This window comes from Actinomadura rifamycini DSM 43936, assembly GCF_000425065.1.
In the GTDB taxonomy this organism is placed as follows: domain Bacteria; phylum Actinomycetota; class Actinomycetes; order Streptosporangiales; family Streptosporangiaceae; genus Spirillospora; species Spirillospora rifamycini.
Window position 1 is genome coordinate 1 of the sequence record NZ_AULB01000033.1, and the last position, 91,280, is coordinate 91,280.

The window sequence follows — 91,280 nt, forward strand, 5'->3', positions numbered from 1 at the left end:
GATCCGCCCCGTCCGCCAAGACGAGCCCGCACCGCAGGCCGCGGTCTTCCCGGCCTGGCTGCGCCAGCGCATCGAGGCGGTGATCTGGACCCTGAAGAACCAGCTCGGACTGGAACGCCACGCCGCACGCACCACCGAAGGACTCTGGACACGCCTGTGCCAGCGCATCTGCGCCCTCAACGCCGCCATCTGGCACAACTGGCTGATCGGCGCCCCGGTCAAGCGGTCACTGATCGCATACGACCACTGACCGGGGACACTCAACAACCCCCATCAACGATCTGAGCCCCGCGATGCTGCACGGCGTCGCGATCGGCGTCGCCGCCGCGCTCGTCGCGATCCACCGCGCCGGGCTCGTCCACCGCGACCTCAAGCCCGGCAACGTCCTGCTGTCGATCACCGGGCCGCGCGTCATCGACTTCGGCATCGCCCGCGCCCTCGACGAGACCGACCACCACACCGGCACGGGGCAGCTCATCGGGACGCCCGGGTGGATCGCCCCCGAGCAGATCACCGGACGGGAGGTCACTCCCGCGGCGGACGTGTTCGCGTGGGGCTGCCTCGTCGCGTACGCGGCCACCGGCGGCAACCCGTTCGGGCGCGGATCGTTCGAGCTGCTGTCCGCGCGCGTGCTGCACGCCGAGCCGACGGTCGGGAACCTGCCGGACCCGCTCGGCGGGCTCGTCCGCGCCGCGCTGAGCAAGGAGCCCGCGCACCGGCCCGCCGCCCGCGACCTGCTGCTGGCGCTCGCCGGGGGCGACACCGACGCGGACGCCGCCACCGCGCTCGACGCGCGCCCGGCGCTCCGGGACGCCCGTCCGGACGTGCCCGCGGACGCGGAGGCGGCGCCGGAGCCGCCGAACACCGCGCTACCGAACACTGCGCTACCGAACACCGGGCTGCCGAACACCGGGCTGCCGAACACCGTGCCGCCGACCACCCCGCCGACCCTGCCGTCCGCCGGGTCCGCGGCGACCGGGACGACCGGGACGACCGGGGGGCACCGGCTGCCCGAGCTGCCGCCGCTCGTCCCGCCCGCGTTCGTCCCGCCGCCTGCGGCGCCGCCCGCACCGCCCGAGCCGCCGCGGCGGCTCGGGCGGACGCTCGCGGTGGCGGCGGCGGTCGCGCTCGTCGCGGCGGTGTCGGCGGTCGGGGTGCTGGAGTGGCGGTCGTCGCTGCCGCCGGACGATCCGCTGCTCGTCGCGGTCGGACTGGACGAGGGCTGCGCCGACGCGATCGGCCTGCACGTCCCCGGGGCGGACGGCCCGAAGCGGCTCGTGTCCGAGGTGTGGTGCGTCCAGAACCCGCAGTGGTCGCCCGACCGCGCCCGCATCGCCTTCACCCGGTCGGACTCCGCGGGGCACTCGGCGTGGACGATGAACCGCGACGGCACCGGCCTCCGGAAGGTCGTCGACATGGCGGGTCCCGCCACGTCGTGGACCCCGGACGGCGCCGGGCTGACCTACGTCGGCGAGCGGGACGGCCGCGAGGGCGTCTTCACCGCCGCCGCGGCGACCGGGAAGATCGAGCAGGTCGCGACGGTGCGGAAGGGCGACGCGCGGTTCCACGACCCGGCGTGGTCGTCCACGGGGCTGCTGGCGTTCTCCTACCGCGAGGACGACGGCCCCCCGCGCCTCCACATCGTCGACCCGGCCGCGCCGGAGGAGTGGCGCGCGGTGACGCCCGACGGGGTGGACGCACGCGCGCCGTCCTGGTCGCCGGACGGCTCGACGATCGCCTACACCGCCCTGGAGCCCGGGATGCGGGACGGCGGCCCGGAGAACCGCGACATCTGGCTCATCAGCGCGAAGGGGTCGCCGAACCGCCGCGAGCTGGACGTGCCGGGAAGCGCCGTCCACCCCACGTGGTCGCCCGACGGCCGGTGGATCTGCTACGTCCACGACGGGGAGGACGTCCGGGCGGCGCGGACGAACGGCGACGACGACCGCTCGCTGGCCCCCGAGGGCGACTCCGGGACGATCACCATGCCCGACTGGTCGTGACGCCCGTCAGGCGGTGAGGGCGTCGAGGCGCTCCAGGATGACGCCCTCGCGGAGCGCCCACGGGCACACCTCGAGCTCGGTGAGGCCGAACAGGTCCATGGCGGCGTCGGCGACGACGGCGCCCGCGGCGAGCTGCGGGGCGCGCCGCTCGGACACGCCGGGCAGTTCGGCGCGCTCGGCCGCGGGCATCTTCGCGAGCCGCTCGGCCCACTCGGTGACGTCGGCGCCGCCGAGCACCCGCCGCTGGAACGGTCCCTCGGACGTCGGCGCGGCGCCGCCGATGCGGGCGAGCTGCTTGAACGTCTTGGACGTCGCGACGGCGTGGTCGGGCGGCCCGTAGCGGGCGACGTCGCCGACGTGCCGGGCGATCTCCGCGCGGACGTGCCGGCGCAGCTTGCGCACCTCGTCGGGGGGCGGCGGGTCGCCGGTGAACCAGTCGCGGGTGAGGCGGCCCGCGCCGAGCGGCAGCGAGAACGCGGCGTCGGGCTCCTCGTCGATCCCGACGGCGATCTCCAGGGAGCCGCCGCCGATGTCGACGACCAGCAGCCGCCCCGAGGACCAGCCGAACCACCGGCGGACGGCGAGGAACGTCAGCCGCGCCTCGTCCTCGCCGGACAGCGACTCGATGCCGACCGCCTTCTCCTCCCGGATGCGGGCCAGCACCTCCTCGCCGTTCGCGGCGTCGCGGACGGCCGAGGTGGCGAACGCGACGAGGTCCTCGACGCCCTTGTCCTCGGCGATCTGCAGCGCCTCGTCGACGAACTCGCGCAGCAGCTTCTCGCCCTCTTTGGAGAGCCGGTCGCCCTCCTCCAGATGTGCGGCGAGCCGCAGTTCCGCCTTGTGGGAGTATGCGGGAAGCGGGCGCGCCCCCCGGTGGGCGTCCACCACCAGCAGGTGGACGGTGTTCGAGCCCACGTCCAGCACGCCGAGTCTCATGCCCCCGAAAATATCGGACACCGTCCGGCACGAACCGGCGGAGGGCGGACAAAGCGCGTACGAAAAGGGATGGAAGTCCCTAGCCGATAGGCTGGCGACCATGGCGGAACGGGAATGGCGGGTGCCCGTGGCGCAGGCGGCGGCGAAGTGGGCCGCGGCCGTCGCCGTCGCCGCCCTGGCCGCCGTGTCGGCCGACGACCGCCAGTTCCTGCTGCTCGCCGCCGCGGCGGCGGTCGGGCTGGCCGCCCTCGCGCTGCGCGACGTCCTCGCCCCCGTGCGGGTCGCGGCCGACACCGCGGGCGTCACCGTGGTGGCGGGCTACGCGGGGCGGCGGCGGATCCCGTGGGGCGAGGTCGCGGCCGTCCGGGTGGACGAGCGGCGGCGGCTGCTGCTCGGCACCCGCTTGCTGGAGATCGAGACGGCCGACGACCTGCACCTGTTCAGCCGGTTCGACCTGGGCGCCGAGGTCGACGACGTCGCCGCCGCCCTCGGCGCGCTGCGTCAGGGCAGCTCGTCCGGGGTCGGGTAGGACGGCTGCGCGCCCGGCCGCCGGACCGCTGCGGCGCCCGCCCGCGCGGCGTACGCGGCGGCCTCCCGCAGGCCGTCGCCGCGCGCCAGCCGGAGGCACAGCGCGGCGGTGAACGCGTCGCCCGCGCCGGTGGTGTCCACGGCCTCGACCCGCGGGGACGGGACGGCCGCCGTGCCGGACGCGTCGGCGACCAGCACGCCGTCGGCGCCGAGGGTGACGACGACCGAGCGGGGCCCGCGCTCCAGCAGGGCCCGCGCCATCGCGGCGGGCTCCCCGGGCTCCCCGCCGCCGAGCAGGTACGCCGCCTCGTGCTCGTTGACGACGAGCGGGTCGCACAGGGCGAGCAGGTCGGTCGGGACGGGCGCGGGCGGCGACAGGTTCAGCACGACCCGGCCGCCCGCCTCCGCGGCGGTGCGGGCGGCGGCCTGCACCGCCGGGAGCGGCACCTCGAGCTGGAACGACACGACGGCCGCGCCCGCGATCATGTCGCGGGCGGCGGCGACGTCGGCCGGGGAGACCCGGGCGTTGGCCCCGGGCGACACGATGATGCTGTTGTCGCCGTCCGGGCCGATGGTGATCAGCGCGACGCCGTTCGGGCCGGGCGTCGTGGTGAGGTGGGCGAGGTCGACGCCGTCGGCGGCGAGCGCGTCCCGCAGCAGGCGGCCGTGGCCGTCGTCGCCGACCCGGCCGACGATCCCGGTGCGGGCGCCGAGCCGCGCGGCGGCGACCGCCTGGTTGGCGCCCTTGCCGCCCGGATGGACGGCCAGGTCGGAGCCCAGCACGGTCTCCCCCGGCGCGGGCCGCCGGTCCACGGTGACCACGAGGTCGGCGTTGACCGAGCCGACGACGACGACTTCCCACATCACGGTGCTCCTCCGGCCTCAGTCGGTGACGAACTGCTGCGCGTTCTCACGGGTGGCGATCTTGACGGGCACCGGCGCGTCGGCCGGGACGTCCTCGCCGCCCGCCGCCTTCAGCGCGCTCTCCACGGCCATCTTCCCGAGCAGCCGCGGCTGCTGCGCGACGGTCGCGTTCATGCTGCCGTTCCGCACCGCCTCGATGCCCTCCGGGGTGCCGTCGAACGCGACGACCTTGACGTCGCCGCCCGCCCGGTCGCCGAGCGCCTTGATCGCGCCGAGCGCCATCTCGTCGTTCTCGGCGAACACGCCCGTGATGTCCGGGTGGGACTGGAGCAGGTTCGTCATGACGTTCAGGCCCTTGGTGCGGTCGAAGTCCGCGGGCTGCTTGGCGACGACCTCGATGCCGGGGTGCTCCGCGATGCCCTCGGCGAAGCCCTGCCCGCGCTCGCGGGACGCCGACGTGCCCGGCTGCCCCTGCAGGATCACGATGCGGCCCTCGCCGCCGAGCTGCCGCGCCGTCTCCTCGGCCGCGAGCCTGCCGCCCGCGACGTTGTCGGACGCGACGAGCTGCGCGACGTCGGCGCCGTTGACCGTCCGGTCCGCGGCGATCACCGGGATGCCGGCCCGGTTCGCGGCCTGCGCCGCGGGCGCGGCGGCGTCGGAGTCGACCGGGTTGACGATGATCGCCTCCATGCCCTGGCTCGCGTAGTTCTGCACCTGGTTGACCTGCTGCGACGCGTCGTTCTGCGCGTCCGAGACGGTCAGGTCGACACCGAGCCGCTTCGCCTCGGCCTGCGCGCCGTCGCGGAACTGCACGAAGAACGGGTTGTTGAGGGTGGAGACCGAAAGCCCGATCTTGGTGCCGCCGCCGGCGGCTCCGCCGCCGTTGCCGCCGGTCAGGGCGAGGCCGGCGGAGAGCGCGACGATCACCGCGACGGCCGCGCCGCCGCCCGCCCAGAACGTCCGGGGGCCGAACTTCACGCCCCGGCGCCGGACGGTGTCCAGCAGCACGGCGAGCGCGATGACGACGCCGATGACGACCTGCTGCCAGAACGCCGACACCGACAGGAGGTTCAGGCCGTTGCGCAGCACCGCCAGGATGAGCGCGCCGACCAGGGTGCCGAACGCGCGGCCCTTGCCGCCCGACAGGCTCGCGCCGCCGATGACGACCGCCGCGATCGCGTCCAGCTCGTAGCCTTCGGCGGCCTGCGGCTGCGCGGACGCCAGCCGCGACGCGAGGACGATGCCCGCGACGGCCGCGAACGCGCCCGACAGGGCGTAGGTGACGAGCTTCTGCCGGTCGACGCGGATGCCGGACAGCCGCGCGGCCTCCTCGTTGCCGCCGATCGCGTACATCGCGCGGCCGCTGTAGGTGCGGGCGAGGATCAGCGCGGTCAGCAGCCCCATCACGATCATGACGAGGACGGGGACGGGCAGGTACTCGCCGATCGTGTCGCCGAGGCGGGTGACCGCGCCGGGGAACGCGATCGGGCTGCCGTCGGAGATGACCAGGGCGAGGCCCCGGGCGATGCCGAGCATCGCGAGCGTCGCGATGAACGGCGGCAGCTTGCCGTAGGTGATCAGCACCCCGTTGACGAGCCCGGCCGCGAGCCCCGCCGCGACCGCGAGCACGAGCGCGACCGGCCACGGCATGCCCTGCCCGGTGGCCGTCCAGGCCAGGACCACCGCCGACAGCGCGGCGACCGAGCCGACCGACAGGTCGATCCCGGCGGTGACGATCACGAACGTGGCGCCGAACGCCAGGATCGCGACGACCGCGGCCTGGACGCCCACGTTCAGCAGGTTCGTCACCGTGAGGAAGTCGTCGGAGGCGACGGCGAGGGCCAGCACCAGGATCACCAGGCCGGCCAGCGCGCCGTTCTCGCCCAGCAGCCGCGCGGCGGTGCGCAGCGCGCCGCCGTCCCGCTCTCCCTCCGGCCGCTTGCGCAAGGTTTCAGTGGACATCGCTACTCCCAGACAAGTTCATTCCGCCACGTCGCCCTGGCCCGATACGGCCAGTGCCATGACCGCGTCCTGCGTCGCCTCGCCCGCCGGCAGCTCGCCGGCGATCCCGCCCCGCGCCATCACGAGGATCCGGTCGCTCATCCCCAGCACCTCGGGGAGGTCGCTGGAAATCATCAGCACCGCGTGCCCGGAGGCGGTGAGGTCGTTGACCAGCCGGTAGATCTCGACCTTCGCGCCGACGTCGATGCCGCGCGTCGGCTCGTCCAGGATCAGGACCTTCGCGTCGGCCAGCAGCCACTTGCCGATCACGACCTTCTGCTGGTTGCCGCCCGACAGGGTGCGGACCTCCTGGGCGAGCCCGCTCATCCGCACGTTGAGCCGCCCCGCGATCTCGCCCGCGCCGCGCCGCTGCCCGGCGCGGTCGACGACGCCGCCGCGGCTGGCGCGGCCCAGCGTGACCAGGCCGAGGTTCTCCTGCACGTCGGCGCCGAGGACGAGCCCCTGCCCCTTGCGGTCCTCGGGGACGAGCCCGAGCCCCGCCCTCATCGCGGCCTGCACGTCGCCGGGCGGCAGCGCGCGGCCGTCCACCCGGACCTCGCCGGCGTCCGGGCGGTCCGCGCCGAAGACCGCGCGGGCGACCTCGGTGCGGCCCGCGCCGACCAGCCCGGCGAGCCCGACGACCTCGCCCGCGCGGACCTCGAACGAGACGTCCCGGAAGACGCCAGCGCGGGTCAGGCCGCGGACCTCGAGCAGGGCCGGGCCCGGCTCGGTGCGCTCGCGCGGGTACTGCGCGTCGATCGGGCGGCCGACCATCAGCCGGACGAGCTCGTCCTCGGGGGTGTCGGCGGGCACCTCGGCGACCGAGCGGCCGTCCCGCAGGACGGTCACGCGGTCGCCGATCCGGGGGATCTCCTCCAGGTGGTGCGTGATGAAGATGACCGCCACGCCCTCGTCGCGGAGCCGGGCGACGATCTCGAACAGCCGGTCGACCTCGCCGGTGGTGAGGACGGCCGTCGGCTCGTCCATGATCAGCACCCGGGCGTCCTGGCCCAGCGCCTTCGCGATCTCCACCATCTGGCTGCGGGCGATGCCGAGCCCCGCCATCCGGTCGGTCGGCTCCGCGGCGACGCCCACGCGCGCCAGCAGGTCGCGGGCGGCGGCGTTCATCGCGCGCCGGTCGACGAGCCCGAAGCGGCGCGGCGGCCGGCCGAGGAAGAGGTTCTCGGCGACCGACAGCTCGGGGACGAGGTTGAACTCCTGGTAGATGGTCGCGATGCCGAGGTCCTCGGCGTCCTGCGCGGAGCGGATCCGCACCGGCCGGCCGTCCACCTCGATCGCGCCCTCGTCGGGCCGGTGCGCGCCGGACAGCGTCTTGATCAGCGTGCTCTTCCCGGCGCCGTTCTCGCCGAGCAGCACGTGGACCTCGCCGGGGCGCAGCGCGAAGTCCACGCCGTCCAGCGCCACCACGCCGGGGAACGTCTTGCGCAGGCCCCGGACGCGCAGGATCTCACCGTCGTCTGCACTGCTCATCGCGGGCGCCTCCCTTCGGTCTCGTCGGATCCCTGTTCGTGCTCTGCGGCCGGTGCGCCGGGCCCGGCGGGCCCGGCGGGCTCTCCGCAGGAGCGGCGCACCACCAGCCGCGCGTCCAGCACCACCGGCTCCACCGGGCGGCCGTCGATGCGGTCCAGCAGCGCCCGGACCGCGCGGCGGCCGAGGTCCTGCACCGGCTGGCCGATCGCGGTGAGCGGCGGGTCGAGATGGGTGAACCAGGGGACGTCGTCGTAGGACGCCAGCGCGACGTCCCCCGGGATCGCGAGGCCCCGCGCGCGGATCTCGTCCAGCGCGCCGAGGGCCATGAGGTTGTCCCCCGCGAAGATCGCCTCGGGGGGTTCGGGCAGGTCGAGCAGCCGCGCGGCGCCGGCCCGCCCGCTGGCCGCCTGGAAGTCGCCGGCCTGCACGTAGTCGGGGCGGACGGGGAGCCCGCACGCGCGCAGCGCGGCGGTGAACGCCTCCGTGCGCTCCCGGCCGGTCGACAGCAGCGCCGGCCCGGACACGAACGCGATCCGGCGGTGGCCGAGCGCCGCCAGGTGCGCGACCAGCTCGCCGATGGCGGCCGTCCCGTCCGCCCGCACGGTGGGGACGTCCAGGCCGGGGAGCGTCCGGTCGAGGAACACCAGCGGGCCGCCGTCGCGGACGACGTCGCGCACCAGCGGGGTGACCTCGGCCGTCGGGCACAGCAGCAGGCCGTCCACCCGCTGCTCGAGGAGGGTGCGGACGTAGTGGTCCTGGCGTTCGGCCCGCTCGTCGGCGTTGCCGATGACCACCGAGTACCCGGCGGCGCGCGCCTCGTCCTCGACCGCGCGGGCCAGTTCGGTGAAGAACGGGTTGAGGATGTCGCCGATGACCAGGCCGATCGTCCGGGTCGTGTCGGTGCGCAGCGAGCGGGCGACGGCGTTGGGCCGGTAGCCCAGCTCCTCGACGGCCGCCAGCACCCGCGCGCGCGTCTCCGCCGTCACCCGGGCGCTGTCGTTGAGCACCCGGGAGACCGTCGCGACCGACACGCCCGCACGGCGTGCGACCTCCTTGACGCCGGCCATCCCGCCTCCTCGCGCGTTCGACGTGTAATCGTTTTCACGATGGTTCTTGTAAACGTTTACACGACCGGCCGCGTTTCCCGCAAACCGCACGGCCCTCCGGCGGGTCACCGGAGGTGCAGCTCCGCGAGATCGACGACGGCCGCGAGTTCCTCGACCGTCCGGTAATAGCCCCGCCCCACGAGCGCCCCGCCCTTGGTCACCAGCAGGGCGCCGTCCCCCCGGACGCCCATGAACTCCGCCCACACCCGGTGCGCCCCCGCGAGCCGCACCGCCGCCACCTGCAACCCGCCCGGCCCGATCCAGCTCGCCCGCTCATCCCCCATGCACAGAACGTTACGATCAAGCACTCTGCGGAGTTGCGGCAGGGTGGGGCGGAGGTCAGCCGGTATAGAGGCCGGGTTCGCACGCCTCGGACGGGAGCGTGTCGATCGCGCGGACGTCGTCCGGGTCGAACGCCGGCGTCCACCGCCGCGAGCCGTCGTCGGCGACGACCGTCCCGGGGCCGGCGAAGCGGGCCGACCCGAGACCGGCGGAGCCGGACGCCGCGCCGCCCGTATCCGGGTCGCCCGTGTCCGGGTCGCCCGTGTCCACAGCCAGTACAGGCCGTCCGCCCCGACCCAGCGGAACGGGTTGGCGAGGCCCGCGCACGCGGCCGCCGAGAGCAGCGCTCCGACGCCGACGCCCGTACGCCTCATGCGCACCTCCGGTCGCCGGTTCCGATGCCGGCGGCGGGCGGAGGGTTCGGCCGCCGCGCGGCCGAGTGCGGACGGAACCCCGCGGGTAAGGGGTGCGTCGGAGGGACGTCCGGTCCGTCGCCCGGGGAGGGGTCGTCGTGCGGGGAGGAATCCTGCGGGGAGGGGGCATGGCCGTGCGGTCGCTGGTCGCGGTCGCGGTGCTCGGCGCCGCGCCGGCCGTCGTGGGGTGCGGCGAACCGGAGGCGCGGACGGTCGGCGATCCGGCGCCGGGCGAGCCGAGGCTCGGCGACCGGACGGTGCGGGCCGGGGAGGAGTTCACCCTCGCGCCCGGAAAGGCGGCGCGGACGGCCGACGGGTTCGCCGTCCGCTTCACCGGCGTCCCCCGGGACGGCCGGTGCCCGCAGGAGGTGCAGTGCGTCTGGGAGGGCGACGCGACGGTGGCCGTCGAACTCACCGCCGCGCGCACGGCGCCCGTCACGCGGGAGCTGCACACCAGCCGGCGGTTCGCCGCCGAGGCGACCGCCGGCGGGCGGACGGTGCGCCTGCTGGGCCTGGCCCCCGCGGCGCGGCGGGACGGGGTGCCCGCCGCGGAGTACCGGGCCCGGATGGTGATCCGCTGATCAGGCCCCGGCGTCGAAGGCGGCCGGGTCGGGACCGACGCGGGAACCCTTCTCCAGCTCGCCGATCCGCTTCATCTCGTCCGCGGTCAGCTCGAAGCCGAAGACGTCGATGTTCTCGGCGATGCGGGACGGCGTCACCGACTTCGGGATGACGACGTTGCCGAGCTGCAGGCTCCACCGCAGCGCGACCTGCGCGGGCGTGCGGCCGTGCGCGCGGCCGATGTCGGCGAGCGCCGGGTCGTCCAGCAGGCCCTGCCCCTGCCCGAGCGGCGCCCACGCCTCGGTGCGGATGCCGTGCTCGGCGTGGAAGGCGCGCAGGCCCGGCTGCTGCAGGTAGGGGTGCAGCTCGATCTGGTTGACCGCCGGGACGACGTCGGTCTCGTCCACGATGTGCCGCAGCGTCTCGACGGTGAAGTTCGAGACGCCGATCGAGCGGGCGCGCCCGTCCCGCCGCAGCTCCTCGAACGCGCGCCACGTCTCCAGGTACGTCCCGCGCCGCGGCATCGGCCAGTGGATCAGGTACAGGTCGACGTAGTCGAGGCCGAGGCGCTCCAGGCTCGCGTCGAAGGCGCGCAGCGCGCTGTCGCGCCCCTGGTCGCTGTTCCACAGCTTGGTGGTGACGAACAGCTCCTCGCGCGGGACGCCCGACGCGCGCAGCGCCCGTCCCGTCCCGCGCTCGTTCCGGTAGACGGCGGCCGTGTCGATGCTGCGGTAGCCGTTCTCCAGCGCCGTCGTCACGGCCTGCTCGGCCTCGTCGTCGGGCACCTGGAAGACGCCGAAGCCGAGCTGCGGCATGGCGCGGCCGTCGATGAGGTCCACGTTCGGTACGGTCACGGTTCCGTCCCCCTCTGGCGTGCACGTGCGCCGGCATCGTGCCCGGTGGACGGCGTCCGAATCGGGTGCGATGCCCGCGATGGCGGAAACCTTGATCTTATCCGCGCCCGGACGGCCCCCGCCGGTCCCGGGCCCGTCAGCCGACCGTCAGCAGCGTCTTGCCGACGACCGCGCGCGCCTCGATCGCGGCGTGCGCCTCGGCGGCGCGCTCGAGCGGGAACGTGCAGCCGACGACCGGCGCGAGCCGCCCGGCGGCGGCCTCGGCCAGGGCGCGCTCCGCCCGCTCCCGGCCGCCCGTCCGCAGTTCCATGAGCTGCTCCAGGCCGATGACGGTGACGCCGCGGCGGGCCGCCTCGTCCGGCGGGATCCGGGTGGGCGCTCCCCCGGCCGCCCCGTGCACGGAGAACCGGCCGCCCGCCGCGGTCGCGTCGAACGCCGCCCGGCCGATCGCGCCGCCCACGCCGTCGAACACCACGTCGGCCCCGCCGCCGGTCAGCTCGACGACGCGCTCCGTCCAGCCGTCGCGGGTGTAGTCGACCGCGGCCGCGCCCCGCTCCCGGACCGCCGCGGCCTTGCGCTCCCCGCCCACCGCCCCGACGACGCGTGCCCCGGCGGCGAGCGCGAGCCCGACCAGCAGGCTCCCCACCCCGCCCGCCGCCGCCTCGACCAGGACCCGGTCGCCGGCGCGGACCCCGGCGCGCTCGAACAGCCCGAGGGCGGTCGCGCCGTCGGGCTGCAGGGCCGCGGCCCGCCGCAGGTCCAGGCCGTCCGGGACCGGGAGGAGCGCGGCGGCGTCCGCGACCGCGAGCTCGGCGTTGCCGCCGTCGCCGGCGGCGGTCGGGGCCGCGACCCGGCGGCCGAGCCACCCGGGGTCGACGCCGGGTCCGGCGGCGGCGACGCGGCCCGCGACGCCGCCGCCGGGGACGTACGGGGGCACCGGCAGCGGCGGCCCCGGGCTGACGCCCCGGCGCAGCTGCGTCTCGACGAAATTGATCTCGGCGACGGCGACCGCCACCACGACCTGCCCGGGGCCCGGCACCGGGGCCGGCGCCTCTCCCGGCACCAGGACCTCCGGCCCGCCGAACCGTTCCACACGCACGACCCTCATCGGGACTCCCTCATCGATCTTCGTGACGCGGACCATCCTGGGACCTCGAGCGGACTTGAGGTCAAACTCGGGTGGACGTGGATCGGCCGGTGTGCGAGGCGGGCACATGAGGAACCGCCCCCGGGCACGGGCCCGGGGGGCGGTTCGAGCGCGGTTCCGGCCGCCGGTCAGGCCGTGCCGTGGAACGTGTGCTCGCCGGAGCCGACGGTCACCGGCGCGTCGCGGCCGGGGACCCGCACCTCTGCGGTGCTGCCCGCCGGCACGGTCACCTTCAGGGTGACGCGGCCGTTCTTCAGCCGCCACGACGAGCGGGCCTCGCCGAAGGGCGTCCGCCGGGTGGCGGAAGCGCTGGTCAGGTCACCGACGACGGACGGCGCGATCAGCAGCTTCCGGTAGCCCGCCGAACCGTCGGCCTGCCGGATCCCGGCCAGGTGGCCGCTGAACCAGGCGTCGATCGCGCCGAGCATGAAGTGGTTCTGCGACTGGCCGCTGCCGCCGTCCCAGGTCTCGCCGAGCGCGGTGTTGCCGTGCTCGACCTGGTACCCGTAGCTCGGGCTGTCGGTCTGGGTGGCGACCTTGTAGAGGACGTCGTCGGGCAGCACCCGCAGCGCGGAGGGCAGCGAGATCTCGCCGAGGACGAGGTTCCAGCCCTTCTCCTCGATGGACCCGATCAGGTGGTCGAGCAGCCGCTGCCGCTGGTCGTCCGGGACGGCGCCCATGTCGAGCGCGATCGCCTCCGCGCCGTGCCCGCCGCCGCCGAACGTCCCGGTCTCCGGGTCGTACAGCTCGTCCGCCAGGGCCTTGGCGCTGAGGTCGGCCTTGGCCCGGAACGCGGCGGCCTCGGCGGGCTCGCCGAGCGTGTCGGCGATCTTGGCGAGGGTGTTGTTGAGGCTCCACCAGCCGAACGTGCCCGAGACGAGCTTCGGGAACGTGCGGTCGGGGCTGAACCAGTCGCCGAGCGTGTAGTCGGTCAGCCCGTTCTCGACCCGGCCCTCGATGTGCGCGGCGTACCGCTTCATCTGCGGGTAGTACGTCCGCATCGTCTCGACGTCGCCGTACTCCTGGTACAGCTGCCACGGGACGTGGACGAACGCGCCGCCCCAGTTCGAGTCGTCCCGGTACGAGCCCGCCAGGATCGTGTAGTCCGGGACGGTCGAGGGGATGAGGCCCGTCTCGGTCTGCGCGTCCGCCATGTCCTGGACGACCTTGCGCAGATGCGCGTGCACGTCGTAGTTGGCGGCGAGGGTGGGGCCGACGAGGTGGTCCTGCTCCAGCCAGCCGAGCTTCTCGCGGCTCGGGCAGTCGGTGAAGACGCTCATCATGTTGCCCTCGACGGCGCGGCGGACCAGCCCGTGGATGCTGTTGATCAGGCCGTTCGACGAGTCGAACGAACCGGCCGAGTCGTTGTCGGCGTGCAGCACCTGGCCGTTGACGCGGATCGACGCGCCCTTCGGCAGCCCCTGGACCTCCAGGTAGCGGAAGCCGTGGTAGGAGAACCGCGGGTGCCAGGTCTCGGGACGCGACGACCGGGTGGTGTACTCGTCCCAGATCGGGGCGCCCACGTTGCTGATCGACTGGTTGACGCGCCCGTCCTTGAGGCTCTCGGCCGGCAGGATCCGGACGGACGTCCCGGCGGGCGCGTCGATCGTGATCTCCGGGCGGCCCGCGATGTTGCGGCCGACGTCGAACACCTTGTAGCCGTCGCCGGAGCCGACCTCGCGGCCCCGCAGCTCGTCGATGACGCGGACCGGCTCGGACATCCGGCCGGCCAGCGGGCCGGGCGCCGCCACCGGGACGGCGTCCTCCCAGCCCTTGCGGGACGCGCCGGGGCGGTCCCAGCCGGGGCGCTCGCGGCGGGCGTCGTGGTCCTCGCCGCCGTACCAGTTGGAGAAGGTGACGGGCCCGAGGACGGTCTTCCAGCTCCCGTCGCTGACGATGCGCCGCACCGACCCGTCCCGCAGCGTCACCTCGAGCTGCGCCATCACCTTCGGGTCGCTGAAGGTGTCGGCGAACTTGCGGTACCGGTCGGGCGTGGAGACCACGTTGGCGATGCCGTTGCCCAGCTCGACGCCCAGGGTGTTGCCGCCGGAGCGCAGCATCTTCGTCACGTCGTAGGTCGCGTACTGGACGCGGTCGGCGAAGTCGGTGTTGGCCGGTTCGAGTTCGGCGTCGCCGATGCGGCGGCCGTTCAGCCGCGCCTCGTAGACGCCGAGGCCGGCGATGTAGAGGCGGGCGCCGCGGACGCCGGCCGGCAGCCGGAAGTCCTTCGCGAAGATCGGCATGGCCTCCGGGACGAGCGCCGCCGGCGGCTCCCGGTCCGCGACCTCCTTGCGGGTGGTGAACGGGCCGTCGGCGGCGTCGGCCGTGCCGACCGCGAAGTCGGCGGGCGTGTGCGGCGCCCGGCCGCCCTCGCCGGGCAGGTCGGTGCGCGGCCACAGGACGACCTGGTCGAACGAGCGCGCCTCGCGGAGGTCGACGGTGAGCGTCAGCGGCTCGTCGGACAGGTCCGCGTCGCCGTGCGCGGAGCTGCGCCAGCCCGCCCGCTCCTGGTTCGTGGTGCGGGTGCCGTCGGTCAGGTGCCGCGTCATCCACTTGCGGTTGACGTCCCCGCCGGTGTCGGACGCGGTGACGGTGCGGCCCTGCGCGAGGTTCGTGTCCGGGTCGCCGGAGTCGCGCACCTCGAGTTCGGCGAGCGCCAGCCGGTAGGCGTCGCCGTCGAGGGTCTCCTCGAGCGGCAGGCCCAGCCCGGTCACGTTCAGCCGGACGAACCGGGCGGTGGTGTCCGGCAGGTCCACCACGATCGGGGCGGGCTCCTTGTCCTTGATCTGCCAGTCCTCCTGGGTGATCCAGCGGCCCTGCCAGTCGCTCTGCGCGGTCAGGCCGGTCTCGAACCAGGACGGCGACGACCACCCGGAGGGCCGCCCGTCCGTCCAGACGCGGACCCGCCAGTACACGCGGGTGCGGCTGCCGACCTTCTTCCCGGCGTAGTCGGCCTGCGGGAACGCCGACTCGACGCGGCCGGAGTCCCACAGGTCGGGGCGCCCGCGGTGCAGCGACCGCTCGCTGGTGGCGGCCTGGATCTGGTACGCGGTCTGGAGGACGTTCCGTCCGCCGCGCAGCTGCCAGGTGAGCGGCGGGGTGGTGTCGTCGATCCCCATGGCCTCGTTCAGGTGGAACGCCTCCAGCCCGACGGGCCGGACGCCGCCCGCGGCGTGCGCGGGCGCGGACACGAGCGTCAGCGGAAGCGCGACGGTGATCGCCGCGGCGGCGAGCCCGCGCAGTTTCTTCTTGGGCAGGTTTTCGGGCACGGATGCTCCTACTGCTCGTCGGCCAGGGCCGAGATCTGGGACGCCGTGAGGGCGTGGTCGTAGAGGCGGAAGCCGGACACCGCGCCGTGCAGGTGGGGGCGGCGGGTGTCCTGCTGGTCGCCGAGGTAGTTGGCGGTGGTCGCGCCGAGCGCGAGGGGGCTCATGACGAGGCCGTCGTTGCGGCCGGCCTCGGCGCCGTCGAGGTAGAGGACGGCCGAGCCCTTCCCGGCCGTGACGGCGACGTGCGTCCAGGCGCCGGTGGGCAGGGCGGACGGGGCGTCGGCGACGTCCTCGCCCTCCATGCCGGTGACGCGCATCCCGAACCGCGCCCGGCCGGCACCGGTGCGGGCGGTCACCGCGAAGTACGTCTCCCGGTTGAAGCCGAGGTCGAAGACCCGCACGTTGTTCTCGAGCGAGTCGAGCCGGACCCGCAGCACGACCGTCAGCTCGTCCAGGCCGCCGAGCAGCCCGGGCGGGAGCAGGACGTGCCCGCCCCGCCCGTCGAGGACGACGGAGTCGCCGTGCCCCGCCCAGGACGCTCCCGCGGCGAGCTTCGCGTCCGGCCACCGGCCCGCGGCGTCGGCGAGGCTGCGGCCGCGCAGCGGGAAGTGCGCCAGCAGCCCCGGCCGGTGCCGGTGCGCCGGCGTCAGCCAGTAGACGCTGTAGCGCTCGTGCTGGACGTCCGCGAACGGCTTCAGCTCGACCTCGGCGCCGTCGGCCCGCACCGTGTAGTGCAGCGGGCGGCGGCGGTCGGGGCGCAGCGACCGCGGGTCGACCGCCGGGAAGGTGGCGAGCGCCCGGTCCCCGTACCGTCCGGCCAGGACGACCGGGCCGACGGTGACGGCCTGCACGTTCGGGTTGTCGGGGGCCTTGCGCCACACCGGCGCCATCGGCGTCGACAGCTCCACGACGTCGCCGCGCCGCCAGTGCCGCTCGATCTCGGCGTAGCGGCCCGGGCGGACGCGCACCGGCACCGCCCGCCCGTTCACCCGGACGCGCGGCTGCCGGCCCCGGGCGCCCAGCCACCCCGGGATGCGGAGCTTGAGGGTGAAGCGGGACGAGCCACGCGTCACGGTGAGGCGCGTCCGGTCGGCGTACGGGTAACCGGTCTCCTGCCTGATCCCGACGCCGCGCTCCCGCCACGTCAGCTCGGACGGGATGAACAGGTTGACGTACAGCTCGTCCTTCGTGCGGAAGTAGATGCTGTCGGCGAACTTCGTGTGCGTCTCCATGGCGGTGCCGTGGTCGCAGGAGAAGTTGTCGTAGTCGCCGCTGTAGCTGCCGGGCGCCGCGCCGAGGCCGCCCTTCGGCTCGCGCCGCGACCCCGGCCACAGGCCCGTGTAGTACGTGACGAACCCGTGCTCGGACTCGGGGTCCTGCTGGCCCAGCATCTGGTTCAGCAGGGTCCACTCGTAGTGGTCCATGTACGCGGACTCGTCCGGGTCGTGCAGGAACAGCAGCCGCGACAGCTTCAGCATGTTGTAGCTGTTGCAGTTCTCGCAGGTGTCCGACCCGAGCCGGGAGGCGATCTGGTCCGGCGGGCAGAACATCTCGTTGTTGCTGTTGCCGCCGATCACGTACGTGTGGTGGTGGACGACCGTGTCCCAGAAGAACGCCGCGATGTCGCGGTAGCGGGCGTCGCCGGTCGCCTCGTACTCCCGCATCGCGCCGACGATCTTCGGGATCTGGGTGTTGGCGTGGTACCCGTCGAGGGCGTCGCGGCGCTCGGCGAGCGGGCCGTAGATCTCCTCGTGGTCGAACCGGCGGGCCGTCCGCAGGTGCGCGGGGTCGCCGGTCACCTGGTGGAGGGCGGCCAGCACCTCGTTCATGCCGCCGAACTCGACCCGCAGGATCTCCTGCATCCGCTCGTGGCCCAGCTTGCCGTTGCGGGCCTCGGCCCACGCCGCCATGCCGGTCACGACGTCGAGCGCCTGCCGGTTCCCGCTCATCGTGTACTGGTCGAGCAGCCCCGCCATGATCTTGTGGATCGTGTAGTAGGGCGCCCACGGCTTCCCGCCGGACTCCAGGTCCGCGAAGACCGACTCGGGGAACGCCGACAGGTAGCCGGCCGTGAACCCGGCCGACGCGGCCGCCGCCTGGCATTTCGCCAGCTCGGCGACGATGTACCGGCCCTTGGCGGCGAACGCGTCGTCGCCGGTGTTCGCGTGGGCCTGCGCGAGGCCGGACAGCAGGTGGCCCGTCGAGTGCCCGCGCAGCAGGACGTCCGGCGCCTCCCACCCGCCGCACGGCTCGGCCGACGACGGCAGCCCGGCGTTCGTCCGGAACGTGTGCAGCAGCCGGTCGGCGTCGACGAACTTCAGGTAGGCGCAGGTCCGCGCCATGTTGGCGCGGAACGGGCCGTCGAGGAGCGCGACGTCGGAGAGCGGGAAGGGCGCGAGGGCCCCGCCCGCCGGACGTCCGGGCCGGGTGCCGGCGAGCGCCGGGGGCGCCGCCGGGAGCGCGAGCGCGGTGGCGGTGGCACCCGCCGTGCCGATGAAGGCACGGCGGGTGAACGGAGCGGCCGTCATGCGCGCTTGCTCCGGATGCGGTGGTCACCGCGCAGGCCCTCGACGTACACGTAGGCGCCGTCGGACGAGACGCCGCGGGCGTGCGCCCGGCGGCCGTCCCACACCAGGCGGCCGTCCACCCGGACCTCGACGCGCTCGCCGAACGTCGGCACGCCGACCCGTCCGGTCGCCTGCCGCGGGGCGTCCAGGCGGGCGCTGAACGCGCCGTGCTTCGAGACGTTCCAGGACGCCTCGACCTCGCCGGCCGTCGTGGTGATGCTGCCCCGGGCGAACGACAGGTCCGCGGTGTGCGGGACGAAGTCGAACGAGCGCCCGCCGGCGCCGGTCGGCTTCAGGCCGAGGACGTTGAAGGTCAGCGCGGGGGTCGGGCCGGTCGCCCAGGCGTGGGCGAGCGACACGTACGAGCTGCAGAACGCGCAGCCGTCCTCGGCGTTGCGGAACGACTCCCAGAAGGTGCTCTCGGTGCCCTCCGGGTGGTTCAGCATGTAGCCCCACTGGCGCCGGATGATGTCGACGCCGGCCTGGTCGGCCTCGCGGGTCCCGGCGTTGAAGTGGGCGTTGACCTCCATCGACCCGGAGAAGACGCCCGGGTTGCCCTTGTTCTCGGGCGCGGTGGTGCCGATCTCGGTCCAGTTGCCCTTCAGGTACTCGCTGATGCGGCGGGCCTTGGCGTCGCCGGCCAGGCCGTACCAGACGGCGACCGAGTTGCCCGCCTGCGGGTGGATGTCGGAGTCGGGGTAGAACCGGTAGGCGCCGGCCTCCTCGTCCCACAGGTGCGTGTCGATCGCCTCGCGGATCGCTTCCGCGCGCTGCGCGTAGGAGCGGGCGAGGCCGCGGTCGCCCCGCGCCTCGGCCATCTTCGCGCCGGTGTCCAGGACGCGCCACGTCAGGGCGTTCGCGATGAGGTTCTCGCCCTCGGCGAGGATCCGGACGGAGTCGCTCGTCCCGGTGATGTGGACGAGGCCCTTGTCCCGGATCTTGCCGGTGATGAACTCGACGCCCTCGGTGTAGTCGTCCCAGATCGTCGACAGCCAGCGCCGGTCGCCGGTGTGCAGGTAGTGGTCCCAGGTCGCGACGAGGGTCCACAGGTGGTAGGTGTCCGAGCCGTACTTGTCCAGCTCGGGGCCCGCGTACGGCAGCTCGCCGGTGTCGAGCTGCTGCCGGTAGACGGTCGTGAGGGCGTTCTCGGCCGACTCGGTGTCGTCGAACGCCGCGTACGCGGCGGGGACCTCGATGCCGAGGTCGCCCGGCCAGACCGTCCGGTCGCGCTTGGCGCCGTCCACGAGGATGGTGTCGCCGACGCCGACCGTGCCGGTGTTGTCCCACAGCTCGGCGGGCGGCTCCCAGACCCGGCCCCGCTTCGGGGAGATCGTGTTGAGCTGGACGGTGTACGCCCCGGCGTACCAGATCCGGTTGAGCAGGTCGTCGGACGAGTAGAAGTAGTTCGCGTAGTCCGACGGGTCCTTCATCGCCGGCGCGGCGGTGAAGTGCACGGAGACCTTGTCGAGCTCGACGGTGCCCGGGCCCTGCAGGAAGATCGTCAGGTAGCGGAAGCCGCCGCGCAGGTGCGGGTCGGGCGTGGTGTAGGCCGTCCGCCCGTCGACGTCGACCGTGAGGGCGCCGTCGCGCGAGCGGGGGCCGCCCGTGGACGCGTCGCTCGTCGTGCCGACGTACGTGGACGACTCCGCGAACGCGAGGCCGACCTTGCGCGGCCCGTCGGAGTCGGCGAAGTGCAGACCGGTGAGGCCGCCGACCTCCTTGCCGAAGTCGAGCGTGATCGACGCGCCCTCGCCGCTGAGGGTCGTCCGGCGGCCCTTCAGGACGGCCGCCGCGTTCTTCACGTCCCCGGTCGTGCGGAAGACCGACACGGGGCGGAGCGTCCGGGACTTCGACGGCGACAGGACGTACTTCTCCCAGGGGCGGGCGCCGTGCCCGTTGCCGTTGCCGTTCCCCTTGCCGTTGCCGTTGCCGCGGCCGGGGTCGGCCAGGGCGGTTCCCTGGGCCGCCACCAAGGCGGACAGCCCGAGGGCCAGGGCGGCCGCCCCACGGCGGCGCCTGGATACGCTGGAGTGCATGGATTCCTCACATTTCCGGTCTTGAACAGGACGGGGTTGAGGGATTCGCGTGCGGGAGGGCGGGGCCAACGCCCTCCCGCACACGCGTTCCCGGGCCGGTCCGCGGGCGGGCCGCGGACCGGTGGGCCGGGACGGTCGCGGGGTCAGCGGGTGCGGACCTCCTCCTCGGCGTAGGGGACGAGGCGGACGGGGCCGATCAGGCCGTAGTCCTGCCGCTTCGCGTTCCCGTAGACGTCGGGGTCGGCGACGCGCAGCCGGTTGTTCAGCGTCGTCGCGACCTCGACCTCGATCGTGTTGCGGCCGCGCCGCAGGTACGGGCCGACGTCGACCTTCGGGACGAGCACGCTGACGGCGGGCAGCCGGCGGCCGTTGACCGTGACGCGGCAGGTGTCGAACACCGAGCCGAGGTCGAGGACCGCGCCGGCGGCGCCGTCCCGGCCGTCCCACTCGACGGTGGTCGAGTAGGTGCCGATGCCGGAGACGTCCGCCAGCTCGGGGATCTGCGGCCACGGCTTGAGCGCGTCGAGCCGCAGGTCGTGCCGCCGCACCCCGTCGGGCGTCATGTCCTCGACGCGCAGCCGCCAGGACGTCAGCTCGCGCGCCGCGGGGACGCGGCGGATCTCGGTCCGGACGGTCCGGCCGTTCGGCAGGGTGGTGGCGTAGGTCCCGGCGGCGGTCGCGCGGGCGACCAGCCGGTTCCGCTCGACGCGCAGCTCGGCGTCCGACGCCGTGGCGTGCGGCGCGTTCCCGCCGTGCGCCAGCTTGATCACGACGGCCTCGCCGGGCTCCAGCGCGATCCGGAGCGTGACCGTGTCGCCGTCCTCCTCGTAGACCGCGACGCGCCGCTCCTCGCCCGTCCACAGGTCCAGCCGGTACGGGACGGCCCGGCGGTCGGAGCGCGTGAACGTGACCTCGTGGTCGATCGGCGCGACCGGCGGCTTCACCTGGTCGGCGTGCTTGCCGTTGACCAGGTAGTAGTAGTCGGCGCGGCGGTCCTCGCGGTGCGCGACGAGGAGCGTGGAGCTCTGCGCGTAGGACACCGCGGGCGTCAGGCCGAGGTCGGCCAGGGCGCCCGGGACGTCCGCCTCCTCGGCGACGACGCGGACGCGGGGCTGCGCGAACAGGTCCTTCAGGACGGCCCGCAGCTTCGCGTTCTCGCCGTCGCGCTCCAGGCCGGGGACGGTCGCCGCGGACCAGTCGCCGAGGAAGACGAGCGGCAGCCCGGCCTTCGTCAGCTTCAGCATGGTGCGGGCGGTGTCCAGCGGGAGCGTGGCCTCCTTGCCGGCGAACCGGTCGCCCTCGACGAACAGCACCTTGTAGGCGGGGCCGTCCGGGGCGAGGCGGCCGCGCCGGACGGTCGCCGAGCGCAGGTCGAGCAGCGGCGCGCTGATGAACTGGTGCGTCCAGCCGAGCGGGATGCCCTCCTTGGTGAACCATCCGGCGCCGATGCCGGTCTTGGTGTAGCCCTTCTGCCGGAAGACGGCCACGTCGATGCGGCTCGTGCCGGTGCGCATCGTGTGGTGGATCCGCGACATGTAGGCGGCGATGTCCGGGACGTGGCGCCAGGTCGGCTGCCGCGGCCCCCACGACTCCGAGTAGCCGATGTTGCCGCTGTACGGCGTGAACCCGGCGAAGCCGGGCCACTTCGCGCCGGGGGCCGTGGCGTAGGAGAAGCCGTGCAGGACCGTCTGGTTCAGCCCGGCCGCGTAGGCGCCGCCCATGGTGAGCAGCAGCTTCTCCCAGGTGGTGTTGTAGGCGCCGCCCTGGTACGCGCCCGCCTCGCACGACAGGACCTCGCGGCCCGCCATGTCGCGGCCGCCCGCGAGCGCCCGGTAGTCGTCGAGGTTCTTGAACCCGAGCGACTCGCCCTCGGGGACGTCCAGGATCGTCGCCGCCTGCATGGAGTCGGTCTCCAGCCCGTACGGCTGCGCCCGGTACTCCAGCCCGATCGAGTGCGCCCACTTCGCGATCGCCGCGAAGTGGTTCTCGGCGAACAGGTCGGAGACCGTCAGCCAGAAGTCGTGCCGGACGTGCGAGGTGGTCGCGGCGTCGTAGGTGTACACCGGGTCCTCGTCGTGCCGGACGATGACCGGCAGGTACGGCATCAGGTCGTAGCCGCGCCGCTTGCGGAACTCCTCGGGCAGGGCGGGCGTCCAGTTGAGGGCGTCGGTCTCCAGCTCGATCGAGTCCTCGAACAGCGTCCACCCGGCCTGCCGGATCAGCTTCCGGATGCGCGGGGTGAGGAGCTTCGCCTCCCAGAACGCGGTGACCGCGCGGGTCCCGGCCTTGCTGAAGTGGTCGACGACCGTGCTGGGCGGGTCGCTGTGCGGGCCGGACTCGGGCCGCTGCCCGCTGCCGCGCCGCCAGTACGACAGCAGCACCCAGTCGCCGTCGGACGGCGCGGTCCAGGCGATGCGGCCGTTCGCGGCCTTCGCGGTCAGGTCCTGGAAGGAGCCGGCCGCGAGGCCGGTCTCCTTGCGGGTGTCGTTCGCCGGGTCGAGCCGGACGGCGTGCACCGCGACCAGGTGCCGCTTGGTGACGCCGTCCGCGGGCGCCGCGACCGGCTCGGGGACGGGCCCGTCGTGCGTCGCCCCCGCCTCCACCGTGGCCGCGCCGTACGCGAGCTCCTGGACGGCGGCCTCGTCGTCCGGGGTGATCGACGGGACGGCCGCGGGCCACGCCGGGCCCATCGTCAGGTCGACCGTGACGCCGCGGCGCCGCGCCTGGTCGAGCGCCGCCTCGACGGCCTCGTTCCACGCGGGGGTGCCCCAGCCGTGCTTCTTCGGGTCGAGGAGCGACTTGTCGTCGATGCTGTGGTGCAGCGCGACGATCTCCGCGCCGCCGAAGCCGGCGTCGGCGATCTGGTCGATCTCCCGGCGGATTTCGCGCGGGTCGACGTGGGCGTCCGGCCACCACCAGCGGAACCGGGGCCGGACGGCCGCGGCCGGGCGGGCGAACTTGCCGTGCCCGCCCGGGCCGTTCCCGGGCTTGGCGGCGGCGACGGCGGTCTCTCCCCCGAGCGCGGGCACGGCGGCCGCGGCGACGGCGGCGGCGCCGCCGATCTGCAGGACGCGCCTGCGCGAGACCTCGTTGCGGTCGTTCAACTCTTTCCTCCTGTGCGGATCACTGAAATGCGGCCGGAGCCGACCGGGCCGATGGTGAGGAGCCGCCCGGTGACGTCCCGGCCCGTGGCGCGGGGGGCGTGTGCGTGGGGTCCGATGACGCGGTAGCGGCGCGGGTCGTCGTCGCCGAGCTCGACGACGACGCGGGCCGAGGTGTTGGGCGGGACGTCCGCGTCGAGGCGGTATCCGCGGTCGCGGTCCAGGTCGACGGAGACGGGCCCGCGGACGGTCGGGACGCGGCCCGCGGCGCGGGTGAGGCCGCCGGGGCGGGGCCGGATCTCGATCTCGGCGGCGCCCGGCGCCGTGACCCGCACGCCCAGCACGTGGCGGGGGACGGCGTTCGCGGGCGCCGAGCCCCACGCGTGCGAGAACGTCATGTTGGGTTTGAGGGCCGGGTCCCACGCCTCCGCGACGATCGTGGCGCCGAGGTCGTCCATCATGTGCAGCCACGAGTGCGTGCCGGTCGCGGTCATGAGCCCGATGGCGTCCTCGGCGCGGCCGGCGGCGAACAGCGCGTCGAGGAGGAACTGCGCCCCGTAGACGCTGACCTTCATGCCGCCGGCGGCGAGCGTCCGGCCGAGCGCGGCCAGGACGTCGTCGGGGACGGCGCCGGGCCCGGCCACGCCGAGCGCGACCGGGTAGGCGGTGGCGTGCTGGGCGCCGTGCGCGGTGCCGAGGCCGTCGACGAACCGCCCGCCGGGGGCGTCGAGGAGCTTCGCGCGCATCGCGTCGGCGAGCTTCTCCGCCCGGGCGCGCCAGTCCTTCGCGTCGGCCGTCCGGCCGAGGGCGTCCGCGATCTTCGCCATCGCGTCGAACGCGGCGTACTGGCAGGCGTTGACGACCGTGTTGACCTCGGTGAACACGTACCCGTCCCGGTTGGAGGCGGGCCAGTCGACGAGGTCGCCGAGGTCCTGGCTGGACCGCCCCGGGTCCTTGCGGACGAGGCCGTCGTCGCCGATGAACCGGGTCAGGTGCTTGCCCGCGAGGAGGTCGTAGTCGGCGGCGAGCTGCTCGGGGTCGCCGGTGTGCAGGTAGTCCTGCCACGCCGACATGACGTTCATCAGCCGGTACTCGGTCGGCCAGGTGTGGTTGCGGGCGAGGAACGCGTCGGACGCGCGGGCCAGCGCGAACGAGCGCTGCGTCCCGTACTCGGACGCCTGGTTGATCAGCACGTCGCCCTCGTACGGGCCGCGCTCGCGGGTCGGGGTGTCGACGTACAGGTCGCCGCGCGTCGCCTCGATCGAGTAGCGGCACATCGCGTACACGCGGTCGAGGTCGGGGCTGGAGCTGGTGAACGACGCGGCGCCGTCGTCCCAGTCGGCGCGCCAGAACCGCCCGGTGACGGCGCCGGACAGGTCCAGGTCGCCGTCGGTGACGAGCTGCGCGTAGCGGAAGCCGCGGTAGCCCCAGTGCTCGATCGTCTGGGGGCCGTCCCGCAGCGTCCAGATCTCCCGGTAGGTGACCTGGGCGCGCAGGGCGTGCCGGACGGTGCCGTCGCCGTTCAGCTCCTCGCCGAGCCGCACCTCGACGGTCTGCCCCGCCTTCCCGCGCACGGACAGGCGCAGCCCGCCGACGATCTCGCGGCCGAGGTCGACCAGCCACGTGCCGGGCGCGGTCCGGCGGACGGACGCGGGGCGGACGTCGTGCAGCCGGACGGGCTCGACGAGCGCGGGCTCCAGGCCGTCGATCGGGTCCCGGACGGCGGCCGGCTCCCACGCCGCGTCGTCGAACCCCGGCCGCGTCCAGCCCGCGGGCTCGTGCCGCATGTCCCAGTACTCCTGGCGGCAGTGGTAGTACCCGGTGCCGATCGTGCCCGCGTCGCGCAGCATCCCGGCCTGGCGCCGCGCCCGCCAGGCGCGCCCGGTGTCGACGGTCGCGGTCGTCCCGTCGGCGTAGGTGACGGCGAGGCGGGCGACGAACCGCTTGTCCGCGGTGGTGAACGCGAGCGCGGCGAGGGCGTTGCGGCCGGGCCGCAGCAGGCGCGCCACGTCGAACGAGTGGTACTTCGGCGCCCCGGCCCCCGACCGCATCGACGCGAACCCGGCGACCTCGCCGTTCGCCCACACCTTCGCGGGGTACTGCCGGGTCGGCTCCGGCGACTGCGCGGCGACGTGCAGCACCGCCGCCGCGATCTCCTTGCGGGCGAGGACGAACTCCGTGCGCAGCAGCGCCCAGTCGTCGTCGGGCGCCCCCGCCGAGGACAGCGCCGACTGCCCGCCGCCGAGCGTCAGCACGCCGTTCTCGACCGTCCCGGCGGAGAACGTGCCGCGCCCGGCGGTGAAGTCCTCGTCGAGGACGGCGGTGCCGTCGGCGGCGGTGAACGCGACGCGGTCCCAGGCGTTGGACTCCGTCGACCCATTGCGCATCCCGACCGTGCCCGTGCGGTGCGTGCCGTCGGCGGTCGTGTCGACGACCGTCCCGTCGATCGAGGTCGTGAACGTGTCGCCCGACATCTCGATCGCGACGTCGTACCAGCGTCCCGTCTCGACGGGGACGGCGAGGGCCTTCTCCTCCAGCACCCGGTAGGAGCCGTCCACGCACACGTGCTTCTTCAGCACCCCGGGCGTCCCGGCGCGGAGCTGCCACAGGTAGTTGGCGCCGGCGCCGGACGCCCGGAACCACAGGCTCGCGGCGACGGCCGCGATGCGCACGCGGGCGGTGAGGACGCCGTCGCCGGGCGCCTCGGCCGCCGGGGCCCAGACCGGGTCGGCGGTCCACGCGTCCACGCCGGTGGCGAGCAGCGCGGGCTCCGACCAGCGGGACGCGCGGTTCCCGTCGTACGTCCGGACCCGCCACCAGTACGCCGTCTCGGGGGCGAGGTCGGGGCCGCCGTACGGGACGGCCGCGGAGTCGGCCGACGCGACGCGGCCGCTGTCCCACGTGCGCGGGCCGCGCTCGAGCCCGCGCGGGGTCGTCGCGAACTGGAGCCGGTAGTGGGTCTGCTTCGTGTCGTGCCCCAGGTCGGCGACCTGCCAGCTCAACCGGGGCCGCGCGGCCCGCACGCCGAGGCCGGCCGGGAGGAGCGAGGTCAGCAGCCCGGACGGCGCCCGCCGCGCGGCCCCCGGCGCGGGGGCCGCGGCGGCGGTGCCGGCCAGCGGGCCGGCGAGGGGGCCCGCGGAGCCGAGGACGACGGCGCCGGCCGTCCCGGCGGTCGAGGCCGCCAGGAAGCGGCGGCGGCTCATGCCCGTTTCGTTGGTCATGGAGCGTTCCCTACAGGTGGTTCGAACGAAAGTGGACGCGACCGGAGCCGACCTCGAAGACCGCGTAGCGGCGGTGACGGAGAGAGCAGGGCGCGGCGGGGGCGGTGGGCGTGCATGGTTCTCCTGTTCGCGCTGGGGGTGGCGGGGAGGGCGGGCGGGGTGGGCGCCCTCCCCGCGCGGCGGGTCGGGAGGGTCGGGTCAGCCGGTGCCGGGGGCCGGCCCGGGTGCGGGGGCGGTGAAGCGGTACGAGCCGGAGCCGACGGCGAACACGGCGGCGCCGTCCCGCATCCGCAGGAACCTCGCCCCCTCCTGCCGCACCTGCGCGGCGGACCGGGCCGGGACCCACACCTCGGCGGTGGTGTTGACCGGGACGGACACCGACAGCTCGAAGCGGCCGCCGGCGACCGACCACGCCGTCTCGATCGGGCCGTACATCGAGTCGTGGCGGCCGCGGGCGCGCCCGACCTCGCCGCCCGGGCGCGGCCGGATCACGGTCCTGCGGTAGCCGGGCTCGGCCGGGGCGATGCCGGTGATGTTGGCGTACATCCACTCCCCCACCGCGCCGTAGGCGTAGTGGTTGAAGGAGTTCATCGCCGGGTCCTCGAAGCCGCCGTCGGGCCTGATCGAGTCCCAGTGCTCCCACATCGTGGTGGCGCCCTTGCCGATCTGGTAGCCCCACGACGGGTACGTCTTCTGGTGCAGCAGCCGGTACGCGACGTCGGTGTGCCCGGTCTCGGTCAGCACCGGCAGCAGTTCCGGCGTGCCGAGGAAGCCGGTGGACAGGTGCCAGCCGCGCGCCTCGATCAGCTCGACGAGCCGGTCCGCGGCGGGCCCGCGCGCGTCCTCGGGCAGCACGCCGAACGCCAGGGCGAGCGCGTAGGCGGTCTGGGTGTCGCCCTTGACGCGGGCTCCGCCCTCGGTGACGTACGCGTCGTCGAACGCGGCGCGCACCCGTCCGGCGAGGTCCTCGTACCGCTCGGCGTCCGCGTCCTCGCCCAGGACGCGGGCGGTCTCGGCGACGAGCGCCGCGCTGTGCGCGAAGTAGGCGGTGCCGATGACGTCCTTGGGCGTCTCGTCCTCGACGTTCAGCCAGTCGCCGTACCCGGACGCGGGGCGCAGCAGCCCGTCGCTGTTCCGCTCCAGGTACGCGATCCACTTCCGCATCGCCGGGTAGTTGTCCTCCAGGACGCGGCGGTCGCCGTACGCCTGGTACAGGTTCCACGGGACGGTGACGCCCGCGTCACCCCAGCCGGCCGAGCCTCCGCCGAGGAAGCCGACCTTCGGCGCGACGTCCGGGAACGCGCCGTCCTCCGACTGCGCGTCGCGCATGTCCCGCATCCACTTGGTGAGAAAGCGGGCGGACCGCATGTTGTAGGCGGCGGTGCGCCCGAAGACGTTGATGTCGCCGGACCAGCCCATGCGCTCGTCCCGTGCCGGGGTGTCGGTCGGGATGCTGAGGAAGTTGCCGCGCTGCCCCCACGTGATGTTGCTGTGGAGCCGGTCGAGCATCGGCACGTCGGTGTCGAACTCCATGGTGAACGGCTCGGCGGTGTGCATGACGCGCCCGGTGACGGCGTCCGGGCCCGGCGTGCCGGGGTAGCCGGTGACCTCGACGTACCGGAAGCCGTGGAAGGTGTACCGGGGCTCATAGGTCTCGGCGCCGCCGCCCTTGAGCGTGTAGGTGTCGGTGGCCTTCGCGGTGCGCAGGTTCGCGGTGTAGAGGGTGCCGTCCTCGTTGAGGACCTCGCCGTGCCGCAGCGTGACCGTCCGACCGGCCTCGCCGGACACGCGCAGCCGCACCGCGCCCACCATGTTCTGGCCGAGGTCGAAGATGTGCACGCCCTTCGCCGGGCTGGTGACCTCCACGGGCCGGATCTCCCGCTCGACCCGGGTGGGCGCGGCGGACTGGGCGACGGGGAGGGGGCCGGCCTCCTCGTCGACCAGGACGGGCTTCCACGCCGCCGCGTCGAACCCGGGGCGGCTCCAGCCGGGGGTCTCCTCGCGGGCGTCGTACGCCTCGCCCATGAGCAGGTCGGACGTCTGGACCGGCCCCACCGCGCTCCGCCAGCCCGGATCGGTGACGATCTTCTGGGACGTCCCGTCGGTGTAGTCGATCCGCAGCTGGGCGCGGAACCACGGGCGGTCGCCGTACTGGCCCGGCCCGAAGATGGCGATGTGCCCGGAGTACCAGCCCGGCGCGAGCGTCGCGCCGATCGCGTTGCCGCCCTTGCGCAGCAGCTTCGTGACGTCGTACGTCTGGTACTGGACGCGCTTGGAGTAGTCGGTCCAGCCGGGGGTCAGCTCGTCGTTCCCGACCCGGCGCCCGTTGATCTCCGCGGTGTAGACGCCGAGCGCGGTCGAGTAGAGGCGGGCCCGCGCGATCTTCTTCCCGACCGCGAACTCCTTGCGGAGCCGCGAGGTCATGCCGTCGGCGCCGGACGACACGGTCTGGAACGAGAAGCGGCGGTCGCCGTCCACGGGCTCGCCGTCCCGGTACGCCGTGCCGTGCTCGTAGCCGCCTTCCGTGTGCCCCCACCAGCCGATCTGCCCGGACGGCTCCGACTGCTCCACGTAGTACGTCCCGGCGGGAGCGGGCTCGTCCAGTTCGAGGGTCGCCTCGGCGTTGTCGGGGTGGTTCTCCACGCGGCGCCGGGCGAGCACCGCGCCGTCCGGGCCGTCCGCGCGCAGGGCGACGGTCACGTCGGCGTCGGAGGTCTGCCAGGTCGGCATCGGGATCGACACCGACGTGACCGGCTCGTCGGAGACGAACGTCTGCCCCTGCGTTCCCTCCGCGAGCCGCGACGGGTCGTTCTGCCCGGTGAAGGAGGTCGGGAGCGGCAGCGGCGCGTCGTGCCCGATCCACGCGCCGCCGAGGTCCCGGCCGTCCAGCAGGCCGGTCTCCCACCACGTGGGCTCGCTCCACCGCGAGGGGCGGCCCCGGTCGTCCCACACGCGGACGGTCCAGTGGTAGCGGGTGCGGGGTTCGAGCGCGGGCCCGCCGTACGGCACCAGGACCGACCGCGGCGACGCGACCCTGCCGCTCGTCCAGACGTCGGCGGACGCGAGCCGCGACGGGGCGGACGCGACGCGGATCTCGTAGGCGGACTGGCTCCGGTTCCGGGCGGGCGAGGCCAGCCGCCAGGAGAAGCGCGGCCGGGGGTCGTCGATGCCGAGCGGGCGGTCGCCGTACTCGGTGGTGGTCGAGGCGACGCGGACGCCGCCGGGGTCGGCCGCCGCCGGGGCGGTGCCCCCGGCGGTGACGGCCAGGAGGAGGGCCGACGGGAGGATGAGGAGTCTGGACCGTGCCGGTCGCATGGGCTGCCTCCGGTTTCGGGCACGGCGGGCCGAGCCCGCGGCCGCGCGCACGCGGCCGGGGCTCCGCTCGCCTGCCCCTAGGGTGGGATCCCCCGATCACACTCTCTTGTCGTGACGGTCTTCGGTTGTGGCGGTCGCCGGACGCGCCGTCAGCGCAGGAACGCCGCGGCGACTCCGGCGTCCACGGGCACGTGCAGGCCCGTCGTGTGGGTCAGGTCCCCGCCGGTGAGGGCGAAGACGGCCGCCGCGACGTGCTCGGGCAGCACCTCGCGCTTGAGCAGCGTCCGCTGGGCGTAGAACTCGCCGAGCTTCTCCTCCTCGACGCCGTACACGGCGGCGCGCTTGGCGCCCCAGCCGCCGGCGAAGATCCCGGAGCCGCGCACCACGCCGTCGGGGTTGACGCCGTTGACGCGGATGCCGTGCTCGCCCAGCTCGGCCGCCAGCAGCCGCACCTGGTGCGCCTGGTCGGCCTTGGTCGCGCCGTAGGCGATGTTGTTCGGCCCGGCGAACACGCCGTTCTTGGACGCGATGTAGACGATGTCGCCGCCCATCTCCTGGTCGACCATCACCCGGGTGGTCTCCCGGGCGACGAGGAAGGAGCCGCGCGCCATCACGTCGTGCTGGAGGTCCCAGTCCGCGACGGTCGTATCCAGCAGCGGCTTGGAGATCGACAGCCCGGCGTTGTTCACCACCAGGTCCACGCCGCCGAACGCCAGGACGGCGTCCCGCACGGCCGCCGCGATCTCGTCCTCGGACGTGACGTCCGCCGCGACGGCCACCGCGACGTCCGACGCCCGCAGCGCGGACGCGCCCAGCTCGGCGGCGATCTTCTCCGCCCCGGCCAGGTCGCGGTCGGCGACGACCACGCAGGCGCCCTCGGCGGCCAGCCGGCGCGCGGTGGCCGCGCCGATGCCCGACCCGCCGCCGGTCACCAGCGCGACGCGGGTGGCGAGCGGCTTCGGCTTCGGCATCCGGCGGAGCTTGGCCTCCTCCAGCTCCCAGTACTCGATGCGGAACTTCTCCGCCTCGTCGATCGGCGCGTACGACGACAGCGCCTCCGCGCCGCGCATCACGTTGATCGCGTTGACGTAGAACTCGCCCGCGACCCGCGCCGTCTGCTTGTTCGCGCCGAAGGAGAACATGCCGACGCCGGGCACCAGGACGATCGCGGGGTCCGCGCCGCGCATCGCCGGGGAGTCCGGGGTCGCGTGCCGCTCGTAGTAGGCGGCGTACTCCTCCCGGTACTTCGCGTGCAGCTCCTTCAGCCGCGCCTTGACGTCGTCGAGCGGCGCGGACGGCGGCAGGTCCAGCACCATCGGGGCGACCTTGGTGCGCAGGAAGTGGTCCGGGCAGGACGTGCCGAGCGCGGCCAGCCGCGGGTGCTCGGCGCGCGACACGAAGTCGAGCACCGCCTCGCTGTCGGTGTAGTGCCCCACCTGCGGGCGGTCCGCGGACGCGAGCCCGCGGATCAGCGGGAACAGCGCGGCGGCGCGCTCGCGGCGCTCGGCCTCCGGCAGCGGCTCGTACCCGTCGACCACCGGGCCGAACGGTTCGGCCCGGCCGTGCTCGGCGATGTACGCCTCGGCCGTCCGGATGATCTCCAGCGAGTTCGCCCGGCACTCCTCGCTGGTGTCGCCCCAAGCGGTGATGCCGTGCCCGCCCAGGATGACGCCGATGGCCCGCGGGTTCGCCTTCTTGATCGCGGCGATGTCGAGGCCGAGCTGGAAGCCGGGCCGCCGCCACGGCACCCACGCCACCCGGTCGCCGAAGATCCGGCGGGTCAGCTCCTCGCCGTCGGCGGCCGTCGCGATCGCGATGCCCGAGTCGGGGTGCAGGTGGTCGACGTGCGCGGCCTCCACCAGGCCGTGCATCGCGGTGTCGATGGACGGCGCCGCGCCGCCCTTGCCGTGCAGGCAGTAGTCGAACGCGGCGACCATCTCGTCCTCGCGCTCCACGCCCGGGTAGACGTCCACGAGCGCGCGCATCCGGTCCAGCCGCAGCACGGCCAGGCCCTTCTCGGTGAGGGTGCCGAGGTCGCCGCCGGAGCCCTTCACCCACATCAGCTCGACGTCGCGGGCCGTCACGGGGTCGGTGACGGTGCCCTTCGCCGAGGCGTTGCCGCCCGCGTAGTTGGTGTTGCGGGGGTCGGAGCCGAGGGTGTTGGCCCGTTCCAGCAGCTTGCCCACCTCGGGTGGGGTCGCGGTCATCGATGCTCTCCTTGTCGGTGCCGAATCCGGATCAGCGTTCTGCGGTCAGAGGGACGGGCCCGATGCGGCCGCCCGCGGCACGGGCCGGAGCGAACTCCCCGGCCGAACCGCTGCCACCGTGCCGGCGGCCTCGCCTCGGCCCGGAGCCAGGTCCCGGCCGAACCGCTGCCACCGTGTCGGCGGCCTTCTTACAGGGGCGGCCGGAGCGAGCTCTGCGAGCGGAGGCCGCCCCGGGTCCCGGGAGGGTCAGGCGCCCCAGCCGGCGGCCTGGCCGTCCTTGCGCTCGTCGACGACCCGCTCGTAGTAGCCGGACGCCTTGTACGCGGCGATCGGGTCCGGGTGCAGGCCCATCTCCTCGCGCAGCTCGGCCAGCAGCGGGCGGACGTCGGTGTTGTAGGCGTCCATGAAGATCGCGTTGGCCCCGAGGACGTCGCCGGCGGCCTGCGCGGCCGACAGCGCCTCGCGGTCGATCAGCAGCGCCTTCGCGGTGGCCTCCTGCACGTTCATCACCGAGCGGATCTGGCCCTGGATCTTCGGCTCGATGTTGTGGCACTGGTCGAGCATGAACGCCACGCCCGTCTCGGCGTCGTACCCGCCGCCGCGCACCACCTCGTGCATGATGCGGAACAGCTGGAACGGGTCGGCGGCGCCCACCATCAGGTCGTCGTCGGCGTAGAAGCGGGAGTTGAAGTCGAACCCGCCGAGCTTCCCCTCGCGCAGCAGGAACGCCACGATGAACTCGATGTTGGTGCCGGGCGCGTGGTGCCCGGTGTCCACGACGACCTGCGCCTTCGGGCCGAGCTTGACGCAGTGCGCGTAGGACGCGCCCCAGTCCGGCAGGTCGGTCATGTAGAACGCGGGCTCGAACAGCTTGTACTCCAGCAGGAACCGCTGGTCGTCGCCGAGCCGCTCGTAGACGGCGGCGAGCGCCTCGGCCATCCGGTCCTGCCGGGCGCGGACGTCGTCCTGGCCCGGGTAGTTCGTGCCGTCGGAGAACCACAGCTTCAGGTCGCGGGAGCCGACCTGGTCCATGATGTCGACGCACTCGAGCAGGTGGTCCAGGGCCTTGCGGCGAATCTTCGGGTCGGGGTTGGTGACGCTGCCGAGCATGTAGTCGTCGTCCTGGAAGACGTTGGAGTTGACGGCGCCGATCCGCACCCCCTTCTCCCGCGCGTGCGCCGCCAGCGCGGCGTAGTCGTCCACCCGGTCCCAGGGGATGTGCACCGCCACCTTCGGCGCGACCCCGGTGAAGCGGTGCACCTGCGCGGCGTCGTCGATCTTCTCCTGCGGGGTCCGCGGCACCCCCTGCTGGGCGAAGACCTTGAAGCGGGTCCCCGAGTTCCCGTACGCCCAGGAGGGAGTCTCGATCTCCTGGCGGCGCAGGGCGTCCTTCACCGCGCTGGTGTCGCTCACGGTCAACCTCTCGATTCGTCAGTAGCCCTCTGGTGAAGGGCGCGTGTTTCCGGTGGTCCGCCTCAGTCGAGGTGGAAGACCTCTTCCAGCGGCCGCATCCCGTCGTCGGGGCGGCCGTCGAGGTCCTCGAACAGCGGCGCCATCTCCGCCTGCCAGCGGGCGTTGACGTCGGTGCGGGCCATGCGCTCCCGCGCGGCCTCGAAGTCGTCGGTCTCCAGGTAGCCGACGAGGAGGCCGTCCTCGCGCAGGAACAGCGAGTAGTTGTGCCAGCCGGAGTCGCGCAACGCGTCCTGCATGTCGGGCCAGACCGCCTGGTGGCGCACCTTGTACTCCTCCAGGCGGTCCTGCCTGACCTTCAGCAGGAAGCACACGCGCTTGCTGCTTCCGGAGTCCATGCGACGATCAGAACTGGAACTCGTCGATGTTCTCGGTGTTGAACTTCGTCGGCGGGCCGAGGATGATCTCGCCGTTCGGCTGGATCGTGCGCTCGCCGAGGTCGCCGGCCTTCAGCACCTCGCCCTCCTTGCCGGTGATCTGGCCGGACGCCAGCGCGCCGCCGGCGTACGCGGCGAGGTAGCCGAGCTGCTTCGGGTCCCAGAGGGCGAACTCCTCGACGGTCTTGTTCTTGATGAACTGCCGCATCTGGTTCGGGGTGCCGAGGCCGGTCACCGCGACCTTGCCCTTGTACTCGGAGCCGTCGATGTAGCGGGCCGCGGCGGCGATGCCGACCGTGGTCGGGGCGATGATGCCCTTCAGGTCCGGGTAAGCCTGCAGGAGGCCCTGCGTCTGCTGGAAGGACTTCTGGTCGTCGTCGTCGCCGTAGGCGACCTTGACCAGCTCCATCTCGGCGTACTCGGGCTTCTCGAGCTCCTTCTTCATGAGCTCGATCCAGGCGTTCTGGTTGGTGGCGTTCGCCGTCGCCGACAGGATCGCGAACTTGCCCTTGCCGTCGATCTGCTCGGCGAGCATCTCGACCTGGGTGCGGGCGATGTCCTCGGAGCTCGCCTGCTTGATGAACACGTCGCGGCACTCGGGCGCCGTGTCGGAGTCGTAGGCGACGATGGCGATGTCCTGCTGCATGGCCTGCTTGAGCGGGCCGCACACCGCGTTCGGGTCGTTCGCCGAGATCATGATCGCGTCGTGCTGCTGCTGGATCAGCGTGTTGATGTAGGAGACCTGCGAGGACGCGGACGCGTCGGACGGGCCGACCTCCTTCGCCTCGGCCTCGAACCCCTTCGCCGCCGCGATGCCCGAGTCGTCGACGATCTTCATGTACGGGTTGTTGACCTGCTTGGGCAGGAACGCGAGCTTCAGGCCCTTCTCCATGGGCGCGCTCGGGTTCGCGGTCTTGCCGCTGCCGGCCTTGTCGCCGGAGCTCTCGGCCGACTCCTTCGTGGTGCCGCCGCAGGCGGCGAGCGACAGCGCGAGCGCGCCGGCGGTCGCCGCGGCGAGGGCGCGGCGCGGGAGGCGCAGACGGACGGTCATTGGTGTGCCTTTCGAAGAATCCAACTGGGGTGGGTCGCGCGAGGGCGGGGGGCGGGGTCGGTGGGGCTAGGTGGAGGCGGCGGGGGACGCGGGTCTCGCGCCCCGCCGCCGTCCTCGCGCCTCGCGGGACACGGCGATCAGCCGCGGCGTGAGGACGCTGATGATGAGCAGGAAGCCGGTGACGATCGACTGGGTCTCGGTGCTGACGTCGTTGAGCATCAGCAGGTTGCGCAGCAGGCCGATCACCAGCACCGCGGCGATGACGCCGCCGAGGGTGCCCTTGCCGCCGTCGAAGTCGATCCCGCCGAGCAGCACCGCCGCGATGACGGTCAGCTCCAGGCCGAGGCCGTTGTCGGCGCGGGCGCTGCCGTAGCGGAGCGTGTAGATGATGCCGGCGAGGGCGGCGACGACGCCCGACACCGCGAACAGCACGAACTTGATCCGCTTGACGCGGATGCCGGCGAAGTACGCGGCGTCCTCCTGCGCGCCGATCGCGAACAGCGAGCGGCCGATGCCGGTGGCGTGCAGGACGACCGCGGTCAGCAGCGCCAGGACGGCGAACAGCGCGATCGGGTACGGGATCGGCGTGCCCGGCACGTTGTTCAGCGTCATGTCGGTGTAGGTCTGGGGGAACTGCGACACCGCGCCGGTGCCGAGCGTGACGTAGGCCAGGCCCCGGTAGAGGGTCATCGTGCCGATCGTCACCGCCAGGGACGGCAGCCCCAGCTTCGTCACCAGGAACCCGTTGACCAGGCCGCAGACCAGCCCGACCGCGAGCACGATCGGGATGATCGACTCGATGGCCATGCCGCCGTCCCACAGCTTGCCGGTGAGGGCGCTGCACAGGCCGAGCACGGACGCGACCGACAGGTCCACCTGGCCGCAGACGACCAGCAGCGTCATCGGCAGCGCGATGAGCGCGATCTCCGACAGGTCCCGCAGCGCGAACGACAGGTTTCCGCTGTTGCCGAAGTCGGGCGAGACCCCGATGCCGCCGACGAACACCGCGACCAGCAGCGCCGTGATGGCCGTCTCCCACCGGACGAACCGTCCGGCCGCACCCGTCTTCGAGAGGGAGCGCGCGTCGCTCGTCATGAGTCCTTCCCCTTCGTGACCGTGACCGTCTCGGACCCGGCCGCCGCGGACCCGGCCTTCGCCGCCGCGCCGGGCGCGTCGACCGAATGCCTGGTGCGGGACTTCAGCGCCCGTGCGACGCGCAGCTCCAGCAGCCGGTCCACGCTGATCGCCAGGAGCAGCAGCACACCGGTGATGGCCTGCTGCCAGAACGAGTTGACCTTGAGCACCACCAGCACGCTGCCGATGGTGGTGAGCAGGAGCGCGCCGAGCGCCGCGCCGTACACGGTGCCGACGCCGCCGGTGATCGCGACGCCGCCGACCACGACGGCGCTGACGACCGTCAGCTCCCAGCCGTTGGCGGCGTCGGCGACGACCGTGCCGAACCGGGCCAGCCACAGCACCCCGGCGAGGCCGGCGAGGCCGCCGCTGACGAGGTAGGCGGTCAGCACGCGGCGGCGGATCGGGATGCCGGCCAGGCGCGCCGCCTCCGGGCTCGATCCGATCGCGTAGAACTCGCGGCCGGACGAGTAGGAGCGCAGGTAGTACCCGACCATCAGCATCACGATCACCGTGATGATCGGCAGGTACGGGACGCCGAGGACGCCGCCGGTGCCGATCGACAGGATCCCGTCCGGCACCTCGGACGCGCTGATCTGCTCGCCCTGCGCGATGCGGTACTGGAGCCCCTGGATCACGTACAGCGTGCCGAGCGTGACGACCAGGGCGGGCACCCTGCAGAAGCTGACGAGCAGCCCGTTGACGAGGCCGCAGAGGAGGCCGATGCCGACGCCGAGGGCGACGGCGACGAGGATGTTGGTGTCGCTGTCCGACACGAAGCTGCCGACGAGGAACGCGACGAGCCCGACGGTCGACCCGACCGACAGGTCGATGTTGCGGGTGACGACCACGATCGTCTGCCCGACGGCCAGCAGCACCAGGATCGAGGCGTTGAGGAAGATGTCCTTCACGCCCTGCTCGGACAGGAACCGCGGGTTCGCGATCGTCGTGGCGACGACCAGGACGACCAGCGCCCCGAAGATGCTCAGCTCGCGCGCGCGCAGGATGAAGTCGACGAGGCGGCGCCCTCCCCCCGGCGCGCCGTCCGGCCCGCTGCGGGCCGGGGACTCTGCGAGGACGGTCATGGGTCAGGCCGCCTTTCCGTTGTCGGCGCGGCCGGTCGCGGCGGCCATCACGTTCTCCTCGGTCGCGTCCCCGCGGCCGATCTCGGCGGTGATCCGGCCCTCGTGCATCACCAGGACGCGGTCGGCCATGCCGATCACCTCCGGCAGGTCGGAGGAGATCATCAGGACGGCGAGGTCCTGCGCGGCGAGTTCGGACAGCAGCCGGTGCACCTCGGCCTTGGTCCCGACGTCGATGCCGCGCGTCGGCTCGTCCACGATGAGGACGTCCGGCTCGGTCGCGAGCCACTTGGCGAGCACGACCTTCTGCTGGTTGCCGCCGGACAGGACGCCGACGACGTCGGTGAGCCGCGCGTACTTGAGCTGGAGCTTCAGCGCCCAGTCGGCGGCGCGGTCGCGCTCGACCTTCCGGGAGATCAGCCCGGCGCGGCCGGTCGCGCGGCGCAGCGACCGCAGCTGGGTGAGGCCCATGTTGCGCTCGATGGACATGTCCATGACGAGCCCCTGCTGGCGGCGGTCCTCGGGGACGAGCGCCAGCCCGGCCGACATCGCCGCGGTCGGGCTGCCCGCGGGCAGCGCCTTGCCCGCGACCTCCACGGAGCCGGCGTCCCAGCGGTCCACCCCGAAGATCGCGCGGGCGACCTCGGAGCGGCCCGCGCCGACCAGCCCGGCGAGCGCGACGATCTCGCCGCGCCGCACCTCGAACGAGACGTCGGTGAAGGTGCCCTCGCGGGTCAGCCGGCTCACCTTGAGCGCGACCTCGCCGGGCGCCACGTCCTGCTTGGGGTAGAGCGCGTCGAGGTCGCGGCCGACCATGCGGCGGACGAGGTCGTCGGGCGTGAGGCCCTCGAGCGCCTCGGTGCCGATGTAGGTGCCGTCCCGCAGCGTGGTGACCCGCTGGCAGATCTCGAAGATCTCCTCCAGCCGGTGCGAGATGAACAGGATCGCGCAGCCCTGCTCCTGCAGCGTCCGGGTGACGGTGAAGAGCCGGGCGACCTCCTGCCCGGTCAGCGCGGCCGTCGGCTCGTCCATGATCAGCACGCGGGCGTCCCGGGAGATGGCCTTGGCGATCTCGACGACCTGCTGGTCGGCGATCGACAGGCCGCGCGCGGGCTGCTGCGGGTCGAGCGCGACCCCGAGCCGCTCGAACAGCTTCGCGGTCTCGGCGTGCATCGCCCTGCGGTCGATGCGGCCGCCGGCGGCGCGCGGCTGCCGCCCCATGAAGATGTTCTCCGCGACCGACAGGTCGGGGAACATCGTCGGCTCCTGGTAGATGACGGCGACGCCGGCGGCCTGCGCGTCGGCGGGGCCGCCGAAGCTCACCGGCTCGCCGTCGACCCGCACCTCGCCCGCGTCCGGCCGGTGCACGCCTGCGAACGTTTTTACGACCGTGGACTTGCCTGCGCCGTTCTCCCCCGCGAGCGCGTGCACTTCGCCCGCGTGGAGCTCCAGGGTCACGCCCTGGAGGGCGCGGACGGCGCCGAAGGACTTGCTGACGTTGACCAGGGCCAATGTCGGCGGTGCCGACCGGCCGGGTGCACTCATGGCGACCCTCCTCGCGGGGGACGTCCGAAACGGGACGGTGAAAAACGTTTTAACAGGATGTTGCGGAGGACGGTAGATGTGACCTGATGCACCCGTCAAGAGGGAACATCGGCGAGAACCCGGCGTAACGTCGCGGAAACCTCGGTGTGGCAAGGGACGGCGACGTTTTGAAGATGCCCGGCGTCCGGGTCCGGCCGCCGCCCGCGGGGGCACCCGGCTGTTCATCTCGGGGTTGACACGTTTTAATCGATGACCCAAAGTGTCCGACACCACAACCGGATCCGACGGGGGCGAGAGCGTGAGCACTGAAGGCACCGGGCGGCCGGGCGGCGGCCGCCCCGCTCGGGGGCGCCCCGCCGTGGGCATCAAGCAGGTCGCCGCCCGCGCCGGCGTCTCCCCCGGCACCGTGTCGAACGTGCTCAACCGCCCCGAGCGGGTCGCCGAGGCCACCCGCGCACGCGTCGAGCAGGCGATCGTCGAGCTCGGCTTCGTCCGCAACGGCTCTGCGTCCACGCTGCGCGCCGGGCACAGCAGCACGATCGGGCTGATGGTGCTCGACCTCGCCAACCCGTTCTTCACCGACCTCGCCCGCGGCGTCGAGGACGTCGCCAGCGAGCGCGGCTACGCGGTGATCCTCGCGTCGTCCGCCGAGTCGGACGACCGGGAGCAGCGCAACCTGCGGGTGCTCGCCGAGCAGCGGGTCCGCGGCGTGCTGCTCACCCCGGTCGGCGACGACGGCGCGAACGCCGACGTGCTCCGCGACCGCGGTGTCCCGGTCGTCCTGCTGGACCACCCGACGCCGCGCGCCAACCAGTGCTCGGTCGCGGTCGACGACGTCGCGGGCGGCGAGCTGGCCGCCGGGCGGCTGCTGGACGACGGGGCCCGCACGCTCGCGTACGTCGCGGGCCCGTCCGTCCTGCGGCAGTGCGCCGACCGGCGCAAGGGGGCGCTGCGCGCGCTCAAGGCCGCCGGGCTCGGCCGGGAGGCGATGCGCGAGGTGACCGTCCCGGCGATGAACGCCCGGGCCGGGCAGGAGGCCGCGCTGCGGCTGCTGTCGGACGGCCGCCCGCTGCCGGACGCCGTCTTCTGCGCCAACGACCTGCTCGCGCTCGGCGTGCAGCGCGAGCTGCTGCAGGCCGGCGTGAAGGTCCCGACCGACGTCGCGATCATGGGGTACGACGACATCGAGTTCTCCGCGGCCGCCGCCGTCCCGCTCAGCTCCGTGCGGCAGCCCACCTACCAGCTCGGCCGCATCGCGACCGAGCTGCTGCTCGAGGAGTGCGACGACGAGGGCGCGGGGCACGCTCACCAGCAGGTGATGTTCCAGCCGGAACTGGTGGTCCGCGAGTCCAGCCGGCCCGCGGGGGGCCCGAAGGGGGGTCAGGGGTGAAGATCGCGCTGTTCCTGACGTGCGTCAACGACACGATGTACCCGGAGACGGGCAAGGCGATGGTGCGGCTGCTGCGGCGGCTCGGCCACGACGTCGAGTTCCCGCCCGGGCAGACGTGCTGCGGGCAGATGCACCTCAACACCGGCTACCGCACGCAGGCGAAGCACCTCGTCAAGGGGTTCTCCGAGACGTTCGACGCGTACGACGCGGTGGTGACGCCGTCGGCGTCGTGCGCGGCGATGATCCGGGACTGGCATCCCCGCCTCGCGCCCCGCACCGCGGGCCTGGCGTCCCGCGTCCACGAGCTGACCGAGTTCCTCGTGGACGTCCTCGGCGTCACCGACGTCGGCGCGTACTACCCGCACCGCGTCACCTACCACCCGACCTGCCACTCGCTGCGGATGCTGCACGTCGGCGACCGCCCGCTGAAGCTGCTGCGCGAGGTGCGCGGCATCGACCTGGTCGACCTGCCGGACGCGACCCAGTGCTGCGGGTTCGGCGGCACGTTCGCGCTGAAGAACTCCGAGGTCTCGGCCGCGATGTGCGCGGACAAGGTGACGGCCGTCCGGGAGACCGGCGCGGAGACGCTGTGCGCCGCCGACAACTCGTGCCTGATGCACATCGGCGGCGCGCTCAGCCGCACCCGCGCGGGCGTCCGGACCGTCCACCTCGCCGAGATCCTCGCGTCCACGGAGGAGGACCCGTCGTGACGTCCCAGAACGCGATGCCGACCTACCTCGGCATGCCGTCCTTCCCCGACGCCGCCCGGCGCGCCGTCGCGGACCCGCGGCTGCGCGGCAACCTCGCGCACGCCACCGGCACGATCCGGGAGCGCCGCGCCGACGCCGTCGCCGAACTGGACGACTGGGGCGCGCTGCGGGAGTCGGGCAAGCAGATCAAGGACCACGTCCTGGCGAACCTCGGCCACTACCTGCGGGTGCTCGAGGAGAAGGTGACCGAGGCGGGCGGAACGGTCCACTGGGCGCGGGACGCCGCCGAGGCGAACCGGATCGTCGCCGACCTGGTGAAGGCGACCGGCGAGACCGAGGTCGTCAAGGTCAAGTCGATGGCCACCCAGGAGATCGGCCTGAACGAGGCGCTCGCCGAGGAGGGCATCGCCGCCTACGAGACCGACCTCGCCGAGCTGATCGTGCAGCTCGGCCACGACCGCCCGTCGCACATCCTCGTCCCCGCCATCCACCGGAACCGGTCCGACATCCGCGACATCTTCCGCAAGGAGATGCCGGACGCGCCCGCGGACCTGAGCGACTCCCCCGCCGACCTCGCCGAGGCCGCCCGGCGGCACCTGCGCGCGAAGTTCCTGTCGGCGAAGGTCGCGGTGTCGGGCGTCAACTTCGCCGTCGCCGACACCGGCACCCTCGTCGTCCTCGAGTCCGAGGGCAACGGCCGGATGTGCCTCACCCTCCCCGAGACGCTCATCTCGGTGATGGGCGTGGAGAAGATCGTCCCGACGATGCGGGACCTCGAGGTGTTCCTGCAGCTCCTCCCCCGCTCGTCCACGGCCGAGCGGATGAACCCCTACACCTCCACCTGGACGGGCGTGCACCCCGGCGACGGGCCCCGCGACTTCCACCTCGTGCTGCTCGACAACGGCCGCACCGACACGCTCGCCGACGAGGTCGGCCGCCAGGCGCTGCGCTGCATCCGCTGCTCGGCGTGCCTCAACGTCTGCCCCGTCTACGAGCGGGCCGGCGGGCACGCCTACGGCTCCCCGTACCCGGGGCCGATCGGCGCGATCCTGTCGCCGCAGATCCGCGGCATCGGCTCCGAGGTCGACGCCTCCCTGCCCTACGCGTCGTCGCTGTGCGGGGCGTGCTTCGAGGCGTGCCCGGTCGCGATCGACATCCCCGAGGTGCTGGTCCACCTGCGCGCCCGCGCCGTCGAGGACGGGCCGCGCCACCCGGTGGAGAAGGCCGCGATGACGGCGGCCGGGTGGACGCTGCGCTCGCCCGCGCGGCTCGCGCTCGCGCAGCGCGCCGCGTCCGCGTCCCGCCGGATCGTCGCGCCGCGCGGCCGGATCCGGCGGCTGCCCGGGCCGCTCGGCGCCTGGACCGAGACCCGCGACGCGCCCGCGCCGCCGAAGGAGTCGTTCCGCGCCTGGTGGGCCCGCACCGACGGCGGCCGCGCACCCGACCCGGGACACGGCACCGACCCGGCCGGCCCGGGAGGCACGGAGGACGCGAAGCGGGAGAAGGGGGAGGACGCGTGAGCGCGCGCGAGGAGATCCTGCGGCGGATCGACGGAATCGTCCCGGCGCGTCCGGACGCCGAGATCGCCGCCGACTACGCGCGGATCGAGCGCGGCTACCTGCGGCGGCACCACGACGACGGGGTGCTCGACCTGTTCGCCGAGCGCGTCGCGCACTACCGCGCGGTCGTCCTGCGCGCCGCCGAGGCCGACCTGCCGCGGGTGATCGCCGAGCGGCTGGCCGCGCGTCCGGGCGCGCACGGGGTCCCCGGCGACCTGCCGGCGGCGTGGCTCGCGGGCGCGGACGCCGACCTGGTGCGCGACCCGGCCGTCGCCGACCTCGACGGGCTCGCGGGCGCCGTCACCGGCTGCGCCGCCGCGATCGCCGAGACCGGCACGATCGTCCTCGACCACGGGGCCGGGCAGGGCCCGCGGGCGCTGTCGCTCGTCCCCGACTACCACCTGATCGTCGTCCGCGCCGCCCAGGTGGCGCCGGACGTCCCTGAGGCGCTGGAGCGGCTCGACCCGTCCCGTCCCCTGACGATGGTCTCCGGTCCGTCCGCGACCAGCGACATCGAGCTGTCGCGCGTGGAGGGCGTGCACGGCCCCCGAACGTTGGAAGTGGTGATCGCCGAATGAGCGAGAAGGTGTTCGCGGCCGTCGACCTCGGCGCGTCCAGCGGCCGGGTGATGACGGCGCGGGTCGGACCGGACGTCCTGGACCTGCGGGAGGAGCGGCGGTTCGCGAACCGGCCCGTGCGGGTGAACGGCACGCTGCACTGGGACATCCTCGGGCTCTACGGCAACGTTCTCGACGGCCTGCGCGCGCACACGGGCGAGCTGGCGTCCATCGGCATCGACTCGTGGGCCGTCGACTACGGGCTGCTCGACGAGAACGGGAAGCTGCTCGGCAACCCCGTCCACTACCGGGACGGGCGGACCGACGGGGTCATGGAGCGGCTGCGCGCCGAGATCGGCGACGACCTGCTCTACCGGGAGTCCGGACTGCAGTTCCTCCCGTTCAACACGATCTACCAGCTGGCCGCCGACGACCTGTCCCGCGCGCACTCCCTGCTGCTGATCCCCGACCTGCTCGCCCACTGGATGACCGGCGAGACGGTCGCGGAGCGGACGAACGCGTCCACGACGGGACTGCTCGACCCCCGCACCGGACTCTGGTCGACCACGCTGCTCGACCTCGTCGGCGCCTCGCCCGACCTCCTGGCGCCGCTGGTCGACCCGGGCGAGGTCATCGGCCGCGTGGGGCCGGAGGCGGGCGGCGAGTGCGGGCACCGCGGCACCCCCGTCACCGCCGTGGGCTCGCACGACACCGCGTCCGCGGTCGCCGCCGTCCCGGCGTCCGGCCGGTTCGGCTACATCTCGTGCGGGACGTGGTCGCTGGTCGGCGTCGAGCTGGACGAGCCCGTCCTCGGCGAGGAGAGCCGCAAGGCGAACTTCACCAACGAGGGCGGGGTGGACGACACCGTCCGGTACCTGCGCAACGTGATGGGGCTGTGGCTCCTGCAGGAGTCGATGCGGGCCTGGGGCAACCCCGACCTGCCCGCGCTGCTCGCCGAGGCCGCGCGGGTGCCGGGGCTGCGCTCCCTCATCGACCCCGACGACCCGGAGTTCCTGCCGCCCGGCGACATGCCGTCCCGGATCGCCGCGCACTGCCGCCGCCGCGGGTTCCCCGAGCCGGCCACGCGCGCCGAGACCGTCCGCTGCATCATGGACAGCCTCGCCCTCGCGCACCGGGAGACGCTGCGCGAGGCGGCGCGGCTGTCGGGCACCGAGGTGGAGGTCGTGCACCTCGTCGGCGGCGGGAGCCGCAACGAGCTGCTGTGCCGGCTGACGGCCGACGCGTGCGGGCTCCCGCTCGTCGCGGGCCCGGTCGAGGCGACCGCACTGGGCAACGTCCTGGTGCAGGCGCGCGCGCACGGCATCGTGGGGAGTCTCGCCGAGATGCGCGAACTCGTCGCCGCGACGCAGCCGCTGCGCCGCTACGAGCCGTCGGCCGATTCCGGCCGCTGGGACGAGGCCGCCGAGCGCCTGCGCTGACGTGTAGCGCCGAGGTGTGGCGCCAACTTATGGCGCCGGGATATGGCGACGTATAGCCTCGCCGTGTGCGCGCGCGGCGAATCATCGGCTGGACGCTCGCCGGCGGCGCCGCGGGATACGCGGCGTCCTGGCTCGCCACGAGCACGGCGATGCTGCTGCTGAGCGAGCGCGCCCGTGCGGGCGTCCACCGCGTCCCCGCGCCGGGCGTCGCGAAGTTCGCCCGCGTCGACGACCGCGTGTGGCGCGGCGCCGCCCCGACCGCCGAGGGCTACCGGTGGCTGCGCGCGCAAGGCGTCCGCACCGTCGTCGACCTCCGCTCCGAGGCCCCCGGGGCGTCCGGCCCGGCCGCCCGGGCGTCCGGCATGGCGGTCGTGCGGATCCCGGTGCGGGACGGGCGGACGCCGACGCCCGAGCAGGTGCGGCGGTTCCTGGACGTGGTCGCGGCCGCGCGGCGCCCGGTGTTCGTGCACTGCGGGGCCGGGGTGGGGCGGACGGGATCGATGGTCGCGGCGTACCTGGTCGGCGCGGGCCGGGCCTACGCGGCGACGGCCGCCCGGCGGAGCCTCGCGTTCGGACCGCCGACGCTCGAGCAGCTCGCGTTCATGCGGGGACTGGACGGCCCGGCGGCGCGGCGCCCGCCGCGGGCGGTGGTCCTCTTCAGCCGGATCGCCGACTCTCCCCGCCGGGCGCGGGCCCGGGCGCGCGGAATGTGACGGCCGGGGCACGGTTTACCCACCACCGGTTGACACCGGCCCCCTTGCGACGCTTGATAGCTATTGGACACGATGGTCAGAAGGAGGCGGATCCGTGCGGCCCCGCGGGGCCCGGGGGCGTGTTCCCCCACTTATTGACTGATCACCCGATAAGGTGATCCCTGCAATTCTCGGGAACCGCGACGACAAGCATGATCACGGCGTATCGACCGCCTGTCGCTGTTGGGGTGTGGACATGGAGGGTCGTGCCGACCGCGACGCCGGTGCTCAGCCGATCGGCAACGCTCCGCTGGTAGGGCGACGGGACGCGCTGGACGGGATCGGCCGCGCCCTGGACGGCGTCGAGCACGGGTTCGGGTTCCTGGCGCTGATCGGCGAGCCGGGCGTCGGCAAGACGCGCCTGCTGGGCGAGCTGGCGGACGGCGCCGGGGCCCGCAAGCTGCCGTGCCGCGCCGGGCGCGCCGCCGAGTTCGAGCAGGAGATGCCGTTCGGCGCGGTCGTGGACGCCCTCGACGACCTCCTCGAGGACTCGGCCCCCGACCTGCCGGACGCGCAGCTGCGGCTGCTCGGCACCGTGTTCCCGTCCCTGTCGGATCCGGCGGCCGAACCGCCGCCCGCCGGCGGCGACCCCGTGTCGCGGGTGGCCCGCTACCAGCTGCACCGGACGGTGCGGCACCTGCTGGAGCAGCTCGCCGCGCCGTCCGGCCTGGTCCTGATCCTGGACGACCTGCACTGGGCCGACGACGCGACGATCGAGCTGCTCGACCATCTGGTCCGGCACCCGCCGCGCGCCCGGGTGCTCATCGCGGCGGCGTACCGGCCCGCGCAGGCGTCGCCGCGGCTGGCGGCGCTGGTCGACGCGGCCGGGCCGCACGGCACCCGCATGCCGGTCGACCCGCTCACCCAGGGGGAGGTCGAGGAGTTCCTCGGCCCGCGGGTGAGCCCGGCGCGGTGCGAGTCGCTGTACAAGGCCAGCGGCGGCAACCCGTTCTACCTCGAGGCGCTGGCCAGGATGGGGCGCGACGACGTCGCCGGGGGCTCCGGGATCGACGGGACCGACTGGCGCGAGGGCGTCGCCGAGCTGACCGAGGTGCCCGCGGCCGTCCGGACCGCGCTGCAGGTCGAGCTGAGCGCGCTGCCGGAGGAGGCGCTGCTGCTGGCGCGCGGCGCGGCCGTCGCCGCGGACTTCTTCGAGCCGGCGCTCGCGGCGGTGGCCGCCGAGCTGGACGAGCCCGCCGCGCTGGCGGCGCTCGACGTGCTGACCGGGCACGACGTGGTGCGCGCCGGGACGGGCGGGCGGTTCAAGTTCCGGCACCCGCTGGTGCGGCACGTCGCGTACGCGTCGACGGCGGCGGGGTGGCGGCTCGCGGCGCACGAGCGGGTCGCGGTCCGGCTGGCGGAGCTGGGCGCCCCCGCGACGGTGCGGGCCCACCACGTGGAGCGGTCGGCCCGGTTCGGGGACCGGCGGGCGGCGGCGACGCTGGTGGAGGCGGCGCGCTCGGTCGGGCAGCAGGCCCCCGGCACAGCCGCGTACTGGCTGCAGGCCGCGCTGGGGCTGCTGCCGGACGAGCCGGCGGGCGACGGCGACTCGGGCGGCGACTCGGGCGGCGGGCCGGACCGCACGGAGCTGCTGCTGGAGCTCGCGCACGTGCAGGCCGTCAGCGGCCACGCGGAGGAGGGCCGGGAGACCGCGCGGACGCTGCTGGCGCTTCTGCCCGAGGACGACACCGTCCGCCGGGCGCGGACCGTGCACCTGTGCGCGGTGATGGACCGGCAGATCGGCCGCATCCACGAGGCGCGCGCGCTGGTGCTCGACGAGCTGCGCCGCCTCCCGGACCGGCAGACGCCCGAGGCGGTGCTGCTGCGGATCCGGCTGGTCGCCGACCGCATCCAGAAGGCCGATGACCGCGGGTCCCAGGCCGTCCTGGACACCATCCCCGAGAGCGCGCCCGAGTGGGGCGCGGGCCTGACCGCGGCGGTCGCGTCGATGCGGCCGATGGTGTCGTACGTCCGCGGCGAGATCGCCGAGGCGATCGCGTACGCGCGCGCGGCCGACGAGCGGTTCTCCGCGGCGGCCGACACCGACTTCGCCGACTGCCTCGACTGCATCACCTGGCTGGTGTGGGCGGAGCTGTTCCTCGGCATGTACGACAGCGCGCTGCGGCACGTCGACCGGCTCGTCGCGATCGCGCGGCGCACCGGGCAGCTGTACATCCTCGGCTACATGCTGGCCGGGCGGGCCCGCGGGCTCAGCCTGCTCGGCCGGTTCGAGGAGGCCGCGGCCGCCGCCGACGAGGCCGCCGCCGTGGGCCGCGACCTGCGCTCCCCCGAGGTGATCGCCTACGGGGCGACGCAGCGGTGCCTGATCGCGAGCTGGACGGGCGACCACGAGCGGGCGTCGGCCGCCGGGGACGAGGCCGTCTCCTGCGACACCGGGTCGGGCGAGTGGTGGACGCACATGGCGCCCGTCTCCCGCGCGTTCGCGATGATCAACGCGGGGGACCACGCGGCGGGCGCGGAGGCGCTGATCTCCGCGTGCTCGGCCGGCACCGGCGGGCTCGACTTCGGCACGCTGACGGCGTGCGCCGAGTCGCTGGCGCGGGTCCGCGCCGGGCAGGACGACGCCGACGACGCGGCCACCTGGGCGAACATCGCCGAGGAGCTGGCCAACCCGGCGCTGGAGGGGGACGTCGGGCTGGGCCGGCTCGCCCGCGCCCACGCCGTCCGCCTCACCGACCCCGCGCGTGCGGCGGGCATCGCGGGCGAGGCCGCCGCGCTGCTGGCGGCGGCGGGCCGAAGCCCGGAGGCGGGCCGCGCCGAACTCACCGCCGGGATCGCGCACGCCGCCGCCGGTGACCGTCCGGAGGCGCTGGACCGGCTGCGGGCCGCCGCCGCCGTCTTCGACGCCTGCGGCATGCGGGACCTGCACGCCGAGACCGTCCGGGAGCAGCGGCGCCTCGGCGTGCGGGTGCCGGGCGCCGGCGCCGGGAAGGGCGGGCGGCGCGCCCGGGCGAAGGCGTCCGCGGACGCGCCGTACGGGCTGTCGCCGCGCGAGCTGGAGATCGCCGGGCTCGTCGCCGAGGGCTGCAGCAACCAGCAGATCGCCGAACGGCTGTTCCTCAGCGTCCGGACGGTCGAGACGCACCTCACCCGCGTCTTCGCGAAGATCGGCGTCTCGTCGCGGGTCGGGGTGGCGACCGCCATGCAGCGTCCGGAGTGAAGCAACGCCCGGAGTGAACCGACGAGTCCCTTTCCGACTCTTATCTCACGTACGTGGTCACGGGCCGCACGCCTCACGGTGCACGTAAGTACGGGTTCTCCACGATGCCGCGCCGACCTCGGCGTTTGGCAGGGTAGGGGCGTCCGGAGCCGGGAGGAAGGCCGCGAAGGAGGTGGACACCCCATGAAGACGATCAGAACGGTCGACGCCGACGGGATCGCACGTTTCACGCACGACGGCGTCGCCGACGCCGAGGTGTCCGCGCATCCCTTCGCCACCGCCGACGGCCTCGGCCTCGCGCTGACCCGGTTCCGCCGCGCCGGCACCGCCCACGGCGGCACCGACGCCGTCCTGCTGGTGCACGGGCTGACGACGTCCAGCGACATGTACGTCATGCCCGAGCACACGAACCTGGTGAACGCGCTGCACGACGCCGGGTTCGGCGACGTGTGGGCGGTCGACTACCGGATGAGCGCCCGGTTCCCCTACAACGCGGAGACCCACCGCCACACCTTCGACGACGTCGCCCACTGGGACCACCCGGCCGCGCTGGCGGAGATGCGCCGCCACATCGGCGACGGCCGCCGCGTCCACGTCATCGCGCACTGCGTCGGGTCGGTGACGTTCTCGATGGCGCTGTTCGCCGGGACGGTCACCGGCGTGTCCAGCCTGGTGTGCAACAGCGTCGCGCTGACGCCCCGCACGCCGCCGTGGTCGAGGCTGAAGCTCAGGTACGGCCCGGCGCTGATGGAGTACGTCCTCGGCCCGCCGTACGTCGACCCCCGCTACGGGACGTCGCCGGTGATGACGCGCGGCTGGATGCTCGCGAAGGGGATCGCGCCGTTTCACCGCGACTGCGGCGAACCGGCCTGCCACATGCTGTCGTTCATGTGGGGCGGCGGGCGCCCGATCTTCTCGCACGACAAGATGTCGCCGGTCACGCACGCCCGGCTGACCGACCTGTTCGGCGCCTGCAACGTCCACTACTACCGGCACATGCACAGGATGGTGGAGGCCGGACGCGCGGTGCGGTACGCCCCTCGGGACCCGCGGCACGCGGACCTGCCCGTCGACTACCTCGCGGGCGCCGCGGACGTGACGACGCCGATCCTGTTCCTCACCGGAGACCGCAACCACGTGTTCACCGACTCCAACATCGTCTGCCACCGCGCGCTCGAATCGATCACCCCCGGGCTGCACGAGCTGGAGATCCTCCCCGGCTACGGCCACCAGGACCCCTTCATGGGCCGGGCGTCCGACACCGAGGTGTACCCACGGGTCCTGGACTTCCTCAAGCGGAAGGCGGGCTGAGGGCATGGCGGCGGGAGAGCGGGCCGAGCACGTCGACGCGGTCGTCGTCGGCTCCGGGTTCGGCGGGTCGGTGGCCGCCTACCGCCTCGCGGAGGCGGGGCTGTCGGTGGTGCTGCTGGAGCGCGGGCAGCCGTACCCGCCGGGCAGCTTCCCGCGCTCGCCCCGGCAGATGAACCGCGCCTTCTGGGACCCGGCCGCCGGGCTGTACGGCATGTACGACGTGTGGAGCTTCAAGGGCTGCGACTCGGTGGTGTCGGCGGGCCTCGGCGGCGGGTCGCTGATCTACGCGAACGTCCTGCTGCGCAAGGACGAGCACTGGTTCGTCGACGAGCAGCCGATGCCGGGCGGCGGCTACGAGTCGTGGCCGGTCTCCCGCGCCGACCTGGACCCGCACTACGACGCCGTCGAGCGGATGATGGGCGCGACGCCGTACCCGCTCGACACGGCGCCGTTCAGCGACACCCCGAAGACGCACGCGATGCAGGACGCCGCGGCGGAGCTCGGGCTGCGCTGCGAGCTGCCGCCCCTCGCGGTGAGCTTCGCCGGCGAGCCGGGCGGGCGGCCGGGCGTCGGCCTGCCGATCGCCGAGCCGCCGTACGGCAACCTGCACGGCATGCCGCGCCGCACCTGCAAGCTGTGCGGCGAGTGCGACATCGGCTGCAACGAGGGCGCCAAGAACAGCCTCGACCACAACTACCTGTCGGCGGCCGCGCACCACGGCGCCGACATCCGCACCGCCCGCGAGGTGAAGGCGATCCGGCCCCGTCCCGGCGGCGGCTACGAGGTCGACTACGTGCACCACGCCGACCTGACCGTCCGCCGCAGGCCGGCGCGGCAGCCGGTGGAGACGATCACCTGCGACCGGCTGGTCCTGGGCGCCGGCACCTACGGCACGACGTTCCTGCTGCTGAAGTCGCGGTCGGCGCTGCCCGGGCTGAGCGGGGCGCTCGGCTCCCGGTTCAGCGGCAACGGCGACCTGCTGACGTTCCTGCTGAACGCCCGCGACCGCGAGCGCGTCCGGCCGCTGGACGCGTCCCGCGGGCCGGTGATCACCAGCGCGATCCGGCTGCCCGACGAGGTCGACGGCGTCCCCGGCGCGGGCCGCGGCGCCTACATCGAGGAGGGCGGCTACCCGGGGTTCACCGACTGGATCGTGCACAGCCTCGACGTGGGCGACGCGGTCGAGCGGGCGGTGCGCTTCCTGTGGGACCGGTTCGTCGAGTTCTTCAAGGACGCGCCGGACACGAACCTCTCGCAGGAGATCTCGGACCTGATCGGGGACGGCGCGCTGACCGTCAGCTCGCTCCCGCTGCTCGGCATGGGCCGCGACACCGCCGACGGGCGGCTGCACCTGCGGGACGGGCGCCTCGCCGCCGACTGGACGACCGAGACGAGCGAGGAGCTGTTCACCCGCGTCCGCAAGACCATGCAGGGCATCGCGGACGTGCTGGGCGCCGAGTACGCAGACAACCCGATGTGGTTCCGCAAGCGGATCGTCACCGTGCATCCGCTGGGCGGCGCCCCGATGGCCGACCATCCGGGGCGGGGCGTCTGCGACGCCTTCGGGGAGGTCCACGGGTTCCCGGGCCTGTACATCGCCGACGGGGCGGCGATGCCGGGCCCGGTGGGTCCCAATCCCTCCCTGACGATCGCCGCGCACGCCGACCGCATGGCGACGCGGCTGCTGGAGGGCGCGACCCGCGCCGTCTCCGCGCCGGGGGGCGCGGAGGCGGCGGGGGACCCCGTTCCGGTCCTCACGGGGGCCGAGCCGGTCGGGGGGTCGACCGGCTCGCCGGATCGGGCGGGGAACGGCGCGGCGTACGCGCCGGAGTCGGGGAGCCGCGGCGGTGCCAGGGGACCGTCCGCCGCGGCGTCCGGCCGTACGCCGCCGCCGCTCGATGCGGCGGACCCCGCCGCGCCCGCGCCCGCGCGCGCCGGGGCGGCCGGCGCCGAGGCGACCTCGCTGTCGTTCACCGAGACGATGAAGGGGTTCGTCACCTACGGCGTCACCGAGCCGCGCGCCGGGGCGGTGCACCCGGGGCGCGAGCCGCTGTCGTTCCGGCTGACGATCACGGCCGACGACGTGGACCGGTTCCTGGCCGAGACCGAGCACGAGGCGCGCGCCGAGGGCTGGCTGGACGCCGCCGCGCACGGGGGCCGGCGGCCCGTCCGGTGGGGGCGGTTCAACCTGTTCGCGCCGACCGGCGACGAGGACCGGCGGCTGATGAAGTACCGGCTGTTCTTCACCGACGGCGAGGACCGGCCGCGCACGCTCACCGGCCGCAAGAACGTGCTGCACGGGCCGCCGACGCGGATCTGGCCCGACACCTCCACGCTGTACGTGCGGCTGCTGGAGGGGCACGTCCCCGAGGACGCCGAGGCGGACGCGGCGGTCGTCGCGGCGGGCGTCCTGCACATCGAGCTGGGCGACTTCGCGGAGCAGCTCACGACGTTCCGGACGTCCGGCCCGGACGGCGCGGGGAAGCTGCTGGACTTCGCCCGGTTCTTCGCCGGGGAGCTGTGGGAGGTGTACGGCCCCGAGTCCGATTAGGGGCCGTCCGAGGACGGGTGCGGGCCGAGGGAACTGCGGGGTGCTCTCGGCCCGTGCCTCTTTCCCGGGCGCGCCGGACGCGCCGGACGCGCCGGGTGCTACAGGTCGCCCGCGTCGCGGGCGGGGCAGTCCGGGGGGCAGTTCGCGGCGTGCTCGGGAAGCCGGCGCACGAACATCGTCAGCATCCGCCGGAAGACGAAGCCCAGGAGGGGCCCGGTGCCGGGGACGAGCGGTTCGAACGTCGCCCGCCACCGCAGGTCGGTCCCGGTGCCGTCCTCGTGCTCCTCCAGGTGGACGTCCGAGCGGTACCGGCGGACGGGCAGCCCGGACAGCGCGATGTAGGAGAAGCGCGTGTAGGGCTCGAAGGCGACGGTCTGCTCCTTGGCGGGCCAGATCTGCTTGACGCACCCGACCCCGTACGTGGTGGTGTCGCCCTTGCGGACCTGGCGGGCGGGCGTCGGGAACGGGCCCCACGCGCCCCACGCCTCCGGAACGGCGAGGTGCCGGAAGAGCACCTCGGGCGCGGCGGTCGCGGTGGCGGCGACCTCGATCTCCTGCGGCATGCGTGCCTCCCCGGATGGCGGTCCCCGGCACCGTACCGCGCCGGACCCGCGGCGTCAGCCCTCGCCGCCCCGCCGGCCGCCGGGCCGCTCGCGGGCCCGGAACGCGGCGGTCTTGACGCGGTTCTGGCAGGCGGTGGAGCAGAACCGGCGGGTGCCGTTGCGGGACGTGTCGACGTAGACGCGCGCAGGTCCGGGAGGAGTCGGCCGGGCACCACGGGTCGGAGTCCGCGCTGCTGTCCCCCCACGTCGCCGCGCTCCGCGACGCCGGGTTCGGCGAGGTGGGGACGCTGTGGCAGCGCGGCGACAACCGGCTCCTCGCCGCGCTCCTCACCGGCTGAACCCGTCCGCGGGGCCGCCGGGGACCGCCCGGCCGGGTGCTCCCCTACCCGGCCGGGCGGACGATCATCCGGCGCCCACCCCGTGCCCGCCCCCGGTCGGCGCGGCGGTCACCGCGCCGCCAGGGCGGGGAAGGCCAGGACGCGCGCGGCCGGGCCGCCCGGCGGGCCCGCGGCCCCGCCGGCGTCCGCCCCGTCCCGTCCCGCCCGCACCGCGTCGCCCGGGAGGGCCCCGGTGAGGAGGTGGCCGCGGAACGCCGCCCCCTTCGCGGTGATCTTCATCGGCTGGAACGCGCCCGGCGCCAGCGCGCAGAAGCCCGTCTGCACGACGTCCTCGTAGAGGGAGTCGGACACCACGTAGGCCAGGTCGCGGGCGCCGTCGTCCAGCAGGCGCCGCAGCGGCGCCGCGTCCAGCAGGCGCTGGACGACGATGGGCGCGTCGCCCGCCGGTCCGAACGGGCCCGCGGTCAGCGTGCCGTAGTGCAGCGCGAGCCGCACCCGCAGCCGGTGCCGCCCGGGGCGGCGGTTCACCTCCCGCAGCGCCGCCGCGAGCCCGATGGCGAACCCGCCGGCGACCGGCGCCGGGTCGGTGCCGGCCGGCAGCGTCGCCAGCTCCCCGTCCCCGCCGACCTGCTTCTCCCAGCGCGCCCGGTCGAGTCCGATGCCGTGCGCCGCGCGGTCCAGCGCGTCCGCGAGCTGGTGCTGCGCGGCGAGCTGGTCGCGGGCGTCCCGCCTGCTGTACTGCTGTATGTCCACCGCCAGCAGGAGGCGGTAGTCGAGCCGTGCCGTCGTCTCGATTCCTCTCATTCCCGATCCCGCCCTCGGTTGCTTCGAGCGAACAGGGCCCGGTGCCCGCGTCCGCTCCACGCGCGGAGTGAACGTCGCTTCGAAGGTCCCGGGAAAAGGATCCGGGTTCCGCACCACCGTCCGCATCTCGATTTCCGTCTCCCACGCCCCGTTCGACGCGGAAGGGCGCGGGCCGGTGCCGGTGGTAAGGCCGCTATGGCGAACTAGTTAGCGTCCGGCTGGAATAGCGAGGTCACAAGGGGCACCTCGGGCAGCGCGGCGTGACGGGGCCCACTGATCGCGGACGGTGCGGGCGGCCGGGCGTCCCCTAGGCTGGCGGTGTGAGCACGACCCGACCGTCCGCCCGGCCCCTCCTGCTGCCCGCCCTGCGCAAGGTGTACGACGCCTACGTGCGGGAGGCGGACGCGCTGCCCGCGCTGCCCGCCGCCCTGCAGGCCGAGGTGTGGACGTCCGCGCAGCTCGGCGGCCTGCTGGCCGCGGCGCCGCACGAGCAGGCCCGGCGCGCCGCGCTCGGCGACCTGATCGGCTGCCTGCACGCCGCCGGGACGCCCGGGGCGCGGGCGTTCCTGCGGGCGCTCGCCGCGATCGGCCCCGAGGTGGGCCGCCGCGCGGCGGCCAAGGCGGCGGACGCCCTGGGCGGCGTCCCGCCCGCCCCGTGGGAGGACGCGCTCGGCCGCGTCGTCCCCGGCCAGGCGTGGCTGATCCAGGAGGGCCCGCTCGACGGCGACCGCCTGGTGTGCGAGTTCCGCTACGCCGAGCAGGGGACCGCGGGCCTGCACGCGCTGGCCGTCCGGCTGACCTACGGCGACGCGCCGACCGAGGTGGTCGCGGTGGGCGACGTCCCCGCGCTGATGACCGCGGCGCGGCAGGCGATGCAGGCCGAACTGTGCGTCGTGCAGCCCTACGACACCGCGTCCGTCGGGGCCAGGCTCCGCACCGCCCTGAACGGCGCGGAGCCCGTCCCTGCGGACTGCCGCCCGGCGCTGGCGCTCGCGCGCCACCGGGCGTCCCTGCTGCCCTAGCGGCCGAGCGCGCGGTACCGGCGGACCGCCAGCGGGAAGAACACCGCCGTGATCGCCAGCGGCCACGCCACCGCCATCGGCAGCGCGTTGCCGGCGGCCCAGGAGTCCCCGGCGAGCGCGGCCTGCGCGGGGTCGCCGAACAGGTCCCGGCAGGCGGTGACGGTGGCCGACATGGGGTTCCACTCGGCGACCGACCCCAGCCACCCCGGCATCGTGCTGGGCGCGACCATGGCGCTCGACAGGAACCCGATCGGCCACACCAGGATCTGGATCATCATCACCGACTCGGGCCCCTTGGCGACCAGCCCCAGGTACACCCCCACCCAGACCAGGGCGAACCGCAGGAGCAGCAGCAGGCCCAGGCCGGCGAGCGCGGGGACGATCCCGTCGTGGACGCGCCAGCCCATCGCCAGGCCGCACAGCGCCATCACCGACAGCGCCGCGATCGAGTCGACCAGGTCGGCGGCGCCGCGCCCCACCACCACGGCGGACGGCGACATCGGCATCGCCCGGAACCGGTCGGACACGCCCTTGGCGGCGTCGGCGGCGACCGCGGTGAACGTGGCCTCGACCCCGAACACCATCGTCATGGCGAACATCCCCGGGATGATGAACTCCCGGTAGTCCCCGCCCGGGACGTCCATCTGGCCGCCGAACAGGTAGCCCATCATCAGCACGACGAGCACCGGGAACGCCAGTCCCATGACGAGCTGGTCCGGGCGCTTGACCCAGTGCGTGAGCGCCCGCCGGGTGAGCGTCCACCCGTCGGCCGCCGCCCACCGCAGCCGCCCCAGCGGGCCGCGCGGGAGCTCCGGGATCGGCGGCATCGTCGCCGTGGTCACGCGGGCACCTCCTCGTTCTCGCCGACCGGGTCGCCCGTGAGGTGCAGGAACACCTCGTCGAGCGTGGGCCGCCGCACCCCGATGTCGGCGACCCGCACGTCCGCCTCGTCCAGCGCCCGGACCGCGCCGGTCAGCGCCCCGACCCGGTCGCGGACGGGCGCGCCGATCCGCAGCGCGTCGGCGTCCACCTCGGGCTCGGTCCCGGCGATCCGGGCGACGACCGCCGCGGCCGCCGCGAGCGCGCCGGCGTCCTCCAGGACGACCTCCAGGTGGTCGCCGCCGAGCCGGGACTTGAGCTCGTCCGGCGCGCCCTCGGCGATGACGCGGCCCCGGTCGATCACCGAGATCGCGTCGGCGAGCCGGTCGGCCTCCTCCAGGTACTGGGTGGTGAGGAGGACGGTGGTGCCGCCGTCGGCGAGCGAGCGGACCGCGTCCCACACCTCGATGCGGCTGCGCGGGTCGAGCCCGGTGGTGGGCTCGTCCAGGAACAGGACGGACGGCGCCAGGATCATCCCCGCCGCGAGGTCGAGGCGGCGCCGCATGCCGCCGGAGTACTGCCCCGCCGGACGGTCCGCGGCGTCGGCGAGCCGGAACCGCTCGAGCAGCTCGTCGGCCCGCCGCCGCGCCCACCGGGCGCCCAGGTGGTAGAGGCGGCCGAACATCACGAGGTTCTGCCGCCCGGTGAGCACCTCGTCGACCGCGGCGTGCTGCCCGACGAGCCCGATGCGCGTCCGGACCCGTCCGGGGTCGCGCACGACGTCGTGCCCCGCGACCGCCGCGCGTCCCGCGTCGGGACGGGCGAGCGTGGCGAGCACGCGCACGCACGTCGTCTTGCCCGCGCCGTTGGGGCCGAGCACGCCGTGCACCGTCCCCGCGGGCACCCGCAGGTCCAGGCCGTCCAGCGCGCGGGTGGCGCCGTAGGTCTTCCGCAGCCCCGCCGCGTCGATCGCGAACTGTGGCTCTGTCATCACTCTCCCGAAACTCCGTACACAATACGGATTAACCATCCCGGGCAATATAACGTACGTCGTACAGAGTTTCATCCCGGGCAGCGGACTTCTTTGGGAGGATGCGAGCGTGACGACCGAGTACAGCGGCGGCGGCGACCCCCAGCGCAGCCTCGAACTCCTGTGGGGCGTCCCGCCCGCCCCCAAGCGCGGCCCGAAACCCAAACTGACGGTCGAGGAGATCGTCCGGACCGCGATCGCGGTCGCCGACGCCGAGGGCCTGGACGCCCTGTCGATGCGGCGCGTCGCCGACGAACTGGGCGTCGCCCCGATGTCGATCTACACCTACGTCTCCAGCAAGGCCGAGCTGATCGACGTCATGTTCGACCGCGCCCTCGCCGAACTGACCCCGCCCGACGGCGTCCCCGGCGGCTGGCGCCCCAAGCTCGAGCACCTCGCCCGCGACAACTGGGACCTGTACCACCGGCACCCCTGGCTGCTGCACGTCTCGGTCGTCCGCCCGCCGATGGGGCCGGCGATCTTCGCCAAGTACGAGTTCGAGCTGCGCGCCGTCGACGGCATCGGCCTGACCGACGTCGAGATGGACTCGGTGGTCGCCCTGGTCACCGGCTTCGCCGAGAGCTCCGCGCGCGTCTCGGTCAGCGTCGCCGAGGCCGAGCGGCGCACCGGCATGAGCGACGTGCAGTGGTGGGAGACGCTGGCGCCGCTGCTGGAGCGGCTCGACACGGGCGGCGACGCGTACCCGCTGAGCGCCCGCGTCGGCGCGAGCGCCGGAAGGGAGTACCAGGGCGCCGTCGGCCCGCGCCACGCGTTCGAGTTCGGCCTCGCGCGCATCCTGGACGGCATCGAGGTCCTGATCGCCTCGCGCCGCTGACCCCTACCGCCGCCGGTTCGCCCGTTTCGTCGGGACGGCCGACGCCGGGTCGTCGGGCCACGGATGCCGCGGATACCGGCCGCGCAGCTCGGCGCGCACCGCCCGGTACCCCTCGCGCCAGAACGACGCGAGGTCCGCGGTGACGGCGGCCGGGCGCCCCGCCGGGGACAGCAGGTGCACCACCACCGGCACCCGCCCGCCCGCCAGCCGGGGCGCGGCGTCCCATCCGAACAGCTCCTGCAGCTTCACGGCCAGCACGGGCTGCTCGGGCGCGTAGTCCACCCGGATCCGGGAGCCCGACGGGACCTCGATCCGCTCCGGGGCCAGCTCGTCCAGCCGCGCCGCCAGGTCCCACGGGAGCAGGCCGCGCAGGGCCGCCGCGACGTCGATGCGGGCGAGTCCCGCGCGGTCGCGGGCGCCCGCCGCCGTCGCCCAGTCCGGGACGTGCGCGAGCAGCGCCCCGTCGTCCACGGCCGGCCACGGCTCCCCCAGCGTCCGGTGCAGGAACGCGAGGCGCTCCCGGAGCGCCGCCGCGGCGGGCGTCCAGGTCAGCACGCCGGTGCCCGCCGCGCGGACGCCGTCGGCCAGCGCCGCCCGCACCCGCTCGGGATCGGGGTCGCGCAGCGGGCGCACGTCCAGCTCGATCGCCCCGAGCCGCTCGACCCGCCGCGCCGCCACGTCCCCGTCCCGCCACGCGACCTCGTCCCCGGACGCCGCGAGCGGCGCCGCCGCGAACCGGGCGACGTCCTCGTCGATCACCACGGCCTGCCGGATCCGCGCCGACGGCGCCCCCGCCGGACGGTCGGCCGCCGCGACCGCGAGCCACCGGGGCCGCGCCCCCGCGAGCGCCGACCCGTCGGCGAGGACCGCGCCCGTCCCGGACGCCATCAGGAAGTCGCGCCCGCCCTCCGCCCGGACCCGCGCGACCCGCTCGGGAAACGCGAGCGCCACCACCGCCCCCGCCACCGCATCGTCCCCCACGAACCCCCCGCCCCGCGCGGAGCCGTCCGTCCGTGCGGGGTCGCCGACCCGACCCGTGTCTCCGGACCGAGCGGCACCGCCCGCCCGGGCGGCGCCCCCCTCGCGAGCCCCGCCACCCGCCCGAGCGGGGCCGTCCGACCGTACGGGGCGGGCCGTCGCGGAAGCGGGGCTCGCGCCTGCGGCATCACCGGTCCGAGCATCGCCGCCCACCCGAGCGGGGCCGGCCGACCGTACGGGGCGGGCCGTCGCGGAAGCGGGGCTCGCGCCTGCGGCATCACCGGTCCGAGCATCGCCGCCCACCCGGGCGGGGCCGTCCGCCCGTGCGGGGTGGGCCGTGGTGGGCGGCTCGTCTCGGGGGAGGGCGGCGCGGAGGCGGCGGGACTCGTCGCGCCAGCGGGCGGCGTGGGCGTCGGCGGGCGGGCCGGGGCGGCGCAGGGCGCGCCAGGCGGCGGTCAGGTCGTCCCCGGCGGCGCGCGGCGGGGGTTCGGACAGCAGCGCGACGACCTCGGCCGCGGCGCGGGCGCCGACCTCGCGGGCGCCGTCCAGCAGGGCGCGGGCCAGGCGGGGGTGGACGCCGACGCGGGCGAGGCGGCGGCCCCGGTCGGTGGCGCGGCCGCCGGCGTCGACGGCGCCGATCGCGCGGAGGGTGGCGCGGGCCGCGTCCAGCGCGGCCGGCGGGGGCGGGTCGAGCAGGGCGAGGCCGCGCGCGTCCGGGTCGCCCCAGCACGCCGCCTGCAGGGCGAACGCGGTGAGGTCGGCCAGCTCGATCTCCGGGCGGGGACGGGACGGGCGCCGCGCGTGGTCGTGCTCGTCCCAGCAGCGGTACACGGCGCCGGGGGCCTCGCGGCCCGCGCGGCCGGCGCGCTGCTCGGCGGCGGCGCGGGACGCGCGGACGGTCGTGAGGGCGCCGAGCCCGCGGGCGTGGTCGGTGCGGGGTTCGCGGGCGAGGCCGGAGTCGACCACGACGCGGACGCCCGGCACGGTGAGGCTCGACTCGGCGACGGACGTGGCGAGCACGACGCGGCGGCCGGCGCCCGGGGACAGCACCGCGTCCTGCGCCGCCGGGGGCGCCTGCCCGTGCACCTGCAGCACCTCGGCCGGGGCGCCGCGGAGCAGGCCCGCGACGCGCGCGATCTCGCCGGCGCCCGGCAGGAAGCACAGGACGTCGCCGTCGCGTTCGGCGAGGGCGCGGCGGACGGTCGCCGCCACGTGCGCGAGCAGGGCCGGGTCGACGCGCATGCCGTGCGGGGGCGGGACGGGGCGCTCCGGGGGCGCCCACACGACCTCGACGGGGTGCAGCGCCGCCGCGGTCTCCACGACCGGCGCCGATTCCAGGAGCCGCGACCACGGGCCGGTGTCGGCGGTGGCGGACGCGGCGACGAGGCGCAGGTCGGGCCGGAGCGCGGCGCGGACGTCGAGGAGGAACGCCAGCGCGGTGTCGGCGTCCAAGTGCCGCTCGTGGCACTCGTCCATGATCACCACGTCGGTGCCGGGGAGTTCGGGGTCGTCCTGGAGGCGCTGCAGGAGCACGCCGGTGGTGACGACCTCGATGCGGGAGCCGGGGCGGTGCTCGCCGCGGACGGTCACGCCGACGCGGCCGCCGGGGCGTTCGCCGAGCAGCCACGCCATCCGCCGGGCCGCGGCGCGGGCCGCGAGCCGCCGCGGCTCGACCACGGTGATCCGCCCCGCGGGCGCCGGCGCGGGCAGGGCCAGGCCGGCGAGGGCCAGCGGGACGAGCGTGGTCTTGCCGGTGCCCGGGGGTGCGGCGAGGACGGCCGCGCCCGGGCCGTCGAGCGCGGCGCGCAGGTCCGGGACGGCCCGGTGGACGGGCAGGCGTTCGGCGGCGGCGAGGCGGTCGGCGGTGGCGGTCCCGGTCACCGCACCAGTGTGCAACGGATCAGTATGGCGCCGCGCGCCGGTACCGCAGAGTGATCAACCGTGTGAGAAATGCCACGGTATCGAAAAGGGCCGTGCGGGTTACGGTGATAGTTGCATCGACCCTTTCGAGATTGGTCGAGAAGACGTCAAAGTTCGTCCTCGGAACCACCAGGGCAGGGGATGCGAAAGGCCAGGTGGGCAATGCTTCGGAGGGCCGGGCATTGCTTTACCGTTTGACATACGTCACCGCTCGACGTGTGGTGACATTCCGCCGGGTATCCGCATAATGAGGTTGTCGTAGCAGGATGCCGGGAGGATCGCGATGATCGGCAGCTCCATCTATCTGCGGGACCGCCCCACCTTCACCGGCGGCTCGCCCCAGGCCATCTACGAGGACCTCTGGCAGCGCGACCGGAGAAAACGGTTGCGGACCCGCGCAATTCTGGCGGGCGGGACGCTGCTGGCGTGCGGGCTGCTGGTCAGCGGGGTTTTCGGAATCGCGATGGCGCTCCTGGTCGCCGCCGCTGACTCGTTCGTCCATTGGCGCATTTACCACGCTTCGCGCGTCTGGCGGCTCGGTCTGCGCGGGGACGAGCGGATGGGCCGGCTGCTGCGCCTCACCCGGGAGCGCCGCGGCCACCGGGTGCTGTACGGCCGGACCGTCCCCGGGCACGGCACCGCCGACCAGCTCGTCATCGGCTCGGACGGCCTGTGGCTGGTGCACAACGAGGCGTGGCGGCCCGACGCCGAGGTGTCGTGCCACGGCGGCCGGCTGTTCATCGACGGGCGCACCAAGACCAAGCTCGTCCGCGAGGTCACCGCGCGGGCCGACGCCGCCGCCGACCTCATCTCCGAGGCCGCCGGGACCCCCGTGAAGGTGCGGCCGCTGCTGGCGGTGCACGGCGGCGAGCTGCCCCGCCGGACGCGGCTGTTCACCGCGGACGGCATCGTGTTCGGCACCCCGCTGCGGCTCCTGCGGTACATGCGGCGCAACCCGTCCGCCGACTACTCCCCCGACGAGATCGACGCGATCATGCGCGCCGCCGTGCTCACCCTCCCGATCGGCGGCCGGCAGATGGCGCCCGCCGCCTGATCCGACGCAGCTCCGCGGGGGCCGCCTCCCGGCGCGGACCCCGCCCGACCCCGGGAGCGTCCATGCGCCCGCTCGAACACCTGCGGCCGGCGCGGTCAGACGTCGGCCGCAGGGCGCCCACCGCCCGCTCGGGTCCCGCCGCCCGAGCGGGCGGTGCGGCGCAGCCACAGCAGGCCCAGCACCGGCAGCACCAGCGGCACGAACCCGTAGCCGCGGCCGTACCCGGACCAGACGGTCGCGTCGGGGAACGCCGCGGGATCGGCGAGGCTGAGCGTCCCCACCACCAGCACGCCGGCGAGCTCGACCGCGCAGGCGGCCACCGCGACGCGGAACGAGGTGCGCCCGCCGAGCGCCAGCGCCACCGTCGCCAGGACGTAGACGGCGGCGGCGAGCGCCGACAGCGCGTAGGCGACCGGCGCCTCGCCGAAGTCCGTGGCGATCTGCACCCCGGCCCGGGCCCCCGCCGCCAGCGCGAAGATCGCGTAGACGGCGACCAGCAGGCGTCCCGGCCCGCTCCCGGTACCGCCCGCGCGGGCCTCGGCGTCGGCGCGGGCGCCGTCGTCCGCGCGGGCTCCGGGCCGGCCGTCCCGGACCTCGGGCCCGGTCTCGGGTTCAGGCAACGGTCCCGCTCCACAGCTGGTTCATCCTGACGATCATCACCGCGACGCCCAGCGCGGCGACCACGATGACCCCGGGCCCCCAGCGGGTGCGCTCCAGCAGGCCCCACCCGGCGCCCGCCGGCGGGATCAGCAGCACCCCGATCAGGTAGCCCGCGAAGGTCGTCGCCGGGTCGGGCCCCTCGCCGCCGCCGAGCTTGACGAACCCGACGACCGCCTGCGCGATCAGCAGGATTTCCAGGACGCCGAGCACCACCAGGTGGCCGACGCTCATCGGCCGGTCCCGCACCGCGGTGACCAGCGCGTACCCGGCCGTCAGCAGAGCCGCCACGATGACCGCGGTCGCCAGCACGTTCGTCACGCCGACCAGAGTACTACCGCGTGTAGAGCACGGCGTCCGTGGCAGCATGGCGGGCGTGACAGCGCTGCAGTGGCTGAACCTGACCCGGCACGGCGAGAGCACCGGCAACCTGGCCCACCGGGACGCGGAGCGCGCGGGCGCCGAGGACGCCGGGATCCCCGAGCGGGACGCCGACATCCCGCTGACGGACCGCGGCCGCGCCCAGGCCGAGACCCTCGGCCGCCGGCTCGCCGGCCTCCCCCCGGACGAGCGCCCCACGCTCGTCGTGTCGTCCCCCTACCTGCGGGCGCTCGACACCGCCCGGATCGCGCTCGCGCAGACGTCCTGGGCCGGCCCCTCCGCCCCGGACGGGCCGCGGCTGCGGGTCGACGAACGGCTCCGCGACCGCGAGCAGGGCGTCCTGCAGGGCCTCACCGCGCTCGGGGTGCGGCGCCGCTTCCCCGTCGAGGCCGAGCGGGCCCGGCACCTCGGCAAGTTCTACCACCGCCCGCCCGGCGGGGAGTCGTGGGCCGACCTCGCCCTGCGGCTGCGGTCCTTCTACCGGGACCTGGAGGCCGACGCCCCCGGCGGCCGGGCTCTGGTGGTGGCGCACGACGCGATCGTCGTGGTGACCCGCTACCTGGTCGAGGAGCTGACCGAGCAGGAGATCATGCAGATCGAGAAGGAGCCCGTCGGCAACTGCTCGCTGAGCCGCTGGCGGGACGACGCGGGCGGCCTGCGCCCCGTCTGCTACAACGACACCGCCCACCTGACCGGCCCCGGCGCCCCCGCGGGCCTCGGCCCCGACGACGGCTGACGGACGCGCCCGGTCAGACGGCGTCGTCGTCGCTGAGGAGCCGGTCGCTGCGGGTCGTGACGGCGGCGCGGCGCGGATCGCCCGGCGGCAGCACCGCGCCCAGCCGCTCCAGCGCCTCCAGGTCGCCCCGCCCCGGCTCCGTCTGCGCGTACGCCCACAGCGCCTCGGCGCCGCCCCGGTCGAGGGCCTGCCGCCGCATCAGCACCGCCAGCTCGTCCCGCTCGGCGCGGACGGCGGGCGCGTCCGACCGGGGCAGCAGCTCCCCCGCGTACAGCCGCGCGGCCGCCGGCACGTCCCCCTCGTCCAGCAGCCGCCGGACCGTCCGGAAGTCGGCGTCGACCGCGCAGTCCAGCCGGTACGGGCGGGCCCGGACGAGCCCGCCGAGCCGGTCGCGGAGCCGGTGGATCTCCGCGCGGACGGTGCCGGGCGAGCCCTCGTCCCCGTACAGCAGCCACGACAGCCGGTCGCCCGTCAGCCCCTGCGGGTGCAGCGCCAGCAGCGTGAGGATCTCCGCGTGCCGCAGCGTCAGCGGCACCGGCCGCCCGTCCACCCGGGCCACCGGCGGGTCGGCGCCGAGCAGCGCCAGCGCCAGCAGCGGCCCGCCCTCCGCCCGGGGCGCCGCACCGGCCGGTCCGCGGCGGGCGGCCCGCCCCGCGTGCGGGCGCAGCAGGTAGACCTCGCCGAGCGGCTCGGCGAACATGTCGCGGCCGTCCGGCAGCGTGATCGTCGCGCCCGGTTCGGGCACCGCGAGCCGCCGCCCCCGCCACGCGTCCGGGCCGCCCGCCAGGATCCGGCCGGTCGCGGTGAGCAGCGCCGCCCCGCTCATCCCCGACAGGTGCGGCAGGTAGCGCTCGCGGAACCGCTCGTCCCGCCGGTGCATCTCCACCTCCAGCCGCGACTCGGCGAGCCGCGCCGCCGTCGCGACGAGCGCCGCCATCGCCGGATGCAGCCGGTCGACGGTCGCGCTGACGTCGACGCAGCCGATCACCCGCCCGGTGTCGGGGTCGGTGACCGGCGCGCCCGCGCACGACCACCCGTGCAGGACGTGCGCGACGTGCTCGGCCGCGTACACGTGCTGCGGCCGCCCCTCGGCGAGCGCCGTGCCGATCCCGTTCGTCCCGACCGCGTCCTCGGCCCAGCAGAACCCTTCCAGCAGCCCGATCCGCTCGGCGGCGCGGCGCGTCCGGCGCGGCCCCTGCGTCCACAGCACCCGGCCCGCCTCGTCGGTGATCACCAGCAGGTGCTCGGTCTCGTCGGCGACGCCCCGCAGCAGGTCCCGCAGCAGCGGCAGGTGCGGCGCGAGCGGGTGGGCGGCGCGGGCGTCGGCGAGCACGTCCCGGTCGAACACCAGCGGGGCGGACGGCACCGCGGCGTCCACGCCGGCGTCCCGGGCCCGCCGCCACGACTCGGCGATCGGCGGACGCGGGCGGGCCGCGCGTTCCCTGGCCGTCATCGGCGAGCTCCCCCCGGGTGCGGACACATCGGGGTTTGAGAATCGGCCGTATCGGAGGGCCGCGCAAGCGGTTCCCCGCAACCGGCCCGACCGTTTTTCGCCACGCTGCGTGATCGGACGGTCGCAACGTGCTTGCAACGTGCGGCGGCCTACCGTACCGACCGCCGGGAGCCGAGGGGTCTCCCGAGGGGGTCCCGCCGCCCCGCACGCGTCCGGGGGGAATGCGTGCGGGGCGGCGGGCCGGGGCCGGCAGGGGCCGGCCCGCTCCCGGCGACCAGGGGGAGGACGAACCATTGCTGTGCCTGACCTGCCATCGAGTCCGCCCGGCTCTCGACCGGACCGACTACACTTCCGACCGCGCTCTTCTCATCCTCCGGCGGGGACTGTGCGCGTGCCTCGCGCCACCGCCGCCGCCCGCGTGGAGCCGCACCGCGCGCCCGTCCGGGCCGGACGTCCCGAGGGCGCGGCCGCGGAGCGCCGCGCGGCGGCCCCCGACCCCGGGCCCGCAGGGCCGGTTCGCACCGTCCGTCCCGGTCGACCGAACCGACACGTGAATTGCATGGGGCGTTCACGTCCCGTTCGCCTAGAGTTAAAGGAGCATCCCGTCGCCGGCCCCTGGGGGGAGCATCATGACCGTTATCCCGGGTCTCGTCCGCCGCGCCGCCGCGGAGGCGGAACGCCAGTTGCGCGGAGGCGCCGCCCTCCTCAGCAGACTGGGCCGGGACCTGGAACGGTCGGCCGACCTGGAGCGGCTGCTGCCCTCGCACTCCGCGCGGCTGCGCGCCCTGGAGGACGCCCTCCGCGCCCGGGACGCCGAACTGCGGGAGCTGCGCACCGAACTCGACTCGCTCGTCTCCCAGCTCAACGACCGCCTCCTGCCGCGCATCGACGAGCGCATCGACGACACCGAACGGGACGTCTCGGCGATCATCGCGGGCCTCGTCCGCGCCGGCCGCGACACCGCCGACCAGGGCACCCGGCTGCAGACCGCCGACCGCCGCATCGACGACCTGCGCGCCCGCCTCGCCCAGCTCGAGCAGCGCACCGGCCTGTGGCGCGACGTCCAGGCCAACATGGCCCGCCTCGGCGACGACCTCGACTCCCTGCGCGCCCGCCTGGTCGTGCACACGACCGAGCCCGAACCGGCCCCCGTCCAGAACATCGCCGACCGCCCCGCCTGACCCCGCCCCGTACCCAACGGCCATCCGCAACCCGCCCATCGCCGGGATGCCCGCGGGGCGGAGGTGAGGGTGGGCGGGCGTATCGTCGCATTCGGGACGCGGTGTGCGGTCGTGCGCGACGGGCCGCCGGTCCCGGGCGTCCCGTTCGCCGTCGTCCCCGGTGCCGCCGCGGCGGGCCGGCGCGGCGCGGGGCGCGCGCTCGTCGTCTAGCCGAACGGAACCTGTTTTGACCATTGCCGAGCCGACCTCCCCCGCCGCCCGCCGCGGATTCGCCAGCGACAACCAGGCGTCCGTCCACCCCGAGATCCTCGCGGCGCTCGCGGCGGTGAACGAGGGGCACCAGCCCGCCTACGGGGACGACGCCGTCACGGCGCGGCTCCGCGAGGTCGTCCGGGAGCACTTCGGCGCGCGGGCCGAGGCGTACCCGGTGTTCAACGGGACGGGCGCGAACGTGGTCGCGCTGCAGGCCATGTCGGAGCGGTGGAGCGCGGTGATCTGCCCCGACTCGGCGCACATCAACACCGACGAGTGCGGCGCGCCCGAGAAGATCGCGGGCATCAAGCTCGTCACCGCGCCCGCGCCGGACGGGAAGCTGACGCCCGCGGCGGTGGAGCGGCTCGCCGTCGGGTCCGGCAGCGTGCAGCGCGCGCAGCCCGCCGTGGTGTCGATCAGCCAGAGCACCGAGTTCGGGACCGTCTACACCCCCGAGGAGGTCGCGGCGGTCGCGGCGGCGGCGCACGAGCGCGGGCTCGGCGTCCACATGGACGGCGCCCGGCTCGCCAACGCGGCCGCGGCGCTCGGCGTCCCGATGGGGGCGCTCACCACCGACGCGGGCGTGGACGTCCTGTCGTTCGGCGGGACGAAGAACGGGCTGCTGCTCGGCGAGGCCGTCGTCGTGCTGAACCCGGACGCCGCCCGCGGGGTCGAGTTCCTGCGCAAGTCGAGCCTGCAACTGGCGTCGAAGATGCGGTACGTGTCGGCACAGCTCGTCGCGCTGCTGGAGGGCGACCTGTGGCACCGCAACGCCGCGCGGGCCAACGCGATGGCGCGGCGGCTGGCCGACGGCGCGGGCGCGCTGCCCGGCGTGGAGATCACCCAGGCGGTGCAGGCCAACACGGTGTTCGCGATCGTGCCGAAGGACGTGTGCGAGCGGCTCCGCGAGCGGTTCGCGTTCTACGTGTGGGACGAGCGGACGGGCGAGGTCCGCTGGGTGTGCTCGTTCGACACCACCGAGGAGGACGTCGACGCGTTCGTCGCGGCGCTCGCCGCGGAGCTGCCGGGCTGACGTCCCGTCCGCCGGCGGGCCGGGTCCGGATGCGGACGCGGGGGCGGATTGCCGGGACGCCCGCCGGTGATCCCGATCATCGGAACCAAGCGAACGCTTGGGAGTACCTCCGGGTTATCGTGTCCCGAACTGGATTCGGTACGAGAGAGGCGAGCCTGATGGCCAACCGCACCTTCGTCGTCGGCGTGGGCATGACCAAGTTCGAGAAGCCGGGCTCCCGCGACTGGGAGTACCCCGACATGGCCAAGGAGGCCGTCGGCAAGGCCCTCGAGGACGCCGGCGTCGGCTACGACAAGATCGAGATGGCGTACGCCGGCTCGATGTACGGGTCGATGGGCCAGCGCGCTCTCTACGAGACCGGCATGACCGGCATCCCGGTGATGACGGTCATGAACGCGTGCGCCACCGGGTCCAGCGCGCTGTTCCTCGCCCGCCAGGCCGTCCGCGGCGGCCTCGCCGACTGCGCGCTCGCGCTCGGCATGGAGAAGATGAAGAAGGGCTCGCTCGGCGCGGGCATGGACTCCAAGGTCACCATCATCGACCACCACCTGCGCTCGATGACCGCGGGCCGCGAGTGGGAGCTGGACAAGGCGCCGATGCCGCAGATGTTCGGCAACGCCGGGCGCGAGCACATGGAGAAGTACGGCTCCACCCCCGACCACTACGCCTGGATCGGGTGGAAGAACCACAAGCACTCGGTGAACAACCCGTACGCGCAGTTCCAGGACGAGTACTCCCTGGACGACGTCAAGAACGCCACGATGATCTTCGACCCGCTCACCAAGCTGCAGTGCTCCCCCACGTCCGACGGCGCCGGGGCCGCGCTCGTCGTCAGCGAGCGGTTCCTCGACGAGCACGACCTGTGGGACCAGGCCGTCGAGATCGCCGGGCACACCATCACCACCGACACCGGCGCCAGCTTCGAGGACAACTCGTCGATCCAGGTCGTCGGGTTCGGCTGCTCGCAGCGCGCCGCCCGCGCCGCCATGGAGGAGGCGCAGGTCGGCATCGAGGACGTCGACGTCATCGAGCTGCACGACTGCTTCAGCGCCAACGAGCTGATCACCTACGAGGCGCTCGGCATGGCCGAGGTCGGCGAGGGCCACAAGCTCGTCGACGACCAGGCCACCACCTACGGCGGCACGTGGGTCGTCAACCCGTCCGGCGGGCTGATCTCCAAGGGGCACCCGCTCGGCGCCACCGGCCTCGCCCAGTGCGCGGAGCTGACCTGGCAGCTGCGCGGCAAGGCCGGCGCCCGCCAGGTCGAGGGCGCCCGCGTCGCCCTCCAGCACAACATCGGCCTCGGCAGCGCCTGCGCCGTCGCCGTCTACAAGCCCGCCACCGCCTGACGCACCGCCCGGCGCCCGTCCGTCCGGTCCCCGCACCGGACGGACGGGCCGAACGCGGGGCGGTCATGCGACAAACTTTGCCTCTTGTCTCACAGGGTGTGCGGCTCTACGCTCGGAGGTGAGCGACCCCCGACCAGGAGGTGCGATGCCCGCCTCGCCCCCGACGGCCGCCCGCGCCCCGCTCGGCCCCGGCACCCTGCTGTGGCGGCACGCGGCCGACGTGCGCTCCCTGCTGCCCGGCGCCGCCGCCGGGCTCCTGCAACTCCTGCACCCCGGGATCGGCGCCGGCGTCACCGAGCACTCCGCGTTCTTCGACTCCCCGTTCGACCGCATCCACCGGTCCGTCCCGCAGATCTGGGCCACGATCCTCGCCCCCGACGGGGACGACCGCGGCCGCGCCATCCGCGACCTGCACCGCGGCATCGGGGGCGTCGACGAGCACGCCCGCCGCTACCACGCCCTCGAACCCGAGACGTTCTGGTGGGCGCACGCCACCTTCACGTGGGAGATCTTCAAGGCCGCCGAACTGTTCCACCCCGGCACGCTCACCGCCGAGGAACGCGAGCGCATGTACGCCGAGACCGTCACGTGGTACTCCCGCTACGGCGTCAGCATGCGCCCCGTCCCCGCCGATTACGCCGCCTTCCAGTCGAAGTTCTGGCACGTCTGCGCCGAACGCCTCGAACTCACCCCCGCCGCCGCCCGCGGCCTGGAGATCGCCAAGCACGGCTCCGACACCGTCACCCTGCTGCCCGTCGGCGGCCCCCGCCTCGACCGCGCCGGACGGATCGTCGCCGAGCGGCCCCTGCGGCTCGTCACCTTCGGCTGCCTGCCGACGATCGTCCGCGACCGCTTCGGCATCCCGTGGAGCCCGCTCGACCAGGCCCGGTTCGCCGCGCTCGCGGCGGCGAACCGGCAGGGCTACCGGATGATCCCCACCGGCCTCAACCACTGGGCGCTGCGCAGCATGCTCCGCTACATCGGCTCCCGCACCCGCGACCAGCGGTACACCCCCGCCGCCTGACCGGCGCCCCCGTCACGAGCGCGGCAGCGGCATCCGCTCGCGGACCTCCCCGCACACCGCGAGGGCCAGCGCCACGTCCTCGTCGGTCAGCCCCGCGTGCGCCGACAGCCGGACGAGGTTGCGGTGCGGCGACGCCGCCTGCGGGAACAGCGCGGCGCTGAACACGTCCCGCTCCATCAGCGCGTCCCGCAGCAGCAGGGCGTCCGGTTCCGTCCCCGTCTCCACCGCGACGATCTGCGTGTCGGCGTCGACGAGCCGGTAGCCGAGCCCGGCCAGGCCGTCCCGCAGGCCGCGGGTCACCGCGTGCAGCCGCTCCCGGCGCCAGCCCTCCTCCCGCACGATGCCCAGCGCCGCCCGCAGCCCCGCGACGTCGTGCGCCGGCAGCGCCGAGCCGCACACCGCCGGGAACGCCGCGCCGGCCAAGCGGTCGGCGAATTCCGGACGATCGCAGACGATCAGCCCGGCCCGCGCGTGCAGCGCCTTCGACAGGCTCGCGGTGCGGAAGTCGACACGGCCGACGAGCCCCAGCTCCCCCACCAGGCCCTCGCCGCGCTCCCCCCGCACGCCCAGCGAGTGCGACTCGTCCACCACCAGCAGGCAGTCGCGCTCCTCGGCCAGCCGGACGAGCGCGTCGAGCGGGCCGCGCGCCCCGCTCGTCCCGTACACGGCGTCGACCACCACGACCCCGGACCCGCCCACGTCGATCCGCCGCCGCAGGTGGTCGAGGTCGTTGTGCCGGAAGTACGCGATCTCCGCCCCGGCCGCGCGCGCCCCCTCCCACAGCGACAGGTGCGCCAGCGCGTCCAGGTACACCGGCACGTCCGGACCGGCCACCACCTGCATCAGCCCGGCGTTGGCCGCCCACCCGGACGGGCACAGCACCCCGGCCTCGGCGCCCATGTGCCGCGCGAACGCCTCGCCCAGCGCGACCTGCGGGTGGTCGGCGGGCGGGCGGCGCGCCCGCGCCACCGTCCCGCCGGCGTCCGCCGCCCGCAGGCCCGCGATCATCGCCCCCGTGATCGCCGGGTGCTCGCCGAGCGCGAGGTAGTCGCTGCAGGTGAGCACGACCGTCCGATCGCCGTCGGGCACGCGCGAGCGCGGCACGCGCGGCGCGTCGCCCGCGCCGTGGAAGTCCCTCATGCGGTTGCCCAGGCGCCGGTGCGCGCTCGTCATCGCCGTCACTCTCCCCCGTCACGGATACGTCACTCAGTGTAGCGCGACCTAATCAGCATGTGAAAAGGATCTATGGAGACCCCCAAACACCCCACCCCGGACGTTCGCAGCCGCCGATCCCGCCCGTCACCTTTACAATGTAGATCACATACGGCTCACCCGGACTGCTACCCTGACCGCACGCCCGGCTCCGAGCAGACCGGACGCCGGCCGGCCCGCAGGCCACCGCAAGGCCGTCGTGGCGGGCTTCCAGGGACCTCCCCTTCTCGCCGCCCTCGCGCACCCGGCACCCTCCGCCGGAGACACCGTCGCCCGAGCCGCCCCAGCTCTCTGCGGCCCCTCCTCCACACCCGGAAGCGTCACCAGCGGTCCCGTGCCGTGAACCGGCCCGAGTCCACCGCTCCAGACGCCCCGGCGGCACGCATCCCCGACATCCCGGGCCTCCCCGGCCGGCCGCGCACGTTCCGCGCGTCCCCGGGTGGGGCCCTGCCGTGCCGTCCGACGTCTCGGGAGTCCCCTTGCCTTTCGCCGTCTACGTCCTCGGGCTCGCCGTCTTCGCCCAGGGCACCTCGGAGTTCATGCTCGCCGGCCTGCTGCCCGGCATCGCCGCCGACCTGGACGTGTCCGTCCCGGCCGCGGGCCTGCTGACGTCCGCGTTCGCCGCCGGCATGGCCGTCGGCGCGCCGCTGATGTCGTTCCTCGCCCACCGCAGCCCCCGCCGCCGCGCACTCCTGGCGTTCCTGCTCGCCTTCGTGGCCGCGCACGTCGTCGGCGCCCTCGCCCCCGGCTACGCGCTGCTGCTGGTCACCCGCGTCGCCGCCGCGTTCGCGAACGCCGGGTTCTGGGCGGTCGCCCTCGCGGCGGCCGTCCGCATGGTGCCGCCGGACGCCCGCGCCCGCGCCACCGCCGTCGTGGTCGGCGGCGTCACCGTCGCGTGCGTGATCGGCGTCCCCGCCGGCGCGGCGCTCGGCGGTCACTGGGGCTGGCGGTCCGCCTTCTGGGCCGTGGCGCTCGTCTCCCTGCCCGCCGTCGCCGCCATCGCCCGGACGATCCCGGACGAGCGTCCCGACGTCCCGAGCCCGCGCCGCGAACTGCGCGTCCTGCGGGACCGGCGCGTCCTCCTCGCGCTACTGACCAACGCGCTCGTCCAGGGTGCGACGTTCTGCACCTTCACCTACCTGGCGCCGCTCGCCACCCGCGTCACGGGACTGGACGAGGCGCGGGTCCCGGCGATCCTGGCCCTGTTCGGCGCCGGCGCGTTCGTCGGTGTCGCGCTCGGCGGCCGGATCGCGGACGCGCATCCGGCCGCCGCCGTCCTGGCCGGCGCGGGCTGCCTCGCGGCCGGCTGGGCGGCGCTCGCCCTCACCGCCGGGAACCCGGCCGCCGCGACGGTGCTCGTCTTCGTGCAGGGCATGCTCGCGTTCGGGACGGGCCCCGCGCTGATCGCCGGGGTGCTGCGGGCGGCCGCCGAGGCGCCCGCGCTCGCCGGCGGCTTCGCCACCGCCGCCTTCAACGCGGGCGCCGTCCTCGGCCCGTGGCTGGGCGGTTCCGCGATCGGCGCGGGCCTCGGCCACCGCTCCCCCGCCTGGGCGAGCGCGCTGCTGATGTGCCTCGCCGTCGCGGTTCAGGTCAGCGCGCTGCGGGCGGCCGCCCCGGCGAACGCCGGCAGGTAGCCGAGCCGCTGGCCGCGCGCCGTCGGGTGGTAGGAGTCCTCGAAGGGCCACGCGACCGCGTTGAGCCAGTCGTCCCCGGAGCACAGCTCGTGCCCGTCGAACTCGTCGCGGACGTCCGACCACGCGAACCCGGCGCGGGCCGCGGCCTTCTGGATCGTCTCGTCGAGGGCGTCCGCGGCCCCGTTGAGCGCCTGCCGCTTCGTGTTGCCGATGCCGACGCAGCCGCTGACGATCGTGTAGAGGCGCGGGTACCCGAGCACCACCACCCGCGCCCCGGGCGCCCGGTCGCGGATCTTCCCGTACAGGTCGTCCAGCCGGCCCGGCAGCGTGTTCGCGATGTACCGCTCGGCCTCCGCGACCCGGCTCTCGCACGCCGACGTCGACTGCAGGACGCACGTCAGCATCACGTCCGAGAACCCTGCGTCGTTCCCCCCGACCGTGATGCTGACGAGCGTCGTCGCGTCGCTCAGCGCGCCGAGCTGCCCGCTCGCGACGTCCGTCGACGTCGCCCCGGAGCACGCGGCGAACTTGTACGATTCCGTCTCATTCTGCGCGGCCCACAGATTCGGATAGGCGTTCGCGCTGCGCGTGCAGGAACCGCTCGCGGGATCGTAATCCCCCGCGCCCGTCCCGGACGAGTACGAATCACCGAGCGCGACGTACCGGACTCCGGCCGCCGACGCGGACGCGGGCCACACGATCGAGCCGGCGGCGAGGACGGCCGCGCCGAGAGCGGCCAGGCAGGGGCGAGAGAAGCGCATCACCACTCCGGGGAAAATCGATGGGCGTCGCTCCCCTTTCTACCCGCACCGCCATTCCCTCAAGCCACCCAACAGATCAACGCTTTTCGTCACATTCCGCCATTGAAAAGCCCGAATCGACCAACGCAGTGATCATTCCCAGCACACAATACGCCCAAAACTCGAGCAGAGCATTATCCAGACCCCGCCTTCCCGGCCGCCGATCACGGACGCCATGGACCGGTGCCCGCGGTCACTTGGTCGCGGACACGCAGGATCTCGGTGAAGGCCCGCTGCCGGCGCGGAATCCCGTGCACGAGCATCGTCTCCCGCGGCGAGACCTCGTCGACGACGTCGAGCAGCCCCCGGCGGTCGGCGTGAGCGGACAGCCGCATCGTCGCGACGCGGGCCCGCACCGGGACCGTGACCTCGCCGCCGTGGTCCGGCAACGTGAACGTCCCGCGCGCGTCCGCCAGGTCCAGCAGCGCGCGTCCGGGCGACTCCTCGTCCTGGTAGCCGGAGATGAACAGGGCGCTGCCGGGCTCCGGCAGGATCCGCCGCGCCCACTGGACAGCGGGCCCGCCGTTCAGCATCCCGGACGTGGAGATGACCACGCCCGTCCGGAACGTGTCCAGCTCCCCCGGCCGCGCCGCGACCGCCGTCCCCCCGCCGAGGATGCGCAGCGACGGGTCGAGGGCCTCGAACTCGGCGGCCAGCTCCGCCGCCATGCCGTCGATCCGCACCGGCACTTCCGGCAGGTGGCGCCGCATGATCAACGCAAGCTCCTGCGCGCGGCCGAGCGCGAACGCCGGGATCAGCACCCTGCCCCCGCCCCGGTGCACCTCGGCGACCGCCCGCACCAGCTCCCCCACCCGCATGCCGCGGTCGTCGTGGTCCTCCGTGCAGCACGTCGACTCCATGACCAGCAGATCGGCGCCGCGTGCCGACTCCGGCACGGCATACCCGTCCACGGTTTCCTGCCGGAAGCCCGAGATGTCCCCGGTGACGACGACGCGCCGCTCCCCTGCACGCACCACGACACCCGCGGCGCCGAGGATGTGCCCCGCGGGAAACAGCTCGATGGTCAGCGCCCCGATCCGGCGGGACGCTCCGAACGCCAGCTCCTCGCAGCGCCGCACCGCCGCCGCGACGTCACCGTGCCCGTAAAGCGCCGCGTCCCCGGCGTCGCCCCAGCGAGCGCGGCCGCGCGCCCGTCCCGCCATCACCTTCACCGTGTCGGCCCACATCGTCGGCATGAGCGCCACGGTCTGCGGGGTGGCGACGACCCGCAGCCCCGGCCGCCGCGCGACCAGCGCGGGCACGTACCCGCAGTGGTCGGTGTGGGCGTGCGTCACGACGGCGGCGTCCAGCGGCCCGTCGAGCGCCCGCTCGATGTCACGCGGCGGCCCGCCGGGGTCGCCCGGCCGCAGCCCGGCATCGACGAGGATCCGCGTCCCACCCGCCTCGACCAGCAGGCACGACCCGCCGATGTGATCGTCCCCGCCGAGCGGCACGACCCGCAGGTCCAGCTCCCGGACGGCCGCGACCGGCGGCGGCGACGGATCCACGAGCGCCCGCAGGGCAGTGACCAGCTCCTCCGGCGCCCGCCACGCGACGTCCGCCGCGGGCGCCCGGCCGTCCGGAGCGGGTGCGGCACCACTGGGCTCCCCGGACGTCTCCTCGAGCAGGGCGAGCAGCGCGGCGGCGAGGCCGCGCGGATCCGTCCGGCGGAGCCGCTCGTTCTCCAGGCGCCGCCGGAGGTCGGCGATCCGGCCGTCCCGTTCGGCCAGCGCCTCGCCCGCCGCTTCGAGCGCGCGGGCGTTGTCGGCGGCGTCGCGCCGCGCGTAGTCCAGCCGCCCGTTGGCGACACCGAGCCGCTGTCGCAGGTCCTCGATCCTGCGTTCCCGGCGCTCCGCCGCGCGATCCCGGGCGGGCTCGATCCAGCGCCGGGCCGCCCGGACGACGCCGTCGTCCGGATGCAGCAGTACGGCGGCCAGCGCGCGCGCCTCGTCGTCCGGGCCCGCCGCCGCCAGCCGTTCCGCCGCCCGGCGGCGCACGGCGGGGAAGCGCTCGACGAGGTCCAGCAGCATCCCGCGGCGGTCCTCGACGAGGACGTCCGCGGACGCGGCGAGGCGTGCGCCGGACGGACGGTCCAGCACCTCGGCGGCGACGGCGCGCAGCACGGCGCCCGCCGCAGCCCCGGCACGGGTCACGCCCGCCCCGTCCGCCGGTGCGCGAGGCGCGTCGCGTCGGCGAGCACCGGTTCGCAGCCGAGGCCGCCGTCCCCGGGCACCAGCGCGCCGAGCAGGTGCAGCGCCTCGACCAGGTCGTGCGTCCCGGTGTAGCCGTGCGCCGCCAGGTCACCGGGGGTCAGCATCGGCGTGCCGTCCTCCCCGTACGCGGAGAGCAGCGCCGCCAGGCCCTCCGCGGAGTCGCGGAGCTCCTCGCCGTCGGCGCACAGGACCCGCCACGCCGCGGCGAGGCAGCCGTCGGCCTGCACCCCCGCGTCCTCCAGAAGTGTCTGCGGCCTTTCCCGCAACTGGGCCAGGACGTGGTCGAGGGTTTGGTCGGCGTCGCCGGCGTGCTCGGTGATGAGGGTGACGACCCGGCCGACCAGCGTCGGCCAGCCGCCAGTGCGGCGTACCAGCTCCCGCTGGCCGGCGTCGTCGGGGAACACCAGGGAGTCCTCCCGCATCCACTGCCGGACGGCGGGCGCGTCGAAGCGCCGCAGCCCGACCAGGCGGACGTCGTCGGCGGCGGTCAACCGTGCCCACGCGGGCGCCGACGCCGGTCCGGTCACCAGGACGATCGCGAGCGTGCCCTGCCCCGAGCGGTCCGCGACGGCGGCCGCGGCCTCGGCGAGCCGCCGCTCGAACCGGCCGGTGTCGCAGGCTCCCTGCAGGTCCATGACGATCACGTCGTGCCCGGCGTTCATCCGCGCCCGGCGCACCGCGCCGTCGAACGACCGTTCCCCGGAGCGGACGACCTGGACCGTGAGGTTCGGCCGGCGCGCCTGCGCGCTCTCCATGCACGCCGCGACTCGTTCGACGTGCAGGGCCGCGGACCCGGCCACGACGTGCACGCCGGGCCGGGGGCGCAGGAGCCCGGTCAGCTGCGCCAGGCTCAGCGGCGCGCGCTCCGGCCCGTCCCGGTACACCATCCGGTAGGAGTGCGCGTCGAACTGCTCCGGGTCCTCGAAGTCGGCCGTGCTCTGCAGGACGTTCTCGACGTCGCGCTCGCCGCCCAGCAGCGTCAGGATGTGCGGGGTGCGCAGCCTGTACCGGTCGCCGTCCGTCCCCAGCACGCCGAGGTTGACGCACTCGTCCAGGAGGCTCTGGAAGTCGTCGCCCGTGCAGCCCCGGAAGCCGTCCGCCCACCAGTAGCGGCACTCGTCCCGCAACTCCTGGACGGCGAGCGCGGTGTCGGCGCCCTCGGCGATGGCCTGCAGGGCCACCGTGTAGGCGATGACCTTGTACCGCTTGTCCAGGTTGAGGGTGAGGTCGAAGAGCTTCTGGAACTGCTCCATCAGCTTCTTGTCGCGCCACACCCCCGCTACGTCCTCGCGGGTGATCTCGTACGGGAGCGGCCGCGGATCGCCGCGCAGTCGCGCCAGCAGTTTTTCGGCGAACAGCTGGACGAGCGCGGGCGCGTTGTTCGACTCGGCGATGACGCGCGCGGCGAGCGTCTCGGGGAAGGTGTACCCGAGGGTCGCCAGCGGCCGGACGAGCAGGTCGAAGGCGTCCTGCGGGTCGAGCGGGCCGACGGCGATGGGCGTGCCGAGGTGGGCCAGCGGCTGGTTCGGCAGGCTCTCGAACCGGGCCGTCTGGTGGAGGCCCGCCCACACCACCTTGACTCGGCGGTCGGTGTCCAGCATGAGGTTGCGCAGGGCGATGACGTCCTCGAACCGACCGCCGTCGGCGTCCTGGTTCAGGAACCGGTCCGCCTCGTCCAGGAGGATCAGCAGCTGCCTGCGCGGGTCGCTCCGGATCCAGTCCTTGACCCCGTCGACGACCGGTTCGCGTTCGGCGAGGCCGCGCCGGACCACACCCTCCTGAGCGAGCCGGTCGGCGAGCTGCGGCCACATGCTCACAGAGCTCGCGCCGACCGCCTGGATGTTGTCCAGGATGACCTTCCGGTCCGGGTCGGTGTCGAGGATGTGCCGCTCGGCCTTGCGCAGCAGCGCCGACTTGCCGAGCTGCCTGCCCCCGTACACGAACGACGGTCCCTTGGGGTCGGTGACCCGCCGGAGTTGCTCGGACCGCCCGAAGAACATCTCCTCGGGGACGTCGCGCCCCGGCGCGTACGGGTTCGTGGCGGTGAACGGGGCCATCACCGCCACCGAGGCCGCCCAGTCCTGGGAGCGGCAGGCGAGGTAACCGATCGCCGCGTCGTCCAGGACACCGGCGACGGGGGCGGGGCGCCCCAGCGCGGCCCGGGCGAGCTGCTCGCGGTCGTCCCGCGACAGCACCCCGAAGTACAGCACCAGCACGGTCGTGCCCTCGGGCCGCTCCTTCAGCAGCTCGATCAGCTGCGGCGAGCCGGGACGCCCCCACAGCAGGAGCAGGGTCAACCGCTGCCCGGACGGGCTCATCTGCGTTCCGAACGCCGGCAGCAGCACCCCGGCCTTCGTCTTGACGAACCTGACGTCGTCCAGGGCGATCCACTGCCGGTCGCCGGAGCGTTCGGCGGCGCCCTGCCGCCCCTCCAGCCCGACCATCTTCAGGATCGCGTCGATCATCGACCGCAGGTTCCCCGGGGTCTTGTTCTGCCCCTTGTCACGCAGGTTGAGCCACTTGCGAAGCCCCTCTCCGGCCACCCTGCGGTCGGCCTCCCGGAGGCTGGGGACGGTGATGCCCGCCCCCTCCAGCAGGGCCTCCAACTCCCGGTCGCGCACGTCACGGCCGGCGATCAGCGCCTCCTGCAGTTCCGTCAGCGGCCCGCCGGTCTCGTACTTGCGGGCCCGGCCGCCCGCCCGCGTCGCGGCGCGATGGAACGCCTCCGGGAACGCCGGATAGAACCGCACGAAGTCCGTCTCGCCGGGCCGCGCCGGGAGCGGCCGGCCGTCCGCCACCTGCGCGAGGAACTCCCGGGCGGTGATCAGGTCGTCCGCGTCGATGTGCCGCTCGATCCGCGCGACGTCCGCCGGGTCCAGCCCCGCGGCCTCGCCGGCCAGTCGGGTCCGGAGCCGCGCGATGCCGTCCGCGCGCAGCCGGTCGAGGTCGGCGGCCAGCTCGTCCAGCCGTCGCCACACCCGGTCGAAGTCGTCGCGGTCGCCGGCGAGGCCCCGCAGCGCCTCCTCGATCCGGTCCCCCCGGTCCGGGGTGATCAGCCCGTCCCGGACCGACCGCGCCACCTGGTCGCGCATCGCCTCAACCCGCCGCACACGCTCCTCCCGCGCCCGCCCCACCAGCTCGTCGCGACGCGCGCGCAGCCGCACCGCGGCGTCCGCGTCCGACATCTGGACGACGGCCACGATCGCCTCCGTCCCCTCGTGGTCGAACCGCGCCGCCCTGGCCTCGAACGCCGCCGCCCAGTCCGGCTCGTCCGCCGCCACCGCGGTCAGCTCCACCGCCGTCGGCGGCCGGTTCGGCGCGAACGTCCGCGGGTCCACCGGCAGCCCGGGGGCCAGGAGCAGGTCCCGGTTGAGAAGCCGGTCGGCGACCGGTTCGGCTTCCGGCAGCGGCTCACCGTCCAGCAGCGCGAACGCGCTCTCCAGCAGGGTGCGGACGGCTGCGGCGACCGCCGGGCCGGGCCCGTCCGCCGCCATCTCCGCCAGCGCGTCGTCGATCCGCGGCCGCTGCTCCCCGACCGTCTCCCGGAGCCGCTGCAGCGGCCCGGCCAGCCACTCGGGCATGTCCGGCGCGTGGTCGCCCGCCTGCTGCGCGACGGTCGCCCACCGGCCCACCACGTTCAGCGTGGAGTCGATCAGCCCGTACAGCTTGTTCCGCGCCCCGGCGATGATGCGCTTGCCCTTCTTGGGACGGTTGATCCGGGCGTCGGTCTCGTCGATGAGCCGTTCGATGCCGTTCCCGCCGCGCAGCCGGACCACCCGTGCCGCCGTCTCGGCCGCCCGCGCGGCGTCGTCCGCCGCCGCCACCCGAAGCAGCCGCTCCAACTCGCCGTCCCGCGCCGCCAGCGCCTTCCACACCTCGGTGGCGCGCGGCAGCTTCACGGTGCGGTGCGGCGCCTCCTCCAGCAGCCGTCCCGCCTCGCGCGCCAGGCCGCGACGGGCGTCCATCATGCCCGCGGCGCCGCGGACCCACCCGTCCGTCCCTGGGGAGAGGTGCACCCCGCTCCGGGCGGCCTCCATGAACGCCTCGCCGCATTCTCGGAGCACCGGGTAACGCGACACCACGACGTTCAGGCTCTCCATCGGTCGCGTCGCCTCCGGGTACACGAGCCCCGCGCGGATGGCAGCGGCCCACGCCAGCACACGGCCCGCCGGGTCCGCGGCCAGCGCCCTGGCGTCCAGGTCGCGGGCCCGGGCGACGAACTCCGACGACAGCAGCCCGGTGGGCTGCGCCGTTTCCGCCGCGAGCCCGGCGCACCAGCGCGCGTCGCTCTCCGCGCCGGGCCGTCCCGCCGCACGCCGCAGCCATCCGGCGAGCCCGAACCGTCCGGCGCGCAACGCCGCGGCCTCCGCGTCCGCGAACCCGTCCGGCAGGAGGCCCGCGCCGTCCGGCCCGTCCGGTCCTGCTGGCCCGGAGGTCTCGGAGGTCTCGGAGGTCTCGGAGGTCTCGGAGGTCTCGGCCTGCGGCCGCGAACCCGGTTCGAGACCCGCCCGGCCGGGCCGCCGCTCGACGCCCTGCCGCACCGTTCCCTTGCCGTCCTCCGGGCCGCGCGCGTCCGCCGCCGCCCGCGGCCGCGGAACCGCCGCCTCCGCGCTGGACGAACGGTGCACGGCGGTCTCTTTCCGCTCGACGTCCGCAAGGAACGCGTCCAACGCAGCCAGCTCGTCCTCGTCCCGCTCGGGCACCGGCGGCCCGGAGTCGGAGGGCCCGGAGTCGGACCGCTCGGACTCCAGCGCCTCGGGCACCGGCGGCTCCGAACCCGACGGTTCGGCCGACGCCTCCTGCGGGCGGGCTGCCGCATGCTCCGGCTCGGCGGACGCCGCGACCGGGGCCTCCGGCTCCTGCGCCGCGGCGGGCGGGGCCTCGGCCGGAGCGGGGGCGGGACCGTCGCCGGAGCCCGGGCCGTCCGTGCCGCCGTCGTCGGTCTCGGTGACGGAGAGCTGACCCGCGATGGCGTGGTACACGAGCTTCTGCCACCGCTCCGGCAGTTCTCCCACGACTCCGCCGGCCAGCTCCGCGGCGCGGGCCGGCGCGTCCCGCGTCACCTCGATGAGCTCGGCGAGTTTCGCGAGTCCGGCCCCGTCGCCGGACAGCGCCGCGGCGCGCACCTCGCGCACCTCCTCGGCCACCGCGTCGGGCCCGGTCAGTCCGCGCAGCGCACGGACCCGCTCCTCCTGACGATGCCCCGCCGCCGCGCCCCGCACGGCGTCCAGGAGCTCGGGCAGTGAGGCAGCGTCCAGCCCCGGCGCGGCGGCGTCAATCCGGGCCCGCAGGTCGTCCAGCTCGGCGACCGCCGCCGTGACGAGGCGGACGTCGCCGTCGTCGGGCCGGCGTTCCATGCGCAGCCGCGCGGCGGTGCGGTCGGCGGCCTCGGCCGCGAGAGCGAAACGGCCGCGCAGCTCGTCGAGTGCGCTCGCGAGCTCTTCCAGGGGCGGGCGGGTCGTCATGGAGCACTCGCTCTCCGCGTGCGGCTCGGAGGGCCGGCATGCGAAATCTCGAAGGGTCGGGAGGTCGATCGGGTCCGCCGGCAGCGCGGGATGCTCGCGCGCCAGCCTGTTCCAGGCCGCACGGGCGGCGGGACGGTCGCCGAGCAGGGCGAGCGCCAGGGGCGCGAGCGGCCGGTCCTCCTCGATCGCGCACACCAGGCACCAGTGGACGATCGAGTCCGGGACCGTCCACCGCAGGAGGAGGCTCAGCGCGGGCGCCCGGCCGAGGACCTCCGGCGCGGTCGCCGGATCCAGCAACCGCGCGCAGTCGGCGGCGTCGAGCCGGTCGACGTTGCCGAACGCGTGCAGCCAGGGCGCCGCGAGCAGGAGGCGAATGTGCCGCCGCCGCCCCGGCTCACCGTTGCGCAGGGTGCGCAGAAGCATGTCGGCGGACCGCTCCGTGGCCTTCCCCGCCGCACCGAGCCGGACTACGCCCAGCAGTCGGCGGGCGTGCTCCGACGCCGCCGCGACCAAGAATTCCCGCACGTCCGCGACGGTGATCGCCGACAAGGTCTCGGCGGCGAGTTCCGGCAGTCCGCCGACCTGCGCGGCGATCGGTCCGAACGGTGCCGGCCCCTCGTCGTGCCGCCTGCGGTGACGTCCATGCCCCACGGTTCACCCGCCCTCCCAAGCAACGTGTCGGGGAGCATATGAGACAGGTCAGCACATGTCCATCAAGCACCAGTATTGATGTTGATCGAGTTAACAATATCGCCAGTCCGTAAACGGGTTCTGCGCCTAAATCGTCACACAAGGGCGTGGCGCGGGCGGTAACCGAACCATCGCACACGTCCGGGCGACGTGGACGTGAACCTCCGGATTCGAAAGGTCACCCGATGCAGGCCTCCGACCGCACCTCCGGCTCATTCCACGCCTGCGCGCCGCTGACCTCCAGGGACCCGGAGCGCATCGGCGCCCACCGGCTCCTCGGACGGCTCGGCGAGGGCGGCCAAGGTGTCGTGTACCTCGCCGAGGATCCCGGCGGGGACCGTGTCGCGGTCAAGATCCTGCACGACCGCGCCGGCTCCCGCGACGCCGCCCGCAAGGAACTCGCGGCGGCCCGCCGCGTGGCCCCTTTCTGCACCGCCGAAATTCGGGACTCCGGCGAGGACGACGGCGTCCCCTACGTCGTCACCGAGTACATCGACGGCCCTTCGCTGCGGCGGCTCGTCGAGACGGAGGGCCCGCAGAGAGGCCCGTCCCTGTACCGGTTCGCGATCGGGACGGCCACCGCCCTCGCGGCGATCCACCAGGCGGGCATCGTCCACCGCGACTTCAAACCGGGCAACGTTCTGGTGGGCCCGGACGGTCCGCGGGTGATCGACTTCGGCGTCGCCCGCGCCGTCGACGCCACGGCGACCGCGAGCGGCTCCGTCATCGGCACACCGTCCTACATGGCGCCGGAGCAACTCGCCGGGGACACCGTCGGGCCCGCCGCGGACGTGTTCGCCTGGGCCGCCACGATCGCGTTCGCGGCGAACGGGCGTCCGCCCTTCGGGCAGGACACGATCCCCGCCGTCCTCAACCGGATCGTCAGGGGCGAGGCGGACCTGGGCGGTCTCGGCGGCCCTCTGCGCGACCTCGTGCGGCGGTCCCTGCACAAGAATCCCGCCCGGCGTCCCACCGGGCGGGAGATCCTGCTGCGCCTGCTGGAGCACTCGGACGGTCCGATCGCCGCCCAGGAGGCGCTCGCCCGTGGACGCGCCCTCGCGACGGCCGACGACGCGACGCTCGCCGACGAGCGCACGGAGCGCTGGACGACCGTCCGGATCCCCCGCCCGCACGGCCGAGGCCGCCGCGGCCTCCTGGCCGGAGGCATCGTAGCCGTCGTGATCGCCGTTGCGGGCGGCGCCGCGCTGGCGGTCGACCGCGCCGGCGCCCCCGTTCCCGGCGCGGCTCCGGACGACGGCGTCGCGGTACCGGCCCCACCGAGCGGCGTCCCGGTGCCCGTCCGGACGGCCGCCGCGGCACCCGGCGCCGTCCCGACCGCGCCCGCCGAGGTCGCCGACGCCGTCGAAGGGGCGGTCGGATCGCGACGGACCGCCGGATTCACCGCCGAGGGGTTCAGATCGCAGAGCGACGAGGCGTTCGAGGCGCGCGGACGCCTTCACTACCGCCCCGGGCAGAGCACCGGCTACGACCTCACGGTGCGCCACCCGCATGGGGACCCCCTCGTCGGCGACTCCGTGGCAAGGCGCGTCATCATCCTGGGAAACTGCGCGTATCTCCGGGACGCGCCGAAACACTGCCATTCCACGGAGAGCGACGCCGTGGACGCCGATGGTTCGCACGTGTGGATGGCGTCGAACGTCCGCCTGGTCAGCTCCCCGTACAACGTGCTCGAACTGCTGCGCGCCAGCACGTCGCTCCAGCACGACGCTGATGGCGGAACGGTGACCTTCCGGGGGACGGCCCGCGGCGGCGCCCTCGCCGAGAGCGGGCCGGTCGGGGCCTTCTACCGGTCGTTCGGCGGAAACCTCACCCAGGTGACCTACACCCTCGTCACCACCCGAGACCATCTCCCGAAACGGCTCGACATCGACCTGTGGACCGCCCTGTCGGCGTCTGACACCGTCCATTCGCTGTACTCCGTCACCTACGGCGAATGGGGAAACAGCGGAACGATCACGCGCCCTTACTGAACTTGCCCGCAGGAAGGGCGCGGGAGTCGATAACCACCGGCTATGACGGTTTGTCTTGGACGGGCGGGGGCCGGTGGGCCCACGCTGGGGGCAACCGATCTTGAGGAGTCATCCAAGTGAGCATCCTTCCCACCCGTTCCCTCGGACGGCTCGAGGTGTCGGCGGTCGGCTTCGGCGCGATGGTGCTGTCGCCCGGGATGTACGGCGAGGTCGACGACGAGCGGGGGCTGGCGGCGCTGCGGCACGCGTTCGACCACGGCGCGACGTTCGTCGACACGAGCGACGGCTACGGCGAGGACGGGCACAACGAGCGGCTCGTCGGGCAGGCGCTGAAGGGCCGCCGGGACGACGTCGCGGTCGCGACGAAGTTCGGCTTCGCCCTGCCCGAGGGTGTCGAACCGCACCCGTTCCCTGTGGGATACGCGTTCGGGGAGCTGGCGGTCAACTGCGATCCGCGGCACGTCCGCGGGTACGCGGAGGCGAGCCTGCGCAACCTGGGGACCGACGTCATCGACCTGTACTACCCGCACTTCCCGGACCCGCAGGTGCCGATCGAGGACACCGCGGGCGCCGTCGGCGAGCTGGTGGCGGACGGGCTCGTCCGGTACTTCGGCCTGTCGAACGTGACGGCCGACCAGCTGCGCCGCGCCCACGCCGCCCATCCGGTGCAGGCCGTCCAGACCGAGTGGTCGATGTGGCGGCCCGTCGACCCAGACCTGCTCGCCGCCGCGCGGGAGCTCGGCGTCGGTCTCGTGACGTGGAGCCCGCTCGGCGCCGGGTTCCTGACCGGGACGGTCGAGAAGGTCGGGGACGGTGACTTCCGGCGGAACAACCCGCGGTTCGACGACGCGAACCTCGCCGCGAACCACGACGCGTACGCGGCGGTCCGGAAGATCGCGGCGGAGCTGGAGGTGTCGCCCGGGCAGCTGGCGCTCGCGTGGCTGCTGCACCGCGGGCCCGACGTCGTCCCGATCCCCGGGAGCCGCACGCCCGCGCACATCGAGGAGAACCTGGCGGCCGCGCACCTCGACCTGCCGGCGGACGTCCTGGCCCGCATCGACGGCGTGCTCTCGGACGTCACCGCGTCCGGCGGCACGCTGCTGCGATGAGAAGACGAGCCGCGGGGTGACGATTACCGACCACCGATACGCCTGATCTGGGACACTTTCGGAAAATACGTTCGACCGGGGGGCTTGGTGGAGATCCGCACGTTCACGGAGGACGACCGCGCTGAACTGCGGGAACTGTTCGCCCGCGCCGGTGAAGGCGCCCCCACCGAGTCATTGTGGGGGCACGCCGATTCCGAGGCGGAAATCTACCTGGCCCCCTACATCGACCACGAGTCGGAATCCCTGTTCCTCGCCGTTTCCGAGGGGCGGCTCGTCGGCTACCTGACCGGCTGCGAGGACACCTCGGCCTTTCCCGGCGAGGACGAACTGCTGATGCGGGCCGTCCGGAAGCACCGCCTGCTCTTCCGGCGGGAGCCCCTCGCGTTCTTCGCCCGCAGCATGGCCGACATGGCGGGCGCCGCGGTGCGCCGCCGGCCGACCGCCAAGACGTTCGACGATTCGCGGTGGCCCGCGCACCTGCACATCAACGTCGCGCCCGAAGCCCGCGGGACCGGCGCGGCGGACGGCCTGGTGAACGCCTGGCTCGACCGTCTCCGCGCCACCGGCTCGCCCGGCTGCCATCTGCAGACATTGACCGAGAACACCCGCGCCGTACGATTCTTCCGCCGTATGGGATTCACCGAACACGGCCCGTCCGTCCTCGTCCCGGGCATCCGGCAGAACGGCGGGAAACTGCACCAGCAGACGATGGTCTGGGCCCCCTAAGGCCGTCGGCCCGGCCGGTGCGCCATACTCGCCCGGTGAGGGGACGCTTGATCGAGGTGACGGCCCGCCGGATCGCGACGCCCGTCTGGAGGAAACTGAGCGGACGTGCACAGTGGCGGCTGGCGCGCCTCCGGCACCCCACGTTCCTCGTGTACGCGGGCGGGATCGTCCGCGACGACCAGGGCCGCATCCTCCTCCTCCGGCACCGCCTGTGGCCCCCGTACAAGGCGTGGGGCCTGCCCGGCGGCTACGTCAACGCGGGCGAGCGCCTCCAGGACGGCGTCGCACGCGAGGTCCGCGAGGAGACGTCCCTCGAGGTCTCGGTCGCCGACCGTCCGCTCCAGGTGGCGAGCGGTTTCCGTTTCCGCGTCGAGACCTACTACGAGGCCGAAGTGACCGGCGGACGCCTCGACCTCGACCCCGCCGAGATCCTCGAGGCCCGCTGGTGCGCCCTCGACGACCTCCCGGCCGAAATGTCCCCCCGCCTCCGCACCCTCATCACCGCCCTCCCCGAGTAGGACGTGTTTCGAGGGTCAGCGGAGCGAGCCGACGAAACGATGGGGCTCGGTGAGGACGGTTCGGGCGTGCTGCAGATTCGGAAGCCTGCTCGGGGACGGCGTCCGGGTCGCTTACGACTGCCACGTGAATTCCGGGTCCGTGATCGGACGCGCCTCCCTCATCGGCCCGCACATCGATTGGCGCGGCCACTGCCCGCCCGATACCTCGGTTTTCCTCCGCCGGCGCACCTTCGTGCCAGCAGCCGGCCGACAGTAATGACTCGCAGTTGATTACCAAGGTGTCTGGGCTCTCCTGAGTCGCGGCAACGGTCGCGCCGCCTCCGCCTCCGCGTCGACGTTCGAGTCCGGTCGACCTGGAACGATCCAATATGACTGTCGACATGCCTTCATTGTTAAAATCTCGTCGACATATGACTACATAATCGTCATGGCACCACATTTCACTATGTCGCCATCCGGTGGAATGCGGTGGTGCCGTGTCGTCGGGCGGAGGCTGCGCGGTGGGTGGTCGGCGGGGACGGGGCGGCAGGGCGGGCGGACGGGCCGGCGGGGTCTTCGGCAAGATGGCCGGCAACCTGTTCCCCGCTCCCAAGGGAGGCCGGCGCGGCGGCCCGAACGGCGGGGGGCCGGCCGGGCCGAACGGCCGCAAACCGTCCGGCCCGGCCGATCCCGGTGACGGCCGTGGCGGCGACCGCAGGGGCGGTTCCCAGCAGTCGCAGGCGCGACCCACCGAGGAGACGCCCAAGAGCGGGGACCCGATCAGCATCATCACCGGCGATGTGCTGCTGAGCCAGCGGGACGTGTCGTGGCAGGGCGTCCTGCCGTTCGTCCTGGAACGGACGCACGTGTCGTCCTATCGGGCGGGCCGCTGGTTCGGGCCGTCATGGGCGTCGACGCTCGATCAGGCTCTCGACGTGGACGCCGAGGGCGTCCACTTCCTCGCCGCGGACGGATCCGTCCGCTCGTATCCCCAGGTCCTGGTGCCGAAGGTCGTTTCGCTGCCCGCCGCGGGCCCCCTGCATCCGCTGACGCTCACCGCGGAGGGCTCCTACACCTTGACCGTCCCCCGGACGGGCCGGACGCTGCATTTCCCGGCGCCCGGTGAGGAGACGGGCTGGTCCCGGCTGCCGCTGACCGCCGTCACCGACCGCAACGGCAACCGCATCGATCTGGTCTACGAGGAGCAGGTCCTCGTGGAGATCCGCCATTCGGGCGGCTACCGGATCGTCGTCGACACCGCGGCGAGCGCGGAAGGGGAGAGGCGCATCAGCGCGCTGCGCACCGCGGACGGGACGGTGCTCCGCCGCTTCGGCTACGACACGGCCGGGCACCTGACCGAGGTCCACGACACCTCCGGCGTACCGCAGCGGTTCGCTTACGACGACCGCGGCCGGCTGACCGGCTGGGTGGACCGCAACGAGCACTGGTACCGCTACACCTACGACGACGAAGGCCGGGCCGTCCGCGGGGAGGGCTCCGAGGGCGTGATGAACGCCGCCTTCACCTACGACCCCGGCAACCGCCGCACCCTGGTCACCGATGCGCTCGGCCACACGACGACGCACCGGTATAACGATCTCGACCAGATCGTCGAGGTGGTCGACCCGCTGGGCGCGGTGACGCGCTTCGAGTGGGACGCTCACGACCGTCTTCTCGCGCGCACGGATCCGCTCGGGCACACCACCCGGCACGCTTACGACGAGCGGGGCAACCTCGCCCGCGTCGAGTATCCCGACGGCGCTTCCCTTTCCGCCGAATACAACGTGCTCGACCTGGCCGTCCGCATCGTCCAGCCGGACGGGGCCGAATGGCGGAAGGAGTACGACGAACGCGGCAATCTTGTGCGACGCACCGATCCCTCGGGCGCCGTCACCAGGTTCGAGTACGGGCCGCAGGGCGCTCCCGTCGCCATTACCGACGCACTCGGCCACACCTACACCGCCGAGAACAATGGGGCGGGGCTCCCGCTCACGGTGACCGACCCGCGCGGCGCGACGCACCGGTACTCCTACGACGCCATGGGGTTCCCGACCGGATCGGTCGACCCGGCCGGACGGCAGGACCGGTTCGGCTGGTCGCCGGAAGGCCGCCTGCTCTTCCGCACCCGGCACGACGGGGCGACGGAACGCTGGCGTCACGACGGAGAGGGCAACACGGTCGAGTACGTCGACCCGTCCGGGCGGAGCACGCGCACCGAGTACGGCCCGCTCGACTTTCCGACCAAGATGATCCGCTCTGACGGTTCGAGCCTGTCGTTCACGCACGATGCCGAAAGACGGCTGACGCAGGTGACCACCACCGAGGGGCTGACCTGGTCCTACCGCTACGACCCGTGCGGACGCATCATCGCGGAGACCGACTTCAACCATCGCACGCTCACCTACTCGCACGACGCGGCCGGGCGCCTGGCCGCCCGGACCAACGGCGCGGGGCAGAGCGTGACGTATGACCGGGACGTGCTCGGCAAGGTGATCCGGAAGACGGCGGGGTCGAAGGTCACGACTTTCGGCTACGACCCGGTGGGGCGCCTCGTGCAAGCGGTGAGCCCCGACGCCGACCTCCGGTTCACCTACGACCAGGTCGGTCGCGTCCTGGCCGAGACCTGCAACACGGCGACTCTCGGCCTCACGCGCGACGCCCGCGGCCAGGTGGTCGGCCGGACCACGCCGTCGGGTGCGGAGAGCCGCTGGACCTACGGGCCCGCGGGCCTCCCCACCGATCTGCGCACCGGAGGCCGGACGCTGGCCTTCAAGCACGACGCCGCCGGTCGGGAGATCGAGCGGCGGATCGGGGCGGAGGCCGTCGTCGCCCAGCAATGGGACGACGCGGGCCGGCTCTCGGCCCAGACGCTGTGGACGGCCCCGGCCCGGCCCGGCGAGGAGGCGACGCTCCAGCAGCACCGGACGTACGCCCATGGAGCCGACGGCCGGCTCACCGGCATGACCGACCGCCTCGCGGGCGACCGCGCCTTCGACAGCGACGAGCGCGGCCGCCTGACCGCGGTGCGCGCCCAGGGATGGACGGAGCGGTACGCCTACGACGACATGGGCAACATCGTCCACGGCGAGTGGCCCGAGTTCAACGGGGAGTCGGGTGACAGCGGAGTCCGCGAGTACACCGGAACGTTGATCAAACGCGCCGGGCGCGTCAGATACGAGCACGATGCACAGGGACGCGTCGTGCTCCGGGAGCACACGACGCTCTCCGGCCGGCGCCGACGCTGGACGTTCCAGTGGGACGCCGAAGACCGCCTCGTCGAGGTCCGGGTGCCCGGCGGCTCACGGTGGCGCTACCACTACGACGCGCTGGGACGGCGCGTCGCCAAGCAGCAGCTCGCCGAAGAGGGCGAGACCGTCCGCCAGCGATTCGCCTACACCTGGGACGGCACACGCCTGGCGGAGCAGACGCACAGCGTGTGGGATTCCGAGAACGGGCGCTACCGAACCCGAACGACCACCTGGGACTACGAGCCCGGAACGTTCAGGCCGTTGACGCAGATCGAGCACGAGGCGAATCCAGACCGTGAATCCCAGGCCCATGTGGACACGCAGTTCTATGCCATCGTGGCTGATCTGGTCGGTGCGCCCGCCGAACTCGTCCGGGCGGACGGACAGGTCGTCGCGGCGCGGCCGGCGAACATCTGGGGAGCGCGCGGCGCCTTCCCGAGCCTCTGCCCGCTGCGGATGCCGGGCCAGTACCACGATCCCGAAACCGGTTTCAACTACAACTACAACTACAACCGCTATTACGACCCGGTGGCCGGCGGATACGTCACGGCCGACCCGCTGGGCATCACCCCGCAGCCCAAGCCGCATTCCTACGTTCCCGACCCGACCACCTGGGCCGATCCGCTCGGCCTCACGCCGCACAACTATGGCGGGTCTGACGACGACGATGAGGTGCACCCCGATCAGGCACTGCTCGATGAGGCGCGCCTGGAGAGGCACAACGCGCCGGCGGACGCCTCGATGACCGCGATGGCGCGGATCAAGGGCAGCACCGACCCCGATGAATGGGAGGTCGGGTATTCCGGAGCCACCGGCCGCGTCCCGATCAGCCCGGACATCGACTTGTCGCGCGGCGGGCAAACCTACGCGGGGGACGCCGGAAACTGCGCGGAGGTCCGGGCGGGCAGCATGGTTCTCCGCAACAACCCCGGCGCCCAACTTCGCGATGTCGAATTCATCGTCGTCGAGTCGGCCACGGGGAACATCAAACCGTCCTGCCTGTCGTGCCTCGGCACGATGGTGACGCAAGGAGCCCGAGACGTGGGAAGCGATATGCTCGGACGGTGAGTTCGATGGGTGACCGCTTCCCGGAGGACGTCGTTTCGCTGCTCCGTGCGGCCGGATGGTTCGAGGGGAGAGCGGCGGACACGGCCCCGGCCCTGCAGGCGTGGGACTCCCTGGGCCTTCGAGCGGAGGCCGGCCCCCTGGACCTCGTCCGCGAGTTCGACGGACTCCACGTCGAGCACCCCCCGTACGTCGACATCGGCGAAACCCGGCACTTCGACTTCACGAACTTCGATGCCGTCGCCGGCGTCCGCGGTTTGCCGGAAAGAGCCTATCGGGAGTACACGCGCCTCGCGGGCCTGCCCTTGTACCCCATAGGTCAGAACCGGGCGCACATGACCCTGATGGTCGGCGCACAGCAAATCTTCGCAGGGGTGGACAACTACCTGTTCACTTATGGCGACGGCCTCGACTCCGCCGTAACGGCGATGCTGCGAGGCGAGCAGCCGACGAAGATCGGCGAATGGCACCCCTAGCCGAAGCAGTACTTGATGAAGGTCCTCACAGCCGAACGGGCTCGTCCATGATCTGCACGATTCGCTCAAACAGAGCCGCCGGGCCGGTCGTGACGTGGAACCTGGCACTCGTTTATTGCGGCAGCGCCGGTTCAGAACCGACGTGCCGCGTGCGAGAGAACGGTGAGCGATTCGTTGCGGCGAGGGCGTGACTGGACCACTCCCCTACGCCGTTCGGCTTCGCTCTCCTGCTCGTGGACGTTGGTCGGGACGGACGAACCGGGCGTCGGCCAACGGTATGTACACCCCGCGCCGGGTGGACGGTGGCGCGGCGGAGTTCCCTTGGACGCGCGTACGTGAGCGGTGCACGAAGCTGGGTTCGGACGGTTCGGGCCGGATGCCGCGCGGCTCGCGCACATGAGCACTGAACCTTTTCCAGCAGCGTCCGACGGTGCGTGATCACATCATGATCGCGGGCGGTGTGGCGGGCCCTGGAACGTAAAGAAGCCCTGGTAGGACGGGGGGGCTCTCACCACCGCCCGATCCCACCAGAGGCTTCACATGCTTTTCTACCGTTCTTCGCTGCCGTTGTCGCGTCAGACGCTGCAGTACGTGACCGGGGTCGTCGGCCGCCACCGCAAGCAGGCCGGCAGCAAGGGCCGGGCACTGACGGCGGGCATGCAGGCGCTGATGACGCTGGCGTACTTGAAGAAGGGCGAAACGTTCGCGCAGCTC

61 protein-coding genes and 4 pseudogenes are annotated in these 91,280 nt (G+C 74.3%); 30 read left to right on the forward strand and 35 right to left on the reverse strand.

Annotated elements, in window-relative coordinates:
* Positions 1 to 250, forward strand: a pseudogene (locus H505_RS50720) (IS982 family transposase); the annotation flags it as partial.
* A gap of 31 nt (positions 251 to 281) precedes the next feature.
* Positions 282 to 2,003 (forward strand): protein kinase domain-containing protein, encoded by a 1,722-nt coding sequence (locus H505_RS48130; RefSeq protein ID WP_341849572.1) that lies wholly within the window; start codon positions 282 to 284, stop codon positions 2,001 to 2,003.
* 6 nt (positions 2,004 to 2,009) lie between these two features.
* Here the strand turns inward: H505_RS48130 and H505_RS0127980 are convergent, their stop codons facing one another.
* Entirely contained in the window at positions 2,010 to 2,939 is a 930-nt protein-coding gene (locus H505_RS0127980; RefSeq protein ID WP_026404625.1) for a Ppx/GppA family phosphatase, read from the reverse strand.
* 100 nt (positions 2,940 to 3,039) lie between these two features.
* On the opposite strand from H505_RS0127980, the gene H505_RS0127985 reads away from it, so the two are divergent.
* Positions 3,040 to 3,468, forward strand: coding sequence for a PH domain-containing protein (locus tag H505_RS0127985; RefSeq protein ID WP_026404626.1), 429 nt, complete (start codon positions 3,040 to 3,042; stop codon positions 3,466 to 3,468).
* On the opposite strand, the gene H505_RS0127990 is transcribed toward H505_RS0127985, so the two are convergent.
* The 6 genes from H505_RS0127990 to H505_RS0128015 all read right to left on the reverse strand — a co-directional run bounded on the left by H505_RS0127990 (position 3,441) and on the right by H505_RS0128015 (position 9,481).
* Positions 3,441 to 4,331 carry a ribokinase gene (locus H505_RS0127990; RefSeq protein WP_026404627.1) on the reverse strand — a complete coding sequence of 297 codons (891 nt, stop codon included), beginning with the start codon at positions 4,329 to 4,331 and terminating at the stop codon, positions 3,441 to 3,443. The genes H505_RS0127985 and H505_RS0127990 overlap by 28 nt on opposite strands.
* A gap of 18 nt (positions 4,332 to 4,349) precedes the next feature.
* Complete coding sequence (locus H505_RS0127995) at positions 4,350 to 6,293, reverse strand: ABC transporter permease/substrate-binding protein (protein WP_026404628.1); 1,944 nt, start codon at positions 6,291 to 6,293, stop codon at positions 4,350 to 4,352.
* 18 nt (positions 6,294 to 6,311) lie between these two features.
* The gene (locus H505_RS0128000; protein WP_026404629.1) at positions 6,312 to 7,823 is read right to left on the reverse strand and encodes a sugar ABC transporter ATP-binding protein; all 1,512 of its coding nucleotides are present in this window, start codon (positions 7,821 to 7,823) and stop codon (positions 6,312 to 6,314) included.
* Positions 7,820 to 8,890 carry a LacI family DNA-binding transcriptional regulator gene (locus H505_RS44770; protein WP_051301252.1) on the reverse strand — a complete coding sequence of 357 codons (1,071 nt, stop codon included), beginning with the start codon at positions 8,888 to 8,890 and terminating at the stop codon, positions 7,820 to 7,822. Before H505_RS44770 ends, H505_RS0128000 begins: the two co-directional genes overlap by 4 nt.
* A 104-nt stretch (positions 8,891 to 8,994) precedes the next feature.
* A complete protein-coding gene (locus tag H505_RS0128010) occupies positions 8,995 to 9,213 on the reverse strand; it encodes a hypothetical protein (RefSeq protein ID WP_026404630.1) in 219 nt (72 codons plus the stop codon).
* A gap of 55 nt (positions 9,214 to 9,268) precedes the next feature.
* On the reverse strand, positions 9,269 to 9,481 hold the full coding sequence (locus tag H505_RS0128015; RefSeq protein ID WP_026404631.1) for a hypothetical protein: 213 nt from the start codon (positions 9,479 to 9,481) through the stop codon (positions 9,269 to 9,271).
* Between the two features lie 271 nt (positions 9,482 to 9,752).
* Here H505_RS0128015 and H505_RS44775 point away from each other — a divergent pair, with 271 nt between their 5' ends.
* Positions 9,753 to 10,205 carry a hypothetical protein gene (locus tag H505_RS44775; RefSeq protein ID WP_034520211.1) on the forward strand — a complete coding sequence of 151 codons (453 nt, stop codon included), beginning with the start codon at positions 9,753 to 9,755 and terminating at the stop codon, positions 10,203 to 10,205.
* Here H505_RS44775 and H505_RS0128025 read toward each other — a convergent pair whose 3' ends face one another.
* The 15 genes from H505_RS0128025 to H505_RS0128095 form a co-directional block, all read right to left on the reverse strand.
* Positions 10,206 to 11,000 (reverse strand): aldo/keto reductase, encoded by a 795-nt coding sequence (locus tag H505_RS0128025; RefSeq protein WP_051301261.1) that lies wholly within the window; start codon positions 10,998 to 11,000, stop codon positions 10,206 to 10,208.
* A 175-nt stretch (positions 11,001 to 11,175) separates the two neighbouring features.
* The gene (locus H505_RS0128030; protein ID WP_026404633.1) at positions 11,176 to 12,147 is read right to left on the reverse strand and encodes a zinc-binding dehydrogenase; all 972 of its coding nucleotides are present in this window, start codon (positions 12,145 to 12,147) and stop codon (positions 11,176 to 11,178) included.
* 167 nt (positions 12,148 to 12,314) lie between these two features.
* Positions 12,315 to 15,455 (reverse strand): family 78 glycoside hydrolase catalytic domain, encoded by a 3,141-nt coding sequence (locus tag H505_RS0128035; protein ID WP_211238577.1) that lies wholly within the window; start codon positions 15,453 to 15,455, stop codon positions 12,315 to 12,317.
* A gap of 8 nt (positions 15,456 to 15,463) precedes the next feature.
* Positions 15,464 to 17,983, reverse strand: a complete 2,520-nt coding sequence (locus H505_RS0128040; RefSeq protein WP_026404635.1) for a glycoside hydrolase family 127 protein — start codon at positions 17,981 to 17,983, stop codon at positions 15,464 to 15,466.
* The gene (locus H505_RS44780) at positions 17,980 to 20,058 is read right to left on the reverse strand and encodes an alpha-L-rhamnosidase-related protein (protein WP_084550910.1); all 2,079 of its coding nucleotides are present in this window, start codon (positions 20,056 to 20,058) and stop codon (positions 17,980 to 17,982) included. Before H505_RS44780 ends, H505_RS0128040 begins: the two co-directional genes overlap by 4 nt.
* A 143-nt stretch (positions 20,059 to 20,201) precedes the next feature.
* Complete coding sequence (locus tag H505_RS0128050; RefSeq protein ID WP_026404636.1) at positions 20,202 to 23,162, reverse strand: glycosyl hydrolase; 2,961 nt, start codon at positions 23,160 to 23,162, stop codon at positions 20,202 to 20,204.
* The gene (locus H505_RS0128055) at positions 23,159 to 26,380 is read right to left on the reverse strand and encodes a family 78 glycoside hydrolase catalytic domain (protein WP_026404637.1); all 3,222 of its coding nucleotides are present in this window, start codon (positions 26,378 to 26,380) and stop codon (positions 23,159 to 23,161) included. The genes H505_RS0128050 and H505_RS0128055 overlap by 4 nt, the downstream gene beginning before the upstream one ends.
* 198 nt (positions 26,381 to 26,578) lie before the next feature.
* Positions 26,579 to 29,695, reverse strand: a complete 3,117-nt coding sequence (locus H505_RS0128060; RefSeq protein ID WP_034520216.1) for a glycoside hydrolase family 78 protein — start codon at positions 29,693 to 29,695, stop codon at positions 26,579 to 26,581.
* 149 nt (positions 29,696 to 29,844) lie between these two features.
* Positions 29,845 to 31,902 carry a bifunctional rhamnulose-1-phosphate aldolase/short-chain dehydrogenase gene (locus H505_RS0128065; RefSeq protein WP_026404639.1) on the reverse strand — a complete coding sequence of 686 codons (2,058 nt, stop codon included), beginning with the start codon at positions 31,900 to 31,902 and terminating at the stop codon, positions 29,845 to 29,847.
* 246 nt (positions 31,903 to 32,148) lie between these two features.
* The gene (gene rhaI / locus H505_RS0128070) at positions 32,149 to 33,315 is read right to left on the reverse strand and encodes an L-rhamnose isomerase (RefSeq protein ID WP_026404640.1); all 1,167 of its coding nucleotides are present in this window, start codon (positions 33,313 to 33,315) and stop codon (positions 32,149 to 32,151) included.
* Between the two features lie 62 nt (positions 33,316 to 33,377).
* On the reverse strand, positions 33,378 to 33,710 hold the full coding sequence (locus tag H505_RS0128075; protein WP_026404641.1) for an L-rhamnose mutarotase: 333 nt from the start codon (positions 33,708 to 33,710) through the stop codon (positions 33,378 to 33,380).
* Between the two features lie 7 nt (positions 33,711 to 33,717).
* Complete coding sequence (gene rhaS, locus H505_RS0128080) at positions 33,718 to 34,800, reverse strand: rhamnose ABC transporter substrate-binding protein (RefSeq protein WP_026404642.1); 1,083 nt, start codon at positions 34,798 to 34,800, stop codon at positions 33,718 to 33,720.
* A gap of 66 nt (positions 34,801 to 34,866) precedes the next feature.
* Positions 34,867 to 35,895, reverse strand: coding sequence for an ABC transporter permease (locus tag H505_RS44785; RefSeq protein ID WP_051301254.1), 1,029 nt, complete (start codon positions 35,893 to 35,895; stop codon positions 34,867 to 34,869).
* Positions 35,892 to 37,019 (reverse strand): ABC transporter permease, encoded by a 1,128-nt coding sequence (locus H505_RS44790; RefSeq protein ID WP_084550911.1) that lies wholly within the window; start codon positions 37,017 to 37,019, stop codon positions 35,892 to 35,894. Before H505_RS44790 ends, H505_RS44785 begins: the two co-directional genes overlap by 4 nt.
* 3 nt (positions 37,020 to 37,022) lie before the next feature.
* Positions 37,023 to 38,561 carry a sugar ABC transporter ATP-binding protein gene (locus tag H505_RS0128095; protein ID WP_026404643.1) on the reverse strand — a complete coding sequence of 513 codons (1,539 nt, stop codon included), beginning with the start codon at positions 38,559 to 38,561 and terminating at the stop codon, positions 37,023 to 37,025.
* Positions 38,562 to 38,859: 298 nt separating this feature from the next.
* On the opposite strand from H505_RS0128095, the gene H505_RS0128100 reads away from it, so the two are divergent.
* The 9 genes from H505_RS0128100 to H505_RS0128140 all read left to right on the forward strand — a co-directional run bounded on the left by H505_RS0128100 (position 38,860) and on the right by H505_RS0128140 (position 52,011).
* A complete protein-coding gene (locus H505_RS0128100; protein WP_026404644.1) occupies positions 38,860 to 39,951 on the forward strand; it encodes a LacI family DNA-binding transcriptional regulator in 1,092 nt (363 codons plus the stop codon).
* Positions 39,948 to 40,661: a (Fe-S)-binding protein gene (locus H505_RS0128105; protein ID WP_026404645.1), complete on the forward strand. Its 714-nt coding sequence runs from the start codon at positions 39,948 to 39,950 to the stop codon at positions 40,659 to 40,661. Before H505_RS0128100 ends, H505_RS0128105 begins: the two co-directional genes overlap by 4 nt.
* 32 nt (positions 40,662 to 40,693) lie before the next feature.
* Positions 40,694 to 42,181: a LutB/LldF family L-lactate oxidation iron-sulfur protein gene (locus H505_RS44795; protein WP_211238579.1), complete on the forward strand. Its 1,488-nt coding sequence runs from the start codon at positions 40,694 to 40,696 to the stop codon at positions 42,179 to 42,181.
* Positions 42,178 to 42,798, forward strand: coding sequence for a LutC/YkgG family protein (locus tag H505_RS0128115; protein ID WP_026404646.1), 621 nt, complete (start codon positions 42,178 to 42,180; stop codon positions 42,796 to 42,798). Before H505_RS44795 ends, H505_RS0128115 begins: the two co-directional genes overlap by 4 nt.
* Positions 42,795 to 44,216 carry a rhamnulokinase gene (locus tag H505_RS0128120; protein ID WP_026404647.1) on the forward strand — a complete coding sequence of 474 codons (1,422 nt, stop codon included), beginning with the start codon at positions 42,795 to 42,797 and terminating at the stop codon, positions 44,214 to 44,216. The genes H505_RS0128115 and H505_RS0128120 overlap by 4 nt, the downstream gene beginning before the upstream one ends.
* 65 nt (positions 44,217 to 44,281) lie before the next feature.
* Positions 44,282 to 44,929, forward strand: coding sequence for a protein tyrosine phosphatase family protein (locus tag H505_RS44800; RefSeq protein WP_064743718.1), 648 nt, complete (start codon positions 44,282 to 44,284; stop codon positions 44,927 to 44,929).
* A gap of 235 nt (positions 44,930 to 45,164) precedes the next feature.
* On the forward strand, positions 45,165 to 48,149 hold the full coding sequence (locus H505_RS0128130; protein ID WP_026404648.1) for a helix-turn-helix transcriptional regulator: 2,985 nt from the start codon (positions 45,165 to 45,167) through the stop codon (positions 48,147 to 48,149).
* Between the two features lie 183 nt (positions 48,150 to 48,332).
* Entirely contained in the window at positions 48,333 to 49,460 is a 1,128-nt protein-coding gene (locus H505_RS0128135) for an alpha/beta hydrolase (protein WP_051301255.1), read from the forward strand.
* Positions 49,461 to 49,464: 4 nt separating this feature from the next.
* Positions 49,465 to 52,011: a GMC oxidoreductase gene (locus H505_RS0128140; RefSeq protein ID WP_026404650.1), complete on the forward strand. Its 2,547-nt coding sequence runs from the start codon at positions 49,465 to 49,467 to the stop codon at positions 52,009 to 52,011.
* Between the two features lie 98 nt (positions 52,012 to 52,109).
* Here the strand turns inward: H505_RS0128140 and H505_RS0128145 are convergent, their stop codons facing one another.
* The 3 genes and pseudogenes from H505_RS0128145 to H505_RS0128150 all read right to left on the reverse strand — a co-directional run bounded on the left by H505_RS0128145 (position 52,110) and on the right by H505_RS0128150 (position 53,716).
* Positions 52,110 to 52,574 carry an SRPBCC family protein gene (locus H505_RS0128145; protein ID WP_026404651.1) on the reverse strand — a complete coding sequence of 155 codons (465 nt, stop codon included), beginning with the start codon at positions 52,572 to 52,574 and terminating at the stop codon, positions 52,110 to 52,112.
* Between the two features lie 54 nt (positions 52,575 to 52,628).
* Positions 52,629 to 52,775, reverse strand: a pseudogene (locus H505_RS49325) (CGNR zinc finger domain-containing protein); the annotation flags it as partial.
* 245 nt (positions 52,776 to 53,020) lie between these two features.
* Positions 53,021 to 53,716: a nucleotidyl cyclase domain-containing protein gene (locus tag H505_RS0128150; RefSeq protein WP_026404652.1), complete on the reverse strand. Its 696-nt coding sequence runs from the start codon at positions 53,714 to 53,716 to the stop codon at positions 53,021 to 53,023.
* A 320-nt stretch (positions 53,717 to 54,036) separates the two neighbouring features.
* Here H505_RS0128150 and H505_RS0128155 point away from each other — a divergent pair, with 320 nt between their 5' ends.
* The gene (locus H505_RS0128155) at positions 54,037 to 54,738 is read left to right on the forward strand and encodes a hypothetical protein (protein ID WP_026404653.1); all 702 of its coding nucleotides are present in this window, start codon (positions 54,037 to 54,039) and stop codon (positions 54,736 to 54,738) included.
* Here H505_RS0128155 and H505_RS0128160 read toward each other — a convergent pair.
* Together H505_RS0128160 and H505_RS0128165 are read right to left on the reverse strand one after the other, a co-directional pair.
* Positions 54,735 to 55,565, reverse strand: a complete 831-nt coding sequence (locus tag H505_RS0128160; RefSeq protein WP_051301262.1) for an ABC transporter permease — start codon at positions 55,563 to 55,565, stop codon at positions 54,735 to 54,737. The two genes, H505_RS0128155 and H505_RS0128160, sit on opposite strands and share 4 nt — an antisense overlap.
* An 11-nt stretch (positions 55,566 to 55,576) precedes the next feature.
* A complete protein-coding gene (locus H505_RS0128165) occupies positions 55,577 to 56,548 on the reverse strand; it encodes a daunorubicin resistance protein DrrA family ABC transporter ATP-binding protein (protein ID WP_026404655.1) in 972 nt (323 codons plus the stop codon).
* A gap of 109 nt (positions 56,549 to 56,657) precedes the next feature.
* Here H505_RS0128165 and H505_RS0128170 point away from each other — a divergent pair, with 109 nt between their 5' ends.
* Positions 56,658 to 57,422: a TetR/AcrR family transcriptional regulator gene (locus H505_RS0128170; RefSeq protein ID WP_026404656.1), complete on the forward strand. Its 765-nt coding sequence runs from the start codon at positions 56,658 to 56,660 to the stop codon at positions 57,420 to 57,422.
* A 3-nt stretch (positions 57,423 to 57,425) separates the two neighbouring features.
* Here the strand turns inward: H505_RS0128170 and H505_RS52525 are convergent, their stop codons facing one another.
* Positions 57,426 to 60,281, reverse strand: a complete 2,856-nt coding sequence (locus tag H505_RS52525; protein WP_064743719.1) for an ATP-dependent RNA helicase — start codon at positions 60,279 to 60,281, stop codon at positions 57,426 to 57,428.
* 322 nt (positions 60,282 to 60,603) lie between these two features.
* Here H505_RS52525 and H505_RS0128180 point away from each other — a divergent pair, with 322 nt between their 5' ends.
* A complete protein-coding gene (locus H505_RS0128180) occupies positions 60,604 to 61,374 on the forward strand; it encodes a hypothetical protein (protein ID WP_026404658.1) in 771 nt (256 codons plus the stop codon).
* A gap of 95 nt (positions 61,375 to 61,469) precedes the next feature.
* Here H505_RS0128180 and H505_RS44805 read toward each other — a convergent pair whose 3' ends face one another.
* Positions 61,470 to 61,874 (reverse strand): hypothetical protein, encoded by a 405-nt coding sequence (locus H505_RS44805; protein ID WP_051301263.1) that lies wholly within the window; start codon positions 61,872 to 61,874, stop codon positions 61,470 to 61,472.
* 112 nt (positions 61,875 to 61,986) lie between these two features.
* The gene (locus tag H505_RS0128190) at positions 61,987 to 62,352 is read right to left on the reverse strand and encodes a hypothetical protein (RefSeq protein ID WP_026404659.1); all 366 of its coding nucleotides are present in this window, start codon (positions 62,350 to 62,352) and stop codon (positions 61,987 to 61,989) included.
* 46 nt (positions 62,353 to 62,398) lie between these two features.
* Between H505_RS0128190 and H505_RS0128195 the strand changes: the two genes are divergently transcribed.
* Positions 62,399 to 63,148, forward strand: coding sequence for a histidine phosphatase family protein (locus H505_RS0128195; protein WP_026404660.1), 750 nt, complete (start codon positions 62,399 to 62,401; stop codon positions 63,146 to 63,148).
* Positions 63,149 to 63,161: 13 nt separating this feature from the next.
* On the opposite strand, the gene H505_RS44810 is transcribed toward H505_RS0128195, so the two are convergent.
* Entirely contained in the window at positions 63,162 to 64,601 is a 1,440-nt protein-coding gene (locus tag H505_RS44810) for a helix-turn-helix domain-containing protein (RefSeq protein WP_051301256.1), read from the reverse strand.
* Positions 64,602 to 65,230: 629 nt separating this feature from the next.
* On the opposite strand from H505_RS44810, the gene H505_RS0128205 reads away from it, so the two are divergent.
* The 4 genes from H505_RS0128205 to H505_RS44815 all read left to right on the forward strand — a co-directional run bounded on the left by H505_RS0128205 (position 65,231) and on the right by H505_RS44815 (position 69,440).
* The gene (locus tag H505_RS0128205; RefSeq protein WP_026404661.1) at positions 65,231 to 65,782 is read left to right on the forward strand and encodes a hypothetical protein; all 552 of its coding nucleotides are present in this window, start codon (positions 65,231 to 65,233) and stop codon (positions 65,780 to 65,782) included.
* A gap of 226 nt (positions 65,783 to 66,008) precedes the next feature.
* Positions 66,009 to 67,067 carry a beta-eliminating lyase-related protein gene (locus H505_RS0128215; RefSeq protein WP_051301257.1) on the forward strand — a complete coding sequence of 353 codons (1,059 nt, stop codon included), beginning with the start codon at positions 66,009 to 66,011 and terminating at the stop codon, positions 67,065 to 67,067.
* Between the two features lie 158 nt (positions 67,068 to 67,225).
* Entirely contained in the window at positions 67,226 to 68,416 is a 1,191-nt protein-coding gene (locus H505_RS0128220; RefSeq protein ID WP_026404663.1) for a thiolase C-terminal domain-containing protein, read from the forward strand.
* A 145-nt stretch (positions 68,417 to 68,561) separates the two neighbouring features.
* Positions 68,562 to 69,440 carry an oxygenase MpaB family protein gene (locus H505_RS44815; RefSeq protein WP_034520227.1) on the forward strand — a complete coding sequence of 293 codons (879 nt, stop codon included), beginning with the start codon at positions 68,562 to 68,564 and terminating at the stop codon, positions 69,438 to 69,440.
* A gap of 12 nt (positions 69,441 to 69,452) precedes the next feature.
* On the opposite strand, the gene H505_RS44820 is transcribed toward H505_RS44815, so the two are convergent.
* Positions 69,453 to 70,613, reverse strand: coding sequence for an aminotransferase class I/II-fold pyridoxal phosphate-dependent enzyme (locus tag H505_RS44820; RefSeq protein ID WP_157433154.1), 1,161 nt, complete (start codon positions 70,611 to 70,613; stop codon positions 69,453 to 69,455).
* A gap of 518 nt (positions 70,614 to 71,131) precedes the next feature.
* Between H505_RS44820 and H505_RS0128235 the strand changes: the two genes are divergently transcribed.
* Positions 71,132 to 72,286, forward strand: a complete 1,155-nt coding sequence (locus H505_RS0128235; RefSeq protein ID WP_026404664.1) for a Cmx/CmrA family chloramphenicol efflux MFS transporter — start codon at positions 71,132 to 71,134, stop codon at positions 72,284 to 72,286.
* On the opposite strand, the gene H505_RS0128240 is transcribed toward H505_RS0128235, so the two are convergent.
* From H505_RS0128240 to H505_RS0128250, 3 genes are all read right to left on the reverse strand, one after another.
* Complete coding sequence (locus tag H505_RS0128240) at positions 72,238 to 73,047, reverse strand: SGNH/GDSL hydrolase family protein (protein ID WP_026404665.1); 810 nt, start codon at positions 73,045 to 73,047, stop codon at positions 72,238 to 72,240. The genes H505_RS0128235 and H505_RS0128240 overlap by 49 nt on opposite strands.
* A 203-nt stretch (positions 73,048 to 73,250) precedes the next feature.
* Positions 73,251 to 75,239: an MBL fold metallo-hydrolase gene (locus tag H505_RS0128245; protein ID WP_026404666.1), complete on the reverse strand. Its 1,989-nt coding sequence runs from the start codon at positions 75,237 to 75,239 to the stop codon at positions 73,251 to 73,253.
* Positions 75,236 to 81,415 carry a hypothetical protein gene (locus tag H505_RS0128250; protein WP_026404667.1) on the reverse strand — a complete coding sequence of 2,060 codons (6,180 nt, stop codon included), beginning with the start codon at positions 81,413 to 81,415 and terminating at the stop codon, positions 75,236 to 75,238. Before H505_RS0128250 ends, H505_RS0128245 begins: the two co-directional genes overlap by 4 nt.
* A gap of 224 nt (positions 81,416 to 81,639) precedes the next feature.
* On the opposite strand from H505_RS0128250, the gene H505_RS52045 reads away from it, so the two are divergent.
* From H505_RS52045 to H505_RS52050, 8 genes and pseudogenes are all read left to right on the forward strand, one after another.
* Complete coding sequence (locus H505_RS52045; RefSeq protein WP_051301259.1) at positions 81,640 to 83,445, forward strand: serine/threonine-protein kinase; 1,806 nt, start codon at positions 81,640 to 81,642, stop codon at positions 83,443 to 83,445.
* Between the two features lie 116 nt (positions 83,446 to 83,561).
* Positions 83,562 to 84,554 carry an aldo/keto reductase gene (locus H505_RS0128260; protein ID WP_026404668.1) on the forward strand — a complete coding sequence of 331 codons (993 nt, stop codon included), beginning with the start codon at positions 83,562 to 83,564 and terminating at the stop codon, positions 84,552 to 84,554.
* 87 nt (positions 84,555 to 84,641) lie between these two features.
* Entirely contained in the window at positions 84,642 to 85,280 is a 639-nt protein-coding gene (locus H505_RS0128265) for a GNAT family N-acetyltransferase (RefSeq protein WP_034520229.1), read from the forward strand.
* A 35-nt stretch (positions 85,281 to 85,315) separates the two neighbouring features.
* The gene (locus tag H505_RS0128270) at positions 85,316 to 85,798 is read left to right on the forward strand and encodes an NUDIX domain-containing protein (RefSeq protein ID WP_233617900.1); all 483 of its coding nucleotides are present in this window, start codon (positions 85,316 to 85,318) and stop codon (positions 85,796 to 85,798) included.
* A gap of 563 nt (positions 85,799 to 86,361) precedes the next feature.
* Positions 86,362 to 86,754, forward strand: a pseudogene (locus H505_RS52790) (DUF6531 domain-containing protein); the annotation flags it as partial.
* A gap of 99 nt (positions 86,755 to 86,853) precedes the next feature.
* A complete protein-coding gene (locus H505_RS44830) occupies positions 86,854 to 90,093 on the forward strand; it encodes an RHS repeat-associated core domain-containing protein (RefSeq protein WP_211238578.1) in 3,240 nt (1,079 codons plus the stop codon).
* Between the two features lie 5 nt (positions 90,094 to 90,098).
* The gene (locus H505_RS50725; RefSeq protein WP_169528869.1) at positions 90,099 to 90,566 is read left to right on the forward strand and encodes an SUKH-3 domain-containing protein; all 468 of its coding nucleotides are present in this window, start codon (positions 90,099 to 90,101) and stop codon (positions 90,564 to 90,566) included.
* 540 nt (positions 90,567 to 91,106) lie between these two features.
* Positions 91,107 to 91,280: pseudogene (locus tag H505_RS52050) on the forward strand (IS5/IS1182 family transposase); the annotation flags it as partial.

Excerpts from the sequence above, each read along its gene's own strand:
- H505_RS0128160 (WP_051301262.1), bottom strand. The coding sequence starts at position 55,565 with ATGCCGCCGATCCCGGAGCTCCCGCGCGGCCCGCTGGGGCGGCTGCGG.
- H505_RS0128180 (WP_026404658.1), top strand. The coding sequence starts at position 60,604 with ATGATCGGCAGCTCCATCTATCTGCGGGACCGCCCCACCTTCACCGGC.
- H505_RS44775 (WP_034520211.1), top strand. The coding sequence starts at position 9,753 with ATGGCCGTGCGGTCGCTGGTCGCGGTCGCGGTGCTCGGCGCCGCGCCG.
- H505_RS0128140 (WP_026404650.1), top strand. The coding sequence starts at position 49,465 with ATGGCGGCGGGAGAGCGGGCCGAGCACGTCGACGCGGTCGTCGTCGGC.
- H505_RS44815 (WP_034520227.1), top strand. The coding sequence starts at position 68,562 with ATGCCCGCCTCGCCCCCGACGGCCGCCCGCGCCCCGCTCGGCCCCGGC.
- rhaS (WP_026404642.1), bottom strand. The coding sequence starts at position 34,800 with ATGACCGTCCGTCTGCGCCTCCCGCGCCGCGCCCTCGCCGCGGCGACC.
- H505_RS44810 (WP_051301256.1), bottom strand. The coding sequence starts at position 64,601 with ATGACGGCCAGGGAACGCGCGGCCCGCCCGCGTCCGCCGATCGCCGAG.
- H505_RS0128195 (WP_026404660.1), top strand. The coding sequence starts at position 62,399 with ATGGCGGGCGTGACAGCGCTGCAGTGGCTGAACCTGACCCGGCACGGC.
- H505_RS0128145 (WP_026404651.1), bottom strand. The coding sequence starts at position 52,574 with ATGCCGCAGGAGATCGAGGTCGCCGCCACCGCGACCGCCGCGCCCGAG.
- H505_RS44795 (WP_211238579.1), top strand. The coding sequence starts at position 40,694 with ATGCCGTCCTTCCCCGACGCCGCCCGGCGCGCCGTCGCGGACCCGCGG.
- H505_RS0127990 (WP_026404627.1), bottom strand. The coding sequence starts at position 4,331 with ATGTGGGAAGTCGTCGTCGTCGGCTCGGTCAACGCCGACCTCGTGGTC.
- H505_RS0128150 (WP_026404652.1), bottom strand. The coding sequence starts at position 53,716 with ATGAGAGGAATCGAGACGACGGCACGGCTCGACTACCGCCTCCTGCTG.
- H505_RS44770 (WP_051301252.1), bottom strand. The coding sequence starts at position 8,890 with ATGGCCGGCGTCAAGGAGGTCGCACGCCGTGCGGGCGTGTCGGTCGCG.
- H505_RS0128240 (WP_026404665.1), bottom strand. The coding sequence starts at position 73,047 with ATGCGCTTCTCTCGCCCCTGCCTGGCCGCTCTCGGCGCGGCCGTCCTC.
- H505_RS44820 (WP_157433154.1), bottom strand. The coding sequence starts at position 70,613 with ATGACGAGCGCGCACCGGCGCCTGGGCAACCGCATGAGGGACTTCCAC.
- H505_RS44785 (WP_051301254.1), bottom strand. The coding sequence starts at position 35,895 with ATGACGAGCGACGCGCGCTCCCTCTCGAAGACGGGTGCGGCCGGACGG.
- H505_RS0128040 (WP_026404635.1), bottom strand. The coding sequence starts at position 17,983 with ATGACGGCCGCTCCGTTCACCCGCCGTGCCTTCATCGGCACGGCGGGT.
- H505_RS0128220 (WP_026404663.1), top strand. The coding sequence starts at position 67,226 with ATGGCCAACCGCACCTTCGTCGTCGGCGTGGGCATGACCAAGTTCGAG.
- H505_RS50725 (WP_169528869.1), top strand. The coding sequence starts at position 90,099 with ATGGGTGACCGCTTCCCGGAGGACGTCGTTTCGCTGCTCCGTGCGGCC.
- H505_RS0128135 (WP_051301255.1), top strand. The coding sequence starts at position 48,333 with ATGAAGACGATCAGAACGGTCGACGCCGACGGGATCGCACGTTTCACG.
- H505_RS0128000 (WP_026404629.1), bottom strand. The coding sequence starts at position 7,823 with ATGAGCAGTGCAGACGACGGTGAGATCCTGCGCGTCCGGGGCCTGCGC.
- H505_RS0128165 (WP_026404655.1), bottom strand. The coding sequence starts at position 56,548 with ATGACAGAGCCACAGTTCGCGATCGACGCGGCGGGGCTGCGGAAGACC.
- H505_RS0127980 (WP_026404625.1), bottom strand. The coding sequence starts at position 2,939 with ATGAGACTCGGCGTGCTGGACGTGGGCTCGAACACCGTCCACCTGCTG.
- H505_RS44790 (WP_084550911.1), bottom strand. The coding sequence starts at position 37,019 with ATGACCGTCCTCGCAGAGTCCCCGGCCCGCAGCGGGCCGGACGGCGCG.
- H505_RS0128130 (WP_026404648.1), top strand. The coding sequence starts at position 45,165 with ATGGAGGGTCGTGCCGACCGCGACGCCGGTGCTCAGCCGATCGGCAAC.
- H505_RS0128120 (WP_026404647.1), top strand. The coding sequence starts at position 42,795 with ATGAGCGAGAAGGTGTTCGCGGCCGTCGACCTCGGCGCGTCCAGCGGC.
- H505_RS0128075 (WP_026404641.1), bottom strand. The coding sequence starts at position 33,710 with ATGGACTCCGGAAGCAGCAAGCGCGTGTGCTTCCTGCTGAAGGTCAGG.
- H505_RS0127995 (WP_026404628.1), bottom strand. The coding sequence starts at position 6,293 with ATGTCCACTGAAACCTTGCGCAAGCGGCCGGAGGGAGAGCGGGACGGC.
- H505_RS0128065 (WP_026404639.1), bottom strand. The coding sequence starts at position 31,902 with ATGACCGCGACCCCACCCGAGGTGGGCAAGCTGCTGGAACGGGCCAAC.
- H505_RS0127985 (WP_026404626.1), top strand. The coding sequence starts at position 3,040 with ATGGCGGAACGGGAATGGCGGGTGCCCGTGGCGCAGGCGGCGGCGAAG.
- H505_RS44780 (WP_084550910.1), bottom strand. The coding sequence starts at position 20,058 with ATGCACTCCAGCGTATCCAGGCGCCGCCGTGGGGCGGCCGCCCTGGCC.
- H505_RS52045 (WP_051301259.1), top strand. The coding sequence starts at position 81,640 with ATGCAGGCCTCCGACCGCACCTCCGGCTCATTCCACGCCTGCGCGCCG.
- H505_RS0128055 (WP_026404637.1), bottom strand. The coding sequence starts at position 26,380 with ATGACCAACGAAACGGGCATGAGCCGCCGCCGCTTCCTGGCGGCCTCG.
- H505_RS0128060 (WP_034520216.1), bottom strand. The coding sequence starts at position 29,695 with ATGCGACCGGCACGGTCCAGACTCCTCATCCTCCCGTCGGCCCTCCTC.
- H505_RS0128010 (WP_026404630.1), bottom strand. The coding sequence starts at position 9,213 with ATGGGGGATGAGCGGGCGAGCTGGATCGGGCCGGGCGGGTTGCAGGTG.
- H505_RS0128205 (WP_026404661.1), top strand. The coding sequence starts at position 65,231 with ATGACCGTTATCCCGGGTCTCGTCCGCCGCGCCGCCGCGGAGGCGGAA.
- H505_RS0128095 (WP_026404643.1), bottom strand. The coding sequence starts at position 38,561 with ATGAGTGCACCCGGCCGGTCGGCACCGCCGACATTGGCCCTGGTCAAC.
- H505_RS0128025 (WP_051301261.1), bottom strand. The coding sequence starts at position 11,000 with ATGCCGCAGCTCGGCTTCGGCGTCTTCCAGGTGCCCGACGACGAGGCC.
- H505_RS0128030 (WP_026404633.1), bottom strand. The coding sequence starts at position 12,147 with ATGAGGGTCGTGCGTGTGGAACGGTTCGGCGGGCCGGAGGTCCTGGTG.